Source organism: Mucilaginibacter sp. P19, from assembly GCF_050632265.1.
Classification (GTDB): Bacteria; Bacteroidota; Bacteroidia; order Sphingobacteriales; family Sphingobacteriaceae; genus Mucilaginibacter; species Mucilaginibacter gossypii.
On the sequence record NZ_CP192586.1, the window covers coordinates 2,364,535 to 2,479,877 of the forward strand.

General features: G+C 41.2%; 119 protein-coding genes, 1 tRNA gene and 2 pseudogenes (2 of these 122 only partly in view). 63 read left to right on the forward strand and 59 right to left on the reverse strand.

Going from position 1 to position 115,343, the window contains the following annotated elements; genetic code table 11:
- Positions 1–146, forward strand: partial view of a glycosyltransferase family 2 protein gene (locus tag ACQ86K_RS11310; RefSeq protein ID WP_431200378.1) — the end only. It extends 469 nt beyond the left edge of the window; the window shows 146 of its 615 coding nt (coding positions 470–615); the start codon falls outside the window, past its left edge; it ends in the stop codon at positions 144–146.
- Between the two features lie 336 nt (positions 147–482).
- Here ACQ86K_RS11310 and ACQ86K_RS11315 read toward each other — a convergent pair whose 3' ends face one another.
- The 3 genes from ACQ86K_RS11315 to ACQ86K_RS11325 form a co-directional block, all read right to left on the reverse strand.
- The gene (locus ACQ86K_RS11315) at positions 483–1,658 is read right to left on the reverse strand and encodes a glycosyltransferase family 2 protein (protein WP_091167748.1); all 1,176 of its coding nucleotides are present in this window, start codon (positions 1,656–1,658) and stop codon (positions 483–485) included.
- Entirely contained in the window at positions 1,655–1,879 is a 225-nt protein-coding gene (locus ACQ86K_RS11320) for a hypothetical protein (protein WP_431200379.1), read from the reverse strand. Before ACQ86K_RS11320 ends, ACQ86K_RS11315 begins: the two co-directional genes overlap by 4 nt.
- A gap of 95 nt (positions 1,880–1,974) precedes the next feature.
- Positions 1,975–2,577 (reverse strand): glycosyltransferase, encoded by a 603-nt coding sequence (locus ACQ86K_RS11325; protein ID WP_431200380.1) that lies wholly within the window; start codon positions 2,575–2,577, stop codon positions 1,975–1,977.
- 77 nt (positions 2,578–2,654) lie between these two features.
- Here ACQ86K_RS11325 and ACQ86K_RS11330 point away from each other — a divergent pair, with 77 nt between their 5' ends.
- From ACQ86K_RS11330 to ACQ86K_RS11345, 4 genes are read left to right on the forward strand one after another with little or no spacing between them, the layout of a single operon-like run.
- Entirely contained in the window at positions 2,655–3,155 is a 501-nt protein-coding gene (locus tag ACQ86K_RS11330; RefSeq protein ID WP_091167743.1) for a hypothetical protein, read from the forward strand.
- 10 nt (positions 3,156–3,165) lie between these two features.
- Entirely contained in the window at positions 3,166–4,332 is a 1,167-nt protein-coding gene (locus ACQ86K_RS11335) for a fused response regulator/phosphatase (RefSeq protein WP_091168298.1), read from the forward strand.
- The gene (locus tag ACQ86K_RS11340) at positions 4,307–4,642 is read left to right on the forward strand and encodes an STAS domain-containing protein (protein WP_091167740.1); all 336 of its coding nucleotides are present in this window, start codon (positions 4,307–4,309) and stop codon (positions 4,640–4,642) included. The genes ACQ86K_RS11335 and ACQ86K_RS11340 overlap by 26 nt, the downstream gene beginning before the upstream one ends.
- 14 nt (positions 4,643–4,656) lie before the next feature.
- Positions 4,657–5,208, forward strand: a complete 552-nt coding sequence (locus ACQ86K_RS11345; RefSeq protein ID WP_091167736.1) for a sensor histidine kinase — start codon at positions 4,657–4,659, stop codon at positions 5,206–5,208.
- A gap of 140 nt (positions 5,209–5,348) precedes the next feature.
- On the opposite strand, the gene ACQ86K_RS11350 is transcribed toward ACQ86K_RS11345, so the two are convergent.
- The 13 genes and pseudogenes from ACQ86K_RS11350 to ACQ86K_RS11410 all read right to left on the reverse strand — a co-directional run bounded on the left by ACQ86K_RS11350 (position 5,349) and on the right by ACQ86K_RS11410 (position 18,397).
- A complete protein-coding gene (locus ACQ86K_RS11350) occupies positions 5,349–6,563 on the reverse strand; it encodes a glycosyltransferase (RefSeq protein ID WP_091167733.1) in 1,215 nt (404 codons plus the stop codon).
- A gap of 57 nt (positions 6,564–6,620) precedes the next feature.
- Positions 6,621–7,838, reverse strand: coding sequence for a glycosyltransferase family protein (locus tag ACQ86K_RS11355; protein WP_091167730.1), 1,218 nt, complete (start codon positions 7,836–7,838; stop codon positions 6,621–6,623).
- A 9-nt stretch (positions 7,839–7,847) separates the two neighbouring features.
- Complete coding sequence (locus tag ACQ86K_RS11360) at positions 7,848–9,191, reverse strand: lipopolysaccharide biosynthesis protein (protein WP_091167727.1); 1,344 nt, start codon at positions 9,189–9,191, stop codon at positions 7,848–7,850.
- 10 nt (positions 9,192–9,201) lie between these two features.
- Positions 9,202–9,816, reverse strand: a complete 615-nt coding sequence (locus ACQ86K_RS11365) for an acyltransferase (protein ID WP_091167725.1) — start codon at positions 9,814–9,816, stop codon at positions 9,202–9,204.
- A 12-nt stretch (positions 9,817–9,828) separates the two neighbouring features.
- A complete protein-coding gene (locus tag ACQ86K_RS11370) occupies positions 9,829–11,328 on the reverse strand; it encodes an O-antigen ligase family protein (protein ID WP_091167722.1) in 1,500 nt (499 codons plus the stop codon).
- Positions 11,329–11,535: 207 nt separating this feature from the next.
- The gene (locus tag ACQ86K_RS11375; RefSeq protein WP_431200381.1) at positions 11,536–13,461 is read right to left on the reverse strand and encodes an exopolysaccharide transport family protein; all 1,926 of its coding nucleotides are present in this window, start codon (positions 13,459–13,461) and stop codon (positions 11,536–11,538) included.
- A 242-nt stretch (positions 13,462–13,703) separates the two neighbouring features.
- Positions 13,704–14,240, reverse strand: a pseudogene (locus ACQ86K_RS11380) (TolC family protein); the annotation flags it as partial.
- A 150-nt stretch (positions 14,241–14,390) separates the two neighbouring features.
- Positions 14,391–15,479, reverse strand: coding sequence for a sugar transferase (locus ACQ86K_RS11385; protein ID WP_091167718.1), 1,089 nt, complete (start codon positions 15,477–15,479; stop codon positions 14,391–14,393).
- Positions 15,460–15,846 (reverse strand): response regulator, encoded by a 387-nt coding sequence (locus tag ACQ86K_RS11390; RefSeq protein WP_090525064.1) that lies wholly within the window; start codon positions 15,844–15,846, stop codon positions 15,460–15,462. Before ACQ86K_RS11390 ends, ACQ86K_RS11385 begins: the two co-directional genes overlap by 20 nt.
- A 425-nt stretch (positions 15,847–16,271) precedes the next feature.
- The gene (locus ACQ86K_RS11395) at positions 16,272–16,655 is read right to left on the reverse strand and encodes a VOC family protein (protein ID WP_091167714.1); all 384 of its coding nucleotides are present in this window, start codon (positions 16,653–16,655) and stop codon (positions 16,272–16,274) included.
- Between the two features lie 64 nt (positions 16,656–16,719).
- Entirely contained in the window at positions 16,720–16,941 is a 222-nt protein-coding gene (locus ACQ86K_RS11400) for a hypothetical protein (protein WP_223266127.1), read from the reverse strand.
- A gap of 105 nt (positions 16,942–17,046) precedes the next feature.
- A complete protein-coding gene (locus ACQ86K_RS11405) occupies positions 17,047–17,481 on the reverse strand; it encodes a VOC family protein (protein WP_091167712.1) in 435 nt (144 codons plus the stop codon).
- A 166-nt stretch (positions 17,482–17,647) separates the two neighbouring features.
- Positions 17,648–18,397, reverse strand: coding sequence for an NUDIX hydrolase (locus ACQ86K_RS11410; RefSeq protein ID WP_091167709.1), 750 nt, complete (start codon positions 18,395–18,397; stop codon positions 17,648–17,650).
- A gap of 142 nt (positions 18,398–18,539) precedes the next feature.
- Here ACQ86K_RS11410 and ACQ86K_RS11415 point away from each other — a divergent pair, with 142 nt between their 5' ends.
- The 6 genes from ACQ86K_RS11415 (at position 18,540) to ACQ86K_RS11440 (ending at position 21,621) form a co-directional block, all read left to right on the forward strand.
- Positions 18,540–19,052 (forward strand): carboxylesterase family protein, encoded by a 513-nt coding sequence (locus tag ACQ86K_RS11415; protein WP_431200382.1) that lies wholly within the window; start codon positions 18,540–18,542, stop codon positions 19,050–19,052.
- Positions 19,053–19,111: 59 nt separating this feature from the next.
- Entirely contained in the window at positions 19,112–20,170 is a 1,059-nt protein-coding gene (locus ACQ86K_RS11420) for a carboxylesterase family protein (protein WP_431200383.1), read from the forward strand.
- Between the two features lie 87 nt (positions 20,171–20,257).
- On the forward strand, positions 20,258–20,644 hold the full coding sequence (locus ACQ86K_RS11425) for a hypothetical protein (RefSeq protein WP_091167705.1): 387 nt from the start codon (positions 20,258–20,260) through the stop codon (positions 20,642–20,644).
- Positions 20,645–20,752: 108 nt separating this feature from the next.
- Positions 20,753–20,947: a hypothetical protein gene (locus tag ACQ86K_RS11430; RefSeq protein ID WP_091167703.1), complete on the forward strand. Its 195-nt coding sequence runs from the start codon at positions 20,753–20,755 to the stop codon at positions 20,945–20,947.
- A gap of 50 nt (positions 20,948–20,997) precedes the next feature.
- A complete protein-coding gene (gene hscB / locus ACQ86K_RS11435; protein ID WP_091167701.1) occupies positions 20,998–21,522 on the forward strand; it encodes a Fe-S protein assembly co-chaperone HscB in 525 nt (174 codons plus the stop codon).
- A 19-nt stretch (positions 21,523–21,541) separates the two neighbouring features.
- Positions 21,542–21,621: transfer RNA gene (locus tag ACQ86K_RS11440), tRNA-Leu, on the forward strand.
- A 469-nt stretch (positions 21,622–22,090) separates the two neighbouring features.
- Here ACQ86K_RS11440 and ACQ86K_RS11445 read toward each other — a convergent pair.
- From ACQ86K_RS11445 to ACQ86K_RS11500, 12 genes are all read right to left on the reverse strand, one after another.
- A complete protein-coding gene (locus ACQ86K_RS11445; RefSeq protein ID WP_143020751.1) occupies positions 22,091–22,996 on the reverse strand; it encodes a hypothetical protein in 906 nt (301 codons plus the stop codon).
- Positions 22,997–23,003: 7 nt separating this feature from the next.
- Positions 23,004–23,456 carry a hypothetical protein gene (locus ACQ86K_RS11450; RefSeq protein WP_431200384.1) on the reverse strand — a complete coding sequence of 151 codons (453 nt, stop codon included), beginning with the start codon at positions 23,454–23,456 and terminating at the stop codon, positions 23,004–23,006.
- 262 nt (positions 23,457–23,718) lie between these two features.
- Positions 23,719–25,152, reverse strand: a complete 1,434-nt coding sequence (locus tag ACQ86K_RS11455; RefSeq protein ID WP_431200385.1) for a family 16 glycoside hydrolase — start codon at positions 25,150–25,152, stop codon at positions 23,719–23,721.
- A gap of 149 nt (positions 25,153–25,301) precedes the next feature.
- A complete protein-coding gene (locus ACQ86K_RS11460) occupies positions 25,302–26,612 on the reverse strand; it encodes an MFS transporter (RefSeq protein WP_091167694.1) in 1,311 nt (436 codons plus the stop codon).
- A gap of 57 nt (positions 26,613–26,669) precedes the next feature.
- Positions 26,670–27,296, reverse strand: a complete 627-nt coding sequence (locus ACQ86K_RS11465; RefSeq protein WP_431200386.1) for a hypothetical protein — start codon at positions 27,294–27,296, stop codon at positions 26,670–26,672.
- A complete protein-coding gene (locus ACQ86K_RS11470) occupies positions 27,269–27,865 on the reverse strand; it encodes a Gfo/Idh/MocA family protein (protein WP_431200387.1) in 597 nt (198 codons plus the stop codon). Before ACQ86K_RS11470 ends, ACQ86K_RS11465 begins: the two co-directional genes overlap by 28 nt.
- The gene (locus ACQ86K_RS11475) at positions 27,862–28,023 is read right to left on the reverse strand and encodes a hypothetical protein (protein WP_431200388.1); all 162 of its coding nucleotides are present in this window, start codon (positions 28,021–28,023) and stop codon (positions 27,862–27,864) included. The genes ACQ86K_RS11470 and ACQ86K_RS11475 overlap by 4 nt, the downstream gene beginning before the upstream one ends.
- Positions 28,024–28,058: 35 nt before the next feature.
- The gene (locus ACQ86K_RS11480; protein ID WP_431200389.1) at positions 28,059–28,889 is read right to left on the reverse strand and encodes a glycoside hydrolase family 5 protein; all 831 of its coding nucleotides are present in this window, start codon (positions 28,887–28,889) and stop codon (positions 28,059–28,061) included.
- A 30-nt stretch (positions 28,890–28,919) separates the two neighbouring features.
- Entirely contained in the window at positions 28,920–29,876 is a 957-nt protein-coding gene (locus ACQ86K_RS11485; RefSeq protein WP_091167685.1) for a sugar phosphate isomerase/epimerase family protein, read from the reverse strand.
- A gap of 23 nt (positions 29,877–29,899) precedes the next feature.
- On the reverse strand, positions 29,900–30,922 hold the full coding sequence (locus tag ACQ86K_RS11490) for a TolB family protein (protein ID WP_431200390.1): 1,023 nt from the start codon (positions 30,920–30,922) through the stop codon (positions 29,900–29,902).
- Between the two features lie 128 nt (positions 30,923–31,050).
- On the reverse strand, positions 31,051–31,401 hold the full coding sequence (locus ACQ86K_RS11495; protein ID WP_218134410.1) for a hypothetical protein: 351 nt from the start codon (positions 31,399–31,401) through the stop codon (positions 31,051–31,053).
- 141 nt (positions 31,402–31,542) lie between these two features.
- A complete protein-coding gene (locus tag ACQ86K_RS11500) occupies positions 31,543–33,612 on the reverse strand; it encodes a glycoside hydrolase family 3 N-terminal domain-containing protein (protein WP_091168288.1) in 2,070 nt (689 codons plus the stop codon).
- 660 nt (positions 33,613–34,272) lie between these two features.
- Between ACQ86K_RS11500 and ACQ86K_RS11505 the strand changes: the two genes are divergently transcribed.
- The 13 genes from ACQ86K_RS11505 (at position 34,273) to ACQ86K_RS11565 (ending at position 48,799) form a co-directional block, all read left to right on the forward strand.
- A complete protein-coding gene (locus tag ACQ86K_RS11505) occupies positions 34,273–35,022 on the forward strand; it encodes a ligand-binding sensor domain-containing protein (RefSeq protein ID WP_431200391.1) in 750 nt (249 codons plus the stop codon).
- A complete protein-coding gene (locus ACQ86K_RS11510) occupies positions 34,962–35,336 on the forward strand; it encodes a two-component regulator propeller domain-containing protein (protein WP_431200392.1) in 375 nt (124 codons plus the stop codon). The genes ACQ86K_RS11505 and ACQ86K_RS11510 overlap by 61 nt, the downstream gene beginning before the upstream one ends.
- Entirely contained in the window at positions 35,312–36,604 is a 1,293-nt protein-coding gene (locus ACQ86K_RS11515; protein WP_431200393.1) for a ligand-binding sensor domain-containing protein, read from the forward strand. Before ACQ86K_RS11510 ends, ACQ86K_RS11515 begins: the two co-directional genes overlap by 25 nt.
- Complete coding sequence (locus ACQ86K_RS11520) at positions 36,492–38,411, forward strand: hybrid sensor histidine kinase/response regulator transcription factor (RefSeq protein WP_431200840.1); 1,920 nt, start codon at positions 36,492–36,494, stop codon at positions 38,409–38,411. The genes ACQ86K_RS11515 and ACQ86K_RS11520 overlap by 113 nt, the downstream gene beginning before the upstream one ends.
- Before the next feature lie 451 nt (positions 38,412–38,862).
- Positions 38,863–39,405 carry a carboxypeptidase-like regulatory domain-containing protein gene (locus ACQ86K_RS11525; RefSeq protein ID WP_431200394.1) on the forward strand — a complete coding sequence of 181 codons (543 nt, stop codon included), beginning with the start codon at positions 38,863–38,865 and terminating at the stop codon, positions 39,403–39,405.
- Positions 39,402–41,972: a SusC/RagA family TonB-linked outer membrane protein gene (locus tag ACQ86K_RS11530; protein ID WP_431200841.1), complete on the forward strand. Its 2,571-nt coding sequence runs from the start codon at positions 39,402–39,404 to the stop codon at positions 41,970–41,972. The genes ACQ86K_RS11525 and ACQ86K_RS11530 overlap by 4 nt, the downstream gene beginning before the upstream one ends.
- Positions 41,973–42,032: 60 nt before the next feature.
- Positions 42,033–42,518, forward strand: coding sequence for a hypothetical protein (locus tag ACQ86K_RS11535; RefSeq protein ID WP_431200395.1), 486 nt, complete (start codon positions 42,033–42,035; stop codon positions 42,516–42,518).
- Positions 42,500–43,477: a RagB/SusD family nutrient uptake outer membrane protein gene (locus ACQ86K_RS11540; RefSeq protein WP_431200396.1), complete on the forward strand. Its 978-nt coding sequence runs from the start codon at positions 42,500–42,502 to the stop codon at positions 43,475–43,477. The genes ACQ86K_RS11535 and ACQ86K_RS11540 overlap by 19 nt, the downstream gene beginning before the upstream one ends.
- Positions 43,449–43,610 carry a hypothetical protein gene (locus ACQ86K_RS11545; protein WP_431200397.1) on the forward strand — a complete coding sequence of 54 codons (162 nt, stop codon included), beginning with the start codon at positions 43,449–43,451 and terminating at the stop codon, positions 43,608–43,610. The genes ACQ86K_RS11540 and ACQ86K_RS11545 overlap by 29 nt, the downstream gene beginning before the upstream one ends.
- Before the next feature lie 210 nt (positions 43,611–43,820).
- Positions 43,821–46,256: a glycoside hydrolase family 3 N-terminal domain-containing protein gene (locus ACQ86K_RS11550; protein WP_091167680.1), complete on the forward strand. Its 2,436-nt coding sequence runs from the start codon at positions 43,821–43,823 to the stop codon at positions 46,254–46,256.
- Between the two features lie 566 nt (positions 46,257–46,822).
- The gene (locus tag ACQ86K_RS11555; protein WP_431200398.1) at positions 46,823–47,443 is read left to right on the forward strand and encodes a hypothetical protein; all 621 of its coding nucleotides are present in this window, start codon (positions 46,823–46,825) and stop codon (positions 47,441–47,443) included.
- Between the two features lie 43 nt (positions 47,444–47,486).
- Positions 47,487–48,032: a hypothetical protein gene (locus tag ACQ86K_RS11560; protein ID WP_431200399.1), complete on the forward strand. Its 546-nt coding sequence runs from the start codon at positions 47,487–47,489 to the stop codon at positions 48,030–48,032.
- 41 nt (positions 48,033–48,073) lie between these two features.
- Complete coding sequence (locus tag ACQ86K_RS11565) at positions 48,074–48,799, forward strand: endo-1,4-beta-xylanase (RefSeq protein ID WP_091167677.1); 726 nt, start codon at positions 48,074–48,076, stop codon at positions 48,797–48,799.
- A gap of 15 nt (positions 48,800–48,814) precedes the next feature.
- Here ACQ86K_RS11565 and ACQ86K_RS11570 read toward each other — a convergent pair whose 3' ends face one another.
- A complete protein-coding gene (locus tag ACQ86K_RS11570) occupies positions 48,815–50,071 on the reverse strand; it encodes an IS4 family transposase (protein WP_431199200.1) in 1,257 nt (418 codons plus the stop codon).
- Between ACQ86K_RS11570 and ACQ86K_RS11575 the strand changes: the two genes are divergently transcribed.
- The 20 genes from ACQ86K_RS11575 (at position 50,050) to ACQ86K_RS11670 (ending at position 68,056) form a co-directional block, all read left to right on the forward strand.
- Positions 50,050–50,706: an endo-1,4-beta-xylanase gene (locus tag ACQ86K_RS11575; RefSeq protein ID WP_091176359.1), complete on the forward strand. Its 657-nt coding sequence runs from the start codon at positions 50,050–50,052 to the stop codon at positions 50,704–50,706. The genes ACQ86K_RS11570 and ACQ86K_RS11575 overlap by 22 nt on opposite strands.
- A gap of 676 nt (positions 50,707–51,382) precedes the next feature.
- On the forward strand, positions 51,383–51,955 hold the full coding sequence (locus ACQ86K_RS11580; protein ID WP_431200400.1) for a hypothetical protein: 573 nt from the start codon (positions 51,383–51,385) through the stop codon (positions 51,953–51,955).
- A gap of 160 nt (positions 51,956–52,115) precedes the next feature.
- The gene (locus tag ACQ86K_RS11585; RefSeq protein ID WP_256337583.1) at positions 52,116–52,289 is read left to right on the forward strand and encodes a hypothetical protein; all 174 of its coding nucleotides are present in this window, start codon (positions 52,116–52,118) and stop codon (positions 52,287–52,289) included.
- 222 nt (positions 52,290–52,511) lie between these two features.
- Positions 52,512–52,703 carry a cupin domain-containing protein gene (locus ACQ86K_RS11590; RefSeq protein ID WP_431200401.1) on the forward strand — a complete coding sequence of 64 codons (192 nt, stop codon included), beginning with the start codon at positions 52,512–52,514 and terminating at the stop codon, positions 52,701–52,703.
- 265 nt (positions 52,704–52,968) lie between these two features.
- A complete protein-coding gene (locus ACQ86K_RS11595; protein ID WP_091176352.1) occupies positions 52,969–55,119 on the forward strand; it encodes a cbb3-type cytochrome c oxidase subunit I in 2,151 nt (716 codons plus the stop codon).
- Between the two features lie 5 nt (positions 55,120–55,124).
- Positions 55,125–56,168 (forward strand): cbb3-type cytochrome c oxidase subunit II, encoded by a 1,044-nt coding sequence (locus tag ACQ86K_RS11600; RefSeq protein ID WP_091176350.1) that lies wholly within the window; start codon positions 55,125–55,127, stop codon positions 56,166–56,168.
- A 21-nt stretch (positions 56,169–56,189) separates the two neighbouring features.
- Complete coding sequence (locus ACQ86K_RS11605) at positions 56,190–56,456, forward strand: hypothetical protein (RefSeq protein WP_091176347.1); 267 nt, start codon at positions 56,190–56,192, stop codon at positions 56,454–56,456.
- On the forward strand, positions 56,453–56,686 hold the full coding sequence (locus tag ACQ86K_RS11610) for a hypothetical protein (protein WP_431200402.1): 234 nt from the start codon (positions 56,453–56,455) through the stop codon (positions 56,684–56,686). Before ACQ86K_RS11605 ends, ACQ86K_RS11610 begins: the two co-directional genes overlap by 4 nt.
- Positions 56,687–56,703: 17 nt before the next feature.
- Positions 56,704–56,859 (forward strand): hypothetical protein, encoded by a 156-nt coding sequence (locus ACQ86K_RS11615; protein ID WP_431200403.1) that lies wholly within the window; start codon positions 56,704–56,706, stop codon positions 56,857–56,859.
- 505 nt (positions 56,860–57,364) lie between these two features.
- Positions 57,365–57,844: a helix-turn-helix domain-containing protein gene (locus ACQ86K_RS11620; RefSeq protein ID WP_176844610.1), complete on the forward strand. Its 480-nt coding sequence runs from the start codon at positions 57,365–57,367 to the stop codon at positions 57,842–57,844.
- Between the two features lie 282 nt (positions 57,845–58,126).
- On the forward strand, positions 58,127–58,765 hold the full coding sequence (locus ACQ86K_RS11625) for a TetR/AcrR family transcriptional regulator (RefSeq protein WP_431200404.1): 639 nt from the start codon (positions 58,127–58,129) through the stop codon (positions 58,763–58,765).
- 13 nt (positions 58,766–58,778) lie between these two features.
- A complete protein-coding gene (locus tag ACQ86K_RS11630; protein ID WP_431200405.1) occupies positions 58,779–59,648 on the forward strand; it encodes a TolC family protein in 870 nt (289 codons plus the stop codon).
- A 26-nt stretch (positions 59,649–59,674) separates the two neighbouring features.
- Positions 59,675–60,127 carry a TolC family protein gene (locus ACQ86K_RS11635; protein ID WP_431200406.1) on the forward strand — a complete coding sequence of 151 codons (453 nt, stop codon included), beginning with the start codon at positions 59,675–59,677 and terminating at the stop codon, positions 60,125–60,127.
- Between the two features lie 113 nt (positions 60,128–60,240).
- Positions 60,241–61,215: an HlyD family secretion protein gene (locus ACQ86K_RS11640; RefSeq protein ID WP_431200407.1), complete on the forward strand. Its 975-nt coding sequence runs from the start codon at positions 60,241–60,243 to the stop codon at positions 61,213–61,215.
- Between the two features lie 2 nt (positions 61,216–61,217).
- A complete protein-coding gene (locus ACQ86K_RS11645) occupies positions 61,218–62,792 on the forward strand; it encodes an MFS transporter (RefSeq protein ID WP_143020913.1) in 1,575 nt (524 codons plus the stop codon).
- Positions 62,793–63,250: 458 nt separating this feature from the next.
- On the forward strand, positions 63,251–64,288 hold the full coding sequence (locus tag ACQ86K_RS11650) for an aldo/keto reductase (RefSeq protein WP_091176329.1): 1,038 nt from the start codon (positions 63,251–63,253) through the stop codon (positions 64,286–64,288).
- A 59-nt stretch (positions 64,289–64,347) separates the two neighbouring features.
- The gene (locus ACQ86K_RS11655; RefSeq protein WP_431200408.1) at positions 64,348–64,740 is read left to right on the forward strand and encodes a hypothetical protein; all 393 of its coding nucleotides are present in this window, start codon (positions 64,348–64,350) and stop codon (positions 64,738–64,740) included.
- A gap of 218 nt (positions 64,741–64,958) precedes the next feature.
- Positions 64,959–65,261, forward strand: coding sequence for a helix-turn-helix domain-containing protein (locus ACQ86K_RS11660; RefSeq protein WP_431200409.1), 303 nt, complete (start codon positions 64,959–64,961; stop codon positions 65,259–65,261).
- An 833-nt stretch (positions 65,262–66,094) separates the two neighbouring features.
- Positions 66,095–66,502 carry a hypothetical protein gene (locus tag ACQ86K_RS11665; protein ID WP_143020912.1) on the forward strand — a complete coding sequence of 136 codons (408 nt, stop codon included), beginning with the start codon at positions 66,095–66,097 and terminating at the stop codon, positions 66,500–66,502.
- Between the two features lie 357 nt (positions 66,503–66,859).
- Positions 66,860–68,056, forward strand: a complete 1,197-nt coding sequence (locus ACQ86K_RS11670) for a glycoside hydrolase family 5 protein (protein WP_218134526.1) — start codon at positions 66,860–66,862, stop codon at positions 68,054–68,056.
- 453 nt (positions 68,057–68,509) lie between these two features.
- Here ACQ86K_RS11670 and ACQ86K_RS11675 read toward each other — a convergent pair whose 3' ends face one another.
- The 8 genes from ACQ86K_RS11675 to ACQ86K_RS11710 all read right to left on the reverse strand — a co-directional run bounded on the left by ACQ86K_RS11675 (position 68,510) and on the right by ACQ86K_RS11710 (position 75,824).
- The gene (locus ACQ86K_RS11675; protein ID WP_431200410.1) at positions 68,510–69,127 is read right to left on the reverse strand and encodes a hypothetical protein; all 618 of its coding nucleotides are present in this window, start codon (positions 69,125–69,127) and stop codon (positions 68,510–68,512) included.
- A 160-nt stretch (positions 69,128–69,287) separates the two neighbouring features.
- The gene (locus ACQ86K_RS11680) at positions 69,288–70,082 is read right to left on the reverse strand and encodes an SDR family NAD(P)-dependent oxidoreductase (protein WP_091176319.1); all 795 of its coding nucleotides are present in this window, start codon (positions 70,080–70,082) and stop codon (positions 69,288–69,290) included.
- A 61-nt stretch (positions 70,083–70,143) separates the two neighbouring features.
- Positions 70,144–70,761 carry a TetR/AcrR family transcriptional regulator gene (locus ACQ86K_RS11685; protein ID WP_091176317.1) on the reverse strand — a complete coding sequence of 206 codons (618 nt, stop codon included), beginning with the start codon at positions 70,759–70,761 and terminating at the stop codon, positions 70,144–70,146.
- A gap of 1,233 nt (positions 70,762–71,994) precedes the next feature.
- Positions 71,995–72,501 (reverse strand): NAD(P)/FAD-dependent oxidoreductase, encoded by a 507-nt coding sequence (locus ACQ86K_RS11690; protein ID WP_431200411.1) that lies wholly within the window; start codon positions 72,499–72,501, stop codon positions 71,995–71,997.
- Positions 72,465–73,658: an FAD-dependent oxidoreductase gene (locus ACQ86K_RS11695; protein ID WP_431200412.1), complete on the reverse strand. Its 1,194-nt coding sequence runs from the start codon at positions 73,656–73,658 to the stop codon at positions 72,465–72,467. The genes ACQ86K_RS11690 and ACQ86K_RS11695 overlap by 37 nt, the downstream gene beginning before the upstream one ends.
- Before the next feature lie 26 nt (positions 73,659–73,684).
- A complete protein-coding gene (locus tag ACQ86K_RS11700; protein WP_431200413.1) occupies positions 73,685–74,239 on the reverse strand; it encodes a sensor histidine kinase in 555 nt (184 codons plus the stop codon).
- Between the two features lie 170 nt (positions 74,240–74,409).
- Positions 74,410–75,060 (reverse strand): cyclic nucleotide-binding domain-containing protein, encoded by a 651-nt coding sequence (locus ACQ86K_RS11705; protein ID WP_431200414.1) that lies wholly within the window; start codon positions 75,058–75,060, stop codon positions 74,410–74,412.
- Between the two features lie 83 nt (positions 75,061–75,143).
- Entirely contained in the window at positions 75,144–75,824 is a 681-nt protein-coding gene (locus ACQ86K_RS11710; protein WP_091176311.1) for a metal-dependent hydrolase, read from the reverse strand.
- Positions 75,825–76,152: 328 nt separating this feature from the next.
- On the opposite strand from ACQ86K_RS11710, the gene ACQ86K_RS11715 reads away from it, so the two are divergent.
- From ACQ86K_RS11715 to ACQ86K_RS11735, 5 genes are all read left to right on the forward strand, one after another.
- Complete coding sequence (locus tag ACQ86K_RS11715; RefSeq protein WP_431200415.1) at positions 76,153–76,929, forward strand: aldehyde dehydrogenase family protein; 777 nt, start codon at positions 76,153–76,155, stop codon at positions 76,927–76,929.
- The gene (locus ACQ86K_RS11720) at positions 76,829–77,533 is read left to right on the forward strand and encodes an aldehyde dehydrogenase family protein (protein ID WP_431200842.1); all 705 of its coding nucleotides are present in this window, start codon (positions 76,829–76,831) and stop codon (positions 77,531–77,533) included. The genes ACQ86K_RS11715 and ACQ86K_RS11720 overlap by 101 nt, the downstream gene beginning before the upstream one ends.
- Before the next feature lie 581 nt (positions 77,534–78,114).
- Positions 78,115–78,990 carry an alpha/beta fold hydrolase gene (locus ACQ86K_RS11725; RefSeq protein ID WP_091176305.1) on the forward strand — a complete coding sequence of 292 codons (876 nt, stop codon included), beginning with the start codon at positions 78,115–78,117 and terminating at the stop codon, positions 78,988–78,990.
- A 255-nt stretch (positions 78,991–79,245) separates the two neighbouring features.
- Positions 79,246–80,040: an MBL fold metallo-hydrolase gene (locus ACQ86K_RS11730; protein ID WP_431200416.1), complete on the forward strand. Its 795-nt coding sequence runs from the start codon at positions 79,246–79,248 to the stop codon at positions 80,038–80,040.
- A gap of 151 nt (positions 80,041–80,191) precedes the next feature.
- The gene (locus ACQ86K_RS11735; RefSeq protein ID WP_091176301.1) at positions 80,192–80,653 is read left to right on the forward strand and encodes a cupin domain-containing protein; all 462 of its coding nucleotides are present in this window, start codon (positions 80,192–80,194) and stop codon (positions 80,651–80,653) included.
- A gap of 41 nt (positions 80,654–80,694) precedes the next feature.
- Here the strand turns inward: ACQ86K_RS11735 and ACQ86K_RS11740 are convergent, their stop codons facing one another.
- Both ACQ86K_RS11740 and ACQ86K_RS11745 read right to left on the reverse strand, forming a co-directional pair.
- Positions 80,695–81,345, reverse strand: a complete 651-nt coding sequence (locus tag ACQ86K_RS11740) for a Crp/Fnr family transcriptional regulator (protein WP_431200417.1) — start codon at positions 81,343–81,345, stop codon at positions 80,695–80,697.
- A 676-nt stretch (positions 81,346–82,021) separates the two neighbouring features.
- A complete protein-coding gene (locus tag ACQ86K_RS11745) occupies positions 82,022–82,819 on the reverse strand; it encodes an alpha/beta hydrolase (RefSeq protein WP_431200418.1) in 798 nt (265 codons plus the stop codon).
- 482 nt (positions 82,820–83,301) lie between these two features.
- On the opposite strand from ACQ86K_RS11745, the gene ACQ86K_RS11750 reads away from it, so the two are divergent.
- The 5 genes and pseudogenes from ACQ86K_RS11750 to ACQ86K_RS11770 all read left to right on the forward strand — a co-directional run bounded on the left by ACQ86K_RS11750 (position 83,302) and on the right by ACQ86K_RS11770 (position 87,981).
- Positions 83,302–84,219 carry a GMC family oxidoreductase gene (locus ACQ86K_RS11750; RefSeq protein ID WP_431200419.1) on the forward strand — a complete coding sequence of 306 codons (918 nt, stop codon included), beginning with the start codon at positions 83,302–83,304 and terminating at the stop codon, positions 84,217–84,219.
- A gap of 129 nt (positions 84,220–84,348) precedes the next feature.
- Positions 84,349–84,882 (forward strand): GMC oxidoreductase, encoded by a 534-nt coding sequence (locus tag ACQ86K_RS11755; protein ID WP_431200420.1) that lies wholly within the window; start codon positions 84,349–84,351, stop codon positions 84,880–84,882.
- Positions 84,883–85,104: 222 nt separating this feature from the next.
- Entirely contained in the window at positions 85,105–85,989 is an 885-nt protein-coding gene (locus ACQ86K_RS11760) for a pyridoxamine 5'-phosphate oxidase family protein (protein ID WP_091176292.1), read from the forward strand.
- A 447-nt stretch (positions 85,990–86,436) separates the two neighbouring features.
- A pseudogene (locus ACQ86K_RS11765) lies at positions 86,437–87,277 on the forward strand (LLM class flavin-dependent oxidoreductase).
- Between the two features lie 8 nt (positions 87,278–87,285).
- Entirely contained in the window at positions 87,286–87,981 is a 696-nt protein-coding gene (locus tag ACQ86K_RS11770) for a sulfite oxidase-like oxidoreductase (RefSeq protein ID WP_431200421.1), read from the forward strand.
- Positions 87,982–88,476: 495 nt separating this feature from the next.
- Here the strand turns inward: ACQ86K_RS11770 and ACQ86K_RS11775 are convergent, their stop codons facing one another.
- From ACQ86K_RS11775 to ACQ86K_RS11785, 3 genes are all read right to left on the reverse strand, one after another.
- A complete protein-coding gene (locus ACQ86K_RS11775; protein ID WP_431200422.1) occupies positions 88,477–90,540 on the reverse strand; it encodes an IPT/TIG domain-containing protein in 2,064 nt (687 codons plus the stop codon).
- 1,125 nt (positions 90,541–91,665) lie between these two features.
- A complete protein-coding gene (locus ACQ86K_RS11780; protein ID WP_176844613.1) occupies positions 91,666–91,821 on the reverse strand; it encodes an Arm DNA-binding domain-containing protein in 156 nt (51 codons plus the stop codon).
- A gap of 673 nt (positions 91,822–92,494) precedes the next feature.
- The gene (locus ACQ86K_RS11785; RefSeq protein ID WP_143020921.1) at positions 92,495–92,947 is read right to left on the reverse strand and encodes a hypothetical protein; all 453 of its coding nucleotides are present in this window, start codon (positions 92,945–92,947) and stop codon (positions 92,495–92,497) included.
- 349 nt (positions 92,948–93,296) lie between these two features.
- Between ACQ86K_RS11785 and ACQ86K_RS11790 the strand changes: the two genes are divergently transcribed.
- On the forward strand, positions 93,297–93,989 hold the full coding sequence (locus ACQ86K_RS11790) for a Crp/Fnr family transcriptional regulator (RefSeq protein ID WP_256337585.1): 693 nt from the start codon (positions 93,297–93,299) through the stop codon (positions 93,987–93,989).
- A 151-nt stretch (positions 93,990–94,140) separates the two neighbouring features.
- Here ACQ86K_RS11790 and ACQ86K_RS11795 read toward each other — a convergent pair whose 3' ends face one another.
- From ACQ86K_RS11795 to ACQ86K_RS11825, 7 genes are all read right to left on the reverse strand, one after another.
- Positions 94,141–94,602, reverse strand: a complete 462-nt coding sequence (locus ACQ86K_RS11795) for an alpha/beta fold hydrolase (protein WP_431200991.1) — start codon at positions 94,600–94,602, stop codon at positions 94,141–94,143.
- A complete protein-coding gene (locus ACQ86K_RS11800) occupies positions 94,565–95,200 on the reverse strand; it encodes an alpha/beta fold hydrolase (RefSeq protein WP_431200423.1) in 636 nt (211 codons plus the stop codon). Before ACQ86K_RS11800 ends, ACQ86K_RS11795 begins: the two co-directional genes overlap by 38 nt.
- 21 nt (positions 95,201–95,221) lie before the next feature.
- Entirely contained in the window at positions 95,222–95,461 is a 240-nt protein-coding gene (locus ACQ86K_RS11805) for a hypothetical protein (RefSeq protein ID WP_431200424.1), read from the reverse strand.
- Positions 95,445–96,227 carry a VOC family protein gene (locus tag ACQ86K_RS11810; RefSeq protein WP_431200425.1) on the reverse strand — a complete coding sequence of 261 codons (783 nt, stop codon included), beginning with the start codon at positions 96,225–96,227 and terminating at the stop codon, positions 95,445–95,447. Before ACQ86K_RS11810 ends, ACQ86K_RS11805 begins: the two co-directional genes overlap by 17 nt.
- A gap of 40 nt (positions 96,228–96,267) precedes the next feature.
- Positions 96,268–97,125, reverse strand: coding sequence for an SDR family oxidoreductase (locus ACQ86K_RS11815; RefSeq protein ID WP_091176487.1), 858 nt, complete (start codon positions 97,123–97,125; stop codon positions 96,268–96,270).
- A gap of 343 nt (positions 97,126–97,468) precedes the next feature.
- The gene (locus ACQ86K_RS11820) at positions 97,469–98,518 is read right to left on the reverse strand and encodes an alpha/beta hydrolase (RefSeq protein WP_431200426.1); all 1,050 of its coding nucleotides are present in this window, start codon (positions 98,516–98,518) and stop codon (positions 97,469–97,471) included.
- Positions 98,519–98,732: 214 nt separating this feature from the next.
- Complete coding sequence (locus ACQ86K_RS11825) at positions 98,733–99,797, reverse strand: SphA family protein (protein WP_091176489.1); 1,065 nt, start codon at positions 99,795–99,797, stop codon at positions 98,733–98,735.
- 260 nt (positions 99,798–100,057) lie between these two features.
- On the opposite strand from ACQ86K_RS11825, the gene ACQ86K_RS11830 reads away from it, so the two are divergent.
- From ACQ86K_RS11830 to ACQ86K_RS11850, 5 genes are all read left to right on the forward strand, one after another.
- Complete coding sequence (locus tag ACQ86K_RS11830) at positions 100,058–100,705, forward strand: nitroreductase family protein (RefSeq protein WP_091176491.1); 648 nt, start codon at positions 100,058–100,060, stop codon at positions 100,703–100,705.
- 24 nt (positions 100,706–100,729) lie between these two features.
- A complete protein-coding gene (locus ACQ86K_RS11835) occupies positions 100,730–101,227 on the forward strand; it encodes a pirin family protein (protein WP_218134529.1) in 498 nt (165 codons plus the stop codon).
- On the forward strand, positions 101,218–101,433 hold the full coding sequence (locus ACQ86K_RS11840; protein WP_256337587.1) for a hypothetical protein: 216 nt from the start codon (positions 101,218–101,220) through the stop codon (positions 101,431–101,433). Before ACQ86K_RS11835 ends, ACQ86K_RS11840 begins: the two co-directional genes overlap by 10 nt.
- Before the next feature lie 156 nt (positions 101,434–101,589).
- Positions 101,590–102,168, forward strand: coding sequence for a Crp/Fnr family transcriptional regulator (locus tag ACQ86K_RS11845; protein ID WP_091176493.1), 579 nt, complete (start codon positions 101,590–101,592; stop codon positions 102,166–102,168).
- 159 nt (positions 102,169–102,327) lie between these two features.
- Complete coding sequence (locus ACQ86K_RS11850; protein WP_143020922.1) at positions 102,328–102,720, forward strand: hypothetical protein; 393 nt, start codon at positions 102,328–102,330, stop codon at positions 102,718–102,720.
- Between the two features lie 46 nt (positions 102,721–102,766).
- Here ACQ86K_RS11850 and ACQ86K_RS11855 read toward each other — a convergent pair whose 3' ends face one another.
- The 7 genes from ACQ86K_RS11855 to ACQ86K_RS11885 all read right to left on the reverse strand — a co-directional run bounded on the left by ACQ86K_RS11855 (position 102,767) and on the right by ACQ86K_RS11885 (position 109,325).
- Positions 102,767–104,035: a sigma-54 interaction domain-containing protein gene (locus ACQ86K_RS11855; RefSeq protein ID WP_431200427.1), complete on the reverse strand. Its 1,269-nt coding sequence runs from the start codon at positions 104,033–104,035 to the stop codon at positions 102,767–102,769.
- Between the two features lie 2 nt (positions 104,036–104,037).
- Positions 104,038–104,703, reverse strand: a complete 666-nt coding sequence (locus ACQ86K_RS11860) for a response regulator (RefSeq protein WP_431200428.1) — start codon at positions 104,701–104,703, stop codon at positions 104,038–104,040.
- Positions 104,704–104,722: 19 nt separating this feature from the next.
- Positions 104,723–105,622, reverse strand: coding sequence for a sensor histidine kinase (locus tag ACQ86K_RS11865; RefSeq protein ID WP_431200429.1), 900 nt, complete (start codon positions 105,620–105,622; stop codon positions 104,723–104,725).
- Positions 105,623–106,114: 492 nt separating this feature from the next.
- A complete protein-coding gene (locus ACQ86K_RS11870; protein ID WP_091176502.1) occupies positions 106,115–106,495 on the reverse strand; it encodes a putative quinol monooxygenase in 381 nt (126 codons plus the stop codon).
- Positions 106,496–106,539: 44 nt separating this feature from the next.
- A complete protein-coding gene (locus ACQ86K_RS11875) occupies positions 106,540–106,998 on the reverse strand; it encodes a nuclear transport factor 2 family protein (protein ID WP_091176505.1) in 459 nt (152 codons plus the stop codon).
- A gap of 150 nt (positions 106,999–107,148) precedes the next feature.
- Positions 107,149–108,285, reverse strand: a complete 1,137-nt coding sequence (locus ACQ86K_RS11880; RefSeq protein WP_091176507.1) for a TlpA disulfide reductase family protein — start codon at positions 108,283–108,285, stop codon at positions 107,149–107,151.
- A gap of 143 nt (positions 108,286–108,428) precedes the next feature.
- On the reverse strand, positions 108,429–109,325 hold the full coding sequence (locus ACQ86K_RS11885) for a VOC family protein (protein WP_218134531.1): 897 nt from the start codon (positions 109,323–109,325) through the stop codon (positions 108,429–108,431).
- Positions 109,326–109,836: 511 nt separating this feature from the next.
- Between ACQ86K_RS11885 and ACQ86K_RS11890 the strand changes: the two genes are divergently transcribed.
- Together ACQ86K_RS11890 and ACQ86K_RS11895 are read left to right on the forward strand one after the other, a co-directional pair.
- A complete protein-coding gene (locus tag ACQ86K_RS11890) occupies positions 109,837–110,145 on the forward strand; it encodes a transposase (RefSeq protein ID WP_143020740.1) in 309 nt (102 codons plus the stop codon).
- Between the two features lie 5 nt (positions 110,146–110,150).
- Positions 110,151–111,035, forward strand: a complete 885-nt coding sequence (locus ACQ86K_RS11895) for an IS3 family transposase (protein WP_431198369.1) — start codon at positions 110,151–110,153, stop codon at positions 111,033–111,035.
- A 144-nt stretch (positions 111,036–111,179) separates the two neighbouring features.
- On the opposite strand, the gene ACQ86K_RS11900 is transcribed toward ACQ86K_RS11895, so the two are convergent.
- The 3 genes from ACQ86K_RS11900 to ACQ86K_RS11910 form a co-directional block, all read right to left on the reverse strand.
- Positions 111,180–112,124 (reverse strand): sensor histidine kinase, encoded by a 945-nt coding sequence (locus tag ACQ86K_RS11900; protein ID WP_431200430.1) that lies wholly within the window; start codon positions 112,122–112,124, stop codon positions 111,180–111,182.
- Entirely contained in the window at positions 112,079–112,966 is an 888-nt protein-coding gene (locus tag ACQ86K_RS11905; protein ID WP_431200431.1) for a tetratricopeptide repeat protein, read from the reverse strand. Before ACQ86K_RS11905 ends, ACQ86K_RS11900 begins: the two co-directional genes overlap by 46 nt.
- A 130-nt stretch (positions 112,967–113,096) precedes the next feature.
- Complete coding sequence (locus ACQ86K_RS11910) at positions 113,097–113,306, reverse strand: hypothetical protein (RefSeq protein ID WP_431200432.1); 210 nt, start codon at positions 113,304–113,306, stop codon at positions 113,097–113,099.
- Positions 113,307–113,780: 474 nt separating this feature from the next.
- On the opposite strand from ACQ86K_RS11910, the gene ACQ86K_RS11915 reads away from it, so the two are divergent.
- Positions 113,781–115,343 carry the 5' portion of a tetratricopeptide repeat-containing sensor histidine kinase gene (locus ACQ86K_RS11915; protein ID WP_431200433.1) on the forward strand. It continues 666 nt past the right edge of the window, so the window shows 1,563 of its 2,229 coding nt (coding positions 1–1,563); the start codon lies at positions 113,781–113,783; its stop codon lies off the right edge, out of view.

Consider the following 115,343-nt stretch of genomic DNA (forward strand, 5'->3'; position numbering starts at 1 on the left):
TTAACCTTACTGATATGGAAACATGTTATAAACTGTTCAATACCAAAGTTATCCAATCCATAAAGCTCACTGAAAAGCGTTTTGGCTTTGAGCCCGAGGTTACCCAAAAATCTCGAGGGTACACCGCATCAGGATCTATGAGGTAGGCATTTCCTATTATGGCCGTACTTATGAGGAAGGCAAAAAGATAGGATGGAAGGATGGGGTTAGGGCTATTTACTGCATCCTTAAATATGGATTGTTTAAATCAAAGTAAGAGTTTTTCTATAGCAGTAGCTTTCATAAACCGTATTTCTTCTTCACTGAAATTATCAGCAAGAACTTGAATGACGAAAGCCGTTTTTTAGAGTGGCCCAATCCATTTTAAATTGCACACAGTAGATGCAATGTGACGCGTCTCAATATACAAATCAACGTGTTAAACAGGTTCTAAAATGTTTGACATTCAAAAAATAGTTGTCATCAAAACTAAAATCAATGTTTTACTGCTTCCGTTGTACTTTTTCCCAAACCGCGCTTTGCTTGGTACTAAAATAGCGGATAATGCCCGCCAGCACTGCATAGTTCATAACACAAAAATAATAGGGAATGAAAAGAACTTTTATACGGAGCTGCCGCTTTTCCATTATCAGCCCAAGCAAGGCCAGCAAATAAAACAATATCTGCGCCAATAATAATCCTTGCATAGCTGTTTCTCCAGGTTTAAGAGCCAGCACAACGTTTAAAATAAACGATAATATAAGCAGGAACGGTGTAATGGTCCATCTTAAAACCCGGTGACTGATATACTGAAACGATAAAATTGGGTAGGGGAAAGGATTGAATAATTTTTTTAGCCTTAAAATAGATTGCATTCCGCCGGCAGCTATCCTCACTTTTCGTTTTAACTCTTCCGACACATTTTCCGACGCCGTTTCGGTAGCGTATGCTTCAGGTTCATAAACAATGCGGTAGCCTTTAGCAGCTATCAGCATCGAGATCATAAAATCGTCAAGCACAGTATCCGCTTCAACAGGCTGATATAGTGAGCGGCGCACACTAAACAGTTCGCCTGCCGCACCCACAACCGAATATAGTTCCGAATCCCATTTTTTCAGGGCCGATTCATATTTCCAGTAGAACCCTTCACCAGCCGCACTGGCATCTGCGTTCTCATCAATATGTACCCGTTTTTCGCCCGCAACGGCGCCAACTGTTGCATCGCTGTAATGCCTGCAGATCTTGATCAATGCATCTTTATTTAAAAATGTATTGGCATCGGTAAATACAACCGCGTCTGTATCAACATAGTTCATGGCACGATGTACCGCGGCTATTTTGCCGGCGCGCTGTGGCTGGTGCAGCAATTGTATCTGCGGGTACCTGGCAACAATAGCGGGTGTTTTATCCGATGACCCGTCGGTTACGAAAAGCAGTTTTAGTTTTCCTTCGGGATAATTAAGCAGGAGGCTGTTGCTGATCTTTTGCTCAATAAAATATTCTTCGTTGTAAGCGGCTATCACCAAAGTACAGGTAGGAAGTTCATCCAGGTTTTCTGAAGGAAGAGCTTTCCGGCCTTTAAAAGCCCTTTTGATCCTGATGATCAGGTACAGAAAAATCCCATACCCGGCAAAAGTGTAAAAAACAATAAAAAGGCTTATGGCTAAAATTATTTTCATGTTATGGTGTTAATGGGGTATCCTAAATTGCTGCTGTTTTTTGAGTGGGTAAAATTCCACCATACTGCTTTAAAAAGCATCGGAATAAAGTCGTATTGTTTTTCTTTGACGTAGTTAACCAGGTTACGGGGTACCACAATCAGCAGAAAATAAAAATAAAATAATACTTTTTTAAGCGGCGGGGCATTCCGGCGGATAAAAAGGATCCTGTTCCGGTTCATGAAGTATTCTTTTAGTTTGCTTTTTTTGCCTACCGAAACAGATTCTTTATGGTAAATAAGCGCATCGGTACAAACCCAGGCTTTAAAACCTGCTCTTATGATGTGTTCGCACCAGTCAACCTCTTCATAGTAAAGAAAAAGTTTTCGCTCATCATGCCCGCCTTTTCAATAGCTTCTTTCCTGATCATCATGGCTGCTCCGTGGCAGTAGGCTGTAGGCGCAGTTATATTATCAAACTGACCTTCGTCCTTTTGCTTTAAGCCTATCACGCTATTTCGGCAGGTGTAATAGTTCATAGGTGTGTAGCCCGCATATTGTATTAATTGTTTATCACTGAAATACTTGATCTTGGGCGACAGCATTCCTACGGCGGTGTTACTATCCATTACCTCAACCAGTTTTTCAACTAAACCCGGGGTAAACTCGGTATCATTGTTCACCATAAAAATATAATCGCCGGTTGCTACCGTAAGCCCGAGGTTATTTCCACCGGCAAAACCAAGGTTAACATCTGAGCGGATAAATATTATTTCGGGGAATTTTATTCTCCAGCCTGGAACCGGATCTATCTTACTTGCATTATCAACAACAATTATTTCTATATTACTATAAGTACTTGTATTTTTAATTGATAATAACATTTCCTCGGTAACGGATGGCTGATTAAAACTTACAGTAACAACAGAAACTTTTTTCATCTAAAAGGGGTTATTATCGATATTGCTTTTTACGGCTAATATTAGTAAAAGTTAACCAATTATATCACTATATTCCTTTGAATAATAACCAACCAAATAATGATGAGTCACTGCTTACCATAAAAGCAGATGAGCTTATACAATTGCTGAAAAAGGGGAATGTTGATAAAGAACTTGTTAAAGCCATACAGCAAAAAATTAATAATGCTATTGAAAGTAATTCGAACCAGCAAAAATTTGATGCCTTTAGCGGGTTAGATCAGGAGCAAAGCCGGCTTGATATGGTAACAAACCTGGAATTTTTACTTACCCAACACCAGGTTGATAGCCGGGAATCGAAGAAATACCTGCTGCATGAAAGAATAAAACATATAGTTTTGGTAGCGATTGCGGTTACCATGATCATACTTGGTTTAGCCATGATCATCATGCCTGCACCGCCATATTTTGAAATGTTTACCATTTTTTATTTTTCAAAGGACGACGGTATAACTTTAATGGATGTTATATCGGTGTTAATAGTATTATCGGGTGTATATTTGTTTATAAATGCCCTACTCCGAAAAATTAACGCCTGAACTCACTAATATGCCGAAACGTCCAAAAATACTCCTGGTTGATGATAGCCCGCTGATTTTGATGGTTATAGGCCAGGCTTTGGAAAAAGAGGGTTTTATTAGCCGCAAGGCAGGTAATGTAAAGGAAGCTATGACGGTGCTTGAAAATGAGATCCCCGATTTGATTTTGTCTGATTATCAAATGCCCGGTACAGATGGTTTTGCATTCAGGCAGCATTTAATGACTGTACCTGAGTATAAAAATATCCCCTTTATGTTTTTAACATCGGTTACCGATCACGCTCACATGATAGCGGGGATCAGTCTTGATGCTATTGACTACATTGATAAGGATACACCCATTGTGGTCATTATCTCAAAGATCAATAATTTTTTGAACAGCATCCGCGAACGCCACGAACACACGATCAGGGAGCTGAGCAGCGCCGCAATAGCCTTAAATTTGTATTCCGTTCCGCAGGAAATACCCCGTATTAATGGCTTTGAAATAGATTTCTGGCATAAATCGTTTGAGAATTACCCGGGCGGAGATTTTATTGATGTGCTAACTATAAATAACAGGTATACTTTTATTATCCTGGGCGATGTGATGGGCAAAAAATGGGGAGCATGGTTTTTTTCATTCGGCTATCTGAGCTATATAAGGGCAGCTGTAAGGATATGTGTTTCGGAAGGGGACGTATCAACCAAAAGTATCATGCAAAAAATCAACTCGGTAATTTACCATGACCCGGTTGTGAGCGACGTGCTGTCGACACTTTCACTTGTCAGGATCGATCCGGAGAATGAAACGCTAAGTTATACCGGCGCGGGCGACTTGCCGCTGTTGTATTTTAGCTCCAGGGAAAATAAACTTAACAGGATTAACTCATCAGGCTTGTTGCTGGGGATTAGTAAAGAGGGCGGCTTTGATGAACATTTATTTACCATGCAGCCTGGTGATCAGTTGATCATGATAACAGATGGATTGATAGATAAAGAGACACCGGCAGGAAAGAAAACCGATCTGAACAGTTTTATTGATGAGATTGAAAAATATCTTGGTAAAACCAATTCATTTGCAACCTTAAAACACGATGGCTTTTTGAACGAAAAAGCGAGAGAACAAATTGATGACTGCAGTTTAATATTTATTCAAAAAAAACAGCTAAATGATATTACAAACACATCTGCTTAATAATGCATTAATTGCGGATATCCTGCTTAAAGAGGCGAATTTGGGAAATGCTGAACAATTTAAGTCGGAACTGATGAGCCTGATCAATAAAGGAAATAAGTATGTTATTGTAAACTTTGAACAGGTAATATATGTTGACAGTTCTTTTTTGGGCGCATTGGTATCGGCTCTTAAACTGGCCATGAACAGCGGGGGAGACATTGCCGTAGTTGGCTTAAATAATGATATCAGGTCATTGTTTCAATTGGTGCGGCTTGATAAGGTGTTCAGGATCTATACAAATACACAGGAGGCTTTAACCGGGGCATAAACGAATTTACTACCTTGAAAAAATTTGTTTTTAACAATGAAACCGAAGGTATTTATCCTTTAACTGTCCAGATCATTAACTATATCCAAAACATGGCAAAAGATATAGTTGATGACGACGCCGGCTTCAGGATAAAAACCATCCTGATTGAACTGCTTACCAACTCGCTCAAGCACATGGGGGATGATGTTACCAGGATCGGGATTGATCTGAAAAATAACAAATTATATATAAGTAAACAGGATAAGGGAAGGCCGCTGCAAATTAATACCAGGCAGGCATTGTTAACCTGGCCGTTAACGCACAGCAAATTTACCCCAAATGAAATTGCCATCTATGGTGATGACTTCGGTACATTAAAAGGACGGGTGAAAAACAGTAACCAATTAGAGTTTTTTACCGAAGACCTTGATGTACGGTATGTTAACAAGGAAACCATTATGGGGTTAAATGAACATTATGGCCTGATGATCATCGCACGTGCCAGCGATGCGTTTAACTACAAACATAAACCTGATACAGGCGTAAATACATTTACTTCGATAATTGAACTTAAACAGCGTTAGGCATCATTGCATAATTTCTGAAGGCCTTTGTTAATGGGTCAAGGGGATGTTATATAAGTAGCCGAATTACAACCACCAGGGAAACAACTTTCGGCAAAGTAATTATATTATTGGGCAATTAATTATCACTCTCGTTTTCGCTATTTCACAGCTGTCTGTTCGTTTACCGGTTCTGTAGGAGCATTATCGTGCGGCGTATGAATAAACTTTTTGTTTGCCCCTTTTAACTTAAACAGCAGTAAAAACATGGTGAAAAATATAAGCGGCAGTTTAAGCATGGCTTCTAAAAGTTTTCTATTATAAAACGATGTTGGTATGGCAACTACGATACCAAGGTAACAAGCCACTGTTGCCCCGAGCCACAAATGCCAGTGCGGGCCTATGCCCGGAGTGAAAAAAGAGATCAATAGCATAAAAGGCATCAGGCCAAGCATTAATACGCGCGGCAGGATAGCCATCTGATAAATCTCATTCACGTAGTCAAAATTGCCGCGGAAAAATTGGGCCGGCGCGGTAGCTCCATACTTTTTAAGCAAGTTAAACTGAGCCGAAAGCCAGCGCTTACGCTGCTTTTCAAACACTGCGGGATTACTCACTTTTTCATCGTAGATATACGCTTTTTCTGCATAAGCAACATGGATCTTATCACGGGTCAATAATAAGCCCATTTCCTTGTCAAACCCGCCTACGGCATCAATACGCGACATTACATTTACAAACAGGTTGTACTCCAAGGCCATACCCGAACCTATAATGGCTGCCGAAAAATTAAACAACTGCTGCGATTTTCTGAAAATATGATTGTTAACTTCTTCGCTTACAGCATCAAGTATTGCTACCTGCGTGTTTGAGTTTTTTGCTACCCTATGGCCCTGCACCACCCGGTGACCTGCTTGTAAATAGTTGTTGATCTGGTATAGGTAATCGGGCGCGGCAATGTTATCAATGTCAAAAACAACCGCGGCATCAAATCCAACCGCCGTGTTTTCAATGGCTTTGTTCAGCGCTTTTGATTTGGTGCTGGTTTCAAAAACCACCTCTACTACCTGCAAAGGCATCTGCTTTAATTTAACAATGGTTTCAGGTTTCATGGAGTCGGCTATCACACAAACCGTGAACATATCTTCAGGGTAATCGATAGTTAGTGCCGCCGCCGCCGAGTTTAGAATAATTTCATCTTCTTTATAAGCGCAGATATAAACTATAAATTTACTGAGCGCAGTGGCTGTGGCCGGCTGTTTGATGGGGATTAATTTTCCGAGTACCGAAAATACAAACAGGTACAGGCTATATACACCAAGGTATATAAACAGCAAAATGGCGATTAGGGATGCTATGAATTTAATGATTTCCATGTGTTTTATTGCTAAACCCTGTTTGTATTAATTAGCAGCAGGTTGTATTATTAAAAATTAACTTTTCCGTTTATTGTTCAAATTTGTTGCCAGCAAACTTTTGATCTCTGTTATACGGTGCTCCCATGTATTTTGTGCGGCTATTTTTAATCTTTTTTGTTGTAAAAAAGGAGTGTCGTTTAACGATAAATTAAGGGCAGCAGAAAATTCATCAACATTTTTGCAGATATATACGCTGTCGCCGGTAAACTCTTCTAAATCTTCGTTAAAATCGGTGATCACTACCGGCCGGCCCGAGCCCAGGTATTCAAATAACTTAAGCGGAAAAATGGAACTGCTTACGTCATCTTTTTTGAAGGGGATAATAGCAACATCAAATCCCTTAAGCACGGCAGGCAACTGCTCATAGGGTACTGCTCCTTTTTTGAAAATATTAGGCGCATTAAAAGCGGGGTTGTTTTCATAATCTTTACCAACCGGCCCTACAAATACAAAGTTTTTATCGGGATTTTGTTCGAGTAGCTGCGTTAACAAATTATAATCAATACGCCGCTCAATATTGCCGAAATAGCCGATTATCGGTTTAGGGATATCAGAAAGGATATCTGCTACAGGCAACGCCGGATCCAGCGCTTTTTGACTATGGCCGATGTCGGCTGCATTTGGTACGAAGTAAGAGTTAGGGTTAAGTTTTGCTTTTGCATTGCGTAACTCTTTACTGGTGCTGATCACCAGATCCATATCTTTCACCAATATATCTTCGGATATAAGGCCGTGACGAATTTGGTATTCCTCAATAAGTGGATCAACGCAATGATAAACTTTTAATAACGGTTTCAATTTTAACAACCGATGCAAGCTTGGATAGTAAAACGCATAGGAGTTGATAAAGATGTAGTCCTTTATTTTAAGGCTCTTAATAATCTTATTGAGCCTGGCCGCTACAATTCGTTCGTTCACTTTCACGGCCAGCCGATAGACAGCTCCTTCGGGCAACGAATTAATCGACGGTACCGGAGGCGTAATAATGATCTTTAAATTAGGGATCTCTGTTTGGATAAAACTATTTTGAGGAGAAAAGAAGTGCGGTTTGCGTGCCTTATAGCCCGGCGTATTTTTAAACTGGATATAATCTTTCCAGGTATAGGGCCTGTCAACATAATACACGTAGTTATCTATGGCCAAATGTTTGGCCATAGTATAGTTTGTTGATTCGAGGCGGCTATCAAACTGCATTTGCGAAAATATTACGATATGCCGGTTTTTAAGCTCCATATAAATTGCTTATTCAGTTAGTCGTTTTCCTTTTATTTTGCCCATCACAACACCTATAAACTCTTTTAATTCGATGTAGCCTAAAACAAAGATGTCGGATATTTTAAACTGAAGATGTTTTTTTAATGCCCAGTAACCAAATATAGCACCGGTAGCAAAGGTAAAGATAGAAGCAACTGCTACCGCATACAAGTTGTGGAAAATGAGAATTCCCGTAAAATCGCCTATTATGTTAACAGTTAGCATCAGGAACACTTTGATCATGTTAAGATGGGGTTTGTTGATGATATCAAGCGTTATACCGAAAAACCTGTCGATAGGCAGCAGCATTACGTAACACATAAAAATCCTAAAGATATTGCCTGCATCAGAATGCTGGTATTTAGCGCCAAATAGCAGCCCGATAATAAGGTCGGCAGCAACGAAACAGATAACAGCGATAGGGGTAAGCGCTATGGTAAGCATGCCCGCATATTTTTTCATGATATAGGTGACATATTTTTGATCGCCCCGCTGTACAGCCGCCGACATTACCGGCAATGCAGTAGAAATGAAAGCCCTTAGCGGGATTTCAAAAATCTCCATAAGCCGTTGCGGAATGTAATAAACAGCCAACAGATCGGGGCTGAACATAGGCTTTACGATAAATGTATCAGAGCTCCTGAGCAGGTATGAACTTATAGATGTGCCTACACTGTATTTACCAAAATGGGCCATTTGTTTTATTGTAGCCCAGTTTTTGTGTGCTATGGTTTTTACCTTAGCCCAGCCTGTAGTAATGCAAATAACGCTGCTTAACAGGTTAGCTGTAAAGTAACAATATATAGTTGTTTCAAAATTTGATTTGCCTGCAACGGCAACGCCAACCACCAGCGCCAGAAAACCTCCCTGGTTCATTAATTGCAGCGTGAACATTTTATCAAAGCGTTCTTCGGCCTGGAGCGTCCAAAGGCTCACTGCCGAGGGGAGTGTGCAGAAATAAATGAAGCTAAACCATTTAAGCGTAATACCTATATCAGCATCCGGATTTGTGTAAATAAGATAGATCAGGAGATTTACGACGGCAAATGCGCAGGTGACCATAAAACCCAGGTACCAGGCAGAGCCTGATATGTTTTTCATTTTTTCGGGTGTAGAGCCTGAATAAAATTTTATGACCGATGTTTGCAGAAAACCCGTACGAAAGGTATCGGCCAGCGTAAATACAATCTGGAAAAACACATAGTTGCCAAAGGCGGGTTTACTTAAGCGGCGGGCCAGCAGTGATAGTATCACCATTCCCAAAACCGGCAATACGGCGTTGGTTGCCAGTGAAAGCGTGTGTTTGTTTATTAATTTTTTAAATAAACTCATGTATCATGTTTTACGCTTTCTCCCACAATTGTGTTGTAAAATTATATTGTTTTATTACTTTGGCGGGGTTGCCAACTGCTACCGAATAAGGCGGGATATCCCTCGTAACCACACTGCCAGCCCCAATAACCGAATGTTTACCAATGGTTACACCGGCGGTTACCACACAATTAGCACCTATCCAAACATTATCATCAATAGTAATTTGTTGGGTGGTTACTTTTTGATGGCGTGGCGGCATACTTACGTCCTGATAGCCATGATTAAGGCCGGATATTACAACATGCTGCGCTGTCATGCTGAAATTGCCTATTTTAACCGGGCCAATTATTACCGTACTGATGCCAACGCCTGATCCTTCCCCGATAAATACATCGCCAACGCCGTTATTGATCACAGCGAAGTCTTCCACAATACTTTTTGCGCCAAGTGAAAACTTGTTGAACGGAAAAAGGTCCATCCGTGCATTAAACCTTACTACACTGTTTTTACCCCGGTGATGGAAAAAGCGGTTAAGTATCAGCCTAACCCAAAGCCTTGGCCTCGACTGTCCGGGCGGAATAAGCATCCAGTGGACTAATTTTTTTAATTTGGGATTTGATTTTATGGATGATACAAATGACATCTGCTTAATTAATTAGTATTGTCCCTGTACTGTTTTTTTTAATTGCTCCTGCTCCTGGTTGTCAAGGCGCTTGCATACTACAAGGATGGATATGGCCAGGTAGAACAGGATGTTTGATGGGTATTGAACGATAGCCTGCTGCGGAAAGTTACCAATATTGAACGCGAACAAGATTAGCAACATAGCCAGGCAGTAGTTTTTAAGTTCGGGATTTTTGATACTGAAGTAAAAGTTTATTCCCGTTTTAAGCACCACAAAAAACAGCGTACAAAATAGGATGAGCCCAATCCAGCCCATTTCAACAGCTACGCGCACATAACCGCTGTCCGGAGGGAATTTGGCTAACATGGAGTTTGGTGAAAACTTACGGCCCCAAACGCCTACAGAACCTAAGCCGCCGCCAATAGGGTGGGAAAGGATATAAGGCTTGATCCTCTTTTGATTTTCAGCACGAACGTTGTAAGATGCGTCATCGGATGGGTTAAAAGCTGTTTGAAACCGCTTGATCAATGGGTTGGAGGTTGGCATTACTATCAAAATGCCGAGCATACCTCCTGCCACAAGCGTGAAAAATAAAACCCGTTTGTTGAAGTTTAAAACGGCCAGCATAGAAAGCGCTCCCGGTACCAATACATAGGCGGCCCTTGTACCGGAATAAAGCATAACATATAAAAAGAAAGCGGCGATAAAGCCCAGTAATGCTTTGCGTTTGACAGGTAATTTGCCCATAATGAGTACAATGCAGAGCAATGCGCCTATAACCATGTTGTATGAAAATGTTACAGGGTCCGAGAAGATGGCAAATTTACGCATATGCCCGTTGATGAACAACAAACTTACACGGAGCGGATCGGAATACAGGGATCGGCGCTCGAATGGAAAAAAGCCAATGTTTTCTTGTTGAAAAGCAGAGATTCCCGCCAGTATATCCAGCAATATCCAAAGTTTTAAAAGCGTTTTTATGAACTTTACCGTGCGGATCTGGTAAACAAAAACAAAGTACATCAGCATAATGAAACCCACAGTCCGAACGGTATAAATCCAGGCCAGCCGTGACGCGGCCGCAGGGTTTACAAATTCAAACATATTGTAGGCCAGCCACACCAGTATCATGTAGCTTATAGGATTTTTAAAATAGGTCCAGTTTTGTTCAGTGCGCTGTTTTATAAAAAAACCAAAGATAAGCAGATAGGTGGTTACATCCATCAACGTACCGATAGGTACTCCGCTTGGTAAAAATTCAGCAATGTAACTGATGAAAAATGCACCTGTGATAAGCGCGCAAATGCCGAATTCGGGATAAACGGTAATGGCAAATACAATGGGTAAACCCATTGTCATCACAAAAACAGCACCTACGCCTATAAATCCAAGCTTATAGGTTAAAAAACTTATCACAAGTGAGGTAATAACCAAAAAAAACAGGGCAAACGGATGCGAAAACTTTTGAATCAAAAGCGCTTTCCAAAAGTTTTGCTTAATTTCAGTATTACCTGTTGGTTCATTGCGCATGAATTAGTAACTCTTTTTATAAATTTACAGGAACAAGATCTTCACAGCCCACACAAATACACTGATAAATGCAAATACTATAGCCGCTTTGCGTGTTTTTTTGAAGCGGACTTAAATCTTCAAATGGATCCTTTTGGGGTTTGGGAGGGTCAATTCTCATTTTAAGTAACATTAAGTATATGAACCAGGGTTGCGTGCTTCGTTTAATTAAGAGTGTTTTTCTTTTTTCTGATCGTATTCGGTTTTATTGAGTACCCAGCCGGCAAACTTGTTTTCAAGCCCTTTCAAATAGGTTATGTGCTGTTTCTGAATATTATTTATTTTCCTGTTGGCTTCAAATACAGCTATTGTTTTATTTGCAAATAATAACCATTCTTTGGATTTATTAAGCGCGGTAAGCGGGGCAGTATCAATGATTACTATATCGTATTTAGTCCGCAGCTCGTCAAATTTGCTCTTAACAAAGGCTTCGCTGCCAATTTCAAGCAGGGTTACGTCACCTCCGCGGTTGCCTAAAACAGTAGTGTTTGAGCTGCTGAGTTCGGATTTGCCAAATTGGCTGTTTTTAAAATAATCTTCAAGGTATACTTGCGGCTGAGCGGTATTACTTATCGTGGCGTTATTGAAGTTACCGTCAATTAACAGCACTCTTTTATTGATCATGGAGTAAGAGTATGCCAGGCTTATCGCCAGCAGTGTTTTACCTTCGCCAGGCTCGATGCTTGTTATGGCTAAAATTTTTTCACCTTTTAATTCCTGATCAATTTCAAACCGTATAGAGCGCAACAACTCTTTAAAGGTCTTCATTTTTTCACGGTGCTCCACATCCCACAGTTTGCGCAGATCGAGATTTTCACCGCTGATCTTGTTCAGATAGCCTAATAACGGTAGCTGGGTTTTATTAACCAGTTCGGTAGGGCTTTTAATGGTATCATCGATGTAAAATAATACGAACAGCCAAAAGAGACAGGCAAATAAACTGCCCATGCCGCTTAATATAATAAGCAGCATTTTTTTTGAAGGCTGGGCTACATCAGGCTGGGCCATCTCAATCTGGACCAGTTTTATTGAAATGCTTGAACGCAGGTTAGTTTCATTGTATTTGTTCAATACATCCAGGTATTCTTTACCTGCAATATCAATATCAAAATAAAGGGTTTTTACTTTCGCATCAAACGGAACCAGGCGGGAGAATTTAGCATTAAGATTTGTGAGCTCATCATTTATTGATTTAACGCTGTATTTAGCCAGATCGCGAGAAATCTCAAGACCAAGCTTTTGTTTAACCTGATCCTCTTTGCTCACAAGCGGATTGGTAATGTATTTATCAGATGTTAAGTTGATCTGATTTGAGAGCTGTTGCTGTAACGAATCAAGAGATTCTTTATACTTATTATTAAACCCGCTGCGTACATATTGATCTTCCAGTATATGCAATTGGTCCTGAGTGGAAATGATAGCCTGGTTGTATTTGTTGGTTATCGATTCAACATATTTCCTTTCATCGGGTGAGAACTTTTGGACGATAGCATCAATGGCGCCCTGATTGGATATTACATCCTTTTCGGCCTGCAATTTTCTGTCACTGTAAGTCATGATCTGGCTAAAAATCGCTTTGGACTGCTCATCCAGGTTCAATACACCGTTTTGAATTTTATATTGCTGTAATTCGCTGGTTTTTTCACTCAGCGCCTTACGTTTGGTATCTAACAGATTTGATAAAAAGTTTACTGCATTTGATTCATTTTGCTTTACGCTTTGGGTATAATAGTCTATAAACTGTTTGCATAATGTATTTACTACAAACGCCGAAAGCTGAGGGTTTTCTGAATTAAAACTTACAGAAATAAAATCACTGCTTTCTTCACGGTAAATTAGCAGGTCTTTTACTATGTTACGCTCATCGTATTTCATTGACCTGAGCAACCCAATAAGTGAGTTCTCGTTTTTATCATAAACAGATAACGGCTGGAGGGTAGCAAATTTCTTTTTAAAAATCGCTAATACGTTATCCTTTTCATAAGGCCGCAATTCAAGTAATTCCTTACTTTGTTTACGAAAGGGATAGGGATCGCTCAAGTCATGGATCATGAGCGAATAAGAAACCTGGTCAATAAGTTTCTTTAGCTTCATGATCGCCATGAGGTTACTGAATTCGCGATAAACTTGTTGCTCTTGTACGTTCGTCGTCGGATCTTGATCAAGAAGATGGCTGGACGCGTCAACTATGCCGGTGGCTATTTCCGCGTGCGACTGGTAATTATCAGGTAAGTTTTTTACCAGGAAAAAGAAGTGATTACTGCTACAAGCGGTATTATTATCAGTACAGTTCTGTATTTCTTTAGCAGATTGAAAAAATTGCCTATCTCCATCTTTTACTTAACGTCTTCTAATTTAGTACCCAATAATTCTTCAAGATTGGTCTTGGCTGTAAATGTCGATAATTCAGCTTGTACTTTAAAGGCGTTTTGGCTGTATAAGGTGGTAAGCTGTTCATTATAGATCTGAAAAGTTGTTTCGCCTTTTTGAAACGCGTATTTTAATTGCTTAACAGCACTTTCGGCATCAATTACGGCATTTGCCCTCAGCCTTAGTTCGGCCTGTGCTGCCAGATATGAAAAGTAATAGCGTTTTACCTGGGCTTCAAGGCTTAACATATACTCGGCCTGTTGAAATTCTGCCGCTTTGTAGATTTCTTTCGTTTGCCTGATAACTCCCGGCCTCGAAAACAGGTGTCCTAAATTTAGCGAAAGGCTTATTTGATAACCTTTAAATATGGTTGGCTGCGAAATGTTGATAGATGTTTGCGGACTATAAATGTAAGATGCAGTTAAACCATCGAGCCATGAAAACACGGCGGAGTTATAAACGGCTTTGGCTGCATTTACCTGGCTTTGACGGGATTTTACTTCGGGGTAGTTTTTTTAGCAGTTGCTATAAGTTTTTCAAGAAAAGGATAGTTAATGTCACTTACAAATGAAGTTTGCTGCGCATGTGCGCGGGTGGTAAATAAAAGAGCAATTATAAAAATATAAATGGGCTTCAGTTTCAGGGGCATATAGTTATACTTTTTCTTTTTGGAATAATGCGGGTACTGTACCTGCAATAATTTTTAAATCTAACCAAATAGAATATTTCTGGGCATAAAAATTATCTAATTTTTTCCTTTCACGTTCAGACATGTCTTCCTTTCCGCGTTTGCTGATCTGCCATAGGCCCGTTAAACCGGCAGGACCAAGAAAACGCATCGACCATTCGTTAGAGGTAAGCATCTCGGCCTCATATAAAGGCAATGGCCTGTTACCAACTACCGACATATCGCCCCGTAGTATATTGAATAATTGCGGTAATTCATCAAGACTTGAATTGCGTAAGAAATTGCCCAGCTTAGTAATACGCGGATCATTCTTGATTTTCACAAAGGCAACTTTATTTTCGCCCCCTTCGGCGGCATATTGATTGTTTTCGGCAGATAACTTTGCCAGCAGTTGGTCGGCATCGGTACGCATCGATCTGAATTTATAAAAATCAAATACTTTATAGCCAGTACCTACGCGTTTGCTTTTGTAAAATACAGGTCCTTTTGAATCCAGCTTAATTAAAATAGCAACTATTAGCATAACAGGCGATAATACAAACATCATACCGCCCGAAATTACCAGATCGATAAGGCGCTTACCTGCCGGCATTTTATAAGTCGTATCAACTACTTTTGAAAGCTCAAGCAATTTGGGCTTTATCAGTTTAAAGCGCACCAAAAAGTTAAGCCTTTCGCGCAGGTCACTTATGGCAAACGGTTCGCCATAAAAATCATGAACCTTTAATTTAATGGCTTTTTGCCTTAGAGTTTTATCATTTTGTGATGAAAGAAGTACAATAATTAAACCACTAAGAAGAAAGCTTTGTTTAACTTCTTCAACCATTTTAATCCATTTGCCCTCAGTATCAACTTCAACCAAAATAATATCAGGAACGGATAAAATAGATTGCTCGCCTAAATAATCATTCAACTGGTCAATAGAGTTGTTGTAAGCAATTTTAAAGCCTTCATTTAGTCCAGCCGAAATCATTTCCTTAAACTCGGTGCCGGCATAGGCTATCCTGATATTAGAACCTGAACTTTCGTTCCAATCAGATGTTTGGTGATTCATAAACTTGTAAAACTTGATTAATAGCTGTTTTTAATGCAGTTGGGTTAAACGGCTTGTGAATGTAAGCATCAACCTTAAAGGGCATGTTGCTTACCTGGGCATCAAGATCATGGGCGGCCGATAGCAATATAACAGGTATTTCACGATAAAAGCCACTAATCTTTACGTTCTTAATAAAAGACTGGCCGTCAAAATAAGGCATTTGGAGGTCGGATATAATCAATTCGGGCATATTGCCGTCTTCGAGCCAGCTAAAAGCTTCGATGCCATTATTTTTAACTACAATATCATATTCTTTTGACAGAATGAAGTTGAGTAGTTTTAGGATACTCAAGTCATCATCAACTATAAGTAGCGTTCTTTTCATACTTAATTAATGGGGGTTATTTATAAAAGAGAAGCAAATGTTTTATTAATCAGTTTGTTGTATGTTATTATTATTTATTGTAAATGCTGATATGTAAAAAAATATAAATTTAATAAATGTTATTAATGAAAAGAAAATGGTTTATTAGCCGTTTTTAACTAACAGCTAAGTATAAAATAAATAGCCTTACAATTAACGCGTTTTGTTTTTCACTGCAATTGCATGCAAAAAACATTCCTCAAATAAAAAAACAGCCGAAATTAAAGGCTTAGTAGGCTTTTATACGGTTAATATATAAAATGGTTGTGAAAAATTGCGATATTAACGGAAAGTTAATAACCGTCGAGGAATTTATTCCCACGGCGGGTAGCTGTAATTCCCCAAAATGGGATTTAATTTTATACCGGGTATAGGTATTTATAGCGCTACTTTTCTATCACGGATAAAAAATTTCCGGCAGGGTCTTTAAACCAGGCTATTTTTGGACCCCCATTAAGAAAAAGGCCTTTTTTGTTTGTCTTAAAATTCTCCTGGTTATAAATCTCAAACTTAACGCCGCGCGCGCTGAGTTCATCAACTGTTTTTTCCACATCATCAACCGGGAAATTTAAAATGGTGAAGGTAGCCGGGGTATGGTTGGGTTTAGTATATATTAATATGGGGGTGCTCCCTGTAATATTAAGGTTAAGTAAGCCTTGCATTGCGGGTACATCACTTACATCTAACCCGAGTACATCAGCATAAAACGCCCTCGCTTTAGCTGTATCATCTACCGAAAATCCGCTGAATGCTTTGCTGTCTTTTAACATGATAGTTGACTTTATGTTATTGATACTACCTTGCTTTTTAATAATTTGTTTTGTAAAAGTGAGTTTAGCCTTCCAAAACTTCGGCCCGGAAACCTAACTCATTTAAAAAATTGATGAGCGAGTGAGCGCATAATGTGCCGCTATCGCACTGCACCCGCAAAATCCGGTCACAATCATCAAGATCGAAATTGGCTTTATGGTTGCCAAACGTGCTATGAATGGCATTCAAAAGCATATTAGCCTGGCGGCGTTTATTTACATTGGTTTTAAAAACTTCTACTATCATAAGCCTGTTTTGGTGTGTACCTAAAACCTTTGGTTGAACAATAGAAATGTTTGATTTTTTAGGGACGGTGATTGGTTCATCCGACCCTAAAAAATCAATAAATTATTATTTGGTGGCGTTAGGATTGTGTGTGATCATCCAGTTTATGCCAAACCTGTCGGTAAGCCAGCCAAAATAATCGCCCCAAAACTCATCATGCATAGGCGAAACAGCATTACCGCCTTCGGCTAAACCACTATACAGTTTGTCTGCCTCCTCTCTTGATTCGGCACTTATGGTGAGCGAGAAGTTATTACCCATAGTTACGAATGGCATACCTCCTTCACCAATTGCATCCGTACCCATGAGCATGCTGCCATTAGCAAGGGGTAGTGCAATATGCATAAGCTTATCCTGGTGTTTTTCGGGCGTATTGGCTGCCGCAGGTGAGTCTTTAAAACGCATAACCATTGCAAACTCACCGCCAAATACTGACTTGTAGTGATTAAAAGCTTCTTCGGTATTACCGTTAAAGTTTAAATAAGGATTAATAGCTAACATGATGTCATTGTTTTTATAGATTTATAATTGAGTGATTTTGTGAAAGTAAAATTAAGTCTTGTACCCTAACATAGGAGGGGGTATCAAGACATGTTAAGGGGTTAATTGCGACATTGTTTCATCACAAAAACACACAAATAGATCAATAAAGAAGGTGTTGCCGGTTTTAGCTATTATCCGCCGGCAACCTGTTCGAAACAAATTTATACAGGTATGGTGCCTTATGCGCGCCGCCAGTCCATTTTTTTGCCACGCGCTCCAAAATACCCAGCCCCAGCATTTTACGCTGAAAAGCAGCGCGGATCAGCTTTTTGTTAAGAATGGTTTCGTAGAGCGATTGCAGGTCGCCCATGGTAAATTCCTCGGTCATGAGGTTAAAACCTATCAGCTTTTGGTCAAGCTCGTTCTGCAGGGTTTCCAGTGCTTTATTGATAATTTGCTGATGGTCCTGCATCAGCGCAGGCAGTTCATTCAGGCTGTACCAGTCGCAGCTATCAGATATCTCATCGGGTGTTGGGATAGCCCTGGTAAAATCAACCAGCGCATAGTATCCCACCGAAATAAAACGCTTTAATAACCAGTGATCAGCGGGCGGGTTATAGCCACGGGCCTGCATAATGGCCTTAAGCGGTCCGGGATCATACCGGCTGTAATTGCCAAAAACATAAAACTGTTCCAGGTAAATGTTGGTTAAGGCTGTTCGGCTTTGAAGTACCCGCCGCGCCGCTTCGTTCACATCCTCATTATCATGAATAAAGCCGCCGGGAAGCGCATATAGCCCGGTATTTTTATAAGCCAGCAGCAATACCTTTAACTGGTTGTCATGAAAACCAAAAATAACTGTATCTACAGCAAGACCTGGTAGAAAACCCTCGCCCGCGATGTTATTTTCCAGTTGGTGAAACTCTTTATTCATGTATCGTAACAAAACAAAGGCACAAGTAAATAAAAAAATTGATAGCTATCGAAAAATAATTTATTATTGTAACAAATTGATACAATAAGGATCGAATTCAAAAAATCTCCATCAATTAAACCAGACTAACCAAATACCAGTAATGAAGAAACCAATTTTAGTAATGCTGTTGCTTGCACAAGTTGCCTCGGTAAAGGTAATGGCGCAGCTATCGGCAAACAAAACCGCCATTGAGAACGGCGCGCTTGAGGGTACTCGCGAAGCATCAAACGTATTAAGTTTTAAAGGTATTCCGTTTGCACAGCCGCCCGTGGGCGATTTGCGCTGGAAGGAGCCTCAGCCCGCCAAAAACTGGGAGGGTACATTAAAGGCCGATCATTTTGGCCATAACCCCATGCAGAAGCCCATTTTTGGTGATATGGGCTTTCGTTCATCAGGTATGAACGAAGATTGTTTATACCTAAACGTATGGACGCCGGCAAAATCAGCCAAAGAGAAGTTGCCTGTATTGGTTTATTTTTACGGCGGGGGCTTAATGGCCGGTGATGGTTCTGAGTCGCGCTATGATGGCGAAAGCATGGCTAAAAAAGGCATCGTAGCGCTAACCGTAAATTACAGGCTTGGTGTATTTGGTTTTTTTCGCATCCCGAATTAACTAAAGAATCACCTAACCATTCGTCGGGTAACTATGGGTACCTTGATCAGCACCTGGCCTTGCTGTGGGTACAAAAAAATATAGCTGCCTTTGGCGGCGATCCCAAACGTGTTACCATTGCGGGTGAATCGGCAGGGTCTATCTCCGTATCGGTACAAATGGCTTCACCTTTATCAAAAGACCTGATCGCGGGTGCTATCGGCGAGAGTGGCGCGGGTATCAAACCAACACTTTTCCCTATACCATTGGCTGACGCTGAACAAAACGGCCTTAGGTTTGCTGCTAACGAGAAAGCCAATACCCTGGCCGATCTCCGGGCTATACCCGCCGAACAATTGTTGAACGATGCTTTTAAACCTGGTACGCCGCCAATGTCGGCCACTATTGATAATTACTTGCTGCCAAAATCGTTGCCTGAGATCTTTATGGCGGGCCAACAGGCTAAAGTTCCTTTGTTAGTGGGCTGGAACTCGGCCGAAGTACCATTCCAGTTCATGATGCGCGGCGATGCGCCAACGCTTGAAAATTATACCAAAACGCTCAAACAATTATATGGTGACAGGGCAGAGGAAGCATTGAAACTATACCCGGCTGCTAATGACGGGGAAGTGATCAAAGTTGCAACCGACTTGTCGAGCGACCGGTTTATCGTATACAGCACCTGGAAATGGGCCGACTTACAGGTACAAACCGGAGGGAAGCCGGTTTATCGTTACCTGTTTTCACGGGTTCGCCCGGCCATGGTAGCTTCTATGGGGAATGCCACCCCGGGGCTTGCCGGCGGTGTGGTTAAGGGCGATGCCGCAAAACCGGCCCCGAAAATGCCGCCACCTGTGGGTGCTGCCCATGCTTCAGAAATTGAATATGCCATGGGGAACCTGGCCGGGAACAAAACCTATGCCTGGACACCCGATGATTTCAAAGTATCCGAAACCATGGAAAACTACTTTGCCAACTTTATAAAAACTGCCAACCCTAACGGCGCAGGCTTGCCAAAATGGTCGGCAATTAAGGATAACAATCATGTTAAATTTATGAATATTGACGTTAAAAGCGAGGAGATGCCGGAGGTTAACCGGGCGCGCTACCTGTTTTTGGATAAAGATTACATGAAATAAGAAATAAGATTTTTTCAGACAAATGGGCTGGCTCCTGCGAATTTGCGCAGGGGCTTTTTTGTAGATCAATATCATTACATTTATATAATGATATTTAGCCCGGTAAAAAGCGTGTTATCCAAATGGTTGTTAACAGCTATGGTAATGCTTTGCTTTTTTACTTTTTCGGGGCTTACTATCCAAACCACAAATAAGGCAGCTCTTCCCGATACAACTTTGGTTGCCGGTTTTGTAAACAGGGTCTCAAAATCATTATCATATAAAGCTGCTGTTAAAACGGCTAAGCGGAATAATTGTTCAACTTTAATTTCCGGGGATATTAGTCTGCCCGCGTTAAGCTTTTTGCATAGCCTGGAAGCCGATATCAGCATTAAAAAAACTTCTAAATTGTTTATACCCGGCAGGCTCGTTAAACGCGCTCTTTTTAACCAAGCTTTCAAGCCGGATTTAGGCGATGCCGATAGTCCCTTATAGGATAATCCTTCCTTACTGATTATCCGATGTGGTAATCATTTCCATTTTAATTATTTAGGTACAAACCCCAAAGAGGGTAATGCCTGTAATTTATTTTCTGAAATCGAAATGAAAAAACTTAAAAAGTTCACGAGGCTTTGCGGGCTTTTATTGTTTATGATGTTGGCCACTGCCGGGATAGGTTCATTGGGCGTAGCGCCCACTTTAACTAAAGACAGAAAGCTGTTTGTTGATACGCACTCCAAAACAGAATTGGTAGAAAAAGCCGAAACCGACCAATGCATAGCAGATAACTTATTTTAACATGAAGTTGATATCGGCATGGATAACTTGTTAATAGTTATCTTTGCCCTATGAACTATTTTGAATTTTACGGTATCCCTGAATCTTTTAAGGTTGACCAGGCGCTACTTAAGAAAAAGTTTTACGAGCTGAGCAAGCTTTACCATCCCGATTTTTATGCCAATGAGGATGAAACCAGGCAGCAGGAGATCCTGGAGTTATCTACCCTAAATAACAAGGCTTACCACGCGCTTGGCGACCCGGCAAAACGTTTAGAATACATTTTAAAACTGCACGACCTGGTATCTGAAGGGGCAAAACCACAATTGCCTGCAGATTTTTTAATGGAAATGATGGATATCAATGAGCGGCTTATGGAAGTTGATGATGCAACGCACCTGGCTGCCATAACCGCAGAAACACTTGCTATTGAAGGGGATATGAATGAAGAGCTGGAGAAGCTGACCAAAGATTATGAACAGTTGGACGATACTGCGAAGGAAAGCCGCCGGATAGAAATTGCAAATATTTACTATAAACAAAAATATCTGTTGCGAATCAAGGAGAGTTTATCTACATTTGCAGCCCGCTTGTAAGGAAAGACACTTACAACATGCCCAGCTGGCGGAATTGGTAGACGCGCTGGTCTCAAACACCTGTGGGAAACCGTGCCGGTTCGACTCCGGCGCTGGGTACCGAGCCGGAGTTAGTTCTAATTTTAGTTCTAACTCCGGTTTTTTCTTATGTAACCCGCTGTTTATCTGGAACATAAGTTGTGCCGCGAAGTTCACCTCTCCGGTTCGACCTGAATTTTCAAGAATTATCATTTTTTCGGGATAGATCGAACCGATGATAAACCTTTTTTCTTCCACGCTGCCTCCCTTGTACAAATTTACGAGGCATTTTAGTCTAATCAATGCTTCGTCAACGATAGGACTTAAATCATTTTGTGCTAAACTTTTTGCCTTAACTTCTTTTAATTCTGCCTCGAGTCTTACAATTTTTTCTTCACTCTGAGACTTCATGATTTTATAATCTTGTAAGTCAATATCTTCAGATAAAAGCATTGTTCTAAGTTTAGTTAAAGTATTATTCTGATCGGAAATTTCGGTAATCAGTCGTTTGCGCTCAATTTCAAAATTTTGCATATCGCCAATAGTCACATCACGTTTGTAGCTGAATATTTGTATAAACGTTTTCCAAGTACTTATTATTTAACGGGTTGTCAAAGTATAACCTGATGGGAAAGGTATTGGAGATCGTTTTGGATACGGAACTGCTGTTGCTTGCAATGAAGTCCTCATTTCTTGTAACCTCTATATTAAATGTATAAAAACCGTCACCATTATTGACCACATCCTTGGGATCGTTATCCAGCACGATGTTTTTGATGAACCTTGTACTTTTCAAATGCAGGAAACTGTAAGCCGTATCTAATTTGATATTCGAAAATGATCCTTTCGCAACAGGGCCAAACTTGATCTGTACGATAAGCTTTTTGTTAGGAAGAATGGTCGATGAACTAATAGTTACAGGATCGGGAAGGGTTGTTACCTGGCTCCATGCCTTTAATATCTCGTCTTTTGTCAGAATATTAATGAAGTTGGGCTGCTTGAAAAAGTAAACGTGATAGTTTCGGCTAGATGTGCTAAGCTCGTCTGTTTTTGTCCAGTTCGTATTGTCGATCAAACCGTAGCTCAGGAATGGGAAAGTACCGCTTCCGTTGACGGACGCGGTAAAGGTATTGCCTGATGAATTATCCAGGCCCTGTGTTGAATAGAAGCAAATGCCTGTAAAATTGGATATGATCTGGTCACCGGCCTGCGCTTTACCGTTTGCGTATGTGAGCCATAGATCATACAATGATCCGAACTGTGCGCCATTGATGCTTCCGTCGCGGGCGTTCTGATAGATTGTCGCTAATTGGTTTTCAAAAACGCCGGCGGCGACAGTCAATGACATTTTCTGATCTCTGGAAACATTGGTTTCGTCTTGCAGTTTGCCGCTGATGTAACTCTGAAAGCTCGAGCTTATACTGGCAGTCCCCTTGTTGGTGAATAGGTTGTTCATACTGTAGTTAAGCAGATACGTACTTGCCCCTTCCACGGGTGATGGGATACTGATCTGATTGATATTCCAAATTCCCAATTGTGGGTTTTGGGTATTGATGACGCTTAGGTCTCCATTTCTGATCAGGTATCTGCCTATACGGGTAAGGCTTTAGTTCGAGTAACTGAAATTTGGCAGGACATTTTGCCCGTCGACAGAATGTCGGCGGGTTAAAGTGCCCGACCAGATAGTTCATTAATTGTGAATCCTGTTGGATCGCCTTGGTACGCTGACGGTCATTTTTCCAGGGACACGCAGGTCTGCAATCACCGGTACAGCTCTTTTGCTGGTCCTTTAACAGAATTCCCTCTGATTGCAACGATTTGACCAGTTCATTTTGCAATACCGATACCGCCGAAGTTTGGCCTGCAGCTGTTCCGGCCAACAAAAGTAAAGTTAAAAGAGACCTGGTTTTTTTCATAATTGCGAGTTTAAGTCATTAAATATAAATAAATTATGTTGTAAAAAAACTTATATTGACGTTAAGCTTTGGTATTATTAGATTTTGGGTTTCTTTTCAATTAAGAACAGATTTTCTTCTTAGAGGCTGTTTAAAAACGGTTCAACATAATTTTATATATTGTCAGATGCTATTACGGTTAAAGTTAATTATTTACGCTTTGACAAAGTTTATTTTAAACCCGTCTATTAGATGGTCACGATTTTAATTATGCGTCTAATTTTTACAACGACTTTAGTACCGCTAAACTCACAGGGACCTGCTGTTTTACTACATTACTTTCATCTTCTATATAAAAATATTTTATTCCTGATTTTTGTGCTGCCTTTATTATTTCTGCGATGTTTATTTGACCGGAGCCGAGTGCGACATCATTTGCTACCGGTGTCGTACCTGTAAGATTTCCTATAACACCTTTCCTTAAATCTTTAACATGCATTAGCTTAAACCTCTCTCCGTATTTTTTTAATAAGTCAATGGGGTTTTTTCCGGCATGGAATGCCCATAATATATCTAACTCAAAGCTGACAAATTCTGGTCTTGTGTTTGCCATAAAATAGTCGAAATATGTGTTTGCTCCATAGCATTGCATATCAAAACCATGGTTGTGATAGCAAAAAGTTAATCCAAATTTTTCTTTCAGTATTTTACCTGCAATATTGAAATCACGTACCGCTTTTTGGGCAACATCTATTGTCAGGTTTGTTTTTTCATGCGGAATCCACGCCATCCGTACAAATGAAGCTCCTAATATTACCGCATTTTGTCCAACCTCACTTGTTTTGTTAGTCAAATCTTCATAGTTAACGCCAAACGATGTACACCTCATACCTCTTTCGTCTAACATTTTTTTAATAGCGGCAGGACTTTTTCCGAAGAGGTTGGAGAACTCAATATTAGTGAATCCTAAAGCTTTTATCGTATCAAGTGTTGCTTCGAAATTTCTCTGGAAGCTATTACGGTAGGTATAAGATACTATTCCTGGTGTTTCTTTTAATGTTTTTCCCTGTATGGGTGTTTCGTTGTACTTTTTCTCCTTTATTTTTATGTTTTTAAAATAAGTTTTGAAGCCATGATCCTGAAGAAGTATGCGGCCTTTTTTATTGATCCCAAAATCAGGTATATCTTTATACTTGCTTTCTTCAATCAGAGATCTAAACATATCGCTAGTTCGATCGTAACTTAACACTAGCACCCCGTTTAACCAATGCTGCACATTAGTTCCGTTAGATATTATTTCTAAGGTGTTCCATTCGCCAATCGGTTTGACTGGTTTGTTATCAATTGCAGGAATTAAATCATATAATGAGGCAATAGTTCTGTTTCCGTTTTTGCCTAGTTTAGCGTCCGGGTGGGTGGCATCATCCAATAACTGATACTCCAGGCCAATAGCAGATCTCGATGTACCGGGAATTGGCTGTTGCGGCTCAACAAAATATTTTACCCCACTGTTGGCACCCTTAGTTAATTTAAAATCAATTTTCAATTCAAAATTATCATACTCCTTAATCGTTACAATATCACCACCATTTGCGGATTCTGCGCCATTTGTAGCTTCTACTTCTAATAATCCATTTTCAATAACCCAGCCCTTATTGGGAAACTGATCAAGAAATGCTCCTTTCCAGCCCTTAGTTGATTTCCCGTCAAATAGCAATTTCCAGCCGTCTTTTTTTCCTGTTTTGTGATTTGATTGTCTTGTGCGGCTGCATTAACATAAATCATAAAAAAACCACCGATTAGAAATAGGGTTAACTTTATTTTTTTCATTTATTATTGGTTTACGAGGTTTGCTTTTAAATTAAGCTATATCTCTGCTTTAGGCATCTTAGGAGCCAACAAACTAAAAATTATCCAAGCAATAATATAGGCCATTGAACATATGATAAACATGATGTAGTAGCCTACTTCTATTTTCCCGAGGTTACTGTAGTAGGTAAGTAAAAATCCAGCAAGTTTAGAAATTAGTACCCCTCCAACGGCACCAACCGTACCGCCGATGCCCACAACTGATGCAATTGCTTTTTTGGGAAACATATCAGATACAGTTGTAAAAATATTGGCCGACCAAGCCTGATGAGCTGAAGCCGTCAGGCCAATAATTGCCACAGCGTTCCAATAATTGAAAGTGCCTAGCCATTGCGCCGCCAACATAGGTAAGGCACAAAGTGCAAATATGAGTAAAGCTAGTCTACGTGCTTTGTATACCGGCCAGCCGAGCTTGATGAGGTGGCCTGACAACCAGCCTCCTATGATGCTTCCAAACATGGCCATGGTATATACCACTGCAATTGGCAATGCCAGGTTCAGTTTGGTCATTCCATATTGCCTGTTTAGGAAAGAAGGAAGCCAGAACAATATAAACCACCAGACAGGGTCGGTAAAAAACTTTAACGCCGCGAATGCCCAGGTTTGTTTATAAAATAATAAGCTTATCCATTTGGTTTTTTGTGTTTCGGCGATGTTAATATTTTCATCGTTAGTAATATATTGGAATTCATCTTTGGATATTTTTTTGTGTTGTTGAGGGGTTTGGTAAAAAACGAACCAAAAAATTAACCAAATAATTCCAATGGCGCCCGTTAGGATAAACGTCCATTCCCATCCAAATTTAATGGCAATAAATGGCACACAAAGAGGGGCAAATATTGCACCTACATTCGTACCGGAATTAAAAATACCTGTGGCTAATGCCCTTTCTTTCTTGGGGAACCATTCTGCTACCGTTTTTATAGCAGCAGGGAAATTTCCCGCCTCACTAAACCCAAGCGCGGATCGGGTTATTAAAAATCCGAAAGTGGATTTGACAAAAGCGTGTGCGATTGAAGCAATGCTCCAAATAAAAAGAGCTAATGCATAGCCTCGCTTTGTACCTATTTTATCAATAATAAAACCAGAGCCCAACATCCCCAGGGCATAGGTGATTTGAAATGCAATTACTATATTGGCATAGTCTGATTCATTCCATCCGAAAAGTGGTTCTAAGTAGTCGTCTTTTAGCAGGCTGATTACCTGCCGGTCAAGATAATTAATAGTTGTTGCAAAAAACACCAGGCAAAGGATGGTCCATCGGTATTGTTTTACTGACTTCTCGGTGTGATATTCTTCTTTTTTCATTTCAATTTAGCGATCACTGCATGTATGCTGTCAGGTAGTGTTATTTTAAATCATGTTCTACCGCCTTGTTAATGAAATAGGCACCGATTTTCCTTGCAACTCAGCGGATAAATAAGCAGTATAAATAGTCGTAATTACGTCGGCGGCCAATTGGCTATCGCTTTCTATGGGTTCTCCGGATATCACAGTTTGATAAAATGCTTCCATTTCCTGTTGATATCCGTTGAACCAGGCTTCGTCCGGCGAAATGAAAGACCAGCCTTGTTTTGTTCTGGTTTTTTCGACCACATAAATATCGGCGAAGTTTGAATCTGAAGGGTTATAGGTTTGCATGGCATTATTAGGCGCAATATTGCATATCGTACGATGGTTATTTGCATGTACTTCAACATAGTTTTTCACACCACCGTGTAACAACTCACAGGCAGTTATATCGGCAATAGTTCCGTCGTCAAATACCAGGTGAACGATTGCGTAATCTTCTACATCTTCATACATGTCTTTCAAATACCCTTCATTTTTAAAACTGGGCATTCGGGTAATGGCATGCGTCCTGGCTGAAACTTCTTTAGGGCGAATTGGTCTTCCGTTTCTTTTTATACCTTCTATCTTTTTTAAATAAATCGATGCGGCCAACGGATGGCTTCCCTTGCCTATTAAAGAGCCTCCCCCGATAATTTCCACTTCCCGTAAGCTAAAGAATGTGATCCTGAGTGGGATTGTTGTGCTTGTATCCACGGTATTTGTGCACCTGTTTTTTCGATGAGCTCTTTTTCCTTTTGTATAGCAGGCGCATATATCCAATTTTCGGCGTACATAATTTTACCCTTGCTCGCCTGCTCTGCCGATAGCATATTTTCAATGCTGTTTAAGGCCAATGTTAATCCATCATTACGGCTAAAAAGATCTCCATTAAAGTTGTCAGAGCCGTCTCCAAAATATCCGGTAAACGGTTTCTCTACAATTGCATGCTTGCCTTTCTTTAAAACATTTATGACCAACTCTTCATGAGTTGAAGGAGGCGTGCAGATATGTAATACATCACAGATTTCAATTAGTGAGTCCAGTGTAGGAAGGCTTTTAATCCCTCGTGCCGTTGTAAATGCCTTCAGCCTTAAACTGTTTGTGGAAAACGCACCTGCTATTTGCAAATTTGCGCAGTAAACTCGTTTTATAACGTTGTAATGAAAGTCTGCCGCAAATCCGGAACCTACAATTCCAACTTTGACAATTTTATTGCTATGATCAATCATTTCGCAGGTATCAGGGCATTTTTAATTGGTTGTACCCATTCATCATTATCCAGATCATAAAGAATAAAGTCGGAATCAAATTGCCAGTAACTCCAGCTCCAGTTTCTGATTTCTGCTTGTCTCGCTACATAATTGGTCCATTTCGCGCGTGAAGCCATATCGGCTTTTTCATAAGCTCCAAACTCGCCCAGCGTTATTGGACGGTTATTTTTTTAGCCCACTGATTTGCCATGTCAAAATCATCCGTCACCGCTTGTTTTTGTTCGTTGGTTCCAGTCCATGTGATGCCGCTTAAGTCTTTGTTTTTTAAGGACCATGGAGCACCCTGATGAGTGAATTGAATAGGACTATAATAGTGGATAGCAACAATGATATTGCTATCTCTTTCAGGTAAAGTCAAATTATTTAGATATTTGATCTGGTTACCATAAACCGTTCCGACAAGCAACGTTCTGTAGGGATTAGACTTACGTATAATATCGTAGGCTTCACTATAAATTTTATTCCACAGTTCGGGCTTCATGTTCGGCTCGTTAGCAATTTCAAACAGGACATCATGAGGATAATCTTTGTAGTGGTCTGCAATTTGTTTCCACATGGATAAAAACATTGATTTGGTACCCAATGGATCTTTTCCCATTGCATTGTGCTCATGAAAATCAACTATAGTCATTAGATTGTTTCTTAAAGACTCTTTTACAGCCCAATCCAACTTTTTAAAGAAATCGGGGTTAATGGTAAAAGTTGAATCGTGCAGAGAAAATTTAAATGGGCTAATGACTATCCTGACATTATCAAATCCAGCATTTTTTATCTGTTTGAAATGTTTGTCTTTCATTCGGGCTTTAGTGGCATCTTTCCATAAGGGGTCATATCCGATTATATTTACGCCTCGGCCCATTTTTGCATTTTGTGCAAATGCATCGCTATAATTTACGGTTTGCTGGGCATATATAGTCTTGCTTCCAGTGGCAATAAACAGTAATGCCAGCAGCAACTGACTTAGGTTGTTGATTTTTTTCATTTAAAGTATTCGGTCAAAGTTCCAGCGTATTTAATTGTAAACTTGTTTAATTGCAGCTTGCAGTTTGTTTAGCATTTCTGGGACAGATTCAAATGGGTCGTAGGGTCTGCCCCGGACTAATAAGGTTTCGACAGGAAGATAACCGGTGTAGCCGCCAGCTTTGATGATTTTGATAAGTTTTAAGTAATCAGTAGGTACTGTGCCTCCTATACCGAACGGGCTTTCTTTTATCTGCCAGTTAATAGCGAATGGCACGACCTTTGAAATATCTTCATAGGGATCTTCTGTTTTAAAATTGCCTGTATCCACAATTAATCCTACCCATTTAGAATCAACAGCTTTTAACACGTAAAGACATTGATCGGCTGTTTGCAACATATCTCCGTGATTTTGGATGCCAATTTTTACACCATAACGTTGGGCATAGGTAGCGCATTGTTTATAGCAATCTATCATCCATCCGGCAACTTCTCCCCATTTGTTTTCATATCCTTTGGGAATGTCTCCTGAAAACACTCTAACCACAGGAGCGCCCATTTTAGAGGCGGCAACAATCCAATCTTTAGCAAGCTGTAATCCCTCTGCTCGTACTTTAGGGTCAGGTGAGGCAAAGTTATTTCTTATACCGGTGCCTGTAATTTTTATACCCAGTTGTGTAGCTTTTTCCTTAAATCTTTTAAGATATTCGTCTGAAGGAACATTAGGATAGGAAGGGAAGAAATAAGCAGTTGGGTCAAGGCCTTTTATATTTTGTGAGGCGCACCAATCCAATAGGTTGAATATGCTGTAAACCGGTTGTTTATCACGATTATCTTTTGCTGTTAATAAATCGCTGAAGGAGTAGGCGTTAAGCGAAGGAATTAATGGATAGAAATTTTTTCTTTGTGCAATGGCTGATATTGGTGATAAAAAAATAGCCAAAATGATTATTTTCAATGCTTTTTTATGGGTACCCATAATTGTTGACTTAATTTGATTAGTGTTCATGCTTTAAATTTTTTCTATGTGTTTTAAAAATTTCCATTGCTAACAAATGCTATTTTTTTGCTGTCTGGCGACCAGCTTGCAACGTTTATTGTTCCTTGTCCGCCATATAAATAGGATATTACTCTTGCTGGGCCGCCTTCAACCGGCATTAACCTTAGGTATACGTGTTCATAAAATGGATGTTTGTCAGCAGGTACCTGGTTTTGGAACGATATAAATACCAGCCATTTATTATCGGGCGACACATGGGGGAACCAATTGTTGAAATCATCGAATGTTAATTGCGTTTGGTTTTTTCCATTAACATCCATGCGCCAAACTTGCATTTTTCCTGTGCGTGTAGAGCAGAAATAAATGTATTTTCCGTCGCGTGAATATTCTGCTCCGTCATCTAGACCGGGGCTATTGGTCAGTCGGATTTCTTTTCCGCCATTTTTTGATATTTTAAAAATATCAAACTCCCCGTTTCGTTCGCCTGTATATAACAAGAATTGGTTATCAGGCGACCAACCATGTAAATATGATGGACTTTTGGTCGTTATTTGCTTTGGAAAACCACCGGTGATGGGTAGCGTGTATACTATTGACCGTCCTTTTTCTTCTAATGCATGGTGACTAATGCCAATTTGCAGTCCATCAAAACTAAGAACATGGTCGTTATTGTTTTTATTAGCAAAGCCGGTGTTTAATAAATTTGCACAACTGTTGTCAAGGCTGAAATTGTATAGGTTACCAGCTTTATTGAATATCAGTGATTTGCCATCTGGAGTCCAGTTAGGTGCTTGCAAAGAACCACTGTCACTTAAAACAACCTGTCGTAGCCCGGTATTGATATCCATAATTTCCAAAGCACTGCCAAGGTATTCTTTGTATTGAACCAGTTCCTTGGGGGCGGTGTTATATATTCGTGTATTGAAAAAATCTGCCTCCTCGGTAAACTTATTGGTATGTGCGCAAATAAAAAGGCCCGCAACCACGTTGTTGCCCAGGTCAATGTTTTCCAGTTTTTGTACCAGGTACTTTTCTCCAAAATGTGACACAGACATCGTGTAATTATTCCCTTTTTTTCTAATTGTAATACATCGGGATACTTGATGGTTAGTTTGATTTCTTTCATCATGGTGTCTGTAGTTGTGCGGTATTGAAGCGATGTTAAGCCGTCACCATGAATGGTTCAGGCTACTACCGGCGAGTTTGCTGCGGTAGAAGTTCTAATCATTAAGCCCGCTTTTCCGTGTGGCTCATGCCCATCACCTACAAAACTCAATTGCGCCTGTATAACGAAATCTCCGGTGATTTTTTTACTCAGAAAAGAAAAACTGTCATGTCCGAACCAGATATTCATACCTGAACCTATTAAACGATAGGCCTGTAGGGGCTCTTGGTAACTCGCGAATCCTTTAATTTGGGTTGTTCCAATATCTATGAATTGGTCAAATGAACCAACTTTAGCTCCTGGGATTTGCGCCTTGGCATTTGAAAGAAATGCAGTCAACAATGTCAAATAAAATAGTTTCGATTTCATTAGGTGATTTGGTCAATGGATGTTATAATGTGGTGATAATGTTTGTTTTTGAAATTGCTATGGCTTTTATTTAATTGCAACTGAAGTCTGTTTTTAATTGGCTCGGCATCATAGGTTTAACATTTATTTGATAAAACATGGCTAATCAACCAATTCAAACTTTACTTTTTGTTCATTTAGCATTATATAAAATTCACCGCTTTCCAAATGTCGAACACCATTGGCGTCTGGGAAACTTAAGTCCCTTATTGGATCAATTTCAAATTGGAAAGTCTGTTTTTCTCCTGCTTTTAGGTTCTTTTTTTCAAAAAATTTAAGTTCTTTAACAGGTCGGGTTACAGAAGCCACGGGATCCGAAATAAACCACATAGCTGTTTCCTTACCATCGCGCAACCCTGTATTGGTGATCTCTACTCTTGCGATTAGATTTTTGTTTTTACTTATGATACTATCCGAAAGGGTGATCTTACTGTAAGAAAAAGTTGTATAACTTAATCCGTGCCCAAACCAATAGTTTGGCTCTGAAGATATATCCTGGTAACCACCTAATTTTGGACGGGCAGACTGCCTCATATTATAGTAGGTAGGTATTTGCCCGGTTGTTAAAGGGAATGTGATGGCTAATTTACCGGAAGGATTTAACCGTCCTGAGATAATTCCTGCTACTGCACTTCCGCCAGCAATTCCAGGTTGCCAGATTTCTAAAATAGCACCAGATAAACGATTCAACGACCCCAACTCGATGGGGCGGCCATTGGAGATTATCAAAATAATAGGTTTTCCTGATTGCTTTAATATACTGAAGAGGTGTTGCTGGATAACAGGCAGAGCAAGGGTAGAGCGGGTCGCATTTTCGCCGCTCCATTTTTCCATTTCGCCTAAACATAATACGATGATATCCGATTTTTTTGCTGCGATAGAAGCTTCATTAAATCCACTTTCATCATCCCCGTCAAAGTCACAGCCTTTAGCAAAATTCAGTGTGGTTTTTCCTTGAAATTCTTTCTTAAATCCGTCAAATATTGTTTCTACAGACGAAGGCATGCCTTGCCCTTCCCAGGATCCCATGATATTAATACTGTCTTTTACCATCGGACCTATGAGAGCAATTTGTTTAATATTATGAGCAATAGGAAGTGTTTGACCATCATTTTTAAGTAACACCATCGATTCTTCTGCAAGTTTTCTTGCAATGGCCATACTTTCAGGTTGATAGTACCTGTCTTTTTCTGGAAGCTCTTCTACATAAGGTTTGTCAAATAGGCCTAGTTTAAACTTTAATCTTAAAATCCTACGGACCGCGTCGTCAACCTGCTTCATCGAAATCCTATGCTCCTTTAAAAGCAGTGGCAAGTTGTCAGCGTATATATTGTCAACCATATCCATTTCAACACCTGCTGTGAATGATTTTAAAGCAGCATCTTTCCTGTCTTTTGCAAAACCTTGTGGAATTAAATTTTCAATTGAGCCCCAGTCTGAAACTACAAAGCCATCATGTTTCCAACGCTGCTTCAAAATATCAGTAAGAGTAAAATGATTTGCCGAAGCAGGCACGCCGCTGATATCATTGAATGCACTCATGAGGGTAGCAGCGCCTGCTTTTACACCAGCTTCGTAAGGTGGCATAAACGTATCCCACAAAGTTTGCGCCGACACATCGGCATAATGGTAATCGCGTCCTCCTTCGGATAGGCTATAGCCAATATAGTGCTTCAGGCACGCCGCAATAGAAAAGGTATCGGAAAGATTTTTACCCTGGTATCCTTTTACCGAGGCAACGCCAAAAACGGCATTGGTATAAGGGTCTTCACCATATCCTTCCGCGACTCTTCCCCATCTCGGATCGCGCGCTACATCAATCATTGGTGAAAATGTCCAGTCAACTCCCGAAAGCTTTGATTCCTTGGCTGCTACGGCGGCAGCTTTTGCCACCAGGTTGGGGTTCCAAGAGCATGCCTGGGCCAAAGGGATTGGATATATCGTTCTGAAGCCGTGAATAACATCAAAACCCATCAAAATAGGGATCCCTAAACGGGATTGCTCCATGGCCTTTCGCATAATCTCATTACGATAAACCGGATTAACACTACGATAAATCAAAGAACCGATTTCGGGACGAACCGCTTTTTTACTTGCTTCGATATTATTTGCATTGGCATTTTTACCATAGGTCCACTGCGTCATCTGAAGAATTTTTTCTTCGATTGTCATTCTTCGCAGTAAATCCTCAATCCGCTGATTAATGGGGATGTTTTTGTTTTTATAAACCAAGGCGGATCTTTTAGCCGATTCTTGAATTTTTTCGGTGTTTGTACATTGATTTGCCTATATGATACAGAAAAGGTTGAAACTGCTGCAATCAAAAATGAAGCGTATTTTAACGCTTTTATAAAAGAGTAGCGATTCTGACCGCTGCAAAACGGCGAAGTTGTTCTCCAAATGTTTTTAAATAGGGACTTTCTGTACATAAATATTTAGAATGTATCGCTTCATCAGCATTTAATGCTGATGAAAACTCATGCAGGGTGTTAAAATTAGGTTTGGAGGTTGATTTTAAAGATCAGCTTGGCAAACATGATAAGTTACATGCAATTGATAGGGGTATAAACATCCCAAGTGTGGGGTTAAAATATCCCTTTTAATAATAACGGAAGTAGTTGCTCGTGTTTAGCTCTAATTTTAACGGAAATGACTTGGAATATTTAGCTGCCGAAATAATTATATCCACCATAAATTCAGGCGCTTGCGATAGTGATAGCGCTTTATTGTTTAAAATCCAGCATTGTAAAATAACTTTAAATTAATCGAATGTTTATATCTTGCGGCACCGTTCCCTTCGAATAGTTCAAATAACCAATTATAAAGCCCTTTATGAATTTAAGTAAGTATTACTACTTCATAATTTTATTTTTTACTGCTAATCTGGTTGGTGCTCAAACACTCAATTTCAAGCACATCTTTTATAAGGAAGGATTGGTGCAAAGCCCTATTTCAAATTTTTTGCAAGATGATAAGGGATTTATTTGGTTTGGGAATTTAAAAGGTTTAACACGATACGACGGATACGAGTTTAAGACTTTTGTCTATGACGAGAAAAATCCCAGTAGCCTTTGTAATAACAGGGTGAATATTATTTTCCAGGATCATGAAAAAAACCTATGGATAGGTACTGCGAATGGAATTTGCTTATATAATAAATATACTGAAACCTTTACGCCAATTGATATTTTAGAAATTAAAGGAGGACGAAATTATATTTCCTCGTTAGCGGAAGATAACCTCGGCAATATATGGGTGGGTACTTTTGCCGGAATTAGAAAGCTTAATCGAAAAACGCGGAAATTGGAGGAGGTTTTCACTACCGAATCTAACGAAGTTTTGGGTAAAAAAGCAATATTTTCTTTGTTTACAGACCGGGATAATTCATTGTGGGCTGGTACCAAACTTGGTTTACGTAGGTTTGATCCTAAAACCTATCAAATGCTTACAATCCCCGAAGCATTTAAAGAAGTAAAAGATCTAAAAGTCTTAGTCACCAGGCAAGATCAAGAAGGTAATTTATGGTTTGGTACGGAAACGGCCGGGGCCTTCACATATCAAAAAAGCAAAATACCTTATTAAGGTACCTGTCAATAACGGGCAATCCTAATTCAATATCTTCCAATTGGGTACGGGATATTTTATTATTTGATGCACAGTCGTTGTGGTTTGCTACCCGTACTGGAATTTGTATTTTAAATACAGCCACACAGAAGTTTACCAATTATAAGCACGACCCCTTAAATCCAAACAGTTTAAATGATAACGCAATTTGGAGCTTTATGAAAGATAGGGCAGGTTGTGTTTGGGTTGGTACTTTCGGAGGGGGATCAACTTCTATTATAAAGGGAATGCGAACTTCAAAAATATCGTGGAACGTATTGGTAATGAAATAGGGTTGAACCATGTTTTGGTGAATGCTGTAACTGAGGACAAAGATGGGTCTTGGTGGGTGGGTACATTTGGGGGCGGTTTAAACCATCTTGATTTCAATAACCATAAATGTGAATATTTCTCGATAAAGCCAGATAATCAATTAATGGCGAGTAACGGAATAAAATCATTGGCCGATGACGGTAAAGGAAATTTGTGGATTGGATCGTTAGATGGGTTAAGCTTGTTTAATAAGGAAAGGAAGAAGTTCAGGTATTTCGAATTCCCTGTAAGCGATGGGAAATTGAGCGAAAAACTTATCAGTGCAATTTTGCCAGATGGAGAAGGTGCTTGGATTGGAACAAATGGCGGTGGATTAAGGTATGTATTGCCAAATGGACGATCTCCGGTTTATTTACGAAAACAGGCGTTAAACAATATGGGAGGTCTGAACCTGAGCGATAATTTTGTTTCGGCTTTAGTTAAAGATTTTGATGGCAATTTGTGGGTGGGGACACAAAATGGATTGAATTGTTTTGACACCAAAGCCAACGCCATTACAAAGATTTACCAGCGAAGAAGACACAATAAATTTCAAATTGACAATAGTAATGTTACTGCTCTTTTTATCGATTCCAAACATAGGCTATGGATCGGTACAGAAGGCGGAGGTCTAAATTATTTTGACCGGGCAACCGGCAGGTTTTACGTTATTAGTAAGGATTTGGGATTAGGGGACGATGTTATTCATGCCATTGTGGAAGACGATTTGCACAATTTATGGGTTAGTACAGATTTAGGCTTATACAAAATAGATTTTAAGTTGTTTGATGTTCCTTTTTCAAAACATAATTTAGAAATATCGGGATACTCAGCAAACGATGGCTTAATTAGCAATCAGTTTTCAAACAATGCAGCAATTAAACTTCATACCGGGGAGCTTTTATTTGGTGGTATGAATGGTTTGTCTGTATTTTATCCTGAAGAAATTATAAAAAACACTTTACAGCCTGAGGTTGCCCTAACCAGGGTTTTGGTTAATAACAAGGCAGTAGAAATTGGACAAAAAGACTCGCCGCTTAGTAGTTCAATTGTAGAGGCGAAAAGAATTGTTGTGCCTTATGATCAGGCGAATTTGAGCTTTACTTATTCTGCATTAAATTTTATCAATGCCGAAAATAATCAATATGCCTACAAGTTGGAAGGCTTGGCCAATGATACAGATTGGCAACAGATTGGGGCACAAAGAACAGTCAACTTCGCGAATCTCCCCCGGAAGTTACATATTTAAAGTAAAAGCTTCAAATAATGACAAGGTTTGGGGAAACGGCATCCGGTCCTTAAAAATAATAGTTAAACCCCCATTTTGGGCAACTTGGTGGGCGTATTTAATTTATGCTTTTTGCATTAGTATAGTTTCAATCATAGTAGTCCGTTTTTTAAGAAACAGGGCCAGATTAAAGAGGGATTTATACCTGGAGCACGTTTACAATATTCGGCAAGAAGAATTATACCAAATGAAATTAAATTTCTTCACCAATATATCTCATGAAATTCGCACTCCATTAACCCTGATCTTAGGCCCTTTAGATAAAATACTAAAGGAAAATAGCAGTAAGGAATTTGTTAAACCCTTGACTTTAATTAAAAGCAATGCGGGCAGGTTAATGAAACTGGTTACTGAATTATTAGATTTTCGCAAAGCAGAAGAGGGGCGCTTGAACATATATTGTACGAACCAGGATATCACAGCTTTCTGCAAGAGTATTTTTGAATCTTTTCAGGCCTTAGCGGATGACCGGCAAATAGAGTATTATTTTGTCGCTTCAGAAGCACCATTATTTATATATTTTGATTCAAATCAGCTTGAGAAGGCTATTTATAATTTACTTTCAAATGCTTTTAAATTTACACCGGAGCAGGGAAAAATCACCCTAACGGTCGGCAAGAGTTTCATAGAAGACAATTGGATTGAAATTGGAATAACTGACAATGGAAAAGGTATACCCAAAGATATGCAGCCTAAATTATTCGAAAGCTTTTTTCAGGTAGATGATCGGGGAAGGCAGGATATAGGAAGTGGTATTGGATTAGCGCTGTCAAAAAGTATTGTTGAATTGCACCGCGGTAAAATTGAAATAAGCAGTGAAAGTTTTCCAGAAAATGTCACCAGTTTTATTATCTCACTTCCAATTGGAAGTAAACATCTGAATAGCCAGCAGATTCTTGATCCGAGTAAGGCTGCCTATATAATGGATACCGCCGTTATGAATTCTGATAAAGTTATTGTTAATGATGACGCCGCACCTTTATTTTCCAGGTCGTCAAAAAAGTATACACTTTTGATTGTCGAAGATAATGATGAAGTGAGACAATTAATCGTTGATTTGCTGCATGGGAAATATTCCATCTTGCAGTTTTCAAATGCCGAGGATGCTTTGTCGTCAATGAAACATGAAATTCCGGATTTAATAATCAGCGATATTATGATGCCAGGAATGAATGGGTTGGATTTTTGTAAGGGCGTTAAGTCAAACGAAAACACCAGTCACATACCTTTTATCTTACTAACAGCCAAAGCCTCACTTGATCATCAAATTGATGGTCTTTCAACAGGGGCAGATGCATATGTTTCTAAGCCATTTAGCTTTCAAATCCTTGAATTAAATATCAAGAACTTATTGCATGCTCAAGAGGTGATGCGTGAAAAATTTGGACAACAGTTTGTTTTAATGCCTTCGCCCAGTAATATAGCCTCTCCCGAAGAAAAGTTTCTCAACAAGTTAATGAGCATTATAGAATGCAAGATAGAAGACCCTACTTTTGAAGTAAACGACTTGGTTAACGAAATTGGGATGAGCCGTACAGTATTGTACAAGAAGGTACAGGCCTTAACCAGTTATTCTGTGGCAGATTTAATTAAACAAATCAGATTAAAAAAGGCTGCCGCGCTATTTAAGCAAAATACCTATTCTATTGCTGAAGTGGCATACATGGTCGGGTTCAATGACAGAAAGCATTTTAGTAAGGAATTTAAAAAGCAATTTGAGTATTCGCCCTCAGAATATATTCAAAACTTCCATCAGAAAAAAGTTTGATCCCTCTAACAGGGCTTATTTCGTAGCTTGCAACAACGGGGTAATAAATGCAAAGGAGTGTCTTTGGCTTTGCGTTCTGTCCGCCAATGCAAATCATAGCTCCAGTAATTAACTATCTGATATTCTAAATGCACGCATATCATATCTGACGTGTAATGGGATCTTTAATTCATCTCGATTGATGCTTTCTCACAGCAACAAAATGGCCGCAGTATCGGGTCAAAAAGTAGTTTATTCAAACATTCCACACATTCAAAAGCAACCTTGGCAATTTAATATATAGTTTGAATAGACTCCTGTAATAGTTGTTTCTGCCTGTAAAGTACATTTGAACCCTCATTTCAGTACGCTAAAATACCGTCGATTCTGCACTCCTCAATCATATTTGTAGCAGTTATTATCTCTAATAGTAACGCAACCAATTACCAAATTATTAACCAAACCAATTAGAATGAAAACTTTTTACAAAGAGAGAAATGCTTTTTATGTGCTTAGCCGAGGCTACCTCAGGCATAGTGCAATTGCTATTTTATTATTGCTATGTTTAAAGGCTCAAGCCCAGCAAATAGTGATAAAGGGTATTGTAACGGACGAACAAAAATTAACGCTGCCTGGAGTTAGCGTTCTGTTAAAGGGCACCAAACAAGGTGCTGTAACCGGCACTGACGGGAGATTTTCAATGAAGATACCTGATAATGATGCCGTCCTGGTATTTCGGTATGTCGGTTTTTTGGAACAGCAGGTTAAAGTTGGGGAAGAAAGAGATCTGCATGTAGTGCTCAAAGCAGGTTCCAGTAATCTTAACGAAGTAGTTGTGATAGGTTATGGTACGCAAAAGAAAAGTGATATCATCAGTTCTGTTGCTTCTATCAAGCCTGAAAGCGCAACTCGAAATGTTACTTTGGATGTGGGGGAGATGCTAAGAGGAAAGGCGGCAGGTGTACAGGTAACAACAAACGACGCGGGTCCGGGGGCTCTTCTAATATTTCAATAAGGGGAAGGGGGTCTTTAGCTGGGGGAGATAGCCCGATTGTAATTGCAGATGGTGTCCCTATCGGTTCTATCAACGATCTTAACCCCAATGATATTTCATCAATCGAGATTTTAAAAGATGCGGCCGCACAGGCTATTTATGGGGCAAGAGCATCTAATGGTGTTATTCTCATTACTACAAAAAGAGGGAAACTAGGTAAACTGGCAATCGATTATGGAGGCTATTATGGAACACAAACCGTGCACAGAAACTTTGATGTATATACAGGCCCGGAGTTTGCACAGTTAAAAAGAGAAGCCGATAGAGCGGTTAATAATAACATTATCAGACCAGACAATCTTATTTTCAGCGCAGACGAATTACAGGCTATCGCCGAAAATCGGTCTATAGATTGGTCAAAAGAAGTTTTGAAACCTTCAACAATTCAGAATCACAACCTAAGTTTTTCATCTGGTACCGAAAAAACCAAACTATATGTTGGAGCGAATTTTCAGGATATGCAAGGCATAGTGCCAACAACTAATATTCAAAAGGGAGCTATCAGAATAAATTTAGACCAGGATTTAAAGAGTTGGTTAAAAGTTGGAATTAATACCTCATTCCAAACCTCTAAATCAAATGATCCGGGAGTATCCACAATTCTCCGTGAAGTAATAACAGCATCCCCGTTAGGTAATATCTATAATGCAGATGGAAGCTATAATGTAAGGCCGGGAGGTAATCAGGAAAGTTTCAACCCTTTATTAAATTTACAGCAAACAAAGGATGATACCCGTAACCGCAACGATATTATTAATATTTATTTAGATATAAAACCGTTCAAGGGATTCAATAACAGAATTAACGCTAGCCGCAGGTCCTGGAATTATAAACAATTGGACTACAATACGGCACTTTCCGAAAGCGGCGTTGCCAATGGATCTGCTAACGGAAGCATCTACTTTCAGGATAACAGAGAATGGTTGCTGGAAGATATAATAACGTATAATACTCAAATAAAAAAGCATAACCTGGGGTTTACTTTTGTATCCAGTGCAACTCAGCAGGATTACACATATTTCAGAAACTCAGCATCTAAAATTCCGAATGACATACTTGGCATTTACGGATTACAGTCAGCTTTAATTAATGTGCCAACAATCGGAGGTAACAGGCGCAGGTTGGTTTCGGGTGTTGGTAGGGTTCAATATGATTATTCGTCAAAATATTATGTAACGCTAAGTGCCCGTGCTGACGGATCATCTGTTTTCGGTGCCGACAATAAATGGGGCTATTTCCCAGCTGTTGCTTTAGGCTGGAATATCTATAAAGAAAAGTTTCTGACGGATGTAAAACAGATCACAAACCTTAAATTTCGCGCGAGCTATGGAAGTGTGGGTAATGAAGGAATTCCTCCTTATGGAAGCTTGAGCCTCGCAGATCAAAGAGATTATTTATTTGGCAACAACAGAGTTTCAGGTTATACACCCGGAAGTTCACTGTCCAACCCTAAACTGAAATGGGAAACATCGACAACCTTAAACACTGCATTGGATTTTGCTTTATTCAAAGATCGTATTTCCGGTACAGTGGAGTATTATAATACCAAAACAACTGATTTATTGGTAAATAGGCAGTTGAATTCCTCAATCGGATACACTACACAACCTTATAATATTGGCGAAATTCAAAATCGCGGCATAGAAATTCAATTGGACGGTGTGCCTGTACAAACCCAGGATCTTACCGTGAGGATGGGGGTGTTGTTTTCCAAAAATAGGAATAAAATCAAGAAGCTATATGGAGACCTTAACGGCGATGGTGTACAGGATGATGATGTTGCAAATAATTGGTTCATTGGTCAGCCAATCGAGATTTACAGACAAGCGAAATATCTTGGCGTGTGGCAGGGTACTGAAGTGTACCCCGGCTCGACCTTTGATAAGGCAACAGGAAAGTGGGAAATTAATGGTGTGCAAGCTCCTGTAGCTTTAGACGCAAGTGGAAAGCCTATTGTTGATCCGTTCACCCAGAAAACACCTGTACCTGGAACCGTGAAATTGGAAGATAAAAATGGTGATGGAAAAATAAATGCTGATGATAATTATATAACATCTAAATATCCCGATTGGACAGGCTCATTTAACTTAAGCGTGGCCTACAAAGGATTTGATTTTTCAATGGATATTTATACCGTACAAGGCATTACAAAAAACAATCAATTTTTATATGATTATACCGCAGGTGGGGATTTAAGAGGAAATAGAAATGGGATCAAGGTGAATTATTGGACTCCCGAGAACCCTTCCAATACTTTTCCACAGCCAAATGCTGGTACTTCGCCTCCGGGAATGTATAATCTTGGATTGCAAGATGCTTCATATTGGAGGTTACAAAACCTCACCATAGGCTACACCTTTCCCCAAAAAGTGCTTTCAAGATTAAAAATTGCTAATCTGAAGATTTACGCAACAGGGCAAAACCTAATCACTAGTACCAAGTATCAGGCTTATAGCCCAGAGCAAGACTTGTACTCTTATCCGGCAACAAGAAATTTTATTTTGGGAGTAAAAATCGGTTTGCAATAATAGTAAAATGTTTATAACAGCCGATCTTTTAATTCTTAAATGTCTTAATAAAATAATAAAATGAAAAATCATAATAAAATGTTGATAGCAGGAATTGTAGGAATAATGTCCCTTTTGGCCTCCTGCAAAAAATGGCTAGCGGAAGAAAATTTTACAAAAATTGGCTCGGATGTTATCTACAAGGATGAGGCAGGGTTGAATGTAGGCCTTGGGGCATTGTATAATTTACAGCGAGCATATGAACTGGTTAGTTATAATAGTGGTTTGCAGCAGGATAACCTTTGGATTTATTGCGCGGACGATTTGGGTTGCACCAGGACCTTTAACGATGCTCAAATTTACAAGGCAAATATGAACGCTATAGATTTCCCAAGGGGTAAATGGAATTCTGGTTATCAACTGATAGACAGGGCGAGCGCGATTATCGAAGGTGCGAAAAAAGTTAGTTTTTCCTCGGCAGCCGCTAAAAATAAAGTTATCGGTGAAGCAAGGGTTATTAGAGCAATGACTTTTTTAAACTTTGGGAGTTGTATGATAATATATTAATTGATACCATCCCAACGACTGTAAATAACGCCTTTGACCCTGTTCAATATAAACCAGCCACAAAACAGCAGGTTCTTTCGTTGATTAGTTCCGATTTAGATTTTGCAATTGCCAATTTATCATATGTTGCTCAACCCGGGGAAGTTAGCCAGGGGCTTGCCCGACACCTTAGAGCTCAAGTTGCTGCCTGGCAGGGTGATTGGGCAACAATGGCCGCTCAATGTGATGCAGTGATTAATACTGGCCCTTATGCTTTACAACCACTGGAAAAGGTGTTTGGCGCGGATGTCAATCATAACGAATCTCTTTATACCTACCAGTTTGATGAGTTAACAGGAGGAAGCTCAAATCTTGCCGGCGGAGAACAGCACTTTTTAAATGCTGTGCTTACTGCACGTTACTATGAAATGCCTGGAGGCCATATGATTGAAGATAATAATTGGGGCGGCAATTCTTTTGCATGGACAACACCGAATTTTTATCTTAAAACGCTGTTAGGATGGGATAAAACCACGGGGCTATCTCCTGACAAGCGCTTCACAACTTATTTTTTCCCAGATACTGTAGTCGGTAACAAACCAGGAGATCCTTATTACGGAAGAAAGTTGCCAAAGTCATCCTATTCAGATAATTACAGGCAATACCACTGGAGTGTGAAGAAATATCAGGATTTCACCAAGCCTGATGGCCGTGCAGGAAGCTACAAAGATGTAATAGCTTATCGACTCGCCGAAACCCTATTGCTGGGAGCTGAAGCTCATTGGAGACTGACCAACAACGGTTCGGACCCTACTGCTTTAATGTACATTAACAGGATTCGCGCTAGAGCAGGCATGCCAAATTTTACATCAATCGACCAACAAACCATTCTAGACGAGATCGGCACGGGAATTGGCGTTCGAGGGAGGGCGCTGGTTTTTATTAAAAAGAATGGGAGTTTTGGTGAGTCAGGTAAATAAATACCACACATTTGGAAGCGCAAGCACCAACGAAAAGGTTTTCCCGATGCAAGATTTTCAGGTACGTTGGCCAATACCACAAGATCAAATTGACCTTATGGCGCCAAATTTCCCGCAAAATCCGGGCTATTAATTTATTTTATACCCATCGGCAAATATCGTTATCTATTTGCTGATGGGTATTTATATATAATAAGGCCGGGATGTTCCACGGATTGAAATAAAATTAGCTGATAAATACTGCGCTTTATGTAAACAGAATTGCCATTTCTTGGCCTGTCAGTCTTCCTGCTCAAATCTAACGATCAAAAAACACGCCAGCCCCAATTTTTAACTAATTACTATGAAATATTTCCTAAAAAACTTTGTCTTGATTATATGCTTGCTATTAAATGTTGATTTTTTATTTTCTCAAGATAAATCTGTTAATATCTATCATCAAAGGTGGATAGATTTTAATAAAAACGGAAAGGAGGACATCTTCGAAGATCCCACCCAAAACATAGAGGCCCGGGTAAATGATCTGCTATCGCAGATGACTTTAGAGGAGAAAACTTGTCAAATGGCAACACTTTACGGCTATCATCGTGTTTTAAAAGATCAGCTTCCAACAGCGGAATGGAAAAATGAAATCTGGAAAGATGGTATAGCAAATATTGATGAACACCTCAATAGTTTACCTTTTAACCCCGATGCACAGTCTGAGTATTCTTACCCTTTCAGTAAACATGCCGATGCGATTAATTTGGTTCAAAAATGGTTTATAGAACAAACCAGATTAGGAATTCCAGTCGATTTTACTAATGAAGGAATTCATGGACTAAATCATGATCGTGCAACACCGTTACCTTCGCCTATCAACATTGGTAGCACCTGGGACAAGCCAATGGTCAGAACGGCAGGTAATATCGTTGGAAGAGAGGCTAAAGCATTGGGATATACTAATGTTTATGCTCCAATTTTGGATGTATCCAGAGACCCAAGATGGGGCAGGGTAGTTGAAACCTACGGTGAAGATCCTTTTCTGGTTGCCGAGTTAGGTAAGCAGATGACATTGGGTATACAAGAGAATGGCGTCGCATCTACGTTGAAGCATTTTGCGGCCTACAGCGTCCCCAAAGGAGGAAGGGATGGCAATGCCAGAACAGATCCTCATATTGCGCCTATTGAATTGCAAGAAATTTTTCTCTATCCTTTTAAACGAGTAATTCAGGAAGCACATCCTTTTGGCGTAATGAGCAGTTATAATGACTGGAATGGGATGCCGATAACTGGCAGTAGGTATTTTTTAACGGAATTATTACGAATACAATACGGTTTTACGGGATATGTAGTCTCTGATAGTGAGGCGGTAGAGTTCCTGGAAACAAAACATCATGTAGCAAAAGATGCCGAAGATGCAGTGAGGCTAGCTGTAGAGGCCGGCCTTAACGTTCGAACCAATTTTACACCACCACAGGATTTTATTCTGCCCCTAAGAAATTTGGTTAAAACAGGCAGAGTTTCGATGGAAACATTGAATGCTAGGGTTTCTGACGTACTTAGGGTAAAATTTAAACTGGGATTGTTTGATCAACCTTATGTGGATGACACGAAGTTATCCGATAAAAAGGTACACACGCTAAAAGATGATGAGTTTGCAATGCAAATTAACAGGGAGTCATTTGTATTGTTAAAGAACCAACCTTATAAGGATAAAAAGCAGCCACTTCTACCATTAGATAAAAGCAAATTGAAAAGTATCCTTGTTACCGGTCCATTGGCAGCTGAAACCAATTACGAGTTAAGCAGATATGGTCCTTCAAATAATCATTTGATCTCAGTTTTATCCGGAATTACCAATGAAGTCGGAAATAGGGTAAAGGTAAACTACGCAAAGGGATGTGATGTCGTAGACTCAACGTGGCCAGAAAGTGAGCTTATACCAGTTCCGTTAACTTTTCAAGAACAGCAAGAGATTAATAAGGCTGTGGAAATGGCTAAACGTTCGGATGTAGTGATAGCTGTGGTAGGTGAAGATGAGAAGCGGGTAGGCGAGAGCTTGTCAAGAACTGGATTAGATTTACCTGGCAGGCAGCGTCAACTATTGCAGGCTCTATATGCCACCGGCAAGCCTGTAGTAATGGTAATGATAAACGGTCAACCATTAACTATTAATTGGGAAAATAAATATTTACCCGCAATTTTAGAAGCATGGTTTCCAGGGGCTCAAGGTGGAAGAGCTATAGCCGAGACTTTGTTTGGCACTTACAATCCGGGCGGAAAACTGCCAATTACATTTCCTAAAACAACCGGCCAGATTGAGTTTAACTTTCCTTTTAAAAAGGGTTCGCAAGCTGGCCAGCCTACTGCGGGGCCCAACGGTTATGGCAAAACTAGTGTAAACGGACCTTTATATCCTTTTGGGTACGGATTAAGTTACACAACCTTTAGTTTTACAAACCTTAAAATAAGTCCCTCGGAGATATCTAATAAAGAAGATGTTACTGTTTCGGTAGATGTAACCAATACTGGTAAAGTAAAAGGGGATGAAGTTGCGGAGCTTTACATCACAGATGAGCAAAGTAGCCTAACTACTTATGATTCTGTTTTACGGGGGTTTGAGCGGGTAAGTCTGTTGCCGGCAGAAACTAAAACATTAAGTTTTAGGATACATCCGGATGACTTAGCCGTTTTTGACACCAAGATGAATTTTGTTGTAGAGCCCGGTGTTTTCAAAATTAAAATCGGAAATTCTTCCGACAGTATTCAACTATCTCAGGATTTAACGGTGAAATAATTATAAATAACCCAGATAGCCAATTAATTATAAATATGATATTATCATAAACCATAATCGACTTACGCTATGAAAAAAAGAGCCCATAAGGTGGTTGTAGATGGTTTTACTTGGTTTTCCACATTTTGCCAGAGCGCAAATAAAAATCAGTCCTTGTTTGTTCAGGGAAAGCTCACGGGCATCGGAGCAAGTATTAAAAGTTGAAGATCAGAGGGGAGTTACAGATAAGTGTACGTGGTTAAGATATAGCAATAACGGGAATATAAAGTGCCCTTTACTTTTTGATGAAAATTATAACAAAACACTCGCATATAGCGGTTTCCTGGCCGCATGGCAATAAAGTATAAGAATCCCATAAATTATGAAAATAATAATTCTAATAGGGCTTTTTGTAGCCTTTTCATGGGCTGTTTTTGCCCAAAAAAGCTCAAGCTATAGATTCTGTCGAAGCGAAAAAATCAAATAAGGATACCGTTTGGACAAACTACAAAACAAAAACCCTGGTCGCGCTATCCGACTTTAAATCTCAGACTGAACCCCCGCTAAACAAATATGGAAGCTGGGAAATGAATAAGCAAAAGGGTACAGGGTATTTCAGAACTGAAAAGATCAATGATAGATGGTGGTTCATTGATCCGGATGGGTATCCGTTTATTAATAAGGGGGTGGCCGTATTTCGCCCTTTTACATCTGAGCATCAACAGAAAATACTGAAACAAAAATATGGGTCTGTTAATAACTGGTACAAACATGAAAGTACTTTTTTAAAAGATCTGGGATTTAACGGAGCAGGAGCTTGGTCTGATGTTGATTTAATACGCAATAGCCCTTCGCCCATGGTTTATACTGTAATTGTAAATGCAATGGGGAGCTACAAGGCGGACCATATTAAAAGGTTCGGCGGAAAGTATAAAATTGCGGGATGGCAAGGCTATAGGTTTGATTTAGTAATGGTATTCGATCCGGAATTCGACGCGTATTGTGACGCTGCTTTTAAACCTTTATCAAAATATAAAGAGGATAAATACTTACTGGGATATTATTCGGACAACGAATTACCCTGGAAAACGGACGCTCTGGATATTTCGCTTAAGAACCTGGCTAAGGACGAGACCGGGATACATCGCAGCCCGGAAGTGGTTAGATCAAAGAAAAGGGAAAACTTCCTCGTTAGCAGATATCACTGAAGCTGACCGGCTGGCTTTTTCTGGTTTTTACTTTGATACTTATATGCAGAAGGTAACCGCGGCACTGAAAAAGTATGATCCAAACCATATGTATTTGGGCTGCAGATTTAACCAGCAGGATAGGCAGGAACTAAGCAATCCAGAGATCTTTAAAGTAGCGGGCAAATATATGGATGTCATATCTATTAACCACTACAGGAAATGGGAGCCGGATTCTGCGCAAATGGCTGACTGGGAAAAATGGTCTGGCAAACCTTTCTTAATTACGGAGTGGTATGTAAAAGCCCAGGATTCGGGTTTGGCAAATAATGGGGGAGCTGGTTGGATTGTTAAAACCCAGCAAGACAGAGGATATTTCTATGAAAATTTTGCCTTATCACTTATTAAGAGTAAAAGTTGTGTTGGCTGGCATTGGTTTACTTACCAGGACAATGACCCTGATAATTTGAAAACAGATCTTTCCAACAGAGACTCTAATAAAGGAATAGTTGATTCAGATTACGAGTATTATAACCCGCTGGTGCAACAAATTAAAGAATTGAATAAACAGGTTTTTAACCTTGTACAATACTTCGATAAACGTAAATAGCCAATTACTTAACCAATTTATAAACAATAATTTAAATTAAAATGAAGAAGATTGTGTTATTTTTTTTAGTCGGATTAGGTGTAGCCGGCTGTAAAAAAGAGTTTTTATTATCAAAAATAAATGATGTAAAAACAACAAAGGTTGTGGTGGATAATGTACCATATTCGGGTAATAATCCCTTACTTAAGAACGCTAATGATGCAGTTTTAGTCGGCGCTGCCATTAACGCCAGCAAATTTAGTAATTCAGCCTATACTAATTTGGCAGGCAATCAATACAATAGTTTAACTGCCGAAAATGAAATGAAATTTGCTTCCGTTGAACCAGCAAGGGGTAGCTTTACTTATAATGACGCAGTTATACTTTTTGCGAAGAGCCATGGTATACCAAGGGTACATGGGCATAACCTTATCTGGTTTTCAAGCAATCCTACATGGCTAAGTAATGCAACCACCGCGGGTTTAACTGCCGATCAAACTTACCGGTCTATCATGCAAACCCATATTACCAATGTTATAACGTATTATTACCAGCACTATAAGAACCCGGATGGCTCGCCCTGTGTAAAATCATGGGATGTGGTTAATGAAGCGGTAAACAATAATGGCACTTTGAGAGGAAGCGGCTTGGCGGATCCGTCGGACGCCGATGATACTGCTAAAGACCACTGTGTTTGGATGGATAAAATATCCGGCGAAGGTTATACTTATATTAAGTCACTGTTGTCCGGTAAAGTTTGTTATTGTTATAAAAAGACTGCATTATGATATAAAAAGAAGGATTTAGGTTTTAAAGCGGATGTCCAAGCCCCCCAATTTTAGTTGCCGTGAGTGATTTGTTGACATGACGGACAGTTTCTCCGGATCGTTCAGAAAGTTAAATAGGTGGATATAACTCATCAGATGGAGTCTTATAATAGAACTCAGATTAGAGAAAGACCATTGTCTTTTGAGTTGTACCTGGACAATTTTGATTAGAAGATCGGCAATAAAAGCGCACCATATCTGTATTTTGATTGCATTCTCATTATCCCCCAGGAAGTATTTAAGCGGGAAATTTTGCTTTACCCGCTTAAATAGTATTTCAATAAGCCATCGTTTCTTATAAAGATCGGCAATAGCTTCAGGTGGTAACGAGAAATTATTGGTTAAAAACTCAAATGTCCTTTCGGTTTCTTTGTCAAAGAAAGTAACCAGGCGAATCTCCAACTGGATACCCTCTTTTTGAGTACGTGTGCCCTGGAGGAGTAGTTTATCTTCGATGACACCGTGTGCCTTGCTTTGTTCGCTAAGCTCATTCAGCCACATTGTTGAGTATTTGGCATCTTTTTTCTGCCTGGTGACAAAGAATACGCCTTCATTTGTCATTCTTTGATATTCAGAATAGTCTACGTAACCTTTATCGAAAACGATAAAGGAACCTGGTTCGAGTTTGATCTCTTTAAGGAAGGGCATATCGTTAGCGCTGGCTGCCGTGAAGCTAATTTTCAGCGGTACATCATCTGCTGCCTTAATGAGCGTATGAACTTTGATCCCGCCTTTTCTCTTACCGTTGGCCTTTCCCGGGCTTGGGGCTTTCAATATTTGCTGAAATAAGGTAATTGTTGAAGAATCGGCAATGAATAGCTTAGGGTCGATCTTTAATCGGCTGTCCGGTAAAAGCTGCTTGTGTCGCCTATACAGGTTATCATAAATACGGGCGAATACTTCAAAGCTACGCTGGGCATTAGCATCACATAAGGTGCTTCTGGCCGGACATTTACTTATACCGATATGATGAAGCTTATGCAGGCTTGCTTTCATGCCGCTGATTACTTCTCTGCTGCTGGTGCATCTGTTAAAAACGCAGTAAAGCATCGTTACAAGATGTGTATAGGTATCAAAGTAACGGTAGTAGAGATCGTGATCCCCACGTCTTGCTAATGATCGAACATTATTACGATCTATTAAACCTAATAACTGATTCAGGACCGGCTGTCCGGTAAAAAAGTACTTTTGCTCATGTTGTGTATTTAAGTGTGGTAACTCAAATATCAACACAAAGGGGTAGTCTTTCGGCTATCCCTTCCTTTTTCCCTAAAAAATCTTTACCGGACAACAGTGATATTAAGTTGGCATTCCAGTATGCAAGGCAGGCTGCTATAAATGCTGGGAACACCGACCTGAAATTATTCTATAATGATTATGGGCATGAGTATTCTAAAACTAAAACAGACTCGATCGCAGCTTTGGTCAAACGCCTTTATAATGAGCCATTAATTGGTGGGCAGCATATTATTGATGGTGTTGGTTTACAAATGCATACCAATTACGCCCGATTAACCGATGATACAGGTACACAGGGCAACATTGAATATGCGATAGAAAAAATGCAGCAAACTGGTCTAAAAGTGCACATTTCCGAGCTTGATATCAGTGTGACAAATAGAAATGATGGCACAACTCAAGCAGATAGGGAAGCAGCGCAGCAATACCGGTATTTTTACATCGCGCAAAAATACCGGTATATTGTGCCTGCAAGCCAACGCTGGGGAATTACTTTGTGGAATATAGGGGATGCCGACTCTTCGTTGGGGGTTGGTGCTGCCGCAACGCTGTATAACATCGATTATTCACGCAAATACGCATATCAACGATTTTACGAAGGATTAAACCAAGCAATTAGTATTCAATAAAGTATCAATAAATCCCCTGTAAAACGTGCTTGTTGCACAACTAACAGCCAGTCCACTACCGGTGCGTTACATCAGGATTAGGTTTACACATTGTAATGGCAGTGATGACTCGGTTACCATTAGTGAAATTACCCTATAGAACAAGGAATAGGAATTTACTAAACGAGATTATTTAGGCAACAAAAGCAGGTGCGCGTATTATGCGAGACCTGCTTTTGTCTTTATACCTAAGGAATATGCGGTATATCAAGGATTATGTTATCGTTTTTTTATGTCATATACAGGAAGTCTTAAAACCAATAAGCCGTTGTGATAGATATTTATTTATCCGACCTTCCTTACTCCGAAAATTTTTTAGGTTTCATGCGTACACCTCAAGCTGTTTTGTTTTGATTGTTATTGTACTAATAAAGCTTCCTATACGACAAATCGACGAAAAGATCTGAGATATTGCCCTTTTTAAGCCGGTTAAAGCTCTGAAATTTGTATCTGCAAACCAATAGGGAAGGCCTATCGAAAATTGGTTAAAACAAACGTGATGAAATATTTTGCAGAACAAAGTCGAAAGTTTACGGATATGGGAGATTTAAAAGTATTTCATTCAATTTATCCTACTACATACCCTAACGAGGCAATAAAATGGGGACAAATTGTTCGGTTTGACGACAAGACAATTATGCCCGGGCGACAGGAAATTCAAAACTTCATAGGCATTCCCATGCTCATCATCCGTTTAATTATTAATGGTTCAGGAGCTTATTACGATTCTACCGGATACCGTAAGATTTTAAGGGAGCGAGATACATTGGTAGTTGGATATGACGAGAGCACAGTCCAGTCTATATTTTATAATTATGATGAAACACAGGAGGCGGAGTTACTTGAAATTTGGCTCATGTCGAAATCGAATGAAAGGATCAGGCTTTTTGATACTTTGACGGAGACAAGAGACGGGAATTTTAATGAGGCTTCTGACGCTCCGTCCATCGGCCCGGATAGTATTCTTCTGCAAGATGGGCACTGGCTCAGGCGAAGCACATTCAAAAGAAACAGTGATCACAAGATCGAAGGGGGCATATACGATAGTATCATCGTATTTGTGCTAAGCGGTACTGTAATAGCAAATAGCATAAGGCTCGGTTTCAGAGACGGAATAATGTTGTCTATGAACGATACAGTTGATCTTTATTTCGAAGAAGATACCGACCTGCTGCTTATTCAGCTGAATGCGAATATGCATGTTGAATAATAGCTTAGGTAGCACTGGTGTCGCTTTTCATAAAAGAAATTTTGATATAAAATGAGTCAACTTCAATTCGGAAATGATACAGAAATTACACAAATAATAAACAATGAAATACAGATTATTATGAAATACAGGTGAAAAGACTTCGGCTGTAGGATTAGGGGTGATGAGTATGAGTTACGGATATGGAACTCTCGATGACAAAGAATCTAGGGCAACCCTTGATCGGGCGATTGAGTTAGGTGTTAATCTTTTAGATGCCGCTGATGTTTCTTGGTTTGTACGAAACGTCGTCAACCTCGTGTATGGTCTTCAATTATACGAAATATCGTGTTAGGATCGTGATATTTAGCAGTTAAATAGTATTTTTGCGTTTTAAGTATTTGATATTCAATTTATTGTATATTTTGGCACGCTTTTTCCCTATACGTCATAAACATAATACGATGAAAAAAATTTAATAAGCCTACTGCTGCTAACCGGGCTAGCCCTAAAAGCAGATGCACAATCTGAAACAAAAGACTCCGCAAATTACGTGGCTTCAGCACACGCTGTGATCTTGAAAAAGTTACTTCAGGAAAGAGGATTTGCTAATAAGGGAGTAGAAATGATGTTGGTGGATTTTCCCCCAAGGAGCAGGTCGGCAGTGCATAGCCATCCCTGCCCAACCTTCGGGTATTTGATCCCCGGCGAAATAGTACCAGTATTTGAGGGAAAAACATATCATTATAAAGCGGGTGACGCATTTTAGGAAAGCCCCAATGGGCTTCATACTGATGCCGTAACGATAGCGTCACCAATACCGCCAAATTACTTGTGTTTTATATTAAAGACAAATACAAGCCGGTTGTTGTGCCACTAGATCACCAAATGTAGTTAAAACTAAAGCTCTTTCATACGGAAGCTCTAGTTTATACCATTTAGCTATTTAATGCAAAAGAGCTTTTCCTGCAAGCATGCGTTTATGTCGGTATAATCCGCAATTCAATTTTTAATGTGTGGTTAATATATTTTATATGAAACTCAAATTTTACTTAACCATTAGCCTGATAGGTGTATTGCTGCTGATCCCCGGTGCAGCTGCCTATGCAGCCGATGTATTAAAGCCTGATCATGCTTTTAATACCGGTGCCTGCATCATTATAGCAGTTACCATTTTCTTGTTGTTATTACTGCTGCTCTGGCTAATCCGTTTGGCCCGCGGTCTTAAAGAAGACGAAGTAGCGCAGGAAAAATACGGCGATAAATGGATCTTCAGGCAAATAAACAGCTTAGATGCCCCTCAGCTTGATCAGTTAATAAGCCGCAGAAACCATCGTAAAAAAGCTATCGGCAAAGCCAAAGGGGGCAATAACGGCTTCACCGCTGTTATGTTACTGATGCTTGTATTTTCAGGATTAGCAGTCCAGGCGCAAACAGCCGCAGAAAGCAAAAATGTATTAATCAGTCCCGGAATGATCATTATGCTTACCTTGATCTTTATTCCGTTGGTGGTGATTGTTTTTTTGGTGACTTTAAAAATCCGTAATCTGGCTGTCAAAACCCGTTACAGCCGTGTAAAAAAAGAAACAACCGAGCTGGTCAAAGCCATTGATGACGATGACGCAGTTTATGAGGAGCTTATTAAACGCAAGCATGCGCTTAACTATCGTTTAACCAACAATGAGCTTGCAGGTACCATCGAAGCGGAAGATTCAAAAGGGATCCTGCTGAATGTTGATGAGGTTCACGGCCCGCGGTTTTTTGCATCTAAACGCAAAGCTGCACCCAAGCATCAAACCGACCCCAAACTGGTAAAACTAATTATGTGGTACCTGGGCAGCGCGGCTTTTTGGCTGGTGCTGGGTACCTCGGTAGGCGAGTATATAGGTATCAAATTCGTATCGCCGGATGCTGATCATATCAGCTGGCTAAGTTTTGGCCGCTTAAGGCCGGTACATACCAATATGGTTTTCTGGGGCTGGTCGTCAATGGCTATGCTGGGCCTTGGTTACTACGTAGTTACCACGGTTAGCAATACTGTGGTTTATAGTATAAAATGGGGGTATTATTCGCTTATACTCATGAACGCAGCTATCATCACCGGCAGCGGCATGCTGATGGCCGGCATCAATAACGGCGGTGGCGAATACCGCGAATATATATGGCCGGTTATGACACTTTTTGCAGGTGGTATTGTGTTAAGCCTTGCTAATTATATAAAAACCATAGCGCAGCGCAAAACCAGAGAGATCTATATCTCCAACTGGTATATCGTTTCGGCTATGATGTTTTTAACGGTGATCGTAACCGTTGGCTACTTGCCCTTTTACCAGAACGGCCTTGGCGAAACCATTGTGCAGGGATATTATATGCACCAGGCTGTGGGCATGTGGTTTATGTTCTTTAACCTGGGATTGGTATACTACTTTTTACCACAGCAATTAAATACGCCTATATACTCTTACAGTTTAGGGATCCTGGCATTCTGGTCGCAGATTTTATTTTACACGCTGATAGGTACGCACCACTTTATTTTCAGCTCCATACCATGGTGGTTGCAAACTGTGGCTATTGTAGGCAGTATGGGGATGCTGATCCCGGTGTTTTCGGGAACTACCAATTTTATCATGACCTTCAGAGGGAATTTTAATAAGATAGGCAGGAGCTACACACTGCCTTTTTACATCGTTGGTATCCTGTTTTACTTCACGGGTTCTACGCAGGGTACGGCGGAAGCCTTCAGGGAAACCAACCTCATCTGGCATTTTACTGATTTTACGGTGGCACATTCACATCTTACCATGTACGGCATCATCGCCTTTATGCTTTGGGCCTGCATTTACACCATAGTGCCAAGGCTTACAGGTAACGAGCCCAAACAGGGCTTAGTTGGTGCACATTTCTGGCTGGCTTTAATAGGTCTGTTGTTCTACACCATTCCGCTTATGGTGGGTGGCACGCTGAAGGGCATAGCCTGGCGCGATGGAAAACCATTTATTGATGGGGTGGTGCTGATGACCCCTTACTGGCTATGGCGGGCTATTGGCGGCTCACTGATGTGGGCATCGCACCTGGTTTTTGCCTGGAATATGTATGTGATGTTTTCGGGGCATAAAAGTCATCCTGATATAAGGAAGGAAGTTTTTGAGAAATTAAATACCATACCCTTTAACGCTGAAATTTGATAGCCATGGAAATTTATAACGACCATAAAAAACTTTTTACTGCTGCGTTATGCTTCTTTTTGCTGCTCACATTTTTTGTGGCGATAGGGCCAGCATTTACGAGTCAGAATAACAATGCACCACTGCCCGGCAGCAAGCCGCTAAACCGGCTTGAAACAGCAGGTAAAGCCGTATTTATAGCCGAAGGATGTGTGGCTTGTCATACCCAGCAGGTACGTAATGTAGATATGGACAAAGTTTGGGGCGCACGCCCTAACATAGCGGCCGATTATGCCAACATCATCCGTACCGATGTTTGGCGTAACACAGCTACGCTCATGGGTTCAGAACGTACCGGCCCCGATTTAACCAATGTAGGTACCCGTCAGCCGAGTAACGACTGGCATTACTTGCATTTATTTAATCCGCGGTCGGTAGTGGCGGAGTCTGTTATGCCATCATATGAGTGGCTGTTTGATATAAAAGAATACGCATGGCCAAATGATGTAGTAGTGAATGTGCCCGATGATTTTAAAAAAGGCATCACTGGGAAAATTGTGGCATCGTATAAAGCCGTGGCGCTGGTGGCCTACCTGCGATCGCTAAAGGAAATTACCTTGCCCGATGGCAAACCGGTGCCGATATTCCTGTACGGGAAAGGTGCTGCTGAAAAGGCGGGCGCCGCAACATCTGGCAAAGGCGTAGCCGCTAAACCTGAGTTTGATGGCGCAGCACTTTATGCTACCAATTGCCAATCCTGTCACCAGGGAAATGGCGAGGGATTGGTTGGCGCTTTCCCGGCGCTAAAAGGCAGCAAGGTAGTGCTTGATGATAATCCGGAGATCCAGGTAACCATTATCATGAAAGGCTATAACGGTCGTATAAGCGAGGGCTACGGAATAATGCCTGCCGTGGGTACCAATAACAACCTTAAGGCCGAGGAAGTGGCGGCTATTGTAAATCATGAACGCAGCAACTGGGGCAACAGTTCAAAAAAAGTAACGGTTGACGATGTGAAAAAGATCATTGCTTCATTTGGCAAACCCGAAGCCGCAATTGCTAAAAAGTAAAAAAAGTCAGAAGCCAAAAAAATGAAAAAATATATCACATTGCTGCTCATGCTCATTCTTAAACTGGATGTTATAGCCTGTGAAGCTTGTAAAAAGCAACAGCCCGCTGGTTTTGAGGATATCACTCATGGTGCCGGCCCCGATAGTAATTGGGATTACCTCATAGTTTTTGTAATGGTAATCATTACGCTGTACGTGCTGGTAGCAACCATCAAATGTTTTATAAAACCCGGCGAAAAGAACGAAGAACACATTAAACGGATGATTTTAAACGACCTAAAGCCATGAGAGATCAAAGTTTTGTAACCCTGTTTATTGATGAAGATCTGAAACCAATAGGGGAGTTTCCGGCACCGGTAACTTTTGATCTGGATACCCGCAAATTAACCGATGGCAACCACGTACTCAAAGTAGTTAGCAAGGACCACCAAGGGAAGGAAGGGGTCAAACTGATCCCGTTTGTGGTACGCAACGGACCTGCGATAGCCATTGAGGGTTTAAAAAAGACGAGATTGTAGAAGGCGTGTTACCCCTCATGATCAACGCCTATGGCAAAGGCGATCAGAAAACGTTTATGCTGCAGGGCAGCGAAACCCCACAAAGTATCCCCTGGTGGCTGGTAGTAGGGATCATTCTGTTTGTGGCCTGGACGGGGTACTTCATTATTACATCGCTGGCGGTGAAGTTGTAGAGTAATTTTACATGTATAATTACCATCAGATAGTTTATTGATAATATATCACACGTTTTTAATTATATGCTTTTATCGCCTTAAAGAATAATTATCAGATAAATGGGAAATATAAGTACATATTCGATTTCTAAATTGCAAAAGGTATTTGATATGGACACTGGGAAGCATGACTATTTCTATGTTGATGCCGGGAAGGAGCCTATATACACAGATGTACCGTTTCGCGCGGAAACGTATTCTATCCTATTTCTAAAGAAGGGTACCCTAAGTCTGCAGGTTGATCTTGCGTCACACACAATAAAGGGTCCTGCAGTTCTTACAATCGCACCAATGGTTACGCGCAGTTTCCGATGTGTTGAAGATATGCCGGAAATGGTTATTCTTTTTTTAGAAATTCGTTTCTCGTCGAAACGCGGGCAGATATTTTTTTCTTGACCATTTTGATTTTTTTGAAGACAGTGAAAGCCATATCGCTGCCTTGAATGCATGTCAGTCAAAAAGATTGAGCGCAATTTTCGATATCATTAGTGATACGTTTAATAAGGGACACTCGCATGAGGCCGCACTGATGCGAAGCTATACTTATTGTCTGATACATGAAATCGATGTTATCCATAAGTGCATACATGCTGATCTCATTCATAAAGACGACCATAGTTCGTTGTTTATCAGGTTCAGGAATCTGCTGGTTAAGCAATTTTGGAGGCATCGCTCGGTTAGTTTTTATTCCAGTAACCTTAACGTTTCGCCAAAATACCTATCTGAAGTAATCAAAAAAGAAACCGGTAAAACCGCGGGTGCATGGATAGATAATGCGATCATACTGGAAGCAAAGGTACTATTGCAGAACAAAGATCTCAGCATACAACAGATCGCGGACAAACTTAATTTTTCAGATCAATCCGTTTTTGGGAAGTTTTTTAAAAATCAGGAAGGTATTTCTCCATTGGAATACAGGAAAAGCTTAGGTAAAACGCGTTAAGTCAAAATTATTTTTGATCAGGCTCGTGGAATTACATCATGATTATGCCCTAAAACATGCCCCTGCAGGCAGGTAAATACAGCACCTGAAGCAGGTTGAACCAGACGATCGGAGAAACCGACGAAACATACCGCAATCTTACCCTTTTAGAGAGCGCACCGAAGAGGATATTTGCAATGAAAATAAATGTAGAAGATTCAAGATCGAGGAAATAACAGGCGGCCGGGGTGCAAAACCGCGAATGCCGGCAAGAAAAAAATGAAAAGGAACAATACGAATAACTTGAACCATACTAAAATAGAATCCAGGAATTTATTGTTTCTCGTTTCTGAAAAGCTATTTGCCGATCACGAATTTTATCGTACTACAATTCGTATGATAGCGGGGAATAGTGGGCTTTATCTGGCGCTGATCAGTTATTACTTCGGTGTAAAACGGGACATGTTCATCCAGATATTCAGGGACAGGCTCGGGCGGTTAAATAGCGTTTTGGAACGGATACCATATGTAGAGCTTCCAGCTCCGGAAAAACTGATGGTTTTCCTGGAGGAGTATTCGAATGTATTCAGGAATAATATAAATTTCCACCGCTTGCTGCATCGCGAGATCACTTTTTTACCGGAGTCTGCAGTTAAGGACCATATCACCGATTACTTGGATAACACACTGGCTATTTTAAAAAAACTTATTGAGGACGGAATTGAAGAAGGGCATTTCAAAGCTACAGATAGTCAGTTGGTGTATCTTACGATATTCGTAATGTTGCCGGTAATGATTTCGGGTTCGCCGGTAAGCAGGCATATATCGGAAAATATAGCACCGTGTGGTAATGTCTTCAGTACCGAACTAATAAAAAAGTACTTGTACTACATATTGAAAGCTCAGAAATCAGAAAACAGTTATATAGAGCACAAACACTAAACAGTTAATTATCATGAAAACTATACCGTTTAAGCATGCCATCGGCAGGCTTACAGTATCCTTATTTTGCTTGATTTTTGCATTTGACCTCCCTGTTATTGCCCAGCAAACTCCCAATGTCAGACTTTCGCTGCTTCAAGCTGTTGATCTATCTAAGGCCCAAAATATGCAGGTTCATGCTGCGAGATCAGAAGAAAGCGCCACTGAATCAGATTTGAGAGACGCTAAAACGAACGCACTTCCTACTGTTCTGACCAATGGCGATTATCAGCGTTTTACAAGTCTAACCCTATATAATCATGGTTTAAACGACGTGCGTTCCATACCCAAAAGACCGACTTCGAACGGCGCTGACCTTGGTGTGTCTGCCAATTTTAACCTTTATGCAGGCGGCAGACAAAAAGCCCTGGTAGCTGAGCAAAAAGAAAAAAGAGACTTAGCTGCTATAAACACAAAAGAACAGGCGGGCACTGTAGGGCTGGAGGTGGCCGACCAATACCTGAATATGATCAGACTTATTTACCAAAAGCACTTTATTGATGATCAGGTAGTACGCGCAGAAACAAGGCTTAAAAACATAGATGCCTTATATCGGAATCAAAAAGTAACCCGGAGCGATCTGCTGCGATCAGAGCTAAATCTTTCGGCTGTAAAGTTAAACCTTGAACAAACGCTGAATGATATTATAATTAGCAATCAAAAATTGAACGTATTGCTCAATTTGCCCGATTCCACGAGAATCTACCCAACAGACAGCGCGGCTATGACTATGCCAAGTGTTGATACGCTGCTTGACCTGATTAACAGTACGACCCACGACGCTTATGCTATACGTAAGGCAGACGAGAGCATCAAGATTCAGAATGCGAGGATCAGGGGGTAAAAAGTAATTTCTCACCAGCGCTTTCGTTGTATTCCGCCTATGGCTTTAACTATCCCAATACCATTTTTTATCCACCAGTGGATCAAGGATATTCCATTGGCTTCGTAGGTTTTAAAATTCAGTACAACATTTCATCGATATATCTAAATAAGTATAAATCATCGGCAAGTCGTATTAGATTACAGGAATTGCAATATGTGCAGCAAAATATAAGCGATAATGTAAAGCAAGAAGCTAACAGTCTATTAATCAAGTACCGCGAGGCACTTAGCCGTATCGCAGTTAACGAAAAATCGATTGCACAGGCGAAAGTTAACTACCGTATTATAAATGCCAAATACCTCAACCAATTAGCTTTGCTCACCGACTTACTGGACGCCGATAACCTTTATCAAGAAACAAGATATAACCTGGTTCAGGCACAAACCGTTGCGCAACTTATTTACTACCGGTTATTGTTCACCTCCGGGAAATTATAAAAATATATTTACCCAAAATACATCACTCTTAAACAATAGCATATCATGGAAACCTCAACTATAAAAAAACACACCCAGGTAATATCATATTATCGGTACTTGCCATCCTGGTTGTGTTAGGGGCCATCGTTTATTTTATCAATTATTTTATAACGGGGAGTAACTACATTGAAACCAATGATGCACAGGTAGAGTCCTATATCAATCCGGTTTCGGCCAGAGTAAGCGGTTATATCAAAGATGTGAGATTCGACGAACATCAACAGGTTAGGGAAGGAGATACATTAGTAACCATTGATGACCGCGAATATCGCGAACGAGTTACTGAGGCTGAGGCGGCGGTTGAAGATTCAAAGGCTCAGCTTTTGGTCTTAGATGCGGGAATTGCTTCATCCGAGACAAGTACACTTGTAAATAAAGATCAGATAAATGGTGCTAAAGCAAGATTGGTACAGCAGGCCGCCGACATGAAACGTTACAAAAACCTGATGAAGGAAGAAGCTACAACTGGCGCAGACCTGGAGTTGGTACAATCACGTTATGACGTATCTGTTAGCGATTACAGTGCAGCTCAAAATAATTTGCGCACCAGTTATGCTAAAATAGCGGAATTACGATCACATAAAGCTTTACTGGCGGCAGATCTGAAACGTAAAACCGCCGAACTTAAATTGGCCCGTATTAACTTAGGATATACTGTAATACTTGCCCCGTACACAGGCAGGATGGGGCGTAAAACCATACAGGAAGGTCAACAAATACAGGCCGGTCAGCCATTGGTATCCATCGTTAATGAAAGAGACAAATGGATTACCGCCAATTTTAAGGAAACCCAGGTATACGGAATGTATATTGGGCAGCCGGTTGATATTAAGGTTGATGCTATCGACGATAAAGTGTATCATGGGCATATTGAAGCTATATCTGCATCAACTGGTGCTAAATTCTCTTTACTTTCACCGGATAACGCTACAGGAAACTTTGTCAAGATCGTTCAACGAGTACCAATTAAAATAAAATTTACCAGCAAAAATATTGAACAGGTTAAGGCTGGTATGAACGTTTTGGTATCAGTTAAAAAGAAATAGTTATGAATGCACCCACATATATTAAACCCTGGCTTTCGAATTGGAGCTGGGGGGTAAGGATAGCCCTCTTTTTAATATTACTGTCATCTATAATGGAATTTGCTTCCATTTCCTTAAGTCAGAATTATGTATTGTCATACCTTGGAGCTCAACCCGAAGATATCACGTTCTCCGTACAGCTATGTTATGTTGGTATACTTACTATATTACCTGTACAGTTCAGGTTTCTGAGATACTTTGAAATGAGGAACTATCTTTTGATCCTTACATTTTTGTCAATAATACTAAATATAGCCTGCATCAATGTTAGTAGTGTTATGGCATTCTTTTTCATACGTTTTTTTCAGGGGATGGTGGTTGGCAGTATTTCCGGAAGTATGCTTATTCTCATTCCTAGTTTTCTGAAGATGGAGCACCGTGCTGCATTTGGATCGACTATTTTTTACGGTACAGTGTTAAGCAGTGGTGTATTATTAGGCCTTGTTGCGTCGGCTGTGACATTAAACTCCGATTTCAGGAACGTGTATTATTATCTCATTTTGTTTCAGATACTGGTATTGATTGTAATACTAATTTCATTCAACCAGGTATCCAACCTCCGGAAATATCCATTATACCAGATCGACTGGACAGGTGCCGTATTTTTCCTGGCCGTAGCCGCAGGATTGGCTTATACAATACTTTATGGCTCAAAATATTATTGGTTTACAGACACGCGTATTCAATTATCGACGGTTGTTACAGTAGCAGGCGCTATCCTGTTTTTATGGAGGGAAAGGATAGTAAAACGACCTGGCCTCGATTTGACCATTTTTAGGTTTAAGAACTTTTGGGTGGGGCTTATACTACTTGCAGTTTATTACGGAAGTAAAGAAAGTATTAATATTATTTTCGGTTATACTGTATCCGTGTTGCAGTGGAGTGCAACACAGGAAATGATATTGGGGCTTTGTAACATAACCGGTCTTATTATTTTTATGGTGATCTCGGCAAGAATCCTGGTTTACCGCAAGGATGCTATATTTTATTTTTTGTTTGCTGGTTTCAGCATGTCGCTTTTATACCATTTATGGATGTATTGCATATTTACACCCGATTTAGCTTTTGAGGACCTAATATTGCCTATGTTTTTTCAGGGGGCTACGTCAGGCATTCTATTTGTTCCCATCATGTTATTTACTTTAAGCGCGGTGCCGCAAACTACTGGTTATACCGGGTTGATATTTGCTGCCTGTACCCGTTTTACCTCTTTACTGAATGCCAGCGCGGGTTTTTATAATATACAATTGTATTACAGTCAGCTATATAAGGAAAATTTTCTTCATCATATAACCGGTATTGATGAAAATGTAACTGAAAGGCTCAACGGCTTCAGACAAGTATTCCTGAGTAAGGGTTTTTCGCCTGATCAGGCCGCGGCGGCGGCTAATGCATCCTTAGCCAGAATAGTTAGTTTGCAAACACAGCTGCTTACCAACAGGGCCGTATTTCTTTTTATTGCTATTCTTACTGCATGTGTGCTTCTTGTCATATTATTGGTATATGTAATTAAAACATTGCGGCTGCTAACGCCATAAATAATGTTAGCAGTATGATGATTGATAAAACAAATAAGGTGTGGATTCGTAATGTTATATTTAATTTATCCGGTTGAAAAGGGGTCTATTTATTGGAAATAGGGATACCGATTTTTGGATCCACCTGTCCAGGTCAACTTGTAATTCAGCAATGCTCCTGTATATCTTCTTAACAAAGAGATAGTGATGGAAGTTTGTTATTACCATTATTTTTTCATTAGTGTGTCTATTATATGATGTTGAACTTTTAGAGCAACGAATTGTGTTAATGAATTTCTAATTTAGCAATGTAAGTGAAGAAGATAGCATGGTCAGATTGTAATGTATTATGCCAATGACCTTCAATATTAAAGATTATGGTATTGACGTTTGCTCCATTTCGGACACAAAGTACTACGATTTGGATACGAGTAAATATTAAGGACCGATGACCTTTGTGTTTCAATCATTAAACGATTATGAAATACAAAATTTTAGGTAACACGGGTTTAAAAGTATCGGTACTTTGCTTAGGTACAATGAATTATGGCGGTAAAGGTTTTTTTGGTTATATGGGTAAACTTGCCCAAGACAAAGTGGATGAGCAGATCCGCATAGCTACGCAGGCTGGAGTTAACTTTATCGATACTGCGAATATTTATTCAGAGGGCCTATCAGAAATGATGATAGGGCAAGCAATAAAAAATCTTTCTATCAATAGGGACGATCTGGTTTTGGCGACAAAGGTCAGAGGTTCAATGGGCAAAAGTGAAAATGACAGGGGCCTTTCAAAAAAGCATATCATTCAGCAAGTTGAGGGGAGCTTAAAAAGATTAGGGACAGATTATATTGATCTATATCAGATTCATACTGCTGACCCTTTGACACCAATAGAAGATACTATAAGAACCCTGGATGATCTGGTAAGAAGCGGAAAGATTAGGTACTTTGGTGCAAGTAATATTTCTGCCTGGGAATTAATGAAAGGGCTCGCGTATTCTCAATACAACCATTTAGACAGATTCGCTTCGCTTCAAGCTAATTACTCATTGGATGTAAGAGATATTGAACGTGAAATTGTTCCGTTACTAAAAGATCAACAAGTGGGTATGTTGGTATGGAGCCCGCTGAGCGGGGGCTTGCTTACCGGTAAATACGCGCGAGGAGGACAAAAGGAAGAAGGTAGATTGAAAAGTTTTCCGTTCCCTCCTTTTCACGAGGAGCGGGCTTATAACGTATTGGATGCGCTTATCCCAATGGCAGAACAAAAACAGGTGGCCGTTTCTCAGTTGGCACTTGCATGGTTATTACATCGCCCGGTAGTCAGCAGTGTAATTATTGGTGCGACCCAATCGCATCAGTTGCAGGACAACTTAAGGTGTATTGATGTTACATTTACACCTAGTGAGTTAAGCTTGCTGGACGAAATCAGTAAACTACCGGCTGAATATCCTGGGAATGTTATTGAAGTGATGACCATGGACAGGACTGAGGGGGTTGATTTTTTGAATGCTTAAATTATCATAAAGTAGGGTGGGCAGAACAAATGTATGGTCCACCCCGTTCATTTTTTGTTATGAATCATATAGATCGCAAAATCCTTAATATAGATACCATCAAAGAAATACATTCATTGATGGGTTTACCGGGTCCTTTAAATCCGCTGATTACCATCATTAATCATTCACAGACCAAAGAAACTTACTTGCCCGTTCAGCAAAAATTATTGATGAATTTTTATAATATTACTATTAAGAAAAGCTTCAAAGGAAAATTAAAGTATGGCAAAAATCATTATGATTTTGACGAAGGTATCATGTCATTTGTTGCCCCTAAACAAATAATCTATATAGATGACATTGAAGAAAGGAACACAGAAGGATGGTCACTATTATTTAATCCGGATTTGATAAGGAAATACCCTTTAGGAAAAACTATCAAACATTATGGTTTTTTTCTTATGCGGTGAATGAGGCCTTGCATCTTTCGAGCCTTGAAGAAAAGACCATCGAGAATATTGTTCAAAACATTCAAAATGAAATTAATTCGAGATTGGATAATTTTAGTCAGGATGTGATCGTATCCAATTTAGAGCTTTTGTTAAACTATTGTAACAGATTTTATAACAGACAGTTCATTTCACGAAAGATGGCATCAAACGATTTATTAATCAGGTTTGAAAAGATCTTGGAAGATCATTTTTATATTAATGCTGTTCCGAAATTACCGACCGTTCAGAATATAGCATCTTCATTAAATGTTTCGCCTCCGTATTTAAGCGATATGTTAAGAAGCGTAACAGGACAAAATTCTCAACAGCACATCCATAATAAGATTGTAGAAAAAGCAAAGGAAATTCTGGCTACAACTGATTTATCGGTTAGTGAGATCGCTTATAGCTTAGGATTTGAATATTCACAGTCTTTTAGTAAACTATTTAAAAACAAGATGAACATTTCACCTGGAGAATATAGAAATCAATTTAATTGAATAAGATAATTTTATACACATGACCAAGTGCTCTGTCAATTGGCAGTCTATGGCTACTAATAAACAATTCCAGCATGTCTAAGTTGCCAACTAAATAGTTTAGAGAGATTCTTCTTTGCGCCATAAATTCAAAAATACGGTATCACAAATTTTCAGGAACAAGAATATCTCTAATTCTTCAAATTTAAAATAGGTAGGGAAGATAAAGTAATAGATGGGAGTGGAATAATTTTGCAAAAATCATGGTAGGCAAATCAATTGGTCAGAAAGTATTTAAAAAAACTGCTTTAGCAGGTATTCCACTTACTGTGCCAGCGATCTGATCTTATCCACAAAGCCGAGGATTTGCGAGACATGGAAAGGAATGCGTTACTTGTTGGCTTTATAACCCAAGAGATGGTAAAGATGACGAAATTTTCATTAACCAGGATAATTGATAGTCCGGCAATGTCTATGCATGCTTCTTTTCAACGCCCAACGTTTCAAGTAATTTTTCAGAAAGAGATACGTGTTTTTTGACAAAAAATCATCGTCCAGAATTTGAATATGCTAAGTCTACACTGGCCTTATAGAAAGTGGGGTTTGAAACTATAACTGGCGATAAGTACTGTGATCCTCATTGATAATCTTTATTCTAGCGTACGGGCATTTAATTATAATACTGCTAAAATTGCGAAAATCGTAGCAGCCGTTAATATTATCTGTACGATTTTACTCCTATAAAAGGATATTAACCGCCCTCTTTATTTTTTTATAAGCCTGATGTTTGTCTAAACCAATTATAGCTATCAAGAATTTTTCTGTATTTGAATTTTTTGATGGAAAGCTTAATCATGAAAAAAATATTACTTGCTTTTTTTGCCTTTTGGCTTTTTCATTTCTTATTATTTTCTCAAACAAAAAATACGTTTTCTGAACTCGATCGCCGGATAAACAACCCCATTTCTCCAATGACCATAAAGGAGAAAGTAGAGCATTGGTATTATTATACTGATAGCTGCGCATGTTTAGGTATCCTCCGGTTTACCGGAAGCGGCATTTCGCGTGGTATTGGAAATAAAACAAAGGGCTGCTCTTGTTTCCCGGTTACCATTGCTGTGGCCGCAGATTGGAGTCGCCCGTTAATCTTAAGCAGCGGACAGGCGATTTCTTTGGAGCAGGCTGCAAGAAAACGGTTTCGTATTGCAGGCCCTAAGGTACGACCAGCAAAAGATCAGTCCCGAATTTGCTTTGGGTTATGATTTAAGTTACACCACGTTTCAGTATAACAATATCAGGCTGTCGTCAATGAAATCTAAACTAAGCGGAGACATTAAAATCAGTTTAGACCTGAAAAACACGGGTAAGCCATTCCATCTACACGAATTGATAGGGAAGCCGTTGCCTAGAGGCAGTGGCATCACTGGAACCATATTGATAATTCAACAAGACTTACAGTTAGCAATGGTAAATGTCTCCTAATGCTAAGCGCTTTTACCAACGGAAATATGAGTTAGTGAATTTGATTTTTTTGTTGGTCAAATAGATAAAACCTAAGCATGAATGCATGCGGTACATAAGATAAATAAATTTAAACGATTACAAATAAAAATTATATTATGAAAAAAATGTATTTATTATCATTAAAAGGCAATTGCGGGATAAAATATTTGGGATTTCTGCTGGTAGTTATTCTTAACCTGAGTTGCGCTAAAAAAGACAGCAGTTCGGCCCCCAAAACAACTACAACACTGCCTCCAACGATGCCGGTTGCTATTCCTTCTATCAATACCAGCGCTTCCACTGCTAAGGAAATAATAGTAGATATGGGAGCTGGATTTAATTTAGGAAATACTTTTGAAACTAATACAAGTAATTCGCCAACGTTTGCCAGTGTAAAGCCTATAATTGATTTATATTATAATGCAGGTATGCGCCATATCAGAATCCCGGTAACCTGGGTGGAAGGATTTCCTTCCAATATTGCTGATGCAAATGGGAATATAAATATAGCGCATCCCAGGTTATTTGAATTGAAAGCTATTGTTGAGTATGCCTTGTCTAAAAAAATGTATGTAGAGATAAACGCACATCATGAGCATTGGCTAAAAAATAATTATGATGGAAGTGCTGCTTTTGATAATAAGTTTAAAACACTTTGGACAGGCATTGCTACTTTCTTTAAAGACGAACCAAAGCAATTGTTGTTTGATGTATTGAATGAGCCGGAAGGAAAAATGGGACAGTGGAGTGGTACAGGGTATCCATTGCCAACTGACGCAACTGCAATAGCATTAACACGCCAGATTGATAAAGTTGCTTATGACGCTATAAGGGCAACCGGCGGTAATAATACAACGCGTGTAATAATGGTAGAACCGAATGGGCAAGGTAACCAGGGCATGATAGACGAGGTGTTTGCAACCAAAGCAAATTTACCGGGAGGCGGTTTAGATAGTTTCCTGGCTATTCAGGTGCATACTTACGACCCATGGGCTTTTTGCGGACAAACCGGCAGCAATACTGCTTTCCCCGGTAGTGCGGCGTTTACATCGGCAATTCAGAAAGTTGCGGCACATGCTGCAACCATAGATGTGCCGGTGAATTATGGCGAGTTTGGTGTAGGTAGAACCAACGGTACAGAGCGTAATACCGATGTTGTGCGTGATTATTATAAATTAATCAAAACTACTTGTATCGCTCAAAAAATGTCATGCACCGCGTGGGATGACAGGGGGTGGTTTGGGTTGATCTCTACTGGAGGTGGTACACCTGTTTTTGTTAATAATATTGTGCCTTATATGCTGCAGCCCTGATATACTAATTGCTTGCTGAACAGTCGGGAGCCATTAATAATGCCAGCTTAAGAACTGCGTATATAGAGATATAATTTAAGAGTTCGACACATATAAAAAGGCTTTATACTGGTAAAAAATCATTTTAGCTTCCTTTGCATTGTAAATACATTCGAAGCTAAAATTTTCATAATTAAATTGGCCTTTTAATTGAGAGTTTGCCGTTAGCGACTTGTCAAAACACGTTTTTATAAATTCGTTTATCGCAAAGAAAATTATACTTCAGGCTTCGTTGTTATTTCAAGAAAGGTTCAATAACAGGCGCAATTCGTGTTCACTTCGCTTTTTTCAACGGATGTTGAACCAGAGGCGTAAAAAATCTTTTCCGGCAGCAAGGCCCCAAACGCAAAGCATATGTCTTCACTGAGCCGGATCGTGGATGAACGCTTGATACAATGCTAATGAAAACAGCTTTTACTTAAATAACGGCTTCCCGTTTAATGCCTGTACCAGTACTGCCAGGGCCAGACAGCCATACAAGACACCGAAAAATTGTGTCCACCGTACGTTCTTTAAAACATAAAAAGCTATTAAAGGTAAAATTTGAAGGGCGTGCATCCCTATAAAGTGCGCAATGCGCGGATCCCCGAATTTTCGGCTCCAGTTCAAAAATGGCAGGCCGCGGCCGCCATCGGGTCCGCCAATAGTATGCGACATGCGCCCACCCATCACTGCTCCTTCCATTGCGAATACAACAAACAAAAATATGCCTATACGGATAGCCCACAGGTAGTGACCGGGCAACTCAGGGATGTCTGTCGTACAAAACAAGAGGCCGATGTAGCCGGTGTGCAAGGTAACGAAGGTCGCTGCCAATGCCATGCCGCTGTATAGTGCTGCATAAAGCGGTGAGCTCCGGTTATAATGCGATAATTCGCCGCGCCCGGCCTGGAGGGCGATGTAAATGAGTTCAAAAGCCAGTAACAAAATAGTGACCCAACTGTAAACACTTACCTGTCCCGGAAGTTTAAGATACCAGGTGTACCAGCCCATTGCCCAGCAAAATGACCCAATGGACAATGCAAATTTCAAAGGTTTATACCAGGCGTTCTGTCCCGGCAACCTGCACGGAACTTATTCGTGATAAAAGGAAAAAATGACCGAACTGATCAGGCAGACCAGTCCAAAATAGTATAATGGTTCATTCCTGAATTTCAGGACCGTGATAAAATCGCTCATGATCGATATGTTTTTAATTGTACATTTTTTTAATGACCGGCGAGGCCAATTTCTTTTTGATCTTCATCATCAGGAAATCAGGTGTAACGCGTGGCAGGTTGGAGATAAACCAGTTGTTGAAGCCCACTATCTTTTTACCCTTTCCTTTAAGCAGAAGATCGGCACCCACTTTAGCGACTATCATGGGGCTTACCGGCTTGTTGGTTTTATAGGCATTTGTACCCAGCATTTCCCTGGTAGTAAATGGGGTGTCCACAGGGCCGGGGCATAAAGTGTTAACTACCACACCGCTATCTTCCAGTTCGGCCGCGATGGTTTCAGAAAAAGCCAGTACGAACGCCTTGGTTGCAGAGTAAACCGAATAATAGGGGAAAGGCAAAAAAGATAAAAGTGAAGCGACATTCAGGATGCGGCCATAGGCATTTTCTTTCATGTCGTTGCCAAACAATTTAGTCAAAATGACGAGTGCGGAGATATTCAGATTGATCATTTGCAGCTCTTCCAGAAGCGGCGTTTCCATAAAATCTCCATAAACGCCCATCCCGGCGTTATTGACCAGCATGGTCACCTGCAGGCCGGCGGCTTTGACGGTCTCATATAATAGCACCGAGTTGGCCTCTTTGGATAGATCCTGATCAAATACCCATACCTGAACGCCATGCTCGTTTTCTAATTCCTTTTTCAATTCAGCCAGTTTTTGGGCGCTCCGGGCTACAAGCACCAGGTCAAGCTTTTGGGCTGCTAATAATTTGGCCATTTCATAGCCGATACCGGTAGATGCACCGGTCACCAATACAAGATCTTTCATGCTACAATTTATTAATCATTGTTTAATATTTGAACTATGTTCATTATTGATTCAAAAAAACTTAGAGTTTCTTTAATATTTTTAAAAATTCTTCGTAACCAGCGTCAACGATGTGATTTGCATGATTCAGATGAACCCCGTTCGTGCGGTCGCTGATATGCAGACTGCACATGCCATGCACCAGGCTCCAGATCATAAAGGTCAACGGCTCCGGCTCATGCCCCTTAAAGTGGTTAGCCGCGATGCACTGCTCAACAGTCGTTTTCAAAACGGTGAATGCCGATATTCCCTCGTTCCATTCTTCGTTTTTGGCCTGATCCAAAACTTCCATCGGGGCTTTAAGCGTGAACATCAGCTCATACATGTCCGGATTCTCCATCGCGAACTTAATATAAAGCCGCCCCATAGCGATCAACCGTTCCATAGGATTTTCCACATGGGCCAATACTTTGAACAGGCCGCCTAACTGCGCGAAACCCTGGGTATGCAATTCGTTTAATATTGCGTTCTTATCCCTGAAATAAACGTATACCGTACCCACGCTGTAATCAATGCTTTTTGCGATACTGCGAATGGTGGTCTGCTCCACACCCTTTTCCACAAAAAGCTTCCGGGCGCTGTCCAGTATCAGCGACTTCAGCTGTTCTTTTTCTTTTGCTTTGCGGTCGGCAGTTCCCATGATCAATTAGATACAAATATAAATGAACATTGTTCAATAATGCAAGGCTGATTTAATTTTATTAATTTAGTAGAGCGCTTTTCTGAAAATACATTCTTATGGACAATCCGATAGAAAAATATATTTATCAGTATTTCAGTATCAGCATAGAGGATGCTAAAAAAGTGGCTGAATTGTTTAAACCGGAAAAGATACCTAAGGCGAATACTTTCTAAAAAGCGGTCGTTACTGTAATAAACTAAGTTTTATACATGAAGGGATGTTCAGGGTATACGTCAGTTTGCCCGACAGGAAGGTGACACAGTGGATCTGTGCCAGACTTCGCTACTTTCAATGCCTCTGCGAATTTTGAATGTATTATACAGACATAGGCGAACTCAGTTTGGGTAAGCAGGGTGTGTTTAAAGTTAATGGAAGCCATGACTGAAAGTACGGTATTCAGATCTTCGTAAATTAGGATAGGGTTTGTTGCTGAATAATAATTCGCGCAGCTTAACAGTAATTCAATTTCTTTTTCAACATTGTGTTGTTGTTTGCTGATGTAAATTGCTTTTCGGAGATAAGCGAGTTTGCCGGAATCACGGTATGATAAAAGGGCAGACAGCTATTGATAACCTTGGGATGGATTCACCTGCCCGTGATTTTTCTCAAACAAGCTCACAAGCGATTTTATCGATTCTTTTCTTTTTCCTTGTTGGCGATATAATTTGACGGAAAGAAATAAACATTCTGTTTGCCAGTTATAAAGTTTTTCCGTTATACTGAGCTTAGTGGCAGCACTCAAGCATGGCGCAGCTTTATTCAGGTCGTTTGGGCCTGAGCCAGGCTGATGGATGTAGAAAATTGTCAGCGTAAGTAGCAAAGGGATCTGTTTTTCTTCCTTTGGTTAAGACAGGGGACTTAGCCGCTGCAGAAACGTGAACTGCGTTGATCGTCGCTGCGTCTGAAATCGAAATCCGGTTTTCAAAATCTTCACTTTATGATACTAGAAACGGCAGCCCCGTTAGACGCCAGGCGATAGCCATCACACTTTCCGGGTCTCAATTATCTTGGCTGATGAAGTTTATAAACTGGTTGGTATTGGGCACCGTCAGCCGTTTTCGGGCTATACCGTAGTTCTTTCCCGGCAATGGTGCTGATGTTATTTGTCCCTGCTTGGATTTAAGGCAGACCGTAAACAAGAATAGTAACGCTATTTTAATAATCTGGTGAAATTATTTTGCCGACATATTTTTATTTTACTTCAGCGAGATATCTGTGTACAAGATTGATGGCCATCGATCCTTCCCCAACGCAGGAAGCTACCCTGCTCATAGCGCCCGAACGGACATCTCCGGCCGCAAAGATGCCCGGACAACTAGTTTCCAGAACAAATGGTTCACGGCGTAACTTCCAGCATTCATTAAACCCGTTCAATGCCCCGAGGGCTGGCCCCGTAGCTATAAATCCCTTATGATCTTTGATGATTTCCGGCCCAACCCATTCGGTGTAAGGTTTCGCTCCTATAAATATAAACAATGCTTCGGCTTTGTGGATGCTGGTTTGCTTTGTATTCCAGTTAAATAAAGCCAGTTCCTGCAATCTGTCAGTGCCACGGGCCTCCACAACCTCAGTTTTTCCAAGCAGGTGTATATTGGTGGTTTCCTGCAGCTGATCGATCAGATAGGTAGACATCGTTCCCACAAGTGTATCCCTGCGGATAATTACGTAAACATTACTTGCGAATTTGGAAAGGTGCATTGCCGCCTGTCCGGCGGAATTGCCTCCCCGGCTATGTAGACTTCCTTATTTTTACAGGCCATGGTCTCGGTAGTCGCCGATCCGTAATAAATTCCGGCTCCGGTAAAATCTTCAATACCATTAACCTCCAGTTTACGATATTCTACACCTGTGGTTAAAACTATACTCCGCGTATTGATACAGCGTCCGTCCGCTAACATCAGTTTTTTATATCCCTGATGGTTGCTTATCTTTATTACCGCAGCGGGCGAAAGAAATTGTACGCCCAGGCGTTTAGCCTGTGTTAAAGCTCTGGTAGTAAGTTCCGCACCGCTTATCCCGGCCGGAAAACCGAGATAGTTTTCAATACGGCTACTGGTGCCGGCCTGGCCGCCCGGCGAATGTCTTTCTATCAGCAAAGTATTCAGCCCTTCGGACGCTCCATACACGCCTGCAGCTAGTCCCGCAGGTCCGGCACCAACTATAACTACATCGAAAACTTCGTTTTTTAGTTCGGGGCTGAGCCCCGTTTTTTCCGCTATCTGCTTTATATCCGGTTTGATCAGAAGTGTGCCGTCAGCAAAAAATATGACAGGCAGGTCTTTCAGTTCCAGTTTGTTCAGCGTGAGTATCTCTTCGCTGTTCTCGGTTATTTGCACATCTACCCATTGATAGGGCACCAGGTTTCCAGATAGAAATTCTTTGATTTCATGGGAAAGCCTGGAATATTGAAATCCAATTACTTTTATACCCGTAAATTTAGGGCGATAGTTTAATTGCCAAGCCTCAAGCAGACCATCTATCACCGGATACAATTTTTCAGCCGGGGGATCCCAGGGTTTAATCAAATAGTAGTCAAGCCTTAGCTCATTGATCGCATGAATAGCCACTTCCTTGTCTGCGTAGGCTGTGAGCAAAACCTTTTTTGCTTCAGGAAAAAATTTGATGGCCTGCTTTAAAAATGCAACGCCTTCCATTTCGGGCATTCGCTGATCAGAGACATACATGGCTACTGCTTCTCCTTTGTTTCGGAGATCTAGAAGGGTTACAAATGCATCTTTTACAGACGTTGTGCCTATGATTCGATACTCGTTGCGATATTTATCTTTCAGGTCGCGTAAAATGACCCTCAGGACATGAGGATCGTCATCTATACAAAGTATAACTGGCAAGTTCATATATTGGGGTTTTGTGTTAAAAGATTTTAACTGTTTATTGGAATACAAACTATAAATTCTGTGCGGCCAGGTACGCTTTGGAGCGTAACAGTTCCGTCATGGAGCTTCACTATCCTCGACACAATGTCAAGTCCGAGGCCTGTGCCTTTGCTTATTGGTTTTGTTGAAAAGAAAGGATCAAAAACACGATCAGCAATACATGCAGGTATACCCATCCCATTGTCTCCAATGCTGACATATACAAATTTTCCGTCACTTCGTGTATTTAATTCAAGTACAGGAATCTGTGTATTTTCCATTGCATCAATCGCGTTGTCGATCAAATTTGACCAAACCTGGTTTAACTCACCAATCATTATTTTTACAAAAGGTATTTCCGTATCGAAATGTTGGATGACCTGAACATTTTTATCTTCCAGCCTGTATTTTAATGTTACCAGGGTATGCCTCAATCCTTCGTGTATATCAGCAAACCGCCTGTCATGGCTTTGATCAGCATGGATAAATGCTTTTACTGATTTTAGTAATGCGTCAATCTGCCCCGAAGCTTCTTCAATATCTTTTAAGAGCGTTTCTGCCACCAAATGACTATCTAACCAGTTGATACCTGATGATGCCCATTGCCCGGGGAGATAAGCAAGAAACCGGTCTGCATCTTCCTCCGTGAAGCCGAAGCCAGCGAAGTCATCTGCAGTATCCGATGCATTTTGAATATGCCTTCTTTCAAGCCAATAAACGAGTCGTGCTTCTCTTAAGCTTTTTCCTGCATACTAAATGGCAATTGTTGCCGATGTGCTATAGCGCGTAGTATCAATGAATTGACAAAGCCGTCAAAACCGTCCGAAAGGCGTTCTGCTGCTACTTCCTCAAATGCTTGCCGCATATGTTGAAGCTGCCTTTGTAAAATGGCCACAGCCCTGAGTATTGCAGCAACAGGATTGTTCAATTCATGTGCCAACCCGGCATGAAGTCTTCCAAGTGCCGCCATTTTTTCATCCTGTTGCTGACGGGCTGTGATGTTTCTGACCCTGCTGCTCATTACATGCACCAGCGCTTGTGTGAGTTCAAACTGGGTGCAGATCATTTCAGTCATCATATTTGCCGGGAAAAGCAATATCTGGGTATTCTCTAAAGCTCTTCCATAAGCAAAATTGACCTTGCCTCTGGAAAATGGCAAATACCCATGAACAGATCCGGTCTCAGCACACGCGAATTCCCGCGCCTCCCCATTATTCAGTACGTACAGGCTTAACTTTCCGGAAATAAAAACATAAGTGAAGTCAATGGGCATACCTGGTTTAAAAAGCAGGTTACCTCCCAATATAATCCGGTTGGAACAACGGGATAAAAACCAGTCAAGCTGTTCCGCGGGAACATCGTTGAATGCCGCAAACGACTGCAATATTTCAATAGTAACCCTGGTCATACCGCTTTAAATTGAAGTTTCTTAAGCTCTGTGCAATATTGATTATGGAAAATACATTATCAGATATCGATTGTAGTACCAATGCCCATAAGGTGTGCATCTATTCCGGCTGATTTAAAAACCTCCAAGGTTTTTTGGTGATCTATTTTGATAAATCCGAAGGTGTCATAATGAACGCCTATCATTTTGTTTACCTTCAGCATTTCGCAGGCTTTGATAGCGTCTTCCACTCCCATGGTAAGGCCGTCCCCGATGGGTAACACTGCAAAATCGAGTTCAACCCATTCCGGCACCAATTTCATGTCGAGCGTTAAACCTGTATCCCCGCTATAGTAAAAGTTTCCATCTGGCGTATCGAAAGCAAAACCGCAGGGAATACCTGCATAGCTGCCATCAGGAAAACTGCTGGAATGTACAGCTGCAAATGATTTCACGAAACCGAAATCAAAAAAGAATTTTCCGCCCGGATTAATAGGATGCGTTTTTTGCAAGCCCTGTTTGTTCAACCATTGGTAAATTTCCCAGTTTCCGAGTACCATGGCTCCCGTATTAGAGGCAATGCGCACCACGTCAGTAATGTGGTCGAAATGACCGTGTGAAACGAAAATGTAATCTGCCTTCAAGAGGTCAACATTGATAGCTGACGCAAGTTCATTGGGTGTGATGAACGGGTCGAAAAGTAAATTTTTCCCACCGGCAAAAACGGAAAAGCACGAATGTCCATAGTAAGTTATTTTCATAACGCATTTATTTATAAAACCACTATAGCTAAATATATGCCTGTTTTTTAAATGTTTGTTTATTAGTAAGTTGCGATTTGTCTTTCGAGTACTGAGTGCGATATTTCGTCAATTTTTCGCCTGTATTGATATTTCAATAATTCATTTTTGACGATATATAATATTTGCTCTAAGGCTGCCGTTGTTTCACCCCGGTATTCGTACTAATAAGCCGTGCTACGTAAACCGGCGCTTTTTTTAAAGCTCAACAATGTGTTTTGATTTCTTACCATTTGTGAATGGAGCGGCAATACGGTATGTCGAACTTTGTCGATTATAATAGTACGATATGAATACACATAAAAAAATCATTGACAAACAAAAGGCCTTCTTTGCTACCAATAGAACGAAGAGCTATGAATGGCGAATCGATCAGCTGGACAGGATGTCACTCATGTTAAAAGACAATATTGACGCATTTTACGCGGCGGTAGCCAGCGATTTTAAAACGGCTTTGCCCGAATTTGTACTGGAAGCAAATGCACCTATCCACGTGATCGAGTTTACAAAACTGCAGCTGAAAGACTGGATGAAAGCTGAAGAACGACCGCTGCCCCGGTTTCTATCAGAATCCGGTCATAAAGGGCATGTTTTCAGAGAACCTTATGGCGCAACACTGGTGATAGGCCCTTTCAATGCACCAGTTATATCGTTATTGCTCCCAGCTATAGCTGCGCTTTCAGCCGGCAATACGGTAGTCCTTAAACCTCATGAAGCAGCAGCAGCCACAAGCGCACTGCTGGAGAAACTGATCCCGCAGTATTTTGAACAGGAAGCGGTCGCCTTAGTTACCGGAGGCAAAGAGGAAGTTGAAAGTTTACTTAAACTTGCCTTTGATTTTATATTTTTTACCGGCAGCCCTAAAGTTGGAAAGGTCATCATGCGTGCTGCCGCTGAAAATCTTACACCTGTTATCCTTGAGCTTGGTGGACAAAATCCAGCAATCGTCGACAGAAACAGCAAACATCGCAGATGCGGCGAAAAAACTTGTTTGGGGAGCAACTGCATGGGGCGGGCAGTGGTGCACATCTCCGGGTTATGTTTACATTCACGAGTCAAAAGCTGAAGAGTTTATTGATGAAGCAAAAAAAGCATTGTTGTCTCTGTATGGGCCCGATCCGCAAAAAAACAGTGATTTTTCTAAAATAATCAACCCGGCGGAAGTGGACCGGCTTTTATCACTGATCGATCCTTTGAAAGTAATTGCAGGCGGAAACGCCGACAGGGAAAACAATTATATAGCCCCGACATTGATTTATCCTGCCGATTGGTCAGATAAAATTATGCAGGAGGAAATCTTTGGGCCTGTTTTACCGATAATTCCCTATCGTAATATCGGAGATGTAGTATCTTGTATTGAAAAAGCGCCAAAACCACTGGCTGCTTACATTTTCAGCAGGAATCAAGCATTGGTCGATCATCTTTTATCGACTTTGTCGTTTGGCGGCGGCGCGGTCAATCAAGCGAACGTTCATCTTTTTATCGTTACAATGCCTTTCGGAGGCGTGGGGCAATCAGGAATAGGGAATTATTACGGCAAACAAGGTTTTGATTCATTAACCCACGCCAAGTCTGTATTGGTGTCACCGGCTGATGAAAGTATTGAACATCTTTTCGCACCCTATACCCCGGAAAAGGCCCATGAATTAAACAAATGGTTTGAATATTAATTATAGGCTGAAGATGACCGTATTCAGAACGCGTGATAACCGTATTATCAGATCTGCGCACTTCTGCTGAATTGTTCCTTAGGCATTTACAATTTCATCAAATTGAATTTGTATCTGCGTTATACCAACTCGTTTTGACCTGTTCATAATCCTGCCAGGCTGCAACGTTATAGCCGTTGCAGCCTGCTGCTTTTTGGGGAAAAACCAACAAAATAGATTTTCTTCCGGCAAATCATTTAAATGATACTTTTGTTCGAAATTTTCGCAGGCGAATTTCTGAAGTTCGCTGCATGCGGATTGTTTAATATACTTTTGCGACTTTCTCCTCATTAATTCAGATAAATATTTTCATATTTTAAATATTCCGGATCAGCAGCCTGCATGCCAGTGCTCGGCCTTAAAAAATGATCATACACAAAGTCTTTTAAGTGAGTGTAGACAATTGTCGTTATATCGAGGCTACACTGCAGGATCACGAAATGTCGTTAGGTGAAAATGTTTTTTGTATTTTAAATAATTGATAAACAGTGCTTTATTTATGTGGCATTAAATTCACCATTGATTGTTAAACAATTAACGTCATGGAAAATCAAACTCAACACAAGTACATTCAAATCAAAGGTGTTAACATTTTTTACAGGGAAGCCGGTCCTAAGGACGCGCCCGTTTTGGTATTACTGCACGGATATCCGAGCTCCTCTCACATGTTCCGGAATTTAATAGCAGATTTATCTGACAAATACCATCTGATCGCTGCAGATTACCCTGGATACGGAAGAAGCGAACAGCCACCTATAACGGACTTCGATTACACCTTTGATAATTTCGCTATTATTATCGAAGAGTTGCTCGAAACTTTAGGCATTAATAAATATAGCCTTTACCTGATGGATTATGGTGCGCCCGTTGGCTGGCGGTTAGCTTATAAACACCCTGAAAGGATCGACACCCTGATCGTACAAAACGGTTGCGCCTATGATGAAGGGTTGGAGGCATTCTGGGACCCGATTAAAGCATATTGGAAAGATAAAAACGACTTGGTTGCCGAAGAGACGTTGAAAGGTTTCCATAGCCCCGATGGGCTGAAATGGCAATATACTCACGGGGTGCCTGATGCAAGTGTCATCAGCCCGGATAACTGGGAGATTGACCTGCGTCATCTCGAGAGACCGGAAAATGGCAGGATCCAGCTCGACCTTTTTTACGATTACCAGACCAATGTTACGATGTATCCGCAATGGCAGGAGTATTTTCGCACCCAAAGTCCTGAAATGTTAATCGTTTACGGAAAAAACGATTATATATTTCCTGTTGCAGGAGCGGAAGCTTACAAAAAAGATGTAAAAAATCTGGAATATCATCTGTTTGACGCGGGCCACTTTGCATTGGAAAGTTCGGGTACTGAAATTGCCGGAGCTATCCGTGACTTCCTTGATAGGAAAGTCAAAAGGAATTAAAGTGTTCAATAGAAAGTAGCCGTATTTATTTGGTGCATCGATCCTTCCTTTAATATTTAGCAGATGCTATGATTTTGTTCGGGATTTCCCGCATCACTTTGGCTTTTCGCAAAATTGATGCAGGAATATGATGTTGTTAGCGGGCAGGAGTGTGAACCGCTGAGGTGGATGGTTGTCTCCCGAACTGTAACAAACAGTTAATCCGGCAACAGCTTAAGTATTAAACCGGGAAAAAAGCAACCATTAAAAAAAGATATGACAGAAAATTTAAATGAGTCTCAATTGACGGCCATCTATATAGGCGGTCCGACTCTTGTATTAGAAATTGGAGGTTTAAGGATCATTACGGATCCTACACTTGATCTGGAAGGCACTTCTTTCAAGATTGATAACAAACTAACCATAAGCAAGCTTTCCGGACCGGCCACAAATGATGTCGGTGTCATTGATCTTGTTCTTTTGAGCCATGACCAGCATTCGGATAACCTGGATCATGCGGGGCGGGAATTAATGTTTAAAGTAGGACATACAATTACCACGCCGGCCGCTGCCCAGCGGTTGAAAAATGGAGCCTTAGGCTTATCCCCCTGGGAAAATGTCGAAATAGATTTGCCAGACGGCCGGCAAATGACGGCAACCGCTACACCAGCAAGGCACGGTCCATCCGGTACCGATGAAATGCAGGGTGATGTGACCGGTTTTGTGTTGCAGGTCAATGGCTCAAAAGAGTTTAGTCTCTACATCACGGGTGACACGGTATTTTACGAAGGGGTGTTGGAAGTTGCCAAACGTTTTGATCCGGATTACGTCTTTATCTTCGCCGGAGCGGCAAAGCCCAAGGGGCCTTTTAATGTAACCATGGACACGAACGATGCGATTGATACCGCTTTCTGTTTTCCGCGTGCCAGAATTATCCCTTTGCACCACGAAGGTTGGTCCCATTATACGGAAGGCGCAGAGGTTTTGGCGACTGCGTTCTCTGTACTTGATATTGGCAGTCGGCTCATGATTCTGGAAAAAGGACAGCCAACCCGCCTTAAGTTTAGTTAGTGGGAAATATTCAGTCTTTTGTTTCATTTATTACCATATGGTAATATTTCAGTTTTAAGGATTAGTGATGTTTGCCACGTCTTACGTTATCTCGGACACTATTGTTGATTCGTTGTAATAGTTCGATTTAAATTGTTATAAATTAAGTGATATGAAACAAAAATTTTGGTTATTCGGAACCGGTGTTGAGATCCTGAGCGACGAAAAGCAATCCGGCGGTCTTTACGACCTGATCGAGGGAACCTTTTCCCCCGGAGTTGAGACACCTTTACATGTGCACAATCAATACTCCGAAAGCATATATGTATTGGAAGGTGAGTTTACTGTATACCTGGATGAAGAGGTAATCGTACTGAAACCAGGTGAAACGGCCTTTATACCTAAAGGAGCACCGCACGTGGTTGCGGCTTCGGCCCCTGTGCCCAGCAGAGGTATAACTATTTCATCTCCCAGTGGATTTGCAGAACTGATCCGACTGACGGGTATTCCGTATAAACCCGGGTCTGACGGCTCAGAAAAAAACGATATCGAATTGTTTATGGCAGTTTCTGAAAAACTCGGTGACGCTATCCTGGGTCCGCCGGGGGCAAGACCGGGCAATCAGGTGAATTAAGATGAAAAAAACAAAAGATTGTAAACGCAATCTTTTGTTTTTTAATGAGATACTTGACCATGCCCGGAAATGGGAATTTTCACAAGGTTCTTTCTGATTCTGCTGAGAGACTGAGGGGTTATGTTTAGGTAAGAAGCAATATAATAGTTCGAAAACAAAATTAAAAGGTAAGGCTCTTCAGCGAGTAGTTTTTCATATCGCTGAGTGGCATTCATTGTCAGTAAAGTAAAGACCCTGTTATAGGCCACTATAAAAACTTTTTCATTAAGCAGTCTGGTCCATTTTTCATATGACGGTGAATGTTTAAGCAAAAGTCTTACCTGTTTATAACTTAAACGTACAGCTTTAACTTCGGAAAGTGTTTCTATTCCCAAAGTTCCCGGCTTTCCGGTCAGAAAGCTTTTATAATCTACCATAAACAAGTTTTTGATATTACTTGAGGCATTATTGAAATGGAACAGCCAGGTGGTGGTTTTTCCTGTAAAATCTGTGTAAAAAGATCTGCCTTCTCCGGAAACGATGAAGTAAGCATATTTACTTACTTCGCCCTGTTTTAAAATAATATCACCTTTAGCAAAAGTTAATTCCTTGCAATTGTCGCTTATTAAATTAATAGTATATTCATCTAATTGGAGATCGCGATTAATGAACTCAATCAGAGAAAAGCCATATTTACTTTTTAAATCCATCATGTGCCTGATTTTGAATGTGAGAATCGGGCCTGGCTGAACATTTCTGCATTATCATTAATAAAAGTTATCCAAAAGCTTTTCAGCCGGTGCTATCAGTATTGATCATTGTGCTTAAGCGACATGGCCCTAATTATGCCGTATTTAATACATCTGTGATTTACTACAATGCAAAACTACCCTTCCGTTTGAGATAAAGTGTCGTTGCTATTGATAGATATGTACCGGTTATAACCAGCACCCATACACCTGATTTATCACGGATCGCGCCTCGGTTCACGGGTTTAAAATGAAGCGCTGTGCTGTCTCCATTCGGTCATAACGCGCAGATGCACATGATCAGGTCCGGTAATCGTCGGGAAACTTTCGTGCCTTTTTCAGCTGCAAATAAAATTCAAATCTGAAGCGTAGAACCCCTTCTCTGATATATCCATCCGCTCATATAATGAACCCGGTAGCGATACGTAAACAATTTTATTATTGAGCCGATTACTTAGGCATGAAAACATAACAGGCAATACACTGTTCTCTTCTGATTCAGTCAGGAAAGTGCGGCTGCACTCATCATTTACTATTTTTGAGCTTAACCAATCATTTTTAAATGATGAGTTTTTCAAAAAGAGTGCTCCGTAAAACAGATTGAAAAAATGCCAGCCTCTTAACTGCCAGACATCACAAGTTATTTTGAACCGGCTTTTACTGAAGCCGCTATGATCACGTCTGCAACTTCCTTAGGGTGCGTAATAAAGACTACATGGCTGCCTTTGATCCTGGTTATGATACTTTTCGATCTGTGGTACATGTTCATCGTAATGTCAGGGTTGATACTTTTGTCATCATAGGATGAAATACCAAAAGTCGGCTTCATTTTCCACGCTACTTCGGTTACCGGTGTCCCAAATGCGGCTCCCGGTATAAATCCCTGGGAAGCAAACATGAAATCGGCTAAATCCTGAGATACGTCTGCACAAAAACCTGCATGGAATTTCGCTTTGTCATAGTAAACATTACCACTCGAGTCGGGTGGAAGCAAGCCATTTTCGAGTTTGGGTGGCAGACTGGTGGCCAGACTGACCGTGTTTTCACCAAGCTCAGGCTGAAAAGCATTTACATAAACCAAGGCTTTTACTTTAGGGTTGACTCCTGCCTGAGTGATTACCGTACCACCCCAGGAATGGCCAACTAAAACTACAGGGCCATCCATCTTGCTTACAGCAAAGTTAGTCGCATCAACATCCGCTTTCAGTGAAGTACACGGATTTTGTACAATGGTTACATGATAACCCTGTTTAGTAAGAACTTTAAAAACACCCTGCCATCCAGAACCATCAGCTAGTGCTCCATGCACGATGACGATGTTCTTAACCGAAGGCTGCTCTTGTGCCGCCGCATCGATTCCGTAAAAAATAGCGGTTAGAATAATGGCTGAAACCGTAATGAGGTGTCTTGTAATTACTTTTTTTAATGTCTTTTTCATGACTTTTTGATTGCTATGTATAACTGTGATTACTTGCTGATACGCATGAGCTTGTTTTTTAAGGCAGCTTGCTTTTCGCGCTCAACGCATGTCAGATCTATTTTTTCGCTATGTATTCAAATTGAATGCCTTTTTTGTAATTGATTGATATGTAGTGATTTGCTGATTTTCTTGTTTTTCAATTCGTGATATAAAGTAAAATCGCGAAACAATTAGTTAAATATCGATACTGATGGTGGCGATATTTAACCGTTAGATTTGGCTTAGTGTTTTAGCATGTTTAAGGTTGATCGATGCAAGAGTTATCTGCAATTAAAGGCCGTTTGCGGCATTTATAAACTATCGATATTTAGTTAATAGATCGTATAATTACTTTATTTCAATAGTTACACATTTCTTTTTTTGTTTAAGTAGTTGGTAATTAAATTGTTAGTTTTTTTGGTACGGTATTCATTCAGTTTATATCAACTAGGTATTTGTTTATGAAAAAGTTGGAAGAAACAGTGAATGTATCAGCTGAGGGTAAATCCCGGCTGACTATCAGTTATGACTACATTATTGTGGGGGCCGGTTCGGCGGGGTGCGTATTGGCAAGACGTCTTTCCGAAAGTACAGAAGCAAATATTTTGATATTGGAGGCCGGCGAAGGTGCTGACGATCTGGACCGGATCAAAAACCCGCTCCGCTGGCTGGAAAACATAGGCTCTGCCCAGGATTATCTTTATCAATATCAGCCAACACCGGTAATTAATAACAGGATTATTTACGCGCCTAGAGGGAAGTTGCTGGGTGGTTCCGGAAGCATCAATGCAATGGTCTGGGCGCGGGGCAACAGGCACGATTATGACGATTGGGAGAAGGCTGGCAACCAGGGTTGGGACTACGGGTCCGTTTTACCCCTGTTTAAAAAAATCGAAGACTGGGATACCGGGGCAAATGCTCTTCACGGAGCTGGAGGTCCTATCCACGTAGCTCGTCCTGCGAATCTTCATCAGATAGATGCGGCAGTTATTCGTGCAGCGGGAACCTATGGGCTGCCCTATATGGATGATTCAAATATCGCTGAACCGTTGGGTGCCGGCCCAATGAGTATGAATATTGACAAGGGTACGAGGAGCAGTCCGTTTACCGGTTATCTGAAACCTGTCATGCATGCTGAAAACCTTACTATCCTCACGGGAGCAAGAGTCATTAAATTGATTATTGATAACGAAAAATGCACCGGGCTGGCTTTTATAAAAGACGGAGAGGTTGTTAATGTGCAGGCGCTGAAAGAGACCATTCTGTGTGCGGGGGCTATAGAAAGCCCGAGGATACTCATGCTCTCAGGAATCGGTGATGCAGACAGAACTGAAAAAAACAGGTATCGAAACCAAAGTAAATCTGCCGGGTGTTGGTAAGAATTTTCAGGATCATCCGTTAGTTTCGGTAACCTATCAGTTTTTAAAGCCACTCGGAGAACTCACCTACAACCTCGGCGGAATTAACCTGTACTGGAAAAGCAATCCGGAATTAAAAAAGCAGATCTGATGCTAATTCCGATCCAGTATCCTATTCTGACGGCTGAAATTTCTGAACGATATCCGGTTCCCGAAAATGCCTTCAGTGTTTTTGTAACCCTCGTCGATGTCAAGAGTAGAGGATATATCAGGATGACCGGCGCTTCGCCTGACTCTCCCCTTGAAATCCAGCCGAATTTAATTCAGGATCCGGACGATTTTGAGGCATTGGTTAAAGGAATTGAATTTTGCATGGATCTGGCAGAAGAACCCGAACTGAATGCGATCCTGAAGAGCTGGGTGGCACCGGACAGAAGACTTGACCGCAGTGAGATCAGACACTTCCTGCGTGACGCATGTTCTACCTATTTTCATCCTGCAGGTACCTGTTCTATGGGCAAAGGGGGCGATGCGGTCGTCAATGATCGGCTTAAAGTATATGGAGTAGAAGGGCTTACCATAGCAGATGCTTCAGTCATGCCCCGGATACCCACAGCCAACACCAATGCACCTACCCTGATGATCGCTGAATTTGCAGCAGAAGTATTACTTGGAATAAGATGAAAAGTTTTGCAGGTCAGCGATTTTTTGATCCCGGCAAAAAAGAACAGAAAGGAGCAATATCCGCCTCAGTCGCTCAGGCACGTTTTTTTGATTTACTATCAAACAAACAATAGACAGAACGGGACTGATATTCTACAGCTGTTTTTTAACATTTAGGATCACCTGCTTTTGAAACGGAACAGGTATCGGGTAACAGTTAAATCATTATTTAAAATCTGAAAGATGGCAAGCAGCATATTTCACAGAGGAGAAAAATACATTCAAAGGGAATCAGGTGAAAGTGCGATGGCTTCCCGCAATGCAGCAATGATAAGCGATAAAATTACAGGTAGCTCAGCCATGTTCCTACAAGAGCAACAGGTTATTTATGCAGCATCGGTGGACGCGGAGGGAGGATTATGGGCATCTGTGTTGTCCGGGTCAAAGGGCTTTATCTCGTTATCAGATCACCAACATCTGACTATTAACCTTTCTTTGATTCTGTCGGACAGATCTGATATTTTTTGGACAAATATTACTGAAAAGTCAGGCATAGGGCTTTTATGCATAGACATGGTCAGCCGGCGCCGTTTACGTATCAACGGGCGTATAAGCAGAAACGGCGACTTGTTAGTGATCAGGATTTGCCAAGTATATTCTGTTTGTCCGAAATACATACAGCGAAGAGACCTCTTTTACGATCGGGTTAACCCCACAAACAATGCCGGTGATTTAAAAGATTGGCTCAGCAGGACCGATACGATATTTGTCGCCAGTGCGGACGACCAGGGAAACGCCGATATGTCAAACAGGGGAGGGAATATCGGTTTTATACAACTTAAAGATGAGCGTACTTTACGAATCCCCGATTACCCCGGCAACAGTATGTTTAATACGCTTGGGAATTTTTACGTTAATCCTCCCGCCGGGATTTTACTGCTTGATTTTACAAACGGAGAAACAATACAACTGAGCGGCAGAGCCATAGTTCATGTCAATGAGGAAGCAGGTATAGAAACCGGCGGGACTGAAAGGTTTTGGGATTTTTCAATTGATCAAGTCCTGAGGGGCAATTCTTTGACTCTCTTTACGTCGCGGTTCATAGATTTTTCACCATATAATCCATGAAATGAACACCCGGAAGAAAATGCACGCAAATATGTTACACCCCAATGCAATACGTGAAGCTTGCAATGTTCTTTATAATCTTCCAAGCAATAATTGGCAAGTTATGGTAACAACTCATTCATCACGCTAAAGGACAAAATCACACCTCATGACTTTAAATACTTGTTTGAGTTTCATAGCAGGCGATGTTTATCGATTCACTTATGCCGATTTGATAAGGATTACTTGAGATAGTCACAATTTAATCTGACAATTACGATAAATTAAAGAACGTGACTGAGATTCGAATAATGACAACACAAGCAAAGATCATCAGGAACAAACTGGGTATATTAGAACTCGCCTAGCATTTAGGTAGCGTATCACAGGCCTGCAAAGTAATGGGCTACCCACCAACAGGCAGAAGCTTTAGGCTACACGCGCTACTGGTTCGCCGAACATCATAATATGGTGAGCGTGGCCAGTTCCGCTACCAGTTTGCTGATCGGGCATATCGCCGGTAAGACCTCCACGATCCGTGTCGGCTCGGGCGGTATTATGTTGCCCAATCATTCACCCCTGGTAGTCGCCGAGCAGTTCGGTACGCTGGAAACGCTCTATCCGGGCCGGATTGACCTGGGATTGGGCAGGGCGCCAGGCAGCGATCAGGCGACGGCCCTGGCCATCAGGGGAGAACATGAATGCAGCCTTTCACTTTCCGCAGAATGTGGCATTGCTCCAGCATTATTTTGCGGGCGATCATCCGAACGGGGTCAGCGCCGTTCCCGGCGAGGGTTTGGACATCCCGGTCTGGATACTCGGTTCCAGCCTGGACAGCGCTAAACTGGCGGCTGCCAAAGGCCTGCCTTATGCTTTCGCGAGCCATTTCGCACCGCCCTATTTTCTGCAGGCTATTGAATTCTACCGGAAAACTTTTAAGCCATCCCGTCATTTGTCCGAGCCCTATGTGCTGGCCTGTGTGAATGTAGTGGCAGCGGATACGGATGCAGAGGCGCAATACCTCGCCACTTCCTTACAGCAATTGTTCAAGGGCATTATTACCGGCAGAAGGCATCCCTTACGACCGCCTGTAGAAAGTATGGCCGACATCTGGAGCGCGGCTGAACAGGAAGCAGCAATGCAGATGCTGACCTATTCCTTCTTTGGTAGCAAGGAAACGGTACAGGCGCAACTGAATGATTTTATTGAGCGCACGGGTATCAATGAACGGATGGCGACTTCGCACATTTATGATCAGCAGGCCCGGCTAAAGTCTTATCGTTTGCTAGCCGAAGCATTAAATGCTTAACTTAGCGTATGGAAGAACCGGAAAAACTGGAACGTATTATAGAAGCGCGGATGAAACTTAAAGCACGCTTCGAGCAGCAGATGCAGGCGACGCCTTCACTGGCGGACGATCAGCCGAAAGGCTCCGGCCCGCCTAACCGTCATGGCATGCCCACAATCCCGATCGGACAGACCAAAACGGTCAAGTGGCCTGTCCTTGACCTGGGTTACCATCCCAATATTCCGCAGGAACGTTGGCGGCTGACCATTGACGGCGCTGTAGACCACCCGGTCGTGCTGACCTGGAAAGACTTTATGACCCTGCCGCAAACGAAAGATACATCCGACTTTCATTGCGTTACCACCTGGTCCAAGCTGGATATGCACTGGAAAGGCGTCAGCCTTATCGACCTGGCCGCGTTGGTGCAGCCCAAGCCCGAAGCGACGCACCTGCTTTGTTATGGTTACGATACTTATACCACCAATATCGCTTTGGAAGAAGCGCTGAAGCCGGATGTACTATTAGTCCACACGTTCGACGGTCAGCCGCTGCCCCAGGAACATGGCGGCCCTTGCCGCATGATCACGCCGCAGCTCTATGCCTGGAAAGGCGCCAAATGGATCAAACGCATCCAGTTCCTGACAGAGAACAAGCTGGGTTTCTGGGAAGAGCGTGGTTATTCCAACACGGCTTATCCCTGGCGTAACGACCGTTACAGCGATTAAGCCAGGCTCACGCCGCCGTCCATGACGAGCTCCGCGCCGGTAATGAACTTAGCAGCATCGCCGCAAAAGTAGGTAACCATTTTCGCACGTCTTCCGCTAACTGAATATTGAACCCAGGCTTTCAAAGTTTATAAACAATGGATGAAAAATCCAAATAATTGAAAACGGCTGCCTGTAATTAATTCAGCCGTAACACAATTTATGCAATCAACCGAGCTCATGGAAATTAAATAACCACGTTAATTCGTCATAACACCTGCTCATGCAACGACTTATACAAAGAGCTTAAAATCTGCATCCATGAGATACTACTTTTTAGTTTAACCGTTCCCGGCCAAAACCCAGCCAAGGTTCAACGCATTGACCGCTCAAATGCAGCAAGGCGGTTTTATTTTTCGCAAATTAACTTATGATTAAATTTTAATCATAAGTTAATTTGCGAACTTGATAGACTGAAAACAGATTAAAAATGTTTAAGATCAGTTGTGGCCACTGTTACTCTACCACTATGGTGATCTTCCTTAGCGAGCTGAAATCTCGCTCGATCACATAAATATGTAAGCCTGACGCATCAACCGCAATGGCATTAGGTTCAGGTATAACAGCAAAATCAACATTCCCATCAATATTTTGGGTGTATGACGTGGGTTTACCTATTACAGTCGTTACCTGCCCGGCAGCACTTATTTTGCGAATAAGCCAGTTGTGATAGTCTGCAACATATACATTCCCGCCGGCGTCTACCGCCACCCCGCACGGCCTGTCAAAAGATGCTTTTAGTGCGGCGCCGTTGGCCTTGCCTGCGGCACCCGTGCCTGCCAGGGTTGAAACGTTACCGGCCGGGGTGATTTTTCGGATAAGGTTGTTCGCGGCGTCGGCTACGTAAATGTTCCCGGCAGCGTCGGCAGCGATACCCAATATTTCGCCAAACAAGGCCATGTTGCCAGTGCCGTTTTTAAAACCGGTGGTATTGCTACCTGCCAATACAGTTACCTTTTTATCTGTGCTCATTTTCATCAGCAGGGTAGGCGTTGTGCCTCCCGAAAAATAGATATTCCCGGCCTTATCCGCTGCTATGGCAAACGGCTGGTAGTCGCCTGTGTAAACTGTTGAAACGTTACCATCGGGCGTTATCTTACGGATAGCACGGTTATAGGGGTCGGCTACATATAGGTTACCATTTGCGTCGGCTGCTACATTTGCCGGATTGTAAAATTTTGCGCTGGCGCCTTTGCCGTCTTGAAAGCCGGCGGTGCCTCCGGCAAATGTAGATAAGCTTCCATGGGCACTAACTTTTTTAACAGCACTATGGCCGCTGTCGCCAATATAAATATTGCCGAGGCTATCCACGCCTACCCCGGTTGGTACTTTCAAAAAGTCGGTAGTGTTACCGCTGGGATCTGGTTGGCTTAAAGTAATTACGTCTGCTACGGACGATAACATATAGGTAAACACCGGGCCGTTAATTGCCGCGCCGTTAACCACTACTTTCACTACTCCGGTACCCGCAGATAGTGGTACGCCAAACAATATTTGTGTGGCAGAAGACGAAAGCACATCGCTTTTTTTCCCGTTTACGTAAACTTGTATTGCCGACATGTCCTCACTATATCCCGTGCCGGTTATGGTAATGGCATCGCGGTATACGCCTGTTGTGGCGCTCAGTTTGGCGATGGTAAGCGGCGCTTTTACAGTAAACACAGGGCCCTGTGCAGTATTGTTGTTTACCACGATCGTAACAGGGCCCGTAGTTGCCCCGGCCGGAACGGTTGTAGCGAGGCTGGTTGGAGTTGCCGCAGTTATAGTTGCTGCTTGACCATTAAAAAATAGTTTATTGTTATTAATTACCGGACTAAAGCCGGTGCCGTTAATAACAACGCCGGTACCGATGAGCCCTTGCGAAACGCTTAAAGACGTGATGACGGGTTTTATAACAGGAATTATGTATTTAAAAATGGGGCCAGAGGCAGATTTGCCGTTTACCTGGATAGTAACCCTGCCGGTGCCCGCATCTTGTGGTACGGTGGTGGTGATTGCCATGGCAGTTGCTGCGCTGATGACGGCTGCCTTTCCATTAAATAAGAGCTTATTATTGGCAACTGTGCTGCTAAAGCCAAGGCCGTTAATTGTTACAGAAGTATTGTATGTACCGGAGTCGGGGCTAAGCGATACGATGTATAGTGAGTCGGGTTTTACGGCAGGTTGCAGGTATTTAAATACAGGGCCAGTGGCGGTAAGTCCGCCGGTGGTTATGGTGAGGTTGCCTGTGCCGGCATTTTCGGGCACGGTTGTTATAATTTTGGTAGTAGTTGCGCTGCTTATAGCCGCTTTATGCCCGTTGAACATAACCTGGTTGCTGGCTGTATCTTTCCCAAAACCGGTACCGGTTATGGTTACAGGCGTATTATAAGCACCGGAATCGATACTAAGCGACACAATTTTCGGAGTTGTGATCTTGAGAGGTTCGGGCTCGTGAAATTTATCCGAACAGGCGACAATAAAACAAGATATAATAAGAGTAAAGCCAGTATGACGCTTTAGTTTTGGTGTGATATTCATCAGTAAGGTTTATTCCTAACTAATATAGGAAAAAAGGCCGCACAGGGGTTATAAAATCAAAAGATTAGTGACTGGCATGAATAGCATCGTGCTATCGGCAACCCGAAGATCGATTTAAGATATTGCCCAGAGCAAAATCCCTGTACAATTCCTTGACACTTGCAGGTTAAACTTACATTGGAAATCGACAGCCGGGAATAAGATTTCTAAATGTAAATATTAGGTTTACGTTTCAACGTTACAAGAACCAAAAATAATCAAAATACTCGTTTTAAATAACTTAATATCTGGTACTTACATGATGCATTCGGGCATCTCCGGCAATGCGGATTACTCCTTCAATAAAAGAAAATAAATTAGTTGAGATCTCTACCAGAAGTACCCCAATCTCATCTTCTTTTTACAGTTTGGAGTGTACTGAGTTAAGTATTTAGCCGCGATCAGCAGCATTAGTGTGCGGTCAGCCCTTGCTTCGTCATAATTTCCTTGATCAGTTGTTTGATATGTTCGTTCTTAAGCTTCACGGCCGCTATTTAGGGGGAGAGATACTGACGATGCTTTCGTCACGGTCCATCCGCATGATAACCAGGTCAGCAAGGTACATCGGAAAGTTTTTGGTGTGAATTACAGGCGGCCGAATGGAGGCCAAATCCATACGCTTATCCACAGGAACGTACAGAATATTTTTGTCTTTTCATTGTTGACAGATATAATTCTGGGGGTTGAAAAACGTAGCAGGGGGCGGTTTTTGCGGCTTTTGTTACACCTGTACGTTTTGTACTGTCTGGGGTATGTGCAATATACCCCGCATTCTGTGAAGCAAGTCGTATTGCTGTCAGGGATAGCGGCCTCAAAAACACCCGATTTAACCATTTTTCCTTCTCCGGTTAGTAACCAGTTACCGGAAGGGCTTTACCTAGATTACTGCAAATTGGATGATCTGTGTATTTATCAAGTAGAGTTAAGACAGATGGTAATAATGGAATACGGCTTGGGGTATCTGTTTTTTTACGTTTTGTTAATATCCACATTTCTACTCGGTCAATTGACTGTGCGCTTCATAAACTTGTTTTTGCAAAGTGTCTAAATATGCGTTAAAAGATTTAGTGTCTTCTTTAGTTACTTTTAATCGGCCAGCAATGCTGTTCCATAGGGGCTGGGATCATACTCGCGCCCGGTGGTAGTTTCCGAACGCTTATCGTTTACAGTAATACGTAGATAAATCGGCACCAGGCCGCTTTGATAGTTTAAATAAAAAAGCAAGCTGAAATTAGTTTTCATAATGTTTTAAGCATTAAAAAGTGAAACAAAATTAAGCTTACAACTACATCTTTACAAGATTTTGAAAATTTTAATACATTGATTATCAAAGTTATATGTCGTTTTAGGGAGTGGGGAATTTTTAAAATTTACTCACCGAATTACGCTCCTTTTTATTGCGAATTGATGAATAATAGTCATTTGACTAAAAAACAAAAGCCTTCAATTGTTTGATTTTCAGGATTTTATTCTGTTTTAACATTGAACTTAGTGGAGTCGGAGGGAACGTGAAAAATCACATAACGGGCTCACTGTCAATATCAATATTGGGGTTTTCGACACCGCTCACTGGATGCTCACCAAATGGCCACTAATTGACCTTATTATGCTACTTACTTTATTCTAAAGTATAAAAAGATAATATCATATAAAAATAAGATCGTTTCGAATTTAGTAGAGGAACTTTTAAGTGTTCGCTATTGTGTAAGAAATATAAAATTGTGATTTGTTGACCAGGTCGAAAAGTAGCTCTGAGTTGACTTTTGTAAATCTTACACAGCGATTATCACTGTAACAGAATATATTATAATATAAAAGGCATGATCTCTTGTTTGAGCCCATTAGGGAATTTAAACGCACTTTATCCGTTTTTTAAAATGGTTTTCTGAAGTTATAGAATATAGAGCCTGATAAATCAGCTTGACCTTCTTAACATTTCATAAAATTGGCTTAACGTAAAACCAAACAGGAGATTGGCAAGAAAAAAGTAGAAAACACCCGATAGGGGTAGTGCTTTTAAGCCAAATATTCCCTGGTTTAATGTGGGTAAGACAACCACGCCATTAACAACCCAGGGAAATAGCGAAAATAATAAACCCTTAAAGAATGTAGAGAGCGCCGACTTGTTAAAGAACGCAGCATAGATGATAACCATGACCGCTCCGGTTCCAAAATGGAACAGGATCCAAAACCAGTCTGTTTTAATAAAAGTTGCATTGGGAAGGAAACTCGGCAGTATTTTCAGTGTTAACTTCAATAAGCCGCCGCTTTCCGCTTTAATGTCTAAAATTTTAGCAAGCTTAAGCATTATTGTATTTAAGGTGATCGCTGTAAATCCAGCGATGGCAAGGGCTTTGTTTGGTTTCATATTCACTTGTCTTTTATCATTAAAAAGTATTTGGTGCATTCTCAGCAATATGGAGTAAATTCTTCGTTATTCACGTTTTGCCCACAGTGTTATGGTAAATGGCTATCTGGGATCTGAATCGGCAAAATATTAAGGCTCTGTCATTTACCCATTGATCTATACTAAAAAGTTCTGTTGATATTTGTCAATGCTTCACCGTTTCTTGTTGCCGGTATTTTGGTGTTTATGCTTTCGGGAATCTTCGATATTTCGATAGAATTTTGATTTTTAAATATTAAATTGCTGATTATTAGGCTTGTAAATATTTGGTTGTTTTTTGGCATAGTGTGTACAACAAAACAGACATCGTATGTACACTAACAATATTGTAGGCAAGAATAACTCGGAAATAAGCTCTCTCTTTGTACAAAATGTTGAATACCGTATGCCAGGCGACCCCGCTGTACGGACACTTGCAGGGCCGGCTCATTGGGAGCTGTTTAAGTATATTACAGCAATATCGGGCATGTCGCTCAGCAATCAGCAAAAAACACTGATCGTGGAATCTGTAAAACTTAAAAAACTACGAAAGCGCCAGTACTTTCTGCAGGAGGGCGATATTTGCAAATACATCGGTTTTATCATTAAGGGATCGACTCGGATGTTTTCAATTAATGAACGCGGACAGGAGTCAATTGTCGCCTTCGGATTGGAAAACACGTGGATAACCGATCAGGCAAGCTTCAACCAAAATGAATGCTCCGGATATCATATCGAAGTTATGGAAGATACAGAACTGTTGATACTCAACCGGTCGCAAATTGAACTATTGATAGCGTCGGTACCTGCTTTCGCCCAGATGTTTTCTGAGTATCAAAAACAACAGCTGATCTATAATCAAAAAAGGATCAACGCCGCGCTTAGCATGACCGCGGAAGAGCGATATTATGATCTGCTCAAAAACCAACCGCAATACTCCATGCGTTTTTCACAAAACATGCTTGCCTGTTATCTGGGTGTTAAACCGGAAACATTAAGCCGGATCAGAAAGCATCATATTTAATTAAAATCCTCGTGTTTCAGGTAATTTGGCAGGTTCGCTTTCTGTTCCCATACAAGACCATTTACGATCAAGCTCATAGGGTCTATTGTCAGAAAAGAGATGTTCAAATAGTAAAAAGCCCACTAATTTCAATTAGTGGGCTTCTCAACAGTTAGTCTAAAAACTCGATGATGTCCTGGATGACAACCGAGGGTTGCTCCTCGACTATAAAATGCCCGCTGTTTTCCACCTTTTCAACTTTTAAATTCGAAGTTTTTTCAGGTAGCGAATATTTCAGCCAATTATAACCTGGACCCCCGATTCCCAGCACTGGCATAGATAATTTGCTATAAGTTTTATAGTCGGCAATATCCTGTGCAAATGCCTGGTACCATCCGTTGCCTGCTCTGATAGCGTCCCTGTTATTATAAATGTTGGCGTAAACAGCGCGGTCAAACGCGTTGATCGATCTGTCATCTTTCAAAAGATAATGAAAGATATACTTTTGAGCCAATGCAAACCTACCTTCCAGCAAATCTTCCGGCATGCCCCGCATTTGATTAAATGCAAACCACCAAAGGAACGGTCGGGCAGGGTCAAGTTTGTCCGTCGGCGTTCCCAGCGCCGGCAACATAGTCACAGCAGCGAAGGATCTCGTCGGGGTGTGGTACGTCCATGATAATAAGTTTTTCAGTCAGGTCTGGGTAGTTCGCGGCAATACTGAAGGCAACCTGTGCGCCAATATCATGCCCTGCAATAAAAGCCTTCTTGTAACCTAATTTTTGCAGCAGCCCATATATATCTGAGGCGATAGTTTTCTTGTCATATCCGTTGGCTGGCTTATCAGATGAACCCATGCCTCGGTAATCAACTCCTATCAGATGGTATTTCTTCGAAAGTTCCGGCATGACTTTGCTGTATTCCCACCAGTTTTGCGGCCAACCTGGCAATAAAACGAGTATTTTCCCCGTACCGCCTTCAACGTAATGAAGTTTCACGCCATTCACCTCGGAAAATTCGCTTTTGAAACCAGGGAGTTTCTTAACCAATGCATTGTCTGAAAGTGCCTCTTTATTAATCGATTGGGCAAATACGTAATTGTGAGAAATTACTCTGATAAATATGGCAACAACAGCAATTAATAAAGCGGCGCTCCTTTTAGGAGCACCACTTTGCTTTATTTGCGAATTGTATTTGGAAGCCGTTTGGAAATTGATTTGAAATATTTTCATGGCTCAAAAATTTGATGGTTGTTATTTTTTGGCTGCAGGTAATTTGTCCAGGAACACGTTCAGAGACCTGGCTTTTCCATTTTCCAAGATCATTAGGTCCATACCTGAAATAAGTTTCGGGTTAGACTTCGGACCATAATTCCAATAATATCGTACCACATTGGCGCTGTTATCAATCTTGATCATACTGAATTTGAAGCCTGGATTCTGATGCTGCAATTGTGTGATCCGGGCGTTCAGGTCTTTAAGCCCTTTGATCACAGCCGCTTCTGTCAAAGAAAACAATGTCATCCGTGTATAGCTCTGTCAATTGTGCTGACCGGCTTTGTTCGTCGGTATTGTCCCAAATTTGAATCTGCAGGTCTGCGATTTTTTTAAGTTCAGCTTTAGAATATGTAGCCGGGCTTAGCTCGATATTTGATGAAGCAGTCCAAAGCTTAACAGCCGGGTTATGTTTTTCGTAACCCTTACCATGAGGATAGCTGTTCAGCTCGATGGTAGCTCCCCATGGAGTTTCAAAGTACACCCAGGTTTCGCCTTCGGTGTCACCGCCGCCTGATTGGATATCGGACAGAAACTTAACACCCTTGGATTCCAGGTAGGTTTTGGTTGCCTTCAGGTCGCTTGTGTATAATGCAAAGTGTGTAGCACTGATATCATCGCGATACGGCTGTTCTTTGCTACCGCTGTTTGGTTTATAAGCGAATAACTCGATGTTTGATCCGTCGCCGGCACGTAACATTTTAAGTTCAACCTGGTCTGCATTTTCATGTATGTAAAAAGTCTTTTTCCATTCTGCCGGCATCGAGAACGGCCCCAGTTGTGTTACCGGCGTGAAACCGAACATGTCATGAAAATAATTAACAGCTTCGTCAATATCAGGTACGTTGATCCCAACGTGGTCAATGCCAACGATACCGGGAGCCTGCGCATTTGACTTTCCAAGCGATAAAAAAGTAACGAGGACAAGGGTCAATAGTGTTGACTTTGCTCCGGATGCCAACTTGTTGTATTGTTGATTTTTCATTTTATATGATGATGAAAGATTATTTCTTAATTAGAATTTATTATGCGGTGTATTTTTCCAGCCATTTAGCTTTAATAGCGGCCCTGGTTTCAATAAATTCGATATCGGTACCTTGAGCAATGGCATCAAGTGGTTTACGGAGTGGTCGTGTACCAGCCGGCATTTCGATGAGTTCCAGGATGCCATTGGCAATAACCTGAGGATCCATGTTGAATTGCTGCATTTTACCAAAAAGGGCTGTTCCAATGGCGTTGAATTTTTGAGTGGCTGCATCGCCATAGGCCTCGGTGATAGCTGCTTTGTCTGAATTGACACCTTGTTTCTGGCTGGTGTTCATTTCTGTTGGATATACGCCCGGTTGAATGCTTACATTCTCAATACCGAATTCTGCCAGCTCGTCCTGTAAACCTTCGGTGATGCTTTCAACGCCGAATTTTGAAGCCAGGTATGGGATCATAAACGGCATAGTATGGCCGCTTGCCCCTGAAGTAATATTGATAATCAAACCTTTACCTGCGGCCCTCATAGTTGGTAACACAGCCTGGTAAGTACGGACAACACCATAAAAGTTTACTTCAAACATTTGGCGGATCCGGTCTAAGCTATAGGCTTCCAGCAAACCGAAACCGGCAACGGCCGCATTATTTACCAATACATCGATCCTGCCGTATTTAGCTATCATATTTGCAAAGGCGTTTGTAACCGATTCGTCTTTGGTTATGTCTATCTCAACTACATCTACATTTGGCAGCTGCGACAATTGGTTGGCAACTTCTGCGTTCTTTCCGTCGATATCACGCATTCCTGCTATAACTGTATAGCCAGCTGTTGAAAGGGTTTCTGTAGTTAATTTTCCGAAGCCTGAGCTTGTTCCTGTGATGAATACTATCTGTGACATTTTCTTAAGTTTTTGTTGTTGTTGATATCTCAAAGGTCATATAATGGGCTTGCCCACACATTGACATGAAATAAAAAAACGCATTGATATTTATCAATGCGTTTTATTGTATGTTGTTGATAATTAAGAATTTATTGTATTTTATTTCGGTAAACCAAGTTGGGAGAAATCTAAAATGCTCAAATATAAGAATCCCAGCTTGGGTAAAATTGAAACAGAACGCGGTTACACAGTACAAAAAAATGCCCGGAAAGCATGAGCAGACCGGGCGTCCAAGCTGATTATTAATCAGCAGGTAATAAAGGATTAGGATGTTATTTAGTTGAAGTTAGTGGCGCGGTAGCTACTGCTTTAGCCTGAAATGCTTTTTGAGTTCGGCTGCCCCCTCGGTCATTGCGCTCCTTGTGCCGGGAATGTAGGCCAAGGCGTTTAGCATGCCCCAGTCATGGATCATGCCGTTATAGCGTACCGCGTTTACGCGAACACCTGCCTGGTCGAGCTTGCGGGCATAGGCTTCGCCTTCATCCCTCAAAACGTCATTTTCGGCAGTCAGAACGATTGCAGGCGGCAAACCTTTAAGCTGATCAACAGTAGCTTGCAATGGCGACGCATAAATTTCTTTGCGTTTTTCAGGGTCTGATGTATAGTTATCCCAAAACCACTGCATCATACTTTTTGAAAGGAATCTGCCGGTCGCATATTTATTGTAAGATTCTGTTTCAAAATTGGCGTCGGTTACCGGCCAGTAAAGCATCTGGAGCTTGATTTTTGGGCCATTTTTATCTTTTGCCATCAAAGCTACAACCGCGGCCATGTTACCACCTACGCTGTTACCCACAACCGCAAGGTTATTTCCGTCGACTCCGATTTCTTTACCATGTTCTGCAACCCATTTGGTAGCGGCATATCCCTGGTTAACAGCTACGGGATAGTGGGCTTCCGGCGATGGGGTATAATTAACAAAAACTGCAGCCGCGCCCGATTCGACAACAAGATCACGAACCATGCGTTTATGAACATCAAAATCACCCAATACCCAGCCACCTCCATGGAAAAACATGAATACTGGAAGTGTTCCCTTAGCGTTTGCCGGCTTTACAATATTGATGCTGATGGACTGTCCGTCTTCGGTAATTGTTTTTTCTGCTATGGTAATCCCTGAAAGATCGACCTTTACAGAACTTTGTGCGCCGGATAACACCGCGCGGGCGTCTTTTGGGGACAAAGTTTCGATAGGTTTCCCGTTGCCAGAATTAAGTACTTTTAAAAATGCTTTGGTGTTTGATTCGATCTGCGGATCAGATGCCGGATCCGTTGATTGCGCCTTTAACTCTGTTCCTATTGCTAAAGTGCCTAACAGCAATGCTGCTTTGAGGGTCATTTTTGTTTTCATGATTTTATGTTTTTCTATGGTGCAAAAATGTCTCATGGTTCAGAAATGCCGCTTGACCTGGGTTAAGAAAGCACATTGACTTTTGTCAACGCCTGCTTTTGCCTCCGTCCGTAAAGTACGGACTAATAAAAAAGCCTCATATAGAGGCTCCTTGTTGATATATAAATTTTTATCGAGGAAGGGGACATTCGGTTTATTATTTAAGCCATACGGATTACTTTGATAGGGGGATAGCAAGCCGAAGTGTTGGGCGGGTTCCTTCGAAGCGGTTTTTTGCTGCTGTTTCAAAAAATACTTTGGCTTCAAGCAAAACGCCGTTCGGTGCAAAATAAGCTAGTCCCGGGCCATATCCAAATACGCGCTCTTTGGTGTTATCGATACCGTATTTATCCTGGTAGTAATGGTTGTCGCCATTATAACTATCCTGGTTGAATTGCGTTAAGTAATAGGCTGCTGCTTCTATCTTCAAGCTTTTTAAAATCGAATAATCGACGGAGTAGTTACCATTGTAATACGCCCCTGCCTTACTTTTTTGCCCAATAAAGTGGCTATTGTAATTGAACTGATTCCTGGAACTTACACTAACCTGATCGCTCAGCATAAGTGTAAAGGCATGGTAAAGGCCATAGGCCCATACATGCGATGACGGATTGATATTATACCTGCTGTCATAACCGCCAACCGGTACGTTAATGTCAAATTCTACGCGGTGCGAGAACGGTTTGCCAAACAGTTTCTTATCCGACCATTGAACAGCTGTTCCCTGCACAATATCGCCTAAAACACCGGGATTAACGATAAAGGCCTGGCCACCCAGGTTTGATGCCGAGATTTGTACAAAAGGAACTATCACGGTAAAGCCAAGGTTGCCGCCCATCAGGCGTACCGGTGAAAGATAGATCAACTGGTTCATTTGCAAAAGAGAGTTAACCTTCAAATCAGAATGTGTATTTCTGCCGAAACCATCATTTAACTGATGGGCCTGAAAATACTGGGCGTAGCCCTGGTAAATGAAGCCCGGCTTACCGGCCACGCCATCGTAAACATTTGCAAGGCCAAGGTTGGTAGGAGGGAGTGCCGGATCTTGCGCGTATGTCTTAACGATAGCCGATAGACAAAATGCTAACAATAACAAGGGGCGCCTGGTCCGCGCTTTATAGTTCTTTTCTTTCGTTTTCAAAGGGGCGGTAACTTTTACTTCAGGATCGGTAGTGGCTTTTACCGGTTCATCGGTTTTTTTATTTTCTTCGGGTACGTTTGTATTGATTTCGTTTTTCATAGTGCAAATCTCTGTCGCCTCCCCAAAATGCACATTGATAAAAAGCAAGAAAGGCCATTGATATTTATCAAGAACTTTCCTTGTGTGTCTTGACAGCTCTTATGATATGACTGTTTAAACCGCACTGCCAGGTATGCTTGTTATTATAATTTGGCGGGATTTTTTCGGTTGCCGATTGATAAAAGTCAATAGCCTTTTTTATTTTATATCAACGGGCAACCGCCTGTAGCTCGTGACCTTTACAGCAAAAGTTTTAGATCATGACAACAGAAAAATTAGATATCAACAGTGCGCTTAACTGGCGCTATGCTGCGAAAAGAATGACCGGTGCAGTTGTTCCTCAAGATGTAATGGGCCGGATCCTTGAAGCCGCCAGACTGGCACCTTCGGGCATTGGCCTGCAGCCTTATGAAATACTGATGATCACCAACGCCGAGTTGAAAAAACAAATATTGCCGATAGCTGCTAATCAAATGCAGGTGGTAGAATCATCTCACCTGCTTGTTTTTGCTCCCTGGGATGATTACACGCCTGAACGTATTAACGGCGTGTTCGATTATTTGAACCAGCAACGTGAAAAGGTGTCTACCACTTTAGATCGTCAGCGCCAGTTCGCATTAAACTATTTTTCAAAATTTAGCAGTGAGGAGAATTTTCATCACGCCGCTAAGCAGGCCCATATAGCCCTGGGTATCGCTGTAGCTGCTGCGGCATTGGAGCGGGTAGACGCTACGCCGATGGAAGGTTTTAACGCACAGGAATTGGATAGATTTCTTGATCTGAAATCTAAAGGCCTTCGCAGTTCAATGCTGATGGCGATTGGTTACCGTGATGAGGCGAACGATTGGAACTTTAAATTGCCGAAAGTGCGTAAACCAATGAGCGAGTTAGTAACACTTTACCAATAAGCTTGATATATAATTGGAAGAAATATGGAAAATATCAATTTTTTGCCGGCATCCACAAGGGGTAATAAAAACATTGGCTGGCTTAACGGGTTCCATTCCTTTAGCTTCGGCGCATTCTATGAACCCGGAAGGGTACCATTTGGCCCCTTGCTGATATTGAATGATGATTTCGTAAAGCCTAATACCGGCTTCGGACAGCATCCACATAAAAATATGGAAATCATTTCTATTCCGTTGAAAGGAACGATAACCCATAAAGACAGCACCGGGAGGGAGTCAACTATCGGCGCCGGAGATATACAGGTAATGAGCGCAGGTGCCGGTATAACACACAGCGAATTTAATCATAGTAACGAAGAGGTCAACTTCCTTCAAATATGGATCCACCCGGAGCAAAGGGATGTTAACGCAAGGTATCAGCAAATATCCATTCTCCCGCGCAAAATCAACTCCGGCAAGTGGTTTCACCTTATCCTGATGATGAGGGACTTTGGATCTATCAAAGGGCCTGGATGCATTTAGGGGATTTTGAAGCTGGCGCAAGTGCTGCTTACAACATCAAACACCAGGGCGATGGTGTATATTTCTTTTTGATTAGCGGCGAGGCCTGGATAGCTGGGCATACACTGCAAAAACGTGACGCGGTTACTGTTACTGGCTTGGAGAGCATTTTAATGAGGTTTACTGAAAACTCCAGGATCCTGATAATTGAAGTTCCGGTAAAATGAGCGTGCTGAAATTAGGGAGTTTTCGAAAAATATCTTGTCTGTTTTAAGTTAATTGCGAGTGTGATTTGTTCTTTGTTTAAAATCAGAAAATGTAATTATGCGGTGGAGACGCCTATTGCTTATATTTGAAATTGATTTTACTTAACAGCGAACAGAGTGATTGAAGTATTTAAAAAATATATCCGCGAAAAAAGCAAGGTTTCGGAAGAGGACCTGGATAAAATTATTGCGGTTTGCCAAGTGAAGAGAGTAAGGAAGCGACAGTATTTATTGCAGGAGGGCGATGTATGGAAATATAATGCCTTCGTAACAAAAGGATGTGTGCGTACCTACACGCTCGATGATAAGGGGAATGAGCATATTATCAACTTCGCGGTAGAAAACTGGTGGACAGGAGATCGGGAAAGCCTTGCGTCGGGCGAGTCATCGATATTTAATATTGATGCGCTGGAAGATTCGGAAATTGTCCTGATCTCGAAGTCGAACTTCGAAATGCTCTGTGTCCAGATCCCCGCATTTAACGATATGGTGAACGGCATTTTGCAGAAGAGTTTTATTGTGGCCCAAAATCGCATCCATACATTTATCAGTTTATCCGCTGAAGAAAAGTATCTTAAATTTCTGGAGAAGTTTCCTCATTTGGTGATGCGTGTGCCGCAGGGGATGATTGCTTCTTACCTGGGCATAACGCCCGAAACTTTAAGCCGGATCCGTAACCAAACTGCGAAGAAATAGCGTAGGTTTTGCAGGTATTTGAATTTTCGGAAGGCATTTTACTTGAAATGGCATTGATAAATATCAATGCCATTTCTTATTTGATATCAATTAAAAACGGCAGCAGCATCAGCATTTTTGGATGTCGGTTTTTCGCTTTTGAGAGCTGGCAAACTTGTTATGAAAAAGATAGAAGGATTAAGAAAAATAGCGATCCGGTTGAATGGCACTACCAGTAAAGCTTACGAAATGCTTGCTGAAAATGTGATCGGTTCAAAGAAGATTCTCGCCGCGCCTGGGTTGACTGTGTATGTATTGGTAGACGGCACAATAATGGAGTTATATGGTCCCGGTGCCGACTTTCCGGCCTATTTGTTTGCAGATTCAGATGTTGTGGTCAGTTATAGGGTCAGCAATTTGGATGAGGCGCTTGTTGAATTGACAAGATCTGGGGCGGAAGTTGTTGCTGTTATGGATTGTGACCAGGGATCTTTTCGCTTTTGCCATATTCGTATAACCGGGCAAAGCCTGTTTGGGATATATGAGGAGCGGGAGTTGAGCACAGCCTCCTGACAAGTTTTTGGGCTGGTATGGATTTAGTCCCATACCAGCTATCAATCTATCTGTCGTGGTACAGTTCTTTTTTAATACTAAGTTTTTTCATCCTGGACGTGAGCGTACTTGGTGGCAGGCCCAGAATTTCGGCGGCACCGCCCACACCTGTTACCTTACCATTGCAGCTTTTAAGTACTGAAAGGATGTGTTCAGCTTCAATCTGCTCAAGTGTTTTCCTGTTATCGCCGGTGGAGGTTGCAGGCATGGAATCCGTTCGTTTCACAGCTGGCATTTCGATGCTTTCAACAATTTTTCCTCTTGTTTTGATCAATGTCCGCTCCATCAAATGGTTTAACTCCCGGATATTACCCGGCCAGTTATAAACCGATAATTGCTTTAAAGCAGCCGGGCTGAGCTCCGGCGCTTCCAATCTTCCCATTTCTTCGGCACTTTTTAAGAGGAAGTACCGGGCGAGGACCGGAATATCTTCCTTGCGGTCCCGCAACGGAGGCAGATTGATCGGGTACACATTTAGTCTGTAAAACAGGTCCAAACGGAACCGGCCTTCGCCAACTTCTTTCTCCAGGTTACGGTTGGTAGCAGCCACAATCCGCACGTCAACTTTAATTGTTTTGCTGCTTCCGATATGTTCAAACTGCTTTTCCTGTAGTACCCTTAACAGTTTTACCTGCGATTCTAAAGGCAACTCGCCAATTTCATCCAGGAATATTGTACCCCCGTTAGCTGCTTCAAATTTCCCGATACGCTTTTCGATAGCACCGGTAAAGGCACCTTTTTCATGACCAAATAGTTCAGATTCAATCAGGTCGGCAGGTATAGCCGCGCAGTTAACTGTTATAAATGGAGCATCCCGCCTTGAAGATAGTAGATGGATATTATGTGCAATTTTTTCCTTGCCCGTACCGCTCTCGCCAAGGATAAGAACAGTTACCGGGGTATCTGCAACCATTTCTACGTTATCCAGCACATGCAGCAGCGCGGCGCTGTTGCCATAAATGCCCTCAAATTTAGGTACAGATTTAACCGGTTGAATACGGGATGCCCGTCTGAGTGTTTTTGAATCACCGTTATACGCCAATGATAAAGTGTTAAAAAGGCGAAAGACAAACTTTTCATTCTTACATAAAAGGGTTTTATGTGAATGGTCAAACCCATTTTCGTTTCTGTTGAAGAATGCCAGCTGCAGTGTGCCCTCGCTGGTTTTGTTCAGCAATTGTAAGGATGAGTTTAACCTGTAGGGCGCTAACAGTCCACCGCCAGGGATACGGCCTGCCTGAAAGCTATGGAAAGCGCCCCCATTAAGTATACTCACGTCTACACTTTTTCGGATCTGCGTTTGACTGCCCTGGTAGTAAAATACCTGGATAAGTTGTTTGGCCTCGAGTGCAGGCAGTACCTGGTATTCGTTAAAGCCAACCCTAAAAAAGCGCCGGATTCCGGTTTGTTACTGTTTGCCGGCGTATAGCTGAAAGCGAGGTAATCAAATGGGATCAGAGATTGAAATGTAGCCGGAATTTTATTCAGTTTACTTTCCAATGTTGTTTGCTCATCTGTTAAGGCCCTTACCTGTTGCTGCAAAAGCAGTTCGCGCTGTGCGGTAAATTGCAAGCTGGTTTCATGCTTGCTTCTTGCAATATCCAGCATGATCAGCAAGTCTTTCTCCCTGAAAGGTTTAACCAAAAAGCCGTAAGGTTGCGTGGCCTTGGCGGCCTCGAGGATACTTTGATTGGTATTGGCAGAAATATAAATAAAGCCAATGCCTTTTTCCTGCAGATAGGGGGCAAGTTCCGTCCCCATCGAATCGTCCTGCAGAAATATATCAAGCAGTACCCAGGTAGGCTGATATTTATCAACAGCTGCTTTCGCCGATTCCACACTGTCCGCAGTGCCGCACACGTTGTAGCCGGCATTCTCCATCATATTGGTCAGGTCATTGGCAACGATGAACTCATCTTCAACAATCAGTAGTTTTTCAATCATACTTCAAATTAGCTTTTCCTTAGCAGAACACAAAATGCGCCTGTTGATCAGTTTTTGTTTTAAAATCTATTATTATCTCAAACCCGCTTACGGTATTTACGGTTACAGCGCCGCGTATTTGCCTGGAAAGCCCCATGATCAACGTTTTTCCAAGCGATTTTGCCGAAAGGAAATCAAACCCCTCGGGAAGACCTACGCCATTATCGGCAAACATCAGGCGATAAGTGCCTTCCTGCAGGTGCAGGAGCGTAATTGTTATTTTGCCCCCGGCTTCATTCGGAAACGCGTATTTCAATGAGTTGGTAGCCAGTTCATTGATGATCAGTGCAAAAGGTATCGCGGTATCCGGATCTACCGCAATCGGTACCATGTTCAAATCAAACGTTATCCGGTTGCCACACTTAAACTCATCAATAAGATAATCTACCACTTCTTTTATACAGCACGACATTTCGATAGCAGCCCCGGTGGCTTGTTGAAATAGCTTTTGATGTACCAGCGACAGTGCATACAACCGGTGTTTACTGTAAACCAAAACCTCCCTGCCTGTTTTATCATCTATAAACGAAAGCTGGCTGTTAATGAGGCTGCTTAATACCTGTAGGTTGTTCTTTACCCTGTGGTGCATTTCTGCAACCAAGCATTCCTTTTCGGTAGATAGTTTATCGATATCGCCTTTTAATAAGGCAATGCTCAACTCCAGTGTTTTGATCTGCTGCTCGTTCACCTTTTTGTTTTCTCTTATACTGATACGCTCCAACAACAGCATACATCCCCCAATCACCAGCAATAATACTGTAATTCCAATCAACCAGCTGTTTTGAAGAACACCTATTGCCAAACAGCCTGAAATGTTGTCGGCAATATATTCTTTACTGGTACTGGTTGCCATAATAAACCCGGCATTTGGTATCGTCATTTTTGTATTTGATTATTCCTCGGCACGGTTTTGTTAGGTTTAGTCAAGCGTATTATTTATCCAAAAATGTTTTGAACAAATAATACGCTTTACCAGCAATCTGCATGCCCGCGAAAAGGTTGTTCTTTTTCAATTGCTTACGATTTGGACCTCATTAAATTCCCGATATTTCGAGAAATTGCGATATTTCGGTAACCGTATTGGGTTTGAAGCAATTTGCCCTGGTTGGGGCATTAAGTGCAATGTCCCTTATTGATCTGGTTCCGGTTCAGTATAGGGCTTGTTAGCAGGTGTATTGTTTCAAGTATCCATTATCAAAGGTCATGACTATTTAAAAACTACCTGTTGACCTACGCTAAATAACTGCCTTGACATTTATCAATCCTGCTTTTTAATCGGGGCTGTTGGATATCATTTTGCCGGGAGGATATAAACCAAAACGGGCAGCCTGAATGGCTGGCCGCTATAATATTCAGTATATGAAACTAATGGTTACGATACCTTACCTCTCGGATCATCGATGTGAATCTTGGCGATTTCGTACCGTACTCCCTGGCGATCAAGGATCCGAACGTTTTTAACTACCGTACTTAACGCGGTTAAAAATGTTTCAGCGTTTTCATGACGCTCGTAAGCCTCTTCGTCTGCCCAGCCCTCAAGCAGGTGGAAGGTATTTGGATCCGTTAGGTCTTGAGAAAAGGCATAATATATACATCCCGGCAATTTGTTTGCCGCTGTCATATCCGGGATCACGGCGTCGATGAATATCTGGCGGTCATCCGGATGCACACGATAATAGGCACTTACCGTAATACCGGTTGAAAGTGTTTTATCATGATCTGTTGATGTTCCTGTTTTAATAGAATTTTCCATATTTTAAACTGTTGATGAAATAACTGTAGCCATTGGCTAAATAATTACTGTAGCACCGCGCTTAAATTTCCAAACACACCAAGCTGGCCGAGTAAAATAGTGCCGGCAGTGTAACAGTGAAATGATTTTACCTTACCATTTTCCAGGTGAAATACATCGCAGCAAGGGGTATGTATCTCATTACCGGTAGCCGCAATTGTGCCGGCAGGCAATTGCAGCGGGCCTTTGTGCGTGCCGTTAAGTGATAGTTCAACCACCACTACATTTTCTTCGTCCCTTACATAAAAATCGTATAGTTCGCGGTGCATATCAGGGAAGGCTGTTGAATAGATATCAACCGTTCTGCCAATATCCGCGCCATAATATTTTGCGCCTGCAGATATATCCCAAAAGTAGCCGTCGTCTGTAAAAAGGGCTGCAAAAGCTTTGCTATCCTGTATTTCAGCGACACGGTAAAGCTCGCGGATCACTTTTTCGTTTTCTGAATTTGTTGGAGTTTTCATATGGTTCTTTTATTGATTTGATACAAAGGTTGGAATTGCCATTCTTCTGTAAATTGACATAGGATAAAAAAGAGGGTTGATAAATGTCAATGAGTAAAGTTGAGCACCGCAGTTTTTTTCCCTGCTGAATCCGTTAACGCATTGCGGCTTTTACTTCAATTCGGCCCTTGTTAGTAATTGTTTCAGTTTGCCCTCCAGTGCTTCTCCGCGCAGGTTCTTAGCTATCACCCTGCCTTCAGGATCGATCAGGAAGTTTTGCGGAATTGCATTAATACCACAAAGTTTCGCGGCAGTGTCGTTCATGTATTTGAACTCAGAAACCTGTGTCCAGCTTAGATGGTCATCTTTAATGGCTTTTAACCAGCTGTCGCGGTATTTAGGGCCATCCAGGGAAATGCCTAATACCGTAAAGTCTTTATCATGAAAATGCTCATAGGCCTTTACAACATTAGGGTTCTCCGCGCGGCAAGGAACACACCATGGTGCCCAGAAGTCGATCAATACGTACTTGCCCCGTAAAGAAGATAATTTTAACAGGTTGCCGCTGGTGTCCGGCTCCGCGAAGTCGGGGAGTATTTTGCCAATTGCAGTGATTTTCAGTTTTTCCAGTTTGGCCGTAAAACTTCTGCCTTCTTTACTTGCTTTTACATCTTCTCCAAATTTATTAAATATAGGTTGCAGCAATGAATAATCGGCGGTATAAGCATAGTCGCCCAAGGCCAGAATCCCGGCTATTGATGCTGTATGATTTTCAGCAAATCGTCGTTTTGAGGCATAATAAGCCGAATCGATAGCCGCTTCTTTGATCTGTTGCTTAGCTTTAAAGCTTGCCGCTTTACGTTCTTGTTCGGTTGCCGCATTGGTTTCGGCTTCTAATGCCTGGTATTTGTTATCAAAAAACTTCTCTTCAGCACGGTATAACCGGTATTCTTCATTCAACCTGGTGCCGCTTACAGTAGCATCCTCAATAGTCGATTTGCCCTGGATGATCGTAGTGCCCTGCATAAGATAAAACTCGAGCTTATCGTCTTTACTATCTGTGAGCGACTTATGTTTAAGCGAGATCTCTGCTTTAACAGGTTCCGCGACAGTTCCGTTAAAGGTAAAATGCCCGTTGATGATCGGTGTCGCTATCTGCTGATGCGCACCGGATGGTGTAATGTACCGCATTAAGGCACTATCTCCGCGGGCTGAATTTTCGATAGCTCCTTTAATAGTGAAAGCGTTGTTTTGCGCGGTGGAAATGAATGGTGAGGCTACTAAAAGCGCAATAAATAATTTTTTCATTTTAATGATGGAGGATAATTCGATGACGTTGTGGATATAACTGTTTTATTTAATCATTTCTAAGCGGCTTCTTAACAGTCGGGGCCGGTTAACATCTTTTTCAGTTAACCGGCCCCGATTGTTTTAATTTAGAGCAACTTAGTTTACTCTTCTCCTACAAAAACATAAAGTTTTTGCACTTTCCTGTTTTCGATCACAAACAGGTCCATGCCTGTAACAGTGTCTGGCTTGGCATCATCACCAAATTGCCAAAATAAACGGGCGATGTTATGATTGATATTAACCGGTTTGGCTTGTGTGAAACGGAAATTCGGATTTTCCCGGTGAAGGCTAACAATAAAATTATCTATTTCTTTGTGACCATTCGCAATAAAGTGGCGATCGAGCATCTCTATATCTGTTGCGTAAATTTCGTTGAGAATTGCTTTGCGTTTGTCTTCATCCTGTTCGTTCCAAAGCTCGAGATGGCGTTCTATCAGGGCTTTAATCTCCTCCTCTGTAAGCGCTTCATTTTTAATACTGCCTTTAGGAGACCAAAGTACTTTTGTCGGTTTGTTTTTCTCGTAACCTTTGCCATTGGGATAGGAGACAAGTTCCATTTTAGCTCCCCATGGAGAAAGGAAATATACCCATGTTTCCCCTTCAGTATCGCCCGATGGCATCAGGAAAGGTTCGCCGAGAAACTTGATACCTTTTGATTTTAAGAATTCTACCGATTCATCCATGTTTGCGGTATAGAAACCGATGTGGCTTGCGCCAATATCATCACTCCCCGGATGCGATTTACTTCCCTGGTTATTTTCATAGGCGAAAACTTCGATGCTTGCACCAGTGCCGGCGTGTACCATTTTAATAGTTACTGCTCCTGTATCGGGATGCATATTGTTGTTCTCTTTCCATGCGATGTCAAGCGGGAATGGGCCAAGTTGGGTAACCGCCGAGAAACCGAAAATATCACTGAAAAAATCGATGGCCTGTTGCAGGTCAGGTACATTGATACCAACATGGTCAATACCTGATATTTGTGCTTTTGTTGACATGTTCTTGCTTTTTTTAATGTTTTTCATTTGTTTGTGAATATGACAAAATTGCCCCTTTAGCGTTGACCAGGCATTGATATAGAATAAAAAAGCACATTGATAAATGTCAATGCATTGACTTGTCCAAGCCTTTGAAGACTGAAACGATATTGGCGGATAAAAGATTTAAAACTGTCTCTTATTAGACTGATTTTTAATAATATATGTTGGTTTATATAAAGTTTATATTGGCTTGTATTAGCGATTAGATTTTCGAAATGTTGGGTTATATTATTTACTTTTGGCGCTATTAAAACAATCTATTTATTGATAAACAGATTGCCGCATTGGGTCGGTAACCTGGTTGAGTTTGGCCAATAGCACTTTGAAAGACAAAAAAGGACAATGGGTTTAAAGGTTAGTTTGTCATATCATTGGTTTTGCCGCTGAACTGAAGCTGTCGTTAATGATCTTATCCCGGTGAGATGCATCGGTAAAGCCGGACAGTCGAGATGCTTAACTTAGCAAATCAATGGACAAGAAAAAGTCAAGCCGCCGTGTTTACGATGCGGATTTTAGGTCGGATGTATTGAAGATGGTTTTTAGTGGTCGTTCGGTTGTGGACGTGGCCGCTTCGTTGGGGATCAGGGAGAATTTGATCCACAAATGGAAAAGCCGTTATAAAGAAACAACGGGATCATCGGCGCTGAAATCGCCAGGGTCAGAAACGCCGATTGTATCGGTAGAAGAATATGAACGAATGAAGGTACGTCTGCGAGAAGTGGAGCAGGAAAGGGATATCTTAAAAAAAGCATTGGGCATTTTCAGCCGGACAACTTAAAGCAGGTGTACGCTTTTATTTTATCACAGGAGCTGTTTTTTCCGGTGATAAGGATGTGTGATGTATTATCGGTGAGCAGGAGCTGTTACTATGCCTATCGTAAGCAGGATGAGCAGGCTGAATGCTCAGTTCAAAAGAAGATCGAAGCGCAGGTAGTTGAAGCCTTCCGGTTACATAAACACCGTTATGGTATCCGTAGGTTAGTCCCGGAGTTGTCAGACCAGGGATTAAAGATAGGTCATTACCGGGTACGGCGTATCTTACATCAAAATGGATTGAAAGCGATTCAACCCAGATCATTTGTGCCCCGGACAACAGATAGCCGACATCCATATCCAATCAGCCCCAACCGGTTGAAAGACAGGTTACCGCCATCAGGGATAGACCAGATATGGGTTGGCGATATCACCTATATCCCGCTAAGAGAAGGATCCTGGTGCTATCTGGCGGTATGGATGGATCTGTTTTCCCGCAGAGTGATCGGGTGGCAGTTGTTGCACCACATGAAAGAGGCCCTTGTACTGGAGGCGTTTCAGAAGGCCTATAGCAATCGTAAAGCTGATAAGGGGTTGATCGTTCATTCAGATCGTGGCGGACAATATGCAGGGAATATATTCCGCCGATGGCTTGCCAGGTGTCATGTACTACAAAGCATGAGCGATGCGGACAATCCGTATGACAATGCTTTTATGGAATCGTACTTCTCCCGGTTTAAAGCCGAGCTATTGCAGGACGGCTCTTTTGAAAATATAGAAAATGCCCGCAGCGAGATATTTGAATATATTGAAATGTACTATAACCCTATCCGAAGACATTCAGCCTTAGGCTATATCAGCCCGATGGCGTTTGAGCGAAAGGCAAGTTATCCACAAAAAGCGGAGGCCCGATAAAAAGAAAAAAGAAGCAAAAAAAGAAAAACGTGTTGAAATATGGAAAACTCTCCGAGTTTCCCACATTTCAACACCACAAACAAACAACAAGTTATTTATTTTTACTTTTATAAATCATGACAGATCAACTGTCCGGATAAACCATCACACCCCACGGTGCGTTGAAGTATGGAAGGGATCTGCCTGTTGCCATTCCAGTTCGATAGTTAATCCATTGTTGCTGGTTATCTTTAATTGGGCGCGTATCTGGCGGCTTAAACCTGTCATGAGCTGCATACCTAATGATTTTGATTGCTTTATATCAATCTCCGGGGATAAACCTTTCCCGTTATCACTGATCATTAACCGAACGTGATTGTCAGTACTGGTAAGGTTGATGGAAACCTGTTTGTCGGTCTGATCAGCAAACGCATATTTTATCGAATTTGTTATCGCTTCGTTCAGGATCAACCCGATGGGTACAGCCTGGGAAACATCTAACCTTACCGGTGCAACATCTACCCGTAATTTGATATGGCCAAAGGTATCGAAGCTATCCTGCAGATAGAGTGCGATCTCCCGGATATAATCACCCGCATCTATAGTAGCGAGGTTATCAAACTGGTATAATTTCTGATGGATCAGCGATATCGACCGCATCCGGTTTTGACTGTCCCTGATCACATCGATTGCTACTACATCTTTAATATTGCTTAGCTGGGAATTAAGCAAGCTGATCACGATCTGCAGGTTGTTTTTGACGCGATGATGTACTTCTTTCAAAAGCCATTCCCTTTCATCAACCAATTGCCGTAAATATTCATTTTGCGTATTAATTTCCTCTTGCTGTTCCTGCAGATCATTGTTTGCTTGGTGCTTAAGCTTGTAACGGTTGTAAAGGACAGCGAGTAAGGCCATCAATAACAGGACAGAGGCAATAAACAGGTTCCGGATCATTTTCTGGCTATGCAGCGCGCTGTTCTGTAACTGATTTTGATGGGTTAGCAGGTCGATATGTTTTGCTTTAAAAGCGATTTCCTGATCCTTCTTTTGCAGGTCGAAAGTCATTTGCATCCTGCCAATCTGCTTGTTATAATTACGGGACAGCATTGAATCCCGCAATAAATGTGCGTTTTCCTGGTGACTGATTGCCGAAAGGAAGTTTCCCTGGCCGAGTCTACCTGGAATTGATAATGTTCTATTTTCTGTTTGGATATCAGGCTTTGGGTGACAGCCGCATATTTAATAAATTTTTCCACTTGTAATTCCGCTTCCGGAAACTGCTTCATGGCAATCAAGTATTCTATCATTGCCGCATCGGTAGGGCTCAATTCGATATTGTGTGCGTCTGTAAGCTGTTTCAAACGGTTATAATACCCCGAGGCTTTATCAAGCTTTTTTGTAGCTGTCGCCGCGAAAAGCAGGTTGGTGATCAGGTTGGTTTGGTTCTGATAATCGGTAGTCGGGCATTTTATGAGCGCTTCTTCACAAGTTTTTACCGCCTCCCGGTAACGCCCCAGCTTGTTATAGATAGTGCCGAGGCTGCCCGATATCATAATCCAGTCGTTATTATTACGGTTTTTAAGCGCATAATAACTTGCCTTCTCCATGTATTCCGCTGTTCTGTTATCCTGATTGATGGAATTGTAAGTAAAGGCTAAACGATAGTAGATGGTACTGATCATTTGGCTGGTGTCCTTAAACATTTCAGCAGTTTTAAGCGCCTTTAGTTGATAGGAAAGGCCTTCTACGGTGTTTCCTGAACTTGTGAGTGCATCCCCAAGCAAATCATAAATATCCTGCAATTGTTTTACCCCGAGTAATTGGTAAAGAGCCAGCGATTCGTTTAAAAGCGAAACAGCTTCCTTAAGATCATATCTGCTATTCTTCAAATCTCCAAGAAACTTCAATCCATCGGCAAGCTTCTTAGTACGTGGCGCTACTTTTCTCAAAATGCCTACCGACTTCGTAAAATAATTTATCTTGATAATAAGGCTATCCGCATTGGTGGCGTCGTAATAAGTTGATAATTCCGCCAGTACGTCAGCGGCTTCAATGGTTGTTGAGTTTTTGGGAAGCAGTTTAACGCCCTGTTCGGCATATTTTCTGCCCGCAACTATATCTTTTTTCGCGGTAGCTTTGTGAAAGCAAGCTGTAGGCGGCGATTTCCTGTGGCAAAAAATGATATTGATGACTTAGGGAAAGGGCCTGGTTGCCATAATTGATGGCGTTACTTAGGTCGTCGGCCTGCTCACCCGGTTTATTCACATAGGTAGATGCTAAACGGAGCAATGCGTTGATCTTTGCTGTGTCTCCGAGGTCGATCTTCTTAATGCCAGACGGTATATCCGGTAGAAGGGGGAATTGGATTTACTGAAAGCAGGGTGGGATAGAAGTAAGACAAGAATAAAGATTTTAAAAAACAGCTTATTCATAAGTAGGGGGCAACGTCAAAAGTATAGATTTTATAACCGGGTAGTTAAGGTTCGGTGTTTTCTTACCGGGATTGAATTCTTGTCAATAACAAAGTTGATATGATTTTAAAAGTGTCAATCAAAATTATTGGTTTGCTGCCAGCGGGTGCTCTTTTGCTAGTTAAAAGGAGGGAGTGTATACTGTCAAATCCTTATTTCTTTATTTTATGCGTAAATTTGGGACATTGCTTTAGCTTAATAGCGAAATAAGATTGAGCGGATTAGAAACGGAAATGATCCGGTTATCGCTCCGGTAAGAACTCCACTCACCGGACGAGATTTATCTTTTACTATGGGAAAAGGGATTTTTTCTATTTCTTTCTTTTTGCTGTTTGCCCTGACGGCCCTTGGTCAGGTAACTAAGGGCGTGTTGCTTGTAAAAAAGGAAACGGATAATAACCTTTCGGCTTTGTTGGAAAAGTTAAGCCAATCTCCTTCAGATACCAATAAGATCAATTTGCTCCTTAAAATTTCGCATGTTTATTGGTATTCCAGAACCTTAGAGAACAAGGCTATTGATAGCACTATGTTATATGCAGGTCTGGCACTTGAGTTAAGTAAAACTTTAAATTTCACCGAGGGCGGCAACGAGGCCAAATTTATGCAATGCAAGGCCTTACTTGAGCGAAATCAGTTTAAAGACGCATTGGATATAGCATCCAGTACCGATGGTGAAGAAAAGGCGAGGTTGTTGTTGCTTATTGCCGAACGCGGCGTTTTTAACTTTCCGCCCGACAGTAAAGAATACATCCAGGCTATGCCATTGATAAACCAGGCATCGGCGGCGGCAAAGAAAGCCGGCTCAACTAAATGGATGAACGAATGCTTTGTCCTGACAGGTAAATTTTACTTTAACCGAGGTAACGTAGCTTGTGGCAAGAGGGCATTCATGGATATCATTCAAAGTTTTCACCAATCAGGAGAAACTGAAAATGTGGCTCGAACATGGTCGCAACTTGGTACGTATATGCCTGAGAATAACAATACCTATCGCGATATTATTTACAGTAATGAAATGGCCGTAAAATACTATCGCCAGGCAAATAACCTGAAAGAAGCTGGATATAGTTTACGCGACCTTGTTATTATCCGGGGAAACCATGGCCAGATTGTACAGGCCGAGAAAGATCTGTTGGAAATGCTGAGACTTTTTTCGGAATGTCACGAGCCGCTTTCTATAACCACTTACTATATCGTAAGTGACTTTTATCGTTTTAACGGCCGCTATGATAAAGCCCTCGACTGGGGATTTGCTGGGGTAAAGGCTGCCGGAGATAATCCTGATAAGCAGATCAGACCGTATATTGCGCTTGGCAACACATACGCGGCGCTGAAGAAATTTGATAAGGCTATTCAATTTTATCAGATAGTGCTTCAATATGATATCAGCAAATCTGACCGGGATAAGTATGTTGATTGTTATAAGATAGCCAATTTCATGGCCTCAGGAGGGGCACCTAAAAAGGCATTTAGATTTCTCAACGATTTTTTAAAGAAATATCCAACCTTATCGGTTAATAACAGGGAACTCTTTGCCTCAACGTACGGGTATATTTATGACCTGCTCGGGAACCAAAACCTTGCAGAACAAAGCTATTTGGAAATGCTCAGACTTGATCAGGCTGCCGATCAGGAAAATGGGAAAAGGATAGGCTATCATTTAACTTTAGCCGGTGGCGGCGCTTTATTCATTATAGGTAAGTATTATACCCAGCATCACCGTTTCAAAGAAGGAAAGAAATACCTGGAGGCATCGTTAAAGGATCCGCAATATTTTGACCGGGACCAGGAGCTTGATACCCATAAATTGTTGTTTAAGGCAGATTCTGCGCTCGGAAACTTTATTCCGGCTATC

Excerpts from the sequence above, each read along its gene's own strand:
- ACQ86K_RS11315 (WP_091167748.1), bottom strand. The coding sequence starts at position 1,658 with ATGAAAATAATTTTAGCCATAAGCCTTTTTATTGTTTTTTACACTTTT.
- ACQ86K_RS11320 (WP_431200379.1), bottom strand. The coding sequence starts at position 1,879 with ATGAACCGGAACAGGATCCTTTTTATCCGCCGGAATGCCCCGCCGCTT.
- ACQ86K_RS11325 (WP_431200380.1), bottom strand. The coding sequence starts at position 2,577 with ATGAAAAAAGTTTCTGTTGTTACTGTAAGTTTTAATCAGCCATCCGTT.
- ACQ86K_RS11335 (WP_091168298.1), top strand. The coding sequence starts at position 3,166 with ATGCCGAAACGTCCAAAAATACTCCTGGTTGATGATAGCCCGCTGATT.
- ACQ86K_RS11340 (WP_091167740.1), top strand. The coding sequence starts at position 4,307 with ATGATATTACAAACACATCTGCTTAATAATGCATTAATTGCGGATATC.
- ACQ86K_RS11350 (WP_091167733.1), bottom strand. The coding sequence starts at position 6,563 with ATGGAAATCATTAAATTCATAGCATCCCTAATCGCCATTTTGCTGTTT.
- ACQ86K_RS11355 (WP_091167730.1), bottom strand. The coding sequence starts at position 7,838 with ATGGAGCTTAAAAACCGGCATATCGTAATATTTTCGCAAATGCAGTTT.
- ACQ86K_RS11360 (WP_091167727.1), bottom strand. The coding sequence starts at position 9,191 with ATGAGTTTATTTAAAAAATTAATAAACAAACACACGCTTTCACTGGCA.
- ACQ86K_RS11365 (WP_091167725.1), bottom strand. The coding sequence starts at position 9,816 with ATGTCATTTGTATCATCCATAAAATCAAATCCCAAATTAAAAAAATTA.
- ACQ86K_RS11370 (WP_091167722.1), bottom strand. The coding sequence starts at position 11,328 with ATGCGCAATGAACCAACAGGTAATACTGAAATTAAGCAAAACTTTTGG.
- ACQ86K_RS11375 (WP_431200381.1), bottom strand. The coding sequence starts at position 13,461 with ATGAAGCTAAAGAAACTTATTGACCAGGTTTCTTATTCGCTCATGATC.
- ACQ86K_RS11385 (WP_091167718.1), bottom strand. The coding sequence starts at position 15,479 with ATGAATCACCAAACATCTGATTGGAACGAAAGTTCAGGTTCTAATATC.
- ACQ86K_RS11390 (WP_090525064.1), bottom strand. The coding sequence starts at position 15,846 with ATGAAAAGAACGCTACTTATAGTTGATGATGACTTGAGTATCCTAAAA.
- ACQ86K_RS11395 (WP_091167714.1), bottom strand. The coding sequence starts at position 16,655 with ATGTTAAAAGACAGCAAAGCATTCAGCGGATTTTCGGTAGATGATACA.
- ACQ86K_RS11400 (WP_223266127.1), bottom strand. The coding sequence starts at position 16,941 with ATGATAGTAGAAGTTTTTAAAACCAATGTAAATAAACGCCGCCAGGCT.
- ACQ86K_RS11405 (WP_091167712.1), bottom strand. The coding sequence starts at position 17,481 with ATGTTAGCTATTAATCCTTATTTAAACTTTAACGGTAATACCGAAGAA.
- ACQ86K_RS11410 (WP_091167709.1), bottom strand. The coding sequence starts at position 18,397 with ATGAATAAAGAGTTTCACCAACTGGAAAATAACATCGCGGGCGAGGGT.
- ACQ86K_RS11415 (WP_431200382.1), top strand. The coding sequence starts at position 18,540 with ATGAAGAAACCAATTTTAGTAATGCTGTTGCTTGCACAAGTTGCCTCG.
- ACQ86K_RS11425 (WP_091167705.1), top strand. The coding sequence starts at position 20,258 with ATGATATTTAGCCCGGTAAAAAGCGTGTTATCCAAATGGTTGTTAACA.
- ACQ86K_RS11430 (WP_091167703.1), top strand. The coding sequence starts at position 20,753 with ATGAAAAAACTTAAAAAGTTCACGAGGCTTTGCGGGCTTTTATTGTTT.
- hscB (WP_091167701.1), top strand. The coding sequence starts at position 20,998 with ATGAACTATTTTGAATTTTACGGTATCCCTGAATCTTTTAAGGTTGAC.
- ACQ86K_RS11445 (WP_143020751.1), bottom strand. The coding sequence starts at position 22,996 with ATGAACAACCTATTCACCAACAAGGGGACTGCCAGTATAAGCTCGAGC.
- ACQ86K_RS11450 (WP_431200384.1), bottom strand. The coding sequence starts at position 23,456 with ATGAAAAAAACCAGGTCTCTTTTAACTTTACTTTTGTTGGCCGGAACA.
- ACQ86K_RS11460 (WP_091167694.1), bottom strand. The coding sequence starts at position 26,612 with ATGAAAAAAGAAGAATATCACACCGAGAAGTCAGTAAAACAATACCGA.
- ACQ86K_RS11470 (WP_431200387.1), bottom strand. The coding sequence starts at position 27,865 with ATGATTGATCATAGCAATAAAATTGTCAAAGTTGGAATTGTAGGTTCC.
- ACQ86K_RS11475 (WP_431200388.1), bottom strand. The coding sequence starts at position 28,023 with ATGGCTTCACGCGCGAAATGGACCAATTATGTAGCGAGACAAGCAGAA.
- ACQ86K_RS11480 (WP_431200389.1), bottom strand. The coding sequence starts at position 28,889 with ATGAAAAAAATCAACAACCTAAGTCAGTTGCTGCTGGCATTACTGTTT.
- ACQ86K_RS11485 (WP_091167685.1), bottom strand. The coding sequence starts at position 29,876 with ATGAACACTAATCAAATTAAGTCAACAATTATGGGTACCCATAAAAAA.
- ACQ86K_RS11490 (WP_431200390.1), bottom strand. The coding sequence starts at position 30,922 with ATGTCTGTGTCACATTTTGGAGAAAAGTACCTGGTACAAAAACTGGAA.
- ACQ86K_RS11495 (WP_218134410.1), bottom strand. The coding sequence starts at position 31,401 with ATGAAATCGAAACTATTTTATTTGACATTGTTGACTGCATTTCTTTCA.
- ACQ86K_RS11500 (WP_091168288.1), bottom strand. The coding sequence starts at position 33,612 with ATGACAATCGAAGAAAAAATTCTTCAGATGACGCAGTGGACCTATGGT.
- ACQ86K_RS11505 (WP_431200391.1), top strand. The coding sequence starts at position 34,273 with ATGAATTTAAGTAAGTATTACTACTTCATAATTTTATTTTTTACTGCT.
- ACQ86K_RS11510 (WP_431200392.1), top strand. The coding sequence starts at position 34,962 with ATGGTTTGGTACGGAAACGGCCGGGGCCTTCACATATCAAAAAAGCAA.
- ACQ86K_RS11525 (WP_431200394.1), top strand. The coding sequence starts at position 38,863 with ATGAAAACTTTTTACAAAGAGAGAAATGCTTTTTATGTGCTTAGCCGA.
- ACQ86K_RS11535 (WP_431200395.1), top strand. The coding sequence starts at position 42,033 with ATGAAAAATCATAATAAAATGTTGATAGCAGGAATTGTAGGAATAATG.
- ACQ86K_RS11545 (WP_431200397.1), top strand. The coding sequence starts at position 43,449 with ATGGGAGTTTTGGTGAGTCAGGTAAATAAATACCACACATTTGGAAGC.
- ACQ86K_RS11550 (WP_091167680.1), top strand. The coding sequence starts at position 43,821 with ATGAAATATTTCCTAAAAAACTTTGTCTTGATTATATGCTTGCTATTA.
- ACQ86K_RS11555 (WP_431200398.1), top strand. The coding sequence starts at position 46,823 with ATGAATAAGCAAAAGGGTACAGGGTATTTCAGAACTGAAAAGATCAAT.
- ACQ86K_RS11560 (WP_431200399.1), top strand. The coding sequence starts at position 47,487 with ATGCAGAAGGTAACCGCGGCACTGAAAAAGTATGATCCAAACCATATG.
- ACQ86K_RS11565 (WP_091167677.1), top strand. The coding sequence starts at position 48,074 with ATGAAGAAGATTGTGTTATTTTTTTTAGTCGGATTAGGTGTAGCCGGC.
- ACQ86K_RS11580 (WP_431200400.1), top strand. The coding sequence starts at position 51,383 with ATGCCCGGGCGACAGGAAATTCAAAACTTCATAGGCATTCCCATGCTC.
- ACQ86K_RS11595 (WP_091176352.1), top strand. The coding sequence starts at position 52,969 with ATGAAACTCAAATTTTACTTAACCATTAGCCTGATAGGTGTATTGCTG.
- ACQ86K_RS11600 (WP_091176350.1), top strand. The coding sequence starts at position 55,125 with ATGGAAATTTATAACGACCATAAAAAACTTTTTACTGCTGCGTTATGC.
- ACQ86K_RS11605 (WP_091176347.1), top strand. The coding sequence starts at position 56,190 with ATGAAAAAATATATCACATTGCTGCTCATGCTCATTCTTAAACTGGAT.
- ACQ86K_RS11610 (WP_431200402.1), top strand. The coding sequence starts at position 56,453 with ATGAGAGATCAAAGTTTTGTAACCCTGTTTATTGATGAAGATCTGAAA.
- ACQ86K_RS11615 (WP_431200403.1), top strand. The coding sequence starts at position 56,704 with ATGATCAACGCCTATGGCAAAGGCGATCAGAAAACGTTTATGCTGCAG.
- ACQ86K_RS11630 (WP_431200405.1), top strand. The coding sequence starts at position 58,779 with ATGAAAACTATACCGTTTAAGCATGCCATCGGCAGGCTTACAGTATCC.
- ACQ86K_RS11645 (WP_143020913.1), top strand. The coding sequence starts at position 61,218 with ATGAATGCACCCACATATATTAAACCCTGGCTTTCGAATTGGAGCTGG.
- ACQ86K_RS11650 (WP_091176329.1), top strand. The coding sequence starts at position 63,251 with ATGAAATACAAAATTTTAGGTAACACGGGTTTAAAAGTATCGGTACTT.
- ACQ86K_RS11655 (WP_431200408.1), top strand. The coding sequence starts at position 64,348 with ATGAATCATATAGATCGCAAAATCCTTAATATAGATACCATCAAAGAA.
- ACQ86K_RS11665 (WP_143020912.1), top strand. The coding sequence starts at position 66,095 with ATGAAAAAAATATTACTTGCTTTTTTTGCCTTTTGGCTTTTTCATTTC.
- ACQ86K_RS11670 (WP_218134526.1), top strand. The coding sequence starts at position 66,860 with ATGAAAAAAATGTATTTATTATCATTAAAAGGCAATTGCGGGATAAAA.
- ACQ86K_RS11680 (WP_091176319.1), bottom strand. The coding sequence starts at position 70,082 with ATGAAAGATCTTGTATTGGTGACCGGTGCATCTACCGGTATCGGCTAT.
- ACQ86K_RS11685 (WP_091176317.1), bottom strand. The coding sequence starts at position 70,761 with ATGGGAACTGCCGACCGCAAAGCAAAAGAAAAAGAACAGCTGAAGTCG.
- ACQ86K_RS11690 (WP_431200411.1), bottom strand. The coding sequence starts at position 72,501 with ATGCACCTTTCCAAATTCGCAAGTAATGTTTACGTAATTATCCGCAGG.
- ACQ86K_RS11695 (WP_431200412.1), bottom strand. The coding sequence starts at position 73,658 with ATGAACTTGCCAGTTATACTTTGTATAGATGACGATCCTCATGTCCTG.
- ACQ86K_RS11710 (WP_091176311.1), bottom strand. The coding sequence starts at position 75,824 with ATGAAAATAACTTACTATGGACATTCGTGCTTTTCCGTTTTTGCCGGT.
- ACQ86K_RS11715 (WP_431200415.1), top strand. The coding sequence starts at position 76,153 with ATGAATACACATAAAAAAATCATTGACAAACAAAAGGCCTTCTTTGCT.
- ACQ86K_RS11725 (WP_091176305.1), top strand. The coding sequence starts at position 78,115 with ATGGAAAATCAAACTCAACACAAGTACATTCAAATCAAAGGTGTTAAC.
- ACQ86K_RS11730 (WP_431200416.1), top strand. The coding sequence starts at position 79,246 with ATGACAGAAAATTTAAATGAGTCTCAATTGACGGCCATCTATATAGGC.
- ACQ86K_RS11735 (WP_091176301.1), top strand. The coding sequence starts at position 80,192 with ATGAAACAAAAATTTTGGTTATTCGGAACCGGTGTTGAGATCCTGAGC.
- ACQ86K_RS11740 (WP_431200417.1), bottom strand. The coding sequence starts at position 81,345 with ATGATGGATTTAAAAAGTAAATATGGCTTTTCTCTGATTGAGTTCATT.
- ACQ86K_RS11745 (WP_431200418.1), bottom strand. The coding sequence starts at position 82,819 with ATGAAAAAGACATTAAAAAAAGTAATTACAAGACACCTCATTACGGTT.
- ACQ86K_RS11750 (WP_431200419.1), top strand. The coding sequence starts at position 83,302 with ATGAAAAAGTTGGAAGAAACAGTGAATGTATCAGCTGAGGGTAAATCC.
- ACQ86K_RS11755 (WP_431200420.1), top strand. The coding sequence starts at position 84,349 with ATGCTAATTCCGATCCAGTATCCTATTCTGACGGCTGAAATTTCTGAA.
- ACQ86K_RS11760 (WP_091176292.1), top strand. The coding sequence starts at position 85,105 with ATGGCAAGCAGCATATTTCACAGAGGAGAAAAATACATTCAAAGGGAA.
- ACQ86K_RS11770 (WP_431200421.1), top strand. The coding sequence starts at position 87,286 with ATGGAAGAACCGGAAAAACTGGAACGTATTATAGAAGCGCGGATGAAA.
- ACQ86K_RS11775 (WP_431200422.1), bottom strand. The coding sequence starts at position 90,540 with ATGAATATCACACCAAAACTAAAGCGTCATACTGGCTTTACTCTTATT.
- ACQ86K_RS11780 (WP_176844613.1), bottom strand. The coding sequence starts at position 91,821 with ATGAAAACTAATTTCAGCTTGCTTTTTTATTTAAACTATCAAAGCGGC.
- ACQ86K_RS11785 (WP_143020921.1), bottom strand. The coding sequence starts at position 92,947 with ATGAAACCAAACAAAGCCCTTGCCATCGCTGGATTTACAGCGATCACC.
- ACQ86K_RS11790 (WP_256337585.1), top strand. The coding sequence starts at position 93,297 with ATGTACACTAACAATATTGTAGGCAAGAATAACTCGGAAATAAGCTCT.
- ACQ86K_RS11795 (WP_431200991.1), bottom strand. The coding sequence starts at position 94,602 with ATGTTGCCGGCGCTGGGAACGCCGACGGACAAACTTGACCCTGCCCGA.
- ACQ86K_RS11800 (WP_431200423.1), bottom strand. The coding sequence starts at position 95,200 with ATGAAAATATTTCAAATCAATTTCCAAACGGCTTCCAAATACAATTCG.
- ACQ86K_RS11810 (WP_431200425.1), bottom strand. The coding sequence starts at position 96,227 with ATGAAAAATCAACAATACAACAAGTTGGCATCCGGAGCAAAGTCAACA.
- ACQ86K_RS11815 (WP_091176487.1), bottom strand. The coding sequence starts at position 97,125 with ATGTCACAGATAGTATTCATCACAGGAACAAGCTCAGGCTTCGGAAAA.
- ACQ86K_RS11820 (WP_431200426.1), bottom strand. The coding sequence starts at position 98,518 with ATGAAAACAAAAATGACCCTCAAAGCAGCATTGCTGTTAGGCACTTTA.
- ACQ86K_RS11825 (WP_091176489.1), bottom strand. The coding sequence starts at position 99,797 with ATGAAAAACGAAATCAATACAAACGTACCCGAAGAAAATAAAAAAACC.
- ACQ86K_RS11830 (WP_091176491.1), top strand. The coding sequence starts at position 100,058 with ATGACAACAGAAAAATTAGATATCAACAGTGCGCTTAACTGGCGCTAT.
- ACQ86K_RS11835 (WP_218134529.1), top strand. The coding sequence starts at position 100,730 with ATGGAAAATATCAATTTTTTGCCGGCATCCACAAGGGGTAATAAAAAC.
- ACQ86K_RS11840 (WP_256337587.1), top strand. The coding sequence starts at position 101,218 with ATGCATTTAGGGGATTTTGAAGCTGGCGCAAGTGCTGCTTACAACATC.
- ACQ86K_RS11850 (WP_143020922.1), top strand. The coding sequence starts at position 102,328 with ATGAAAAAGATAGAAGGATTAAGAAAAATAGCGATCCGGTTGAATGGC.
- ACQ86K_RS11860 (WP_431200428.1), bottom strand. The coding sequence starts at position 104,703 with ATGATTGAAAAACTACTGATTGTTGAAGATGAGTTCATCGTTGCCAAT.
- ACQ86K_RS11865 (WP_431200429.1), bottom strand. The coding sequence starts at position 105,622 with ATGACGATACCAAATGCCGGGTTTATTATGGCAACCAGTACCAGTAAA.
- ACQ86K_RS11870 (WP_091176502.1), bottom strand. The coding sequence starts at position 106,495 with ATGGAAAATTCTATTAAAACAGGAACATCAACAGATCATGATAAAACA.
- ACQ86K_RS11875 (WP_091176505.1), bottom strand. The coding sequence starts at position 106,998 with ATGAAAACTCCAACAAATTCAGAAAACGAAAAAGTGATCCGCGAGCTT.
- ACQ86K_RS11880 (WP_091176507.1), bottom strand. The coding sequence starts at position 108,285 with ATGAAAAAATTATTTATTGCGCTTTTAGTAGCCTCACCATTCATTTCC.
- ACQ86K_RS11885 (WP_218134531.1), bottom strand. The coding sequence starts at position 109,325 with ATGTCAACAAAAGCACAAATATCAGGTATTGACCATGTTGGTATCAAT.
- ACQ86K_RS11890 (WP_143020740.1), top strand. The coding sequence starts at position 109,837 with ATGGACAAGAAAAAGTCAAGCCGCCGTGTTTACGATGCGGATTTTAGG.
- ACQ86K_RS11900 (WP_431200430.1), bottom strand. The coding sequence starts at position 112,124 with ATGCTGTCCCGTAATTATAACAAGCAGATTGGCAGGATGCAAATGACT.